The sequence below is a fragment of the Variovorax sp. Varisp46 genome (assembly GCF_059491885.1).
Window position 1 is genome coordinate 5017361 of sequence record NZ_CP168515.1, and the last position, 111695, is coordinate 5129055.

General features: G+C 67.5%; 105 protein-coding genes (2 of these 105 running past the window's edge). 45 read left to right on the plus strand and 60 right to left on the minus strand.

Going from position 1 to position 111695, the window contains the following annotated elements; translation table 11 throughout:
• A protein-coding gene (locus tag ACEN9N_RS23800; RefSeq protein WP_007828791.1) for a glutathione peroxidase crosses the window boundary here: on the plus strand, positions 1 to 204 show its 3' end. It extends 411 nt beyond the left edge of the window; only the last 204 of its 615 coding nucleotides appear in the window; the start codon falls outside the window, past its left edge; its stop codon occupies positions 202 to 204.
• A 271-nt stretch (positions 205 to 475) separates the two neighbouring features.
• Here the strand turns inward: ACEN9N_RS23800 and ACEN9N_RS23805 are convergent, their stop codons facing one another.
• Positions 476 to 1087 (minus strand): glutathione S-transferase N-terminal domain-containing protein, encoded by a 612-nt coding sequence (locus ACEN9N_RS23805; RefSeq protein ID WP_007828789.1) that lies wholly within the window; start codon positions 1085 to 1087, stop codon positions 476 to 478.
• Positions 1088 to 1215: 128 nt separating this feature from the next.
• Here ACEN9N_RS23805 and purB point away from each other — a divergent pair, with 128 nt between their 5' ends.
• The 4 genes from purB to ACEN9N_RS23825 all read left to right on the plus strand — a co-directional run bounded on the left by purB (position 1216) and on the right by ACEN9N_RS23825 (position 6699).
• Positions 1216 to 2595, plus strand: a complete 1380-nt coding sequence (purB, locus tag ACEN9N_RS23810) for an adenylosuccinate lyase (RefSeq protein WP_007828788.1) — start codon at positions 1216 to 1218, stop codon at positions 2593 to 2595.
• Positions 2596 to 2726: 131 nt separating this feature from the next.
• The gene (locus ACEN9N_RS23815; protein WP_495654664.1) at positions 2727 to 3860 is read left to right on the plus strand and encodes a PepSY-associated TM helix domain-containing protein; all 1134 of its coding nucleotides are present in this window, start codon (positions 2727 to 2729) and stop codon (positions 3858 to 3860) included.
• A gap of 95 nt (positions 3861 to 3955) precedes the next feature.
• Positions 3956 to 6091 (plus strand): TonB-dependent receptor family protein, encoded by a 2136-nt coding sequence (locus ACEN9N_RS23820; RefSeq protein ID WP_495656418.1) that lies wholly within the window; start codon positions 3956 to 3958, stop codon positions 6089 to 6091.
• Between the two features lie 47 nt (positions 6092 to 6138).
• Complete coding sequence (locus ACEN9N_RS23825) at positions 6139 to 6699, plus strand: YaeQ family protein (RefSeq protein ID WP_007828784.1); 561 nt, start codon at positions 6139 to 6141, stop codon at positions 6697 to 6699.
• A 10-nt stretch (positions 6700 to 6709) separates the two neighbouring features.
• Here ACEN9N_RS23825 and ACEN9N_RS23830 read toward each other — a convergent pair whose 3' ends face one another.
• On the minus strand, positions 6710 to 7015 hold the full coding sequence (locus ACEN9N_RS23830; protein WP_413314231.1) for a putative signal transducing protein: 306 nt from the start codon (positions 7013 to 7015) through the stop codon (positions 6710 to 6712).
• Positions 7016 to 7017: 2 nt separating this feature from the next.
• Positions 7018 to 7491 (minus strand): DUF3717 domain-containing protein, encoded by a 474-nt coding sequence (locus tag ACEN9N_RS23835; protein WP_007828781.1) that lies wholly within the window; start codon positions 7489 to 7491, stop codon positions 7018 to 7020.
• A gap of 496 nt (positions 7492 to 7987) precedes the next feature.
• Between ACEN9N_RS23835 and ACEN9N_RS23840 the strand changes: the two genes are divergently transcribed.
• From ACEN9N_RS23840 to ACEN9N_RS23850, 3 genes are all read left to right on the plus strand, one after another.
• Positions 7988 to 8737 carry a TerC family protein gene (locus ACEN9N_RS23840; RefSeq protein WP_042672689.1) on the plus strand — a complete coding sequence of 250 codons (750 nt, stop codon included), beginning with the start codon at positions 7988 to 7990 and terminating at the stop codon, positions 8735 to 8737.
• Between the two features lie 78 nt (positions 8738 to 8815).
• On the plus strand, positions 8816 to 9280 hold the full coding sequence (locus ACEN9N_RS23845; RefSeq protein ID WP_007828775.1) for a hypothetical protein: 465 nt from the start codon (positions 8816 to 8818) through the stop codon (positions 9278 to 9280).
• Positions 9281 to 9368: 88 nt separating this feature from the next.
• Positions 9369 to 9725 carry a phage holin family protein gene (locus tag ACEN9N_RS23850; RefSeq protein ID WP_007828766.1) on the plus strand — a complete coding sequence of 119 codons (357 nt, stop codon included), beginning with the start codon at positions 9369 to 9371 and terminating at the stop codon, positions 9723 to 9725.
• A gap of 9 nt (positions 9726 to 9734) precedes the next feature.
• On the opposite strand, the gene ACEN9N_RS23855 is transcribed toward ACEN9N_RS23850, so the two are convergent.
• The gene (locus ACEN9N_RS23855) at positions 9735 to 11297 is read right to left on the minus strand and encodes a M48 family metalloprotease (protein WP_413314229.1); all 1563 of its coding nucleotides are present in this window, start codon (positions 11295 to 11297) and stop codon (positions 9735 to 9737) included.
• 54 nt (positions 11298 to 11351) lie between these two features.
• On the opposite strand from ACEN9N_RS23855, the gene moaC reads away from it, so the two are divergent.
• Complete coding sequence (moaC, locus tag ACEN9N_RS23860) at positions 11352 to 11834, plus strand: cyclic pyranopterin monophosphate synthase MoaC (protein WP_007828763.1); 483 nt, start codon at positions 11352 to 11354, stop codon at positions 11832 to 11834.
• Between the two features lie 23 nt (positions 11835 to 11857).
• Here moaC and ACEN9N_RS23865 read toward each other — a convergent pair whose 3' ends face one another.
• Complete coding sequence (locus ACEN9N_RS23865) at positions 11858 to 13558, minus strand: PglL family O-oligosaccharyltransferase (protein WP_495654665.1); 1701 nt, start codon at positions 13556 to 13558, stop codon at positions 11858 to 11860.
• Between the two features lie 160 nt (positions 13559 to 13718).
• Between ACEN9N_RS23865 and ACEN9N_RS23870 the strand changes: the two genes are divergently transcribed.
• From ACEN9N_RS23870 to ACEN9N_RS23900, 7 genes are all read left to right on the plus strand, one after another.
• Entirely contained in the window at positions 13719 to 14183 is a 465-nt protein-coding gene (locus ACEN9N_RS23870; protein ID WP_007828760.1) for a type IV pilin protein, read from the plus strand.
• Entirely contained in the window at positions 14183 to 14782 is a 600-nt protein-coding gene (locus tag ACEN9N_RS23875) for a GspH/FimT family pseudopilin (RefSeq protein ID WP_413314225.1), read from the plus strand. The genes ACEN9N_RS23870 and ACEN9N_RS23875 overlap by 1 nt, the downstream gene beginning before the upstream one ends.
• On the plus strand, positions 14782 to 15213 hold the full coding sequence (pilV, locus tag ACEN9N_RS23880; RefSeq protein WP_413314224.1) for a type IV pilus modification protein PilV: 432 nt from the start codon (positions 14782 to 14784) through the stop codon (positions 15211 to 15213). The genes ACEN9N_RS23875 and pilV overlap by 1 nt, the downstream gene beginning before the upstream one ends.
• Complete coding sequence (locus ACEN9N_RS23885) at positions 15210 to 16442, plus strand: PilW family protein (RefSeq protein ID WP_413314223.1); 1233 nt, start codon at positions 15210 to 15212, stop codon at positions 16440 to 16442. Before pilV ends, ACEN9N_RS23885 begins: the two co-directional genes overlap by 4 nt.
• The gene (locus ACEN9N_RS23890; RefSeq protein ID WP_007828748.1) at positions 16439 to 17083 is read left to right on the plus strand and encodes a pilus assembly PilX family protein; all 645 of its coding nucleotides are present in this window, start codon (positions 16439 to 16441) and stop codon (positions 17081 to 17083) included. Before ACEN9N_RS23885 ends, ACEN9N_RS23890 begins: the two co-directional genes overlap by 4 nt.
• A gap of 14 nt (positions 17084 to 17097) precedes the next feature.
• Entirely contained in the window at positions 17098 to 21288 is a 4191-nt protein-coding gene (locus tag ACEN9N_RS23895; protein ID WP_495654666.1) for a PilC/PilY family type IV pilus protein, read from the plus strand.
• Between the two features lie 459 nt (positions 21289 to 21747).
• Positions 21748 to 22062, plus strand: coding sequence for a hypothetical protein (locus tag ACEN9N_RS23900; RefSeq protein WP_495654667.1), 315 nt, complete (start codon positions 21748 to 21750; stop codon positions 22060 to 22062).
• Between the two features lie 416 nt (positions 22063 to 22478).
• Here the strand turns inward: ACEN9N_RS23900 and ACEN9N_RS23905 are convergent, their stop codons facing one another.
• From ACEN9N_RS23905 to sucC, 8 genes are all read right to left on the minus strand, one after another.
• Entirely contained in the window at positions 22479 to 23021 is a 543-nt protein-coding gene (locus tag ACEN9N_RS23905) for a pilin (RefSeq protein WP_495654668.1), read from the minus strand.
• Between the two features lie 205 nt (positions 23022 to 23226).
• On the minus strand, positions 23227 to 24030 hold the full coding sequence (locus ACEN9N_RS23910; RefSeq protein WP_478178934.1) for a 3',5'-cyclic-nucleotide phosphodiesterase: 804 nt from the start codon (positions 24028 to 24030) through the stop codon (positions 23227 to 23229).
• Positions 24031 to 24059: 29 nt separating this feature from the next.
• On the minus strand, positions 24060 to 26312 hold the full coding sequence (locus ACEN9N_RS23915) for a CHASE2 domain-containing protein (protein WP_495654669.1): 2253 nt from the start codon (positions 26310 to 26312) through the stop codon (positions 24060 to 24062).
• A 51-nt stretch (positions 26313 to 26363) separates the two neighbouring features.
• Positions 26364 to 27017, minus strand: a complete 654-nt coding sequence (locus ACEN9N_RS23920) for an FHA domain-containing protein (RefSeq protein WP_495654670.1) — start codon at positions 27015 to 27017, stop codon at positions 26364 to 26366.
• Between the two features lie 87 nt (positions 27018 to 27104).
• Positions 27105 to 27893 carry a Stp1/IreP family PP2C-type Ser/Thr phosphatase gene (locus ACEN9N_RS23925; protein ID WP_495654671.1) on the minus strand — a complete coding sequence of 263 codons (789 nt, stop codon included), beginning with the start codon at positions 27891 to 27893 and terminating at the stop codon, positions 27105 to 27107.
• A 28-nt stretch (positions 27894 to 27921) separates the two neighbouring features.
• Entirely contained in the window at positions 27922 to 28605 is a 684-nt protein-coding gene (locus tag ACEN9N_RS23930; protein WP_495654672.1) for a TerC family protein, read from the minus strand.
• Between the two features lie 119 nt (positions 28606 to 28724).
• Complete coding sequence (gene sucD / locus ACEN9N_RS23935; protein WP_007828710.1) at positions 28725 to 29618, minus strand: succinate--CoA ligase subunit alpha; 894 nt, start codon at positions 29616 to 29618, stop codon at positions 28725 to 28727.
• A 10-nt stretch (positions 29619 to 29628) separates the two neighbouring features.
• Positions 29629 to 30795 carry an ADP-forming succinate--CoA ligase subunit beta gene (gene sucC, locus ACEN9N_RS23940; RefSeq protein WP_007828709.1) on the minus strand — a complete coding sequence of 389 codons (1167 nt, stop codon included), beginning with the start codon at positions 30793 to 30795 and terminating at the stop codon, positions 29629 to 29631.
• Positions 30796 to 31000: 205 nt separating this feature from the next.
• On the opposite strand from sucC, the gene argC reads away from it, so the two are divergent.
• Complete coding sequence (argC, locus tag ACEN9N_RS23945) at positions 31001 to 31924, plus strand: N-acetyl-gamma-glutamyl-phosphate reductase (RefSeq protein ID WP_413314212.1); 924 nt, start codon at positions 31001 to 31003, stop codon at positions 31922 to 31924.
• Between the two features lie 16 nt (positions 31925 to 31940).
• Here argC and ACEN9N_RS23950 read toward each other — a convergent pair whose 3' ends face one another.
• Positions 31941 to 32669 carry a hypothetical protein gene (locus ACEN9N_RS23950; protein WP_495654673.1) on the minus strand — a complete coding sequence of 243 codons (729 nt, stop codon included), beginning with the start codon at positions 32667 to 32669 and terminating at the stop codon, positions 31941 to 31943.
• Positions 32670 to 32798: 129 nt separating this feature from the next.
• On the opposite strand from ACEN9N_RS23950, the gene yiaA reads away from it, so the two are divergent.
• Positions 32799 to 33236 carry an inner membrane protein YiaA gene (gene yiaA, locus ACEN9N_RS23955; RefSeq protein ID WP_007828706.1) on the plus strand — a complete coding sequence of 146 codons (438 nt, stop codon included), beginning with the start codon at positions 32799 to 32801 and terminating at the stop codon, positions 33234 to 33236.
• Positions 33237 to 33266: 30 nt separating this feature from the next.
• On the opposite strand, the gene recX is transcribed toward yiaA, so the two are convergent.
• Positions 33267 to 33725 carry a recombination regulator RecX gene (gene recX, locus ACEN9N_RS23960; protein WP_007828704.1) on the minus strand — a complete coding sequence of 153 codons (459 nt, stop codon included), beginning with the start codon at positions 33723 to 33725 and terminating at the stop codon, positions 33267 to 33269.
• A 42-nt stretch (positions 33726 to 33767) separates the two neighbouring features.
• Complete coding sequence (gene recA / locus ACEN9N_RS23965) at positions 33768 to 34874, minus strand: recombinase RecA (protein ID WP_007828702.1); 1107 nt, start codon at positions 34872 to 34874, stop codon at positions 33768 to 33770.
• Between the two features lie 146 nt (positions 34875 to 35020).
• On the opposite strand from recA, the gene ACEN9N_RS23970 reads away from it, so the two are divergent.
• The 3 genes from ACEN9N_RS23970 to ACEN9N_RS23980 are packed head-to-tail and all read left to right on the plus strand — an operon-like array spanning position 35021 to position 37720.
• Positions 35021 to 35506 (plus strand): MarR family winged helix-turn-helix transcriptional regulator, encoded by a 486-nt coding sequence (locus tag ACEN9N_RS23970; protein WP_495654674.1) that lies wholly within the window; start codon positions 35021 to 35023, stop codon positions 35504 to 35506.
• Between the two features lie 59 nt (positions 35507 to 35565).
• Positions 35566 to 36240: a response regulator transcription factor gene (locus ACEN9N_RS23975; RefSeq protein ID WP_007828698.1), complete on the plus strand. Its 675-nt coding sequence runs from the start codon at positions 35566 to 35568 to the stop codon at positions 36238 to 36240.
• Between the two features lie 37 nt (positions 36241 to 36277).
• Positions 36278 to 37720 (plus strand): sensor histidine kinase, encoded by a 1443-nt coding sequence (locus ACEN9N_RS23980; RefSeq protein ID WP_413314206.1) that lies wholly within the window; start codon positions 36278 to 36280, stop codon positions 37718 to 37720.
• A 9-nt stretch (positions 37721 to 37729) separates the two neighbouring features.
• On the opposite strand, the gene ACEN9N_RS23985 is transcribed toward ACEN9N_RS23980, so the two are convergent.
• From ACEN9N_RS23985 to ACEN9N_RS23995, 3 genes are read right to left on the minus strand one after another with little or no spacing between them, the layout of a single operon-like run.
• Positions 37730 to 37927 (minus strand): sporulation protein, encoded by a 198-nt coding sequence (locus tag ACEN9N_RS23985; protein WP_413314204.1) that lies wholly within the window; start codon positions 37925 to 37927, stop codon positions 37730 to 37732.
• Positions 37928 to 37932: 5 nt separating this feature from the next.
• Positions 37933 to 38748 carry a biotin--[acetyl-CoA-carboxylase] ligase gene (locus ACEN9N_RS23990; protein WP_495654675.1) on the minus strand — a complete coding sequence of 272 codons (816 nt, stop codon included), beginning with the start codon at positions 38746 to 38748 and terminating at the stop codon, positions 37933 to 37935.
• 2 nt (positions 38749 to 38750) lie between these two features.
• On the minus strand, positions 38751 to 39371 hold the full coding sequence (locus tag ACEN9N_RS23995; protein ID WP_495654676.1) for an SET domain-containing protein: 621 nt from the start codon (positions 39369 to 39371) through the stop codon (positions 38751 to 38753).
• Positions 39372 to 39458: 87 nt separating this feature from the next.
• Between ACEN9N_RS23995 and ACEN9N_RS24000 the strand changes: the two genes are divergently transcribed.
• The 3 genes from ACEN9N_RS24000 (at position 39459) to ACEN9N_RS24010 (ending at position 43676) form a co-directional block, all read left to right on the plus strand.
• Complete coding sequence (locus tag ACEN9N_RS24000) at positions 39459 to 42425, plus strand: DNA topoisomerase III (RefSeq protein ID WP_495654677.1); 2967 nt, start codon at positions 39459 to 39461, stop codon at positions 42423 to 42425.
• A 3-nt stretch (positions 42426 to 42428) separates the two neighbouring features.
• Positions 42429 to 43409 carry a tripartite tricarboxylate transporter substrate binding protein gene (locus ACEN9N_RS24005; RefSeq protein WP_081502609.1) on the plus strand — a complete coding sequence of 327 codons (981 nt, stop codon included), beginning with the start codon at positions 42429 to 42431 and terminating at the stop codon, positions 43407 to 43409.
• A gap of 84 nt (positions 43410 to 43493) precedes the next feature.
• Positions 43494 to 43676, plus strand: a complete 183-nt coding sequence (locus ACEN9N_RS24010) for a hypothetical protein (RefSeq protein WP_007828680.1) — start codon at positions 43494 to 43496, stop codon at positions 43674 to 43676.
• A 30-nt stretch (positions 43677 to 43706) separates the two neighbouring features.
• Here ACEN9N_RS24010 and ACEN9N_RS24015 read toward each other — a convergent pair whose 3' ends face one another.
• Complete coding sequence (locus tag ACEN9N_RS24015) at positions 43707 to 44588, minus strand: gamma-glutamyl-gamma-aminobutyrate hydrolase family protein (RefSeq protein ID WP_042672665.1); 882 nt, start codon at positions 44586 to 44588, stop codon at positions 43707 to 43709.
• Between the two features lie 140 nt (positions 44589 to 44728).
• On the opposite strand from ACEN9N_RS24015, the gene ACEN9N_RS24020 reads away from it, so the two are divergent.
• A complete protein-coding gene (locus tag ACEN9N_RS24020; protein WP_495654678.1) occupies positions 44729 to 45784 on the plus strand; it encodes a sugar phosphate isomerase/epimerase family protein in 1056 nt (351 codons plus the stop codon).
• Between the two features lie 8 nt (positions 45785 to 45792).
• Here ACEN9N_RS24020 and pdxR read toward each other — a convergent pair whose 3' ends face one another.
• Positions 45793 to 47250, minus strand: a complete 1458-nt coding sequence (gene pdxR / locus ACEN9N_RS24025; protein ID WP_495654679.1) for a MocR-like pyridoxine biosynthesis transcription factor PdxR — start codon at positions 47248 to 47250, stop codon at positions 45793 to 45795.
• An 84-nt stretch (positions 47251 to 47334) separates the two neighbouring features.
• Between pdxR and ACEN9N_RS24030 the strand changes: the two genes are divergently transcribed.
• The 4 genes from ACEN9N_RS24030 to dbpA all read left to right on the plus strand — a co-directional run bounded on the left by ACEN9N_RS24030 (position 47335) and on the right by dbpA (position 51039).
• The gene (locus tag ACEN9N_RS24030) at positions 47335 to 48573 is read left to right on the plus strand and encodes an MFS transporter (RefSeq protein ID WP_495654680.1); all 1239 of its coding nucleotides are present in this window, start codon (positions 47335 to 47337) and stop codon (positions 48571 to 48573) included.
• A 354-nt stretch (positions 48574 to 48927) separates the two neighbouring features.
• The gene (locus ACEN9N_RS24035) at positions 48928 to 49197 is read left to right on the plus strand and encodes a hypothetical protein (RefSeq protein WP_413314241.1); all 270 of its coding nucleotides are present in this window, start codon (positions 48928 to 48930) and stop codon (positions 49195 to 49197) included.
• A 58-nt stretch (positions 49198 to 49255) separates the two neighbouring features.
• Entirely contained in the window at positions 49256 to 49525 is a 270-nt protein-coding gene (gene infA / locus ACEN9N_RS24040) for a translation initiation factor IF-1 (protein ID WP_007828652.1), read from the plus strand.
• Between the two features lie 83 nt (positions 49526 to 49608).
• Positions 49609 to 51039 (plus strand): ATP-dependent RNA helicase DbpA, encoded by a 1431-nt coding sequence (dbpA, locus tag ACEN9N_RS24045; RefSeq protein ID WP_056593233.1) that lies wholly within the window; start codon positions 49609 to 49611, stop codon positions 51037 to 51039.
• Here the strand turns inward: dbpA and ACEN9N_RS24050 are convergent.
• On the minus strand, positions 51014 to 52459 hold the full coding sequence (locus tag ACEN9N_RS24050) for an MATE family efflux transporter (RefSeq protein WP_495654681.1): 1446 nt from the start codon (positions 52457 to 52459) through the stop codon (positions 51014 to 51016). The two genes, dbpA and ACEN9N_RS24050, sit on opposite strands and share 26 nt — an antisense overlap.
• A 59-nt stretch (positions 52460 to 52518) precedes the next feature.
• Between ACEN9N_RS24050 and ACEN9N_RS24055 the strand changes: the two genes are divergently transcribed.
• From ACEN9N_RS24055 to ACEN9N_RS24070, 4 genes are all read left to right on the plus strand, one after another.
• Positions 52519 to 52689: a hypothetical protein gene (locus ACEN9N_RS24055; RefSeq protein WP_007828646.1), complete on the plus strand. Its 171-nt coding sequence runs from the start codon at positions 52519 to 52521 to the stop codon at positions 52687 to 52689.
• Positions 52690 to 52770: 81 nt separating this feature from the next.
• Complete coding sequence (locus tag ACEN9N_RS24060; RefSeq protein ID WP_495654682.1) at positions 52771 to 53091, plus strand: hypothetical protein; 321 nt, start codon at positions 52771 to 52773, stop codon at positions 53089 to 53091.
• A 22-nt stretch (positions 53092 to 53113) separates the two neighbouring features.
• Entirely contained in the window at positions 53114 to 54148 is a 1035-nt protein-coding gene (locus ACEN9N_RS24065; protein ID WP_495654683.1) for a MerR family transcriptional regulator, read from the plus strand.
• Positions 54149 to 54181: 33 nt separating this feature from the next.
• Positions 54182 to 55396 carry an acyltransferase family protein gene (locus ACEN9N_RS24070; protein ID WP_495654684.1) on the plus strand — a complete coding sequence of 405 codons (1215 nt, stop codon included), beginning with the start codon at positions 54182 to 54184 and terminating at the stop codon, positions 55394 to 55396.
• Here ACEN9N_RS24070 and ACEN9N_RS24075 read toward each other — a convergent pair.
• Complete coding sequence (locus ACEN9N_RS24075; protein WP_495654685.1) at positions 55333 to 56220, minus strand: LysR family transcriptional regulator; 888 nt, start codon at positions 56218 to 56220, stop codon at positions 55333 to 55335. The two genes, ACEN9N_RS24070 and ACEN9N_RS24075, sit on opposite strands and share 64 nt — an antisense overlap.
• An 81-nt stretch (positions 56221 to 56301) precedes the next feature.
• Here ACEN9N_RS24075 and ACEN9N_RS24080 point away from each other — a divergent pair, with 81 nt between their 5' ends.
• Positions 56302 to 57189, plus strand: a complete 888-nt coding sequence (locus ACEN9N_RS24080) for an EamA family transporter (protein ID WP_478178876.1) — start codon at positions 56302 to 56304, stop codon at positions 57187 to 57189.
• Here the strand turns inward: ACEN9N_RS24080 and ACEN9N_RS24085 are convergent.
• The 26 genes from ACEN9N_RS24085 to ACEN9N_RS24210 form a co-directional block, all read right to left on the minus strand.
• Positions 57177 to 58115 carry a fatty acid desaturase family protein gene (locus tag ACEN9N_RS24085; protein ID WP_495654686.1) on the minus strand — a complete coding sequence of 313 codons (939 nt, stop codon included), beginning with the start codon at positions 58113 to 58115 and terminating at the stop codon, positions 57177 to 57179. The two genes, ACEN9N_RS24080 and ACEN9N_RS24085, sit on opposite strands and share 13 nt — an antisense overlap.
• A gap of 84 nt (positions 58116 to 58199) precedes the next feature.
• Positions 58200 to 58868: a GntR family transcriptional regulator gene (locus ACEN9N_RS24090; protein WP_157632108.1), complete on the minus strand. Its 669-nt coding sequence runs from the start codon at positions 58866 to 58868 to the stop codon at positions 58200 to 58202.
• A gap of 26 nt (positions 58869 to 58894) precedes the next feature.
• Positions 58895 to 60172, minus strand: coding sequence for an FAD-dependent oxidoreductase (locus tag ACEN9N_RS24095; RefSeq protein ID WP_495654687.1), 1278 nt, complete (start codon positions 60170 to 60172; stop codon positions 58895 to 58897).
• Positions 60169 to 60417, minus strand: a complete 249-nt coding sequence (locus ACEN9N_RS24100; RefSeq protein WP_413332580.1) for a (2Fe-2S)-binding protein — start codon at positions 60415 to 60417, stop codon at positions 60169 to 60171. The genes ACEN9N_RS24095 and ACEN9N_RS24100 overlap by 4 nt, the downstream gene beginning before the upstream one ends.
• Entirely contained in the window at positions 60414 to 61517 is a 1104-nt protein-coding gene (locus ACEN9N_RS24105; RefSeq protein WP_007828632.1) for an NAD(P)/FAD-dependent oxidoreductase, read from the minus strand. Before ACEN9N_RS24105 ends, ACEN9N_RS24100 begins: the two co-directional genes overlap by 4 nt.
• Before the next feature lie 11 nt (positions 61518 to 61528).
• The gene (locus ACEN9N_RS24110; RefSeq protein ID WP_007828631.1) at positions 61529 to 62464 is read right to left on the minus strand and encodes a 4-hydroxyproline epimerase; all 936 of its coding nucleotides are present in this window, start codon (positions 62462 to 62464) and stop codon (positions 61529 to 61531) included.
• Positions 62465 to 62478: 14 nt separating this feature from the next.
• Entirely contained in the window at positions 62479 to 63612 is a 1134-nt protein-coding gene (locus ACEN9N_RS24115; RefSeq protein WP_495654688.1) for a branched-chain amino acid ABC transporter substrate-binding protein, read from the minus strand.
• Between the two features lie 38 nt (positions 63613 to 63650).
• A complete protein-coding gene (locus ACEN9N_RS24120) occupies positions 63651 to 64565 on the minus strand; it encodes a dihydrodipicolinate synthase family protein (protein ID WP_413314176.1) in 915 nt (304 codons plus the stop codon).
• A gap of 65 nt (positions 64566 to 64630) precedes the next feature.
• Entirely contained in the window at positions 64631 to 65947 is a 1317-nt protein-coding gene (locus ACEN9N_RS24125) for a type II toxin-antitoxin system HipA family toxin (RefSeq protein ID WP_413314175.1), read from the minus strand.
• A complete protein-coding gene (locus ACEN9N_RS24130; protein WP_413314174.1) occupies positions 65947 to 66471 on the minus strand; it encodes a helix-turn-helix domain-containing protein in 525 nt (174 codons plus the stop codon). The genes ACEN9N_RS24125 and ACEN9N_RS24130 overlap by 1 nt, the downstream gene beginning before the upstream one ends.
• Positions 66472 to 66591: 120 nt before the next feature.
• Entirely contained in the window at positions 66592 to 67590 is a 999-nt protein-coding gene (locus ACEN9N_RS24135) for a tripartite tricarboxylate transporter substrate-binding protein (RefSeq protein ID WP_413314173.1), read from the minus strand.
• A gap of 22 nt (positions 67591 to 67612) precedes the next feature.
• The gene (locus tag ACEN9N_RS24140) at positions 67613 to 68818 is read right to left on the minus strand and encodes a M20 aminoacylase family protein (protein WP_495654689.1); all 1206 of its coding nucleotides are present in this window, start codon (positions 68816 to 68818) and stop codon (positions 67613 to 67615) included.
• 71 nt (positions 68819 to 68889) lie between these two features.
• Positions 68890 to 70161, minus strand: a complete 1272-nt coding sequence (locus ACEN9N_RS24145) for an aspartate aminotransferase family protein (RefSeq protein ID WP_495654690.1) — start codon at positions 70159 to 70161, stop codon at positions 68890 to 68892.
• Positions 70154 to 71233, minus strand: coding sequence for a phosphotransferase (locus ACEN9N_RS24150; RefSeq protein ID WP_495654691.1), 1080 nt, complete (start codon positions 71231 to 71233; stop codon positions 70154 to 70156). Before ACEN9N_RS24150 ends, ACEN9N_RS24145 begins: the two co-directional genes overlap by 8 nt.
• On the minus strand, positions 71230 to 72258 hold the full coding sequence (locus ACEN9N_RS24155; RefSeq protein ID WP_495654692.1) for a histone deacetylase family protein: 1029 nt from the start codon (positions 72256 to 72258) through the stop codon (positions 71230 to 71232). The genes ACEN9N_RS24150 and ACEN9N_RS24155 overlap by 4 nt, the downstream gene beginning before the upstream one ends.
• Positions 72255 to 72989, minus strand: coding sequence for a GntR family transcriptional regulator (locus tag ACEN9N_RS24160; RefSeq protein ID WP_413314164.1), 735 nt, complete (start codon positions 72987 to 72989; stop codon positions 72255 to 72257). Before ACEN9N_RS24160 ends, ACEN9N_RS24155 begins: the two co-directional genes overlap by 4 nt.
• A 13-nt stretch (positions 72990 to 73002) precedes the next feature.
• Positions 73003 to 73920, minus strand: a complete 918-nt coding sequence (locus ACEN9N_RS24165; protein ID WP_413314163.1) for a DMT family transporter — start codon at positions 73918 to 73920, stop codon at positions 73003 to 73005.
• Entirely contained in the window at positions 73917 to 75311 is a 1395-nt protein-coding gene (locus ACEN9N_RS24170; protein ID WP_495654693.1) for an aspartate aminotransferase family protein, read from the minus strand. Before ACEN9N_RS24170 ends, ACEN9N_RS24165 begins: the two co-directional genes overlap by 4 nt.
• A 36-nt stretch (positions 75312 to 75347) precedes the next feature.
• Complete coding sequence (locus tag ACEN9N_RS24175) at positions 75348 to 76286, minus strand: 2-hydroxyacid dehydrogenase (protein WP_495654694.1); 939 nt, start codon at positions 76284 to 76286, stop codon at positions 75348 to 75350.
• Complete coding sequence (locus ACEN9N_RS24180) at positions 76286 to 77938, minus strand: ABC transporter ATP-binding protein (RefSeq protein ID WP_495654695.1); 1653 nt, start codon at positions 77936 to 77938, stop codon at positions 76286 to 76288. Before ACEN9N_RS24180 ends, ACEN9N_RS24175 begins: the two co-directional genes overlap by 1 nt.
• Positions 77939 to 77941: 3 nt before the next feature.
• Entirely contained in the window at positions 77942 to 78793 is an 852-nt protein-coding gene (locus tag ACEN9N_RS24185; protein WP_495654696.1) for an ABC transporter permease, read from the minus strand.
• The gene (locus ACEN9N_RS24190) at positions 78790 to 79764 is read right to left on the minus strand and encodes an ABC transporter permease (RefSeq protein WP_495654697.1); all 975 of its coding nucleotides are present in this window, start codon (positions 79762 to 79764) and stop codon (positions 78790 to 78792) included. The genes ACEN9N_RS24185 and ACEN9N_RS24190 overlap by 4 nt, the downstream gene beginning before the upstream one ends.
• A gap of 20 nt (positions 79765 to 79784) precedes the next feature.
• Entirely contained in the window at positions 79785 to 81353 is a 1569-nt protein-coding gene (locus tag ACEN9N_RS24195) for an ABC transporter substrate-binding protein (RefSeq protein WP_495654698.1), read from the minus strand.
• 70 nt (positions 81354 to 81423) lie between these two features.
• Positions 81424 to 82215 carry a class II aldolase/adducin family protein gene (locus ACEN9N_RS24200; protein WP_413314153.1) on the minus strand — a complete coding sequence of 264 codons (792 nt, stop codon included), beginning with the start codon at positions 82213 to 82215 and terminating at the stop codon, positions 81424 to 81426.
• A 275-nt stretch (positions 82216 to 82490) separates the two neighbouring features.
• The gene (locus ACEN9N_RS24205) at positions 82491 to 83345 is read right to left on the minus strand and encodes a pirin family protein (RefSeq protein WP_495654699.1); all 855 of its coding nucleotides are present in this window, start codon (positions 83343 to 83345) and stop codon (positions 82491 to 82493) included.
• A 53-nt stretch (positions 83346 to 83398) separates the two neighbouring features.
• Positions 83399 to 83797 (minus strand): DoxX family protein, encoded by a 399-nt coding sequence (locus tag ACEN9N_RS24210; protein ID WP_495654700.1) that lies wholly within the window; start codon positions 83795 to 83797, stop codon positions 83399 to 83401.
• Between the two features lie 87 nt (positions 83798 to 83884).
• On the opposite strand from ACEN9N_RS24210, the gene ACEN9N_RS24215 reads away from it, so the two are divergent.
• Positions 83885 to 84811, plus strand: a complete 927-nt coding sequence (locus ACEN9N_RS24215) for a LysR family transcriptional regulator (RefSeq protein WP_495654701.1) — start codon at positions 83885 to 83887, stop codon at positions 84809 to 84811.
• Between the two features lie 40 nt (positions 84812 to 84851).
• The gene (locus ACEN9N_RS24220; RefSeq protein WP_007828578.1) at positions 84852 to 85328 is read left to right on the plus strand and encodes an FKBP-type peptidyl-prolyl cis-trans isomerase; all 477 of its coding nucleotides are present in this window, start codon (positions 84852 to 84854) and stop codon (positions 85326 to 85328) included.
• A 21-nt stretch (positions 85329 to 85349) separates the two neighbouring features.
• Here ACEN9N_RS24220 and ACEN9N_RS24225 read toward each other — a convergent pair whose 3' ends face one another.
• Positions 85350 to 86894, minus strand: coding sequence for a CYTH and CHAD domain-containing protein (locus ACEN9N_RS24225; RefSeq protein ID WP_495654702.1), 1545 nt, complete (start codon positions 86892 to 86894; stop codon positions 85350 to 85352).
• A gap of 175 nt (positions 86895 to 87069) precedes the next feature.
• Here ACEN9N_RS24225 and ACEN9N_RS24230 point away from each other — a divergent pair, with 175 nt between their 5' ends.
• On the plus strand, positions 87070 to 87492 hold the full coding sequence (locus ACEN9N_RS24230) for a VOC family protein (RefSeq protein WP_007828571.1): 423 nt from the start codon (positions 87070 to 87072) through the stop codon (positions 87490 to 87492).
• Between the two features lie 128 nt (positions 87493 to 87620).
• Positions 87621 to 88691, plus strand: a complete 1071-nt coding sequence (locus tag ACEN9N_RS24235) for a pirin family protein (RefSeq protein WP_495654703.1) — start codon at positions 87621 to 87623, stop codon at positions 88689 to 88691.
• A gap of 14 nt (positions 88692 to 88705) precedes the next feature.
• Here the strand turns inward: ACEN9N_RS24235 and ACEN9N_RS24240 are convergent, their stop codons facing one another.
• The 3 genes from ACEN9N_RS24240 to ACEN9N_RS24250 all read right to left on the minus strand — a co-directional run bounded on the left by ACEN9N_RS24240 (position 88706) and on the right by ACEN9N_RS24250 (position 91283).
• Positions 88706 to 88996, minus strand: coding sequence for a YciI family protein (locus ACEN9N_RS24240; protein ID WP_413313681.1), 291 nt, complete (start codon positions 88994 to 88996; stop codon positions 88706 to 88708).
• Between the two features lie 119 nt (positions 88997 to 89115).
• Positions 89116 to 90123, minus strand: coding sequence for a Bug family tripartite tricarboxylate transporter substrate binding protein (locus tag ACEN9N_RS24245; protein WP_495654704.1), 1008 nt, complete (start codon positions 90121 to 90123; stop codon positions 89116 to 89118).
• A gap of 68 nt (positions 90124 to 90191) precedes the next feature.
• On the minus strand, positions 90192 to 91283 hold the full coding sequence (locus ACEN9N_RS24250) for a tartrate dehydrogenase (RefSeq protein WP_007828563.1): 1092 nt from the start codon (positions 91281 to 91283) through the stop codon (positions 90192 to 90194).
• A 260-nt stretch (positions 91284 to 91543) separates the two neighbouring features.
• On the opposite strand from ACEN9N_RS24250, the gene ACEN9N_RS24255 reads away from it, so the two are divergent.
• From ACEN9N_RS24255 to ACEN9N_RS24265, 3 genes are all read left to right on the plus strand, one after another.
• A complete protein-coding gene (locus ACEN9N_RS24255) occupies positions 91544 to 91852 on the plus strand; it encodes a putative quinol monooxygenase (protein ID WP_413313679.1) in 309 nt (102 codons plus the stop codon).
• A gap of 103 nt (positions 91853 to 91955) precedes the next feature.
• Positions 91956 to 92549, plus strand: coding sequence for a hypothetical protein (locus ACEN9N_RS24260; RefSeq protein WP_495654705.1), 594 nt, complete (start codon positions 91956 to 91958; stop codon positions 92547 to 92549).
• 57 nt (positions 92550 to 92606) lie between these two features.
• The gene (locus ACEN9N_RS24265) at positions 92607 to 93191 is read left to right on the plus strand and encodes a hypothetical protein (protein WP_495654706.1); all 585 of its coding nucleotides are present in this window, start codon (positions 92607 to 92609) and stop codon (positions 93189 to 93191) included.
• A gap of 55 nt (positions 93192 to 93246) precedes the next feature.
• Here the strand turns inward: ACEN9N_RS24265 and gap are convergent, their stop codons facing one another.
• A complete protein-coding gene (gene gap / locus ACEN9N_RS24270) occupies positions 93247 to 94248 on the minus strand; it encodes a type I glyceraldehyde-3-phosphate dehydrogenase (RefSeq protein ID WP_495654707.1) in 1002 nt (333 codons plus the stop codon).
• A gap of 59 nt (positions 94249 to 94307) precedes the next feature.
• Complete coding sequence (locus tag ACEN9N_RS24275) at positions 94308 to 96413, minus strand: transketolase family protein (RefSeq protein WP_495654708.1); 2106 nt, start codon at positions 96411 to 96413, stop codon at positions 94308 to 94310.
• Between the two features lie 146 nt (positions 96414 to 96559).
• On the opposite strand from ACEN9N_RS24275, the gene speD reads away from it, so the two are divergent.
• From speD to ACEN9N_RS24290, 3 genes are all read left to right on the plus strand, one after another.
• Positions 96560 to 96934, plus strand: coding sequence for an adenosylmethionine decarboxylase (gene speD / locus ACEN9N_RS24280; protein WP_007828556.1), 375 nt, complete (start codon positions 96560 to 96562; stop codon positions 96932 to 96934).
• A 145-nt stretch (positions 96935 to 97079) separates the two neighbouring features.
• Positions 97080 to 97793 carry a nucleotidyltransferase family protein gene (locus tag ACEN9N_RS24285; RefSeq protein WP_495656419.1) on the plus strand — a complete coding sequence of 238 codons (714 nt, stop codon included), beginning with the start codon at positions 97080 to 97082 and terminating at the stop codon, positions 97791 to 97793.
• The gene (locus ACEN9N_RS24290) at positions 97790 to 99187 is read left to right on the plus strand and encodes an aminopeptidase P N-terminal domain-containing protein (RefSeq protein ID WP_495654709.1); all 1398 of its coding nucleotides are present in this window, start codon (positions 97790 to 97792) and stop codon (positions 99185 to 99187) included. Before ACEN9N_RS24285 ends, ACEN9N_RS24290 begins: the two co-directional genes overlap by 4 nt.
• Here the strand turns inward: ACEN9N_RS24290 and ACEN9N_RS24295 are convergent.
• Positions 99129 to 100094 (minus strand): LysR substrate-binding domain-containing protein, encoded by a 966-nt coding sequence (locus tag ACEN9N_RS24295; RefSeq protein ID WP_413313673.1) that lies wholly within the window; start codon positions 100092 to 100094, stop codon positions 99129 to 99131. The genes ACEN9N_RS24290 and ACEN9N_RS24295 overlap by 59 nt on opposite strands.
• Positions 100095 to 100228: 134 nt before the next feature.
• Between ACEN9N_RS24295 and ACEN9N_RS24300 the strand changes: the two genes are divergently transcribed.
• A complete protein-coding gene (locus ACEN9N_RS24300) occupies positions 100229 to 100636 on the plus strand; it encodes a tautomerase family protein (RefSeq protein WP_007828549.1) in 408 nt (135 codons plus the stop codon).
• Positions 100637 to 100676: 40 nt separating this feature from the next.
• Here the strand turns inward: ACEN9N_RS24300 and ACEN9N_RS24305 are convergent, their stop codons facing one another.
• The 4 genes from ACEN9N_RS24305 to ACEN9N_RS24320 form a co-directional block, all read right to left on the minus strand.
• On the minus strand, positions 100677 to 102029 hold the full coding sequence (locus ACEN9N_RS24305) for an esterase-like activity of phytase family protein (RefSeq protein WP_495654710.1): 1353 nt from the start codon (positions 102027 to 102029) through the stop codon (positions 100677 to 100679).
• A gap of 70 nt (positions 102030 to 102099) precedes the next feature.
• Entirely contained in the window at positions 102100 to 104433 is a 2334-nt protein-coding gene (pbpC, locus tag ACEN9N_RS24310) for a penicillin-binding protein 1C (RefSeq protein ID WP_495654711.1), read from the minus strand.
• 99 nt (positions 104434 to 104532) lie between these two features.
• Positions 104533 to 110532: an alpha-2-macroglobulin family protein gene (locus ACEN9N_RS24315; protein WP_495654712.1), complete on the minus strand. Its 6000-nt coding sequence runs from the start codon at positions 110530 to 110532 to the stop codon at positions 104533 to 104535.
• Positions 110533 to 110802: 270 nt separating this feature from the next.
• Positions 110803 to 111695, minus strand: partial view of an FAD-dependent oxidoreductase gene (locus ACEN9N_RS24320; RefSeq protein WP_495654713.1) — the 3' portion only. The gene runs 742 nt beyond the window's last position; the window shows 893 of its 1635 coding nt (coding positions 743–1635); its start codon lies off the right edge, out of view; its stop codon occupies positions 110803 to 110805.

Consider the following 111695-nt stretch of genomic DNA (forward strand, 5'->3'; position numbering starts at 1 on the left):
TTCGCCAAGTCGTCGGTGCGCGGCACCGACGCCAATCCGCTGTTCAAGCAGCTCGCGCAGGCCTCGGGCACCACGCCGAAGTGGAATTTCTACAAATACCTGATCGGGCGCGACGGCAAGGTCGTACAGGCGTGGTCGAGCATGACGGCGCCCGATGAGAACGGCTTCGTGAACGTCATCGAGAAGCAGCTCGGACCCAATTGACACCGACACGTCCGGTCGTGGTGAATTTGGCGACACAAACGTTTACCAAACGAGCGGGAACCGTGCAGCGGATGCCGCGCTCCTAAATCGCGTGGGCAGCGATTGCCCACCCGTTTTCATGTTGCGAGGTCTTCCGGGTGCTTGTCGTCCGGTCGAAATCCCGAGGCGATTCTTCTCCTCCTCCCTCCCTCCCTCCTTCGCGTCGGGGCGCCTCGCAGCATTTTTGTCTTCCAGCCGCAGACGTTGAAAAGGCGCCTCGCGGCGCCTTTTTTCAGGGTTTGGTGTCGATGAAGCTGGGCCGCAGCATCAGCTTGTCGTACAGCTTGGCCAGGTTGCCGTGCTCCCCCCGCCAGTCGATATCGGGAAAGCGCAGGTCCAGCCAGCCCAGCGTGCAGCCCACCGCGATGTCCGACAGGCTCAGATGGATGCCGCTGCAGAAAGGCTTGTCGCCCAGGCCCTTGGCCATCGCGGCAATGCCGCCCTCAACCTTGTTGCGCTGGCGCTCGATCCAGGCTGCGCTGCGCTCGCCGTCGCTGCGCCCGGCCCAGGTGGCTTCCAGGCGCCAGAGCACGCCGGCGTCCATGACGCCATCGGCCAGCGCCTCCCAGGTCTTGACCTCGGCGCGCTCCCGGCCTTGCTGGGGAATCAGCTTGCCGACCGGCGAGAGGGTGTCCAGGTATTCGACGATCACGCGGGAGTCGAACATCGCCTCGCCGCCTTCCATGATCAGGCAGGGAACCTTGCCGAGCGGGTTGGAATGGGAGATCGTGGTGTCGGAGGCCCAAACGTCCTCGAGCACGAACTGGTAATCGAGCCGCTTCTCCGCCAGCACCACGCGCACCTTGCGCACATAAGGGCTGGCGGCGGATCCGATCAGTTTCATGAAGACTCTCTCCCTGCTTAAATGACGTTTGTTGAGAGTCATTTTAGGTGAACGAGGAAACCGGAGCCCGAATCGGCCCCAATCTGTCGGGACCACCCCACGGACCGGCGGCCGCCTAAAATTCGGGCATGAGCTTTTCCACCGTCTCCGCCCTCTCCCCCCTAGACGGCCGCTATGCGGCCAAACTCGCGGCACTGCGCCCGCTGATGAGCGAACAGGGCTATATGCACCGCCGCGTGCAAGTCGAAGTGGCGTGGTTCATTGCGCTGTCCGACTGCGGCTTCGCCGAATTCAAGCCCCTCACGGGCGGCGCCCGCAAGTACCTGCTGGGCCTCGTGTCCCATTTTTCCGAGGCCGACGCACTGGCCATCAAGGAAATCGAGAAAACCACCAACCACGACGTGAAGGCGGTCGAATACTGGATCAAGTCCAAGTTCGAAGCCCGGCCCGAGCTGCTCGCAGCCGCCGAGTTCGTGCACTTCGCCTGCACCAGCGAGGACATCAACAACACCAGCCACGCCCTGCAGATCCAGGCCGCGCGCGACAAGGTGGTGCTGCCGGCCATCGACGGCCTGATCACCAAGCTGCGCGAAATGGCGCACCAGTTCGCCGGCGTGTCGATGCTCTCGCGCACGCACGGCCAGACCGCCAGCCCGACCACGGTCGGCAAGGAAATCGCCAACGTGACGGTGCGCCTGTCGAAGGCCCGCGCGCAGATCGCCGCGGTGCAGCTGCTGGGCAAGATGAACGGCGCGGTCGGCAACTACAACGCCCACCTGGCCGCCTGGCCTGACTTCGACTGGGAAGCCTTCAGCCGCAAGGTGATCGAAACGCCCGCGCCGCTGGGCCTGGGCCTGAACTTCCAGCCGTACAGCATCCAGATCGAGCCGCACGACTACATGGCCGAGCTGTTCGACGCCGTCGCGCGCATCAACACGATCCTGATCGACTTCTCGCGCGACATCTGGGGCTACGTGAGCCTGGGCTATTTCAAGCAGCGGCTCAAGAAGGGCGAGATCGGCTCCTCGACGATGCCGCACAAGGTCAACCCGATCGACTTCGAGAACGCCGAAGGCAACCTGGGCCTGGCCAACGCGGTGCTGCGCCACCTGAGCGAGAAGCTGCCGATCAGCCGCTGGCAGCGCGACCTGACCGACAGCACGGTGCTGCGCAACATCGGCGTGGCCTTCGGCTACGCCACGCTGGCCTACGCGAGCCTGGCCACTGGCCTGGGCAAGCTCGAACTGAACGAGGAAGCGCTGGCCGAAGACCTCGACGCCTCGTGGGAAGTGCTGGCCGAGCCGATCCAGACGGTGATGCGCCGCTTCGGCGTGCAGGGCGCCTACGAGCAGCTCAAGGAAGTGACGCGCGGCAAGACCGTGACGGCCGAGGCGCTGCACGGACTGATCCGCTCGCTCGCCATTCCGGAGGAGGAAAAGGCCCGCCTGCTGGCTATGACCCCCGCCAGCTACGTGGGCAAGGCGGCGGAACTCGCCAGTAGAATTTAGGCTTCCTGTATCGATGCACCAGCCGCCTGAAGGCGGCTGTTTTGCGTCGGTGGTTATCTTTTCCAGCCAACGCCCCCGCGGGGCGCCAGCCAACAACATTCTCCGAGGGGCCCGCCGCTCCTCTGTTGGTCATGCGCACCCCTCTGAGACGCCTCTGGCTCAAGGTTCATCGCTGGATCGGCCTCACGCTCGGTCCGATCCTCGCACTCACCGCCCTGCTCGGCGCCGTGCTGGTGATGGCGCTGCCGCTCGACCGCCAGGCGCATCCCGACTTCTTCATCGCCCGCTCGGCCGGTGATGCCACCACGGCCGCGCTGCCGCTGGAGCCCCTGCGCCAGCACCTCGCGGCCGAGTTCGGCCCCGACGCCAACTTCACGCTGCGCCCACCGCGCAAGCCCACCGACACGCTGTGGGTGTTGGTGCGCGGCAAGTGGGAAGGCACGCTCTACCTCGACCCCGCCACCGGCGCCGAACAGGGGCGGCGCGGCACGCACGAGGGCGCCTACAACATCCTGTTCGAGCTGCACAGCAGCCTGCTGCTGGACGACACCGGCAAGGGCGTGCTCGCCTTCGCCGCGCTGGCCTACCTGTTCCTGCTGGTCACGGGCATCGTGCTGTGGTGGCCGGTGCGCTGGCCGCCCTCGCTGCGCATCGTGCTGAACCGCGGGCTGCTGCGCGGCTTGTTCGACCTGCACCGCACCGGCGGCGCGGTGCTCGGGCTGCTGATCGCGGTGTCGGTGGCCACGGGCGCGTACATGGCGTGGCGGCCGCTGGGCGATGCCATCTCCCGCGCGATGGGGCAGCAGCCGCTGAAGCCGCCGGTGATCGCCAAGGGTGCGGCGGCCGGCCCGCGCCTGCCGCTGGACGAGCTCGTGGCCCGCGCCCGGCAGGTGTACCCGGGCCAGCCCATCGGCTTCATCCAGGTGCCCGCCAAGACCAGCCGGCCGATGCGGGTGCGCTTCCGCCTCTCGGACGACCCGCATCCGAACGGCATCGGCTCGGTGTGGCTGAACCCTGTGACGGGCGAGGTGCTGGCCGCGCGCAAGTGGCAGGACCTCGACGCGGGCAACGGCGCGGTGGCGGTGATCTACCCACTGCACACCGGCGAGCTGGGCGGCCCGCTGCACGAGACGCTCACGGCGCTGCTGGGCCTGGCGCTCGGCGGCCTGGGCCTGAGCGGCGTCTGGCTGTGGTGGCGCCGGCGCGCCGTGGCGAGCGCCGCCCGCGACAACGACACGCTTGCCCGAGGCAGGACGGCGCCCTGAACGGCTCCACGCCGCGCGCGACCCACTTCTTCACCATCAAAAAACCGCAGGAGGAATCTCCCTTGTTGTTCACACGCAAACGCACAGCCATCGCGATGGCGCTGCTTCCCCTGAGCCTGCAGGGCTTCGCCGCCGAGGCCGAGCCCGCTGCCGCCGACGCGGCCAAGTCGCTGGAAACCGTCACCGTCACCGGCGACTGGCTCGGCAGCCCCAGCGAAACCAAGGTGCTCGAGCATCCCGGTGCCCGAAGCATCATCGAGCGCAAGCAGATCCAGGAAAGCGGCTCGTCCAACGTGCGCGACGTGCTGCGCCAGATGCCCGGCGTGCAGGTTCAGGAGAGCAACGGCACCGGCGGCAGCGACATCTCGCTCAACGTGGGTGTGCGCGGCCTGACCTCGCGGCTGTCGCCGCGCTCCACCGTGTTGCTCGACGGTGTGCCGCTGGCCTACGCGCCCTACGGCCAGCCGCAGCTGTCGCTGGCACCGCTGTCGCTGGGCAACCTGGAAGCGGTCGACGTGGTGCGCGGCGCGGGCTCGGTGCGCTACGGCCCCCAGAACGTGGGCGGCATCATCAACTTCGTGTCGCGCGCGATCCCGAAGCAGTTCTCGGGCGAGGTGAGCGTGGGCGTGGAAAGCGCCGGGCACGGCGGCGGCACCAAGACCACGCCCAACCTCTTCATCGGCGGCACCAACGAGAACGGCCTGGGCCTGGCGGTGCTGTATTCGGGCACGCACGGCGACGGCTTCCGCCAGAGCAACGACCACACCAGCATCGACGACCTGATGCTCAAGGGCGCCTACCGCATCTCGAAGACCGACGACGTCGCCGTCACGCTGCACCACTTCGAAGGCAAGGGCCGCATGCCCGGCGGCCTGACGACGGCGCAGTTCGCGGCCAATCCGTTCCAGTCGGACCGCCCCTTCGACGAGTTCACCGGCCGCCGCACCGACGGCTCGGTGAAGTACACGCACAACGACGGCATCAACAAGTTCGAGATGCTGACCTACTACACGGACTCGTACCGCAGCAGCTTTCTCGAGCAGGAAGGCACCGGCGCAAGCAGCGGCCGGCGCCGCCTCACCTCGGCGCCGCGCAACTACAAGACCTTCGCGGTCGAACCCCGCTACTCGCGCCTGATCGATTCGGGCAGCGTGGTGCAGGAAGTCAGCGTCGGCTACCGCTACCTGAAGGAAGAGGCCTCCGAAGTCGCGACGCGCAGCGCCTACTACCAGCCGCGCCCGGGCTTCGACGCCTTCGGCCTGGCCAACCCGGCCTACCAGACCAGCAAGGGGGGCACGACCGCGCACGCGTTCTACATCGACGACCGCATCGACTTCGGCAACTGGACGATCACGCCCGGCGTGCGCCACGAATCGATCCGCTCGTTCAACGACGTCTACAGCCTCACCAACGGCCGCGTCACCAACGCGATCTACCCGAAGATCGACTCCGACGAATGGCTGCCCACGCTGTCGGTGCTCCATCGCATGAGCGATCGCTGGTCGGTGTTCGCGAACGCGGGTGTCTCGTTCGGGCCGCAGCAGTACGCGCAGCTCGCGCAGTCGACCACCGGGCTGCACCCCGAGAAGGCCAAGACGTACGAGATCGGCACGCACTACAAGGGCGAGGCCTGGAGCGGCGAGCTCACGCTGTTCAACATCAACTTCGACAAGGAGCTGCTGCTGGCGCGTTCCATCACCGGCGACGTCGGCCAGTGGACCGACCTGGGCGCGACGCGCCACCGCGGGCTGGAGTCGGCGCTGCGCTACGACCTCGGCACGCTGAGCGACTCGCTCAAGGGGCTGTCGGTGTCCGGCACCTACACGTACACGCAGGCCATCTCGAAGGCCGGCGCCTTCGCCGGGCGCGATCTGCCCTTCTATTCGCGCCAGGTGGCGACGCTGGGCGCGCGCTACGAGCGCGGGCCGTGGACCTTCAACGCCGACATCTACGCGCAGTCGAAGCAGCGCTCGCCGGGTTCGCCGGACGACGGCGCAAGGTACGTCACGCTGGAAGACGCGACCGGCCGGCTGGGTGACATCCCCGGCTACGCCACGATGAACCTGCGCGCGGCCTACGACTTCGGCCCATCGATGCGCAACCTGAAGCTCGCGGTGGGCGTGAAGAACCTGTTCGACCGCCGCTACTTCAACCGCTCGGTGGACAACAACGGCGGCAAGTACGTGGGACAGCCGCGCACGGTCTACCTGCAGGCTTCGGTGGCGTTCTGACGCACGCCGGGTGCGCGATCGGGCCCAACTAATACACTCGCGCACCCATGGCCCTCAAATCCACCATCTTCAAGGCCACCCTCGCGGTGGCCGACATCGACCACGGCTACTACGCCGACCATGCGCTGACCCTGGCGCGCCACCCCAGCGAGACCGACGAACGCATGATGATCCGGCTCGTCGCGCTCGCGCTCAACGCGCACCAGCTGCAGGACGTGTGCAACGGCGACGGCACGCTGGCCTTCGGCGCCGGTTTGTCGAACGTCGACGAGCCCGACGTCTGGCTGCGCGACTTCACGGGCGAAGTGAAGATCTGGATCGAGGTCGGCCAGCCGGAAGACAAGCCCATCATCAAGGCCTGCGGCAAGGCGGACGAGGTGATCGTCTACTGCTTCAACCACGCGGCCGAGATCTGGTGGCGCGGCATCGAGAACAAGCTCACGCGGCCGCAGAACCTGAAGGTCTATCGCGTGCCAACGAATGCCTCGCAGGCGCTGGCCGCGCTGGCGCAGCGCAGCATGCAGCTGCAGGCGACGATCCAGGAAAACACGCTGACGCTGGGCGACGGGGTGAACAGCATCGACGTCGAGTTGCTCAAGTGGAAGTAGGCCCGCGCGGCTAAGCCGCCGGCATCATCGCGCCGCACTGCCAGCACTGCTCGAAGCCGCCTTCGACCTGCTCGCCGCACACGCACCGCCAGCTGCGCTGCGGGCGGTGCTGCAGTTCATGCAGCAGGCGCCTGGCCAGGTCGAACTGGGTTTCGTCGTCGATCCAGATCTCGGGCAGGCACTGGTCGGGCGGCAGCTGGCCCATCACCGCCCCGAGGAATTCGCGCTGCACGGTGGCGGCCACGCCCTCTTCGCGCAAGGCGTGCACCCACACCGCCGCGATCGCGAGGTTGGGGGCTTGCGCGAGGCGGCGCATGCTCAGGGCGCCCAGTTCTTCTCGTCGTCGGGGTCGAATTCGGGCTCGGCCGCGGATGGCGGCGGGGGCTCGGCTTCGCGTGCGCGTTCGGCATAGCGGTTGAAGCGCCAGGCGGAATCTTCCATCGTGATGCGGCGCCACGTGGCGCGCTTCTCGACGGGCGTCATGGCGGGCCAGTGCTGCACCTCGTCGAAGCTGCGGCCGCAGCCCTTGCATTCGTCGTCGCCCTGGCTGGTCGAGCAGATCGCGATGCAGGGCGTGTCGGGCGTGCTCTCGTACCAGGCCATCCACGCGGCCCAGGCCTTGGGCGGGAAACCGAGCTCGTCGACCTCGTCCTCGTGATGGAAGACCATGAGCGCGTAGACCTCGGCCAGCGCGCGCAATTCAGGGCCGAGCGTGACGCCGTCGGGCGACGGCGTCTTCTCTCGCCAGTGGTTGATGGCGGCCTCGATGTCGGTGATGTGTATGGCGGCCATGGGGCATGAAAAAGCAGCGGACGGCGATCATAGTCCGGCAATGTCCCGAAGCGGCGAAGGGACAAGATTGCTACCAAAACAAGAGCGTCGCCACCAATGTTCATGCGCCTCTTGAAGCGGTTCTCTTTAAATCTCTGAAAACTTTCGATTGCGCCGCCGCGAACTTCGATGCTCTAATTCCCCCACGAAGGGGAGTAGCTCCCGACCGCTGTCCACCGCAGCGCGAATCGTCAGGTCGTCAATACGAAGCAAAACACTTCCGGCCTGTCGGACAACGTACGTGCACTCGCACGCAGCGCTGTCGAGCGAGACCTTCGATTTGAACCTGTGCAGGTTTGGTCGAAGCGTCGTCAGTCTCTGGAGCCCCCGGTGTCACCCGGCCTTCATTCCTCGCTTTCGACCTTCCCTGCATGGGATGAATCGAAACGCATCTGCATGCGCCTCCGTCGTCGCCTCTGAAGGGAGAGACAGGGGCGCGAAGACAAAAGAGGAATCTATGGAAATGTTCATGACCCCGGAGTTCTGGGTCGCGGTCGGTCAGATCATCATGATCGACATCCTGCTGGGCGGCGACAACGCGGTCGTCATCGCGCTGGCCTGCCGCAAGCTGCCGCCGGCCCAACGCACCAAGGGCATCCTGTGGGGTACCGCCGGCGCCATCGTGCTGCGCGTGGTCCTGATCTTCTTCGCGCTGACCCTGCTGGCCATTCCGTTCCTGAAGCTGGTGGGCGCGATCCTGCTGCTGTGGATCGGCGTGAAGCTGCTGGCCCCCGATCATGACGACGCACACGGCAACATCACCGGCAGCGACAAGCTCTGGGGCGCGGTCAAGACCGTGATCGTGGCCGACCTCGTGATGAGCGTGGACAACGTGATTGCCATTGCAGGTGCCGCCCAAGGTGCAGGCGACAGCCACCAGATGCCGCTCGTGATCTTCGGCCTGCTCGTGAGCATCCCGATCATCGTCTGGGGCAGCCAGCTGGTCATCAAGCTGATGGACCGCTTCCCGATGATCATCACGCTGGGCGGCATGCTGCTGGGCTGGATCGCCGGCACGATGGCCGTGTCCGACCCCGCGCTGGCGAACAGCGCCGCCTGGACCTGGGTGCCGAAGGTGCCGCAGACCGACGTGGTCAAGTACGCCGCCGGTGTGGCCGGTGCGCTGCTGGTGCTGGCGATCGGCAAGTGGGTGGCCGCGCGGCATGCCCGCAACAAGTCCGAAGAACAGGCGGTGACGGCCGGCTGAACGCCGGTGGTCGCTCCCCTGCCCCGAACTTCGTGTCCGAACCAGTCTCTGTCACTCTAACTACCTGAAGGAGCACCCATGGAAAAGGTCATTCTTTATGTCGACGACGTCACCTACGCCTGTGAGCAGTTCGCCGAACTTGCGCCGGACGCGAACAGCGTCGTGGCACGCCATTGGGTGCTGGTGGCCTGTGCGCCGCGCATGACGCATCGCATCAGCAAGTGGGTGAGCCACAGCGCGCGCGAGAACTGGCGCGCCAAGTGGTTCAGCAAGGTGCAGGCGCAGATGCTGCCGCTGCTGGAGCGCAATGGCGGCCAGGTGACGCCGGTGCTGGCCAAGGGCCCGCTGGCCGAACTGACGGCACAGCTCAAGCGCGAGCATTCGGCCGTCCACGTGGTCGATGCGCGCCGCCCGAAGATCGGCGTCGACCTGGAACCGGTGACGCCGGAGCAGACACCGGCCCACCAATCGGGTTGGGCCTTTCCCGGCGCCGTGATGGGCATGGGTGCGCTGCTGGTGCTGGCGAACGAGCTGGCCGAGTAAGGCAGGACGAGACTCCCTCGGCGAGCCCCGGTACGGCAACGCACCGGGGCTCGTTGTTTTGCAGGCCCTGGGGTATCCTGCCTGCCATATGCGCATCATCCTCAAATGGCTGCTCAGCGCCGTCGCGCTGCTGGCGGTGGCTTATCTCTACAGCGGCGTCCAGGTCGCCAGCTTCGGCTCCGCGCTGATCGCGGCCGCGGTGATCGGCCTGCTCAACATGGTCGTGCGGCCGGTGCTGGTGGTGCTGACGCTGCCAGTCACCGTCATCACGCTCGGGCTGTTCCTGTTCGTGATCAACGCGCTGCTTTTCTGGGCCGCGTCGGGGCTGCTCGGCGGCTTCCACGTCAACGGCTTCCTGGCCGCGCTGATCGGCTCGCTGCTGTATTCGCTGCTGGGGCTGCTGATCGAGGCCGCGCTGGGCGGGCTGGTACCCGGCAGGCGCTGAGCGGAGCCGCTACTTCAGCGGCGGCTCGGCCGCCTGCTCCTTCACCAGCACTTCCACGGCCCGTGCGCGGGTGTCGACGATCGACGCCTCGTAGTGATCGACCACCTTGGACTGGCGGATGATTTCCTGGGCCGCCTTGAAGCGGTCGCGCGCGGCCGGGTAGTCGAGGATCGCCACGTTCGCCTCGGCATCGGCGCGCACCGCGCGCAGCGTGTCGTTCTGCGCGCCGTAGAGGGTGGCGAGCGCATGCCACGCCCCCGCATCGCGCGGGTTCGCGGCGACCCAGTCGCGCAGCACGGGAACCATCGGTGCGGGCTGTCGCATTGCCGCCGCGGCTTCGGCCGCGAGCAGCATCTCGGGCCGCTCCTTCGACCTGGCATCGAGCAGCGCGGCCGCCTTCGGCGCTGCGCCCGCGGCCAGCTCGATCTCCGCACCGAGCCAGCGCGCCTGCTTCGCCGCGGCGGGATCGTCCGCCGTGCGCGCGGCCAAACGCTCGGCCATCGCGCGGGCCGTCTTGTAGTCGCGCATTTCCCTGGCCGACAACGCCGCCGCGTACAGCGTGCCGGCCTGCTGGGCCGGTGAACTCTTCGCGAACTCGCCGCTGGAGGCGGATTCGACCCAGAGCCGGAGCACGTCGACGCCCGGACGCGTCAGCACGCGGGCGCGCGAGGCGATCATGGCGTGGTCCATCGCCAGCGGCACCGGCGGCGCCGCGTCCATGCGGAACTGAAAGCGGCCCTGCATGTCGGAGATGCGCTCGGTGGTCAGCGGATGGCTGCGCAGGTAGGGGTACGAGCCGTTGTCATTGAGGCGCGAGGCGTACTGCAGCTTCTCGAACATCGCGGCCGCGCCCTGCGGCGCGAAGCCGGCCTGTGTCATCACGCCGAAGCCGATGCGGTCGGCCTCGCGCTCCATGTCGCGCGAGAAGCTCAGCTGGTTTTGCGCAAAGAGCGCCTGGCTGCCCATCATCACGGCCTGGCCGGCATCGCCGTTGCGGCTCTTGCCGGCCGCGATCATCCCGAGGATCAGGCCGGCGAGCATCAACGGCATCTGCTTGCCCTGCCGGGTCATGATGCGCGAGATATGGCGCTGCGTGACGTGCGAAAGCTCGTGCCCCAGCACCGTGGCCAGCTCGTCGCGGCTGCCGACCGCGGCGACGAGGCCGAGGTTGAGCCCCAGGTAGCCGCCGGGCAGCGCGAAGGCATTGATGTTGCGGTCGCGGCCCAGCAGGATCGTCCAGGCGAAGCGCTCGTCGAGCTCGGGCGTGAGCTCGCCGCGCGCGCGGGCCGCCGCCAGCAGGCGCTGCCAGATGTCCTGCACGTAGGCGGCGATCACCGGGTCGTCGATGTAGTCGGTGTCGCGGTACAGCTCGCGGGCGATCTGGTCGCCGAGGTGGCGTTCGGCGCTGGCCGTCATCTCGCCGCCGTCGCCGAGGCCGGGCAGCACCTGCATCTGCGCCAGGGCCGAAGTTGGCAACAGCACCTGTGAAGCTATCAGGAACGTAGCGCACAGCGACCGCAGGGCGGGCTTCAGCTGGCGTTTTCTGGGGTGTCGTGGAGTCAAGCGCGGCATTCCTCGTCTGTGGCTCGGGCTCGTATGATGCACCTCCAACCCGATCGTTCACACATGAGCTCTCTCACCCATTTTGACGCCCAGGGGCAGGCCCACATGGTCGACGTGGCCGCCAAGCCCGCCACCCACCGCGTGGCCGTGGCCACCGGCCGCATCGAGATGCAACCGGCGACGCTGGCGCTGATCGAGTCCGGAACGGCCAAGAAAGGCGACGTGCTCGGCATCGCACGCATCGCGGGCATCCAGGCGGCGAAGAAGACGAGCGACCTGATCCCGCTGTGCCATCCGCTGGCATTGACGCGCGTGGCGGTGGCGTTTGCGATCGCCGATGCGGGGGCGGCGCCTCAGGTGGCCTGCACGGCGACCGTCGAGACCGTCGGGCCGACGGGGGTGGAGATGGAAGCGCTGACGGCGGTGCAGGTGGCGCTATTGACGATCTACGACATGTGCAAGGCGGTGGACCGGGGGATGCGGATTACCGATGTGCATGTGCTGGAGAAGCATGGGGGGAAGTCGGGGAGCTGGGTGGCGGGGTAAGTCACCGGGCAAGTCCCCGATGTTCAAGGCGCCGGCGCATCGCCCGCAGGCTCCTCGAGCCAGCGATTGAACGCCGCGGGAAAGGCGATCCTGAAACGCTCGGCCTGGGCCCGCGCTTCGTCTTCGCGCCCAAGCAACTCGGCGCTTTCGATCAGCTTGGTGATGACGCGCGGCTCCGGTGAAAAGTGCAGCGTGCGTTCGGCGAGTGCGTGCATCCCTGCCGCGTTGGCAGGAGTCACCGTCGTGAGCGTCAGTTCGGCAAAACCCACCTGGCGCCCGAAGAGCCACGAACCTCGCAGCTTGGCGAGCGTGTCGTCTTCGTACGCCGGCAGGCGTTCGCTGCGCGGCATATAGATCTGGCTGATGCGGATGTAGTCCCAGCCTGCGTACACGACGATCGCCATGAGCGCTGCCGCAGCGAAGGCAGACACCCCCCGCACCTTCGGGAATCGGGCAGGCATCCGGCCCGGCCAGAGCATGCCGAGACACAGGCCGAACACCAACTGGAACGGCCCGTACCAGAGCGGGTACTCGAGCAGGCTGTGCAGCACGACCATGGCCAGCACGCCCCAGGCCATCAGGCGCGCCGGATCGCGCTCGCGCCAAGGCCTGGCGGCAAGCACCATCCAGACGAAGCCGCCGCAGATCAGCACGGCCGCGGGAATGCCGAGCTCGACGGCCAGGTGCAGGGGCAGGTTGTGGGCGTTGTCCAGGATTTCGGAGAATCGCGGGCCCGGGTACAGCGTGCTGTAGTGGGCAAAACTCAGTTCGCCCCAGCCCCAGCCCGTCCAGGGACGTTCGGCAATCAGCGCAAGCACGTTGTGCCAGAGGATCAGGCGGCTGTGGTCATCGGGCGCACCCTTCTCGAGGCGCTGCAGCATTCCTTCCACCCCGCCGCCAGCCACCAGGTGCGGCAGCACCCAGCAGATGGCGAAATAGAGCGGAATCGCGGCCAGCAGCGCGGCCGGTGGCGGCAAGCTGAAAACACGAGGGCCGGCCGATGCAGGAACACTCCGGCGCTCCCTCCAGGCGATAACACTCGCGACGCCGATGATCGACAGCAGTTGCAGCAAACCCGTCCGGGAGGTTGATGCCGCCTGGGCTGCCAGCAACAGCAAGGCAGCAATTACAAGCCCGCGCCGTTTGCGCGGCGAAGCCTGCACGGCGTAGAGCCACAGCGCCGCGACGAGCGCCATGCTGATCAGCGTGGCGAACTGGTTGCGCTGCCTCAGGTTGCCGTAGGCCTGGCCGAGCGGGGGTGAGGTGGTCCAGGGGCCCAAGGGCTCGGCGAGGCCGTAGTACTGGAGCAGGCCGAGGACGGCGCTGACCAGGCCGGCAACGAGCAAGCCCATTGCCAGCCCCCTCGAAGTGGCCGCCCCGCCGCGCGCCATCCCCGCCCCCGCGCAAGCTGCCGCCGCCATGGCGGCGAGCACCACCATGGCGGGCAGCCACGAAGCAGCTGTGGCGTATGGAGAGGAGAAAAGCACGACCACCGCCGTTGCGATGCCGAGCCAGGCCCAGATGCCGCGCGCCGGCACTGCGGGAGGAATGGCCAGAAGCATCGCCGCGAGGCAGACCCAGGTGGCAAGCAACTGCCAGGCCTGGACCGAAGGACCGGCCACGAGCGGGCAGAGAAATGGAAACGCGACCAGCCCGGCGCGTACGGCGCCGATGGGTTTCGAAGAGAGAGCGACGGCCTCGGCAGGCGCTGCGCAGGAAGTCATTCCGCCGATTGTGCCGACCGGGCGAGCCGACGAATGGCCGTGGACGGGAGACGAGCGGCTTTGCGAAAAAGAGCCGCGAGAGACATTCTCTAACAATTGTCTTTAATTGTTGCGCCTCATGCGCGCCCGGCCATTTTGGCCCCCCGGAAGGTGTCCCTTGATGAACAAAAAGCCCCCCTATCGAGTTGCCGCGCATCGCTTCCCTGCGAGCGGCTTCACGCTGATCGAAGTGATGATCACCGTGGCGATCATCGGGATCCTGGCTGCCATCGCGATCCCCAATTATCGGGACTACGTGCTTCGCGGGCAGCTCGTGGATGCCCAGAACGCCCTTTCGACGCTGCGCGCCAACATGGAACGGTTCTTCCAGGACAACCGGACCTACAGCTCCGTCGGCACCACCACGTTCATTTCGCCGTGCGCCGCGCCGCCCGCGGCAGGCAGTTTCACCATTTCCTGCCCGACGCTGACTGCCACGACGTTCACAGCGCAGGCCGTGGGCAGCGGCTCCACCAATGGTTTCACGTTCACCGTAGACCAGCAGAACACCCGCGCCACGACTGCTGCGGGCTCGGGCTGGACAGCCTGCACCACCGGCTGGACAACAAGGAAGTCGGGTTGCTGATGAAGACGCCCATCCATCCGCCGCACGGCGCGCGCGGCTTCACGCTGATCGAGATGATGGTGACGGTGGTGCTGCTGAGCATCCTGATGGCGCTGGCGTTCCCGGCAATGAATGAATGGATACGCAACAGCCGCATACGCACCGTCGCCGACGCGCTGCAGAACGGCCTTCGCCTTGCGCAGACCGAGGCCCTGCGGCGCAGCCGCCAGACCGTGTTCTCGCTGACGGCCGATACGAATCCCTCGGACGGTCTCACCGCCGTGGCCAACGGCGCCAATTGGTCGGTCAACTTCGTGCCGCTCCTCACGGGCGAGGAGAACGCCCCCACGTTCATCGAGGGCGGCGGCCTGACCGGCCTGGCTCCGAACGTGCGGATCACCGGCCCCGCGACGCTGTGCTTCAACTCCCTGGGACGCGTGGTCGACAACCCCACGCCCGGCACCGGCGTGGCATGCAGTGCCGCGGCTGCGGCCTACGACATCACGATTCCCAATGCCGATCGTCCGATGCGCGTGCTGGTCGCCCTTGGCGGGCAAGTGCGCCTGTGCGACCCGGCCAAGACACTTTCCAACACCCAGCCCGACGGATGTCCCGCGTGATGAAACACCAACACCCCACGCCCCCCTCCGCGCGCGCTTCGCAGTCCGGTGTCGCGCTGATCGAAGTCCTCATCTCGATCCTCCTGTTCTCGCTGGGCATCCTGGGCCTGATCGGCCTGCAGGCGCGCGCGATCAGCCTGTCGATCGATGCGGAAGACCGCAACCGCGCCGCCCTGATCGCCAACGATATCGCGACCACCATGTGGACCAAGCGCACAGTGTCGATCGACCCCACGGCCGGAAGCCCTTCGTGGAACGCCCGCGCCAGCAACCCGCAAGCCGGCGGCCTGCCCGGTGGCAGCGTCACGATCACCGCAGACACCACAACCAATACCGCCGACATCCTCATCACCTGGCGCCCCCCCCAGCGCACAAGCAGCGAACAGGACAGCCGCCTCACCACGCGCGTCGCGCTGCCGCTCACACCATGAACGCCAGTTCCAAGCCCTTTGCCCGCGCCGCGCAGCGCGGACTGACGCTGGTCGAACTGCTGGTGGCGCTGGTCATCGGCCTGGTCGTGGTGCTCGCCGTGACCAGCGTCGTCACGGTCGGCGAGACGCACAAGCGCAGCACCACCTCAACCAACGACATGAACCAGAGCGGCTCCTATGCCACCTACATGATCGACCGCGTACTGCGAAGCGCCGGCTCCGGCTTCGCGCAAACCGGAACGCGCGGGCTGTTCGGTTGCCGGCTGAGCGCAGCGCGCAGCATCGGCGGCACCGCCACCACCATCCTGCCGCGAACCGCGTCCGCGTTTCCCGCGCCGTTCGACACGCTGCTCGGCGGCTCAGGGGCCGCCGCGGCGGGCAATCTGCGGCTGGCGCCGTTCCTGATTTCCAAGGGCGCCAACGCCGGCGACTCGGACACCCTCGTGGTCATGGGCGGCAACGCAGCGGCGGGCGACGTGCCGCGCCGCATCCGCTCCGGTTTCCCGGGCAACAACAACCTGCGACTGGACAACACCATCGGCCTTGCCAACGGCGACATCGGACTGGTGAGCCTCGAAGGCACGACCGACTGCCTGATCGAGCAGGTGAACGTGACGGACGCGACGGCATTCGCCGCGGCGGGCAACGAAGTCCTGCCCATGGGCGGGCGCTACTTCACCTCGACCGGCGCCACCAAATCGCTTGCCACGCTCGCGGCGGACGGCACAGCGCTCTTCACGCCACTCGGCAATGTGGGCGCCAACAACCTGCAGTTCCAGCTGATCGGCGTGAACGCCAATCGCACGCTCGTCGCCTATGACCTGCTGCGAGCGGCCGGCACCGGCAGCGACGAGGGCACCGACGCCTCGGCCATGCAGGCGCTGGCCGACGGCGTCGTCGCCATGTACGCGGTGTACGGCGTCGACACCGACAGCAATGGCACCGTCGACACATGGATCGATCCTGCCACCGCGGGCTACACCATCGGCACCCTCATGCTCGCGCCCGACACCATGCGCCACATCGTGGCGGCGCGCGTTGCGCTGGTCATGCGAGGCAGCCTGTTCGAGAAGGAACCCGTCACCCCGGCCAGCCTGACCATCTTCGGCGATCTCGCCGCGGCGAGCCAGCGCACCCTGACCATCGCGACCTCCGACCGGAATTTCCGCTACCGCGTCATCGACACCACCATCCCGCTTCGCAACATGCTGTTGCTGCCCTTCCCATGAAAACACTTTCCAAGATGCACGGCCCGGCGCGCGAGCGCGGCGTGGTGCTGCTGTTCTGCCTGATCATCCTCGTGGTGCTGCTCGCCGGTGGCGTGGCCATCATGCGGTCGACGGGCAACTCGCTCTTTGGAGCCGGCAACCTCGCTTTCAAGCGCGATCTGGTCAACCAGGGCGAGCTCGCCATCGCGAAGGCGATGACGGAGTTCCAGACCGGCGGCGCGCTCGTCCAAACGACTGCGACCGCCGCCAATCTGCCGACGGCGAACTACAGCGCGGTCCAGCTGCAGGCCAATGAACACGGCATCCCGCAGGTTCTGCTGAAGAAGACCACGCTGACCGGGCCCGACGTGGCTGGCAACACCTTCACGCCGACCGGCAGCGCCATCACGGGCAGCGGCGGCGTCACCGTGCGCTACGTGATCGACCGCATGTGCAACACCACTGGCGCTTTCTCGACCATCGGCAAGAGCGGCTGCGTCTATACCCCGTCGAGCACCGAAACGCTGGGCGGCGACCAGAGCCAGCTGAGCACGCCCGGCCCGTCCATTCCCAGTCCGCCCATCTACCGGATCTCCGTTCGCGCCGACGGTCCGCGCGACACGCAGGTATTCCTGCAAGCCTCCTTCACCAAGCCCGAATAGGGCACAGGCGAATCATGAAAACAAGAATTCATTCGTCCGTTCGCGCATTGCGCCGCGCGGGCATCGCCACCGGCCTCGGGCTGGTGCTCTGCAGCACCTTGATCGCCTCGGCGGCCAACCTCGCCAATCAGCCGGTGTTCTCGACCTCGGAGGTTCCGGGCAACCTGGCGCTGGCGCTGTCGGTGGAGTGGCCCACAGCATCGCGCACGGCCCACGTCGGCGACTACTCCAGCGACACCAACTATCTGGGCTACTTCGATCCGGGCAAGTGCTACCTTTACCAGGTCGACACCACCGCCAACGGCGTCAGCACCACCGACAAGGGCGACTCCAGCTACTTCTACCCGGCCGGTGCCGCCACCAACCGCACCTGCACCGGCGCCAACGACGACAAGTGGAGCGGCAACTTCCTGAACTGGGCCTCCACCCCCACCATCGACCCCTTCCGCTGGGCCATGACGGGCGGGCGGCGCGTGGTCGACACGGCCACCACCACCATCCTCGAGAAAGCCTGGCACGGCAATCGCGGCCTGTTCCCCGATCGTACGGTTCCAGCCAGTGCCATTGCAGGCGCCACGCCGTTCAACAGCGCCACCGCGCTGACAACGAGCATCACCAACCGCGGCTTCAAGATGAACATGACCGCCACGGGCGGCAACCGCACGATGACGGCGCAGTATTTCAACAACGTCAACCTCAGCAACCCGGTGATTGCCACCGTCACCGCGGACACTGCCGACCACGACTGGGGCACCGGCGCTCCGGTGGCCGGCATCAATGCCGACAACTTCTCGGCGAGATTCACGGGCACGTATACGGCACCCGAGGCCGGAAACTACACGTTCCGCATCATCAGCGACGACGGCGTTCGGCTCTGGGTCAAGACCGGCAACGGCAACTTCGGCAACAACGACCTGCGCATCGACAACTGGACCGATCACGGACCGACCACCAACGATTCGGCGACCATCGCTCTCACCGCGGGCCAGCAGTTTCGCGTGCAGATCGAGTACTACGAAAAGACCGGCGGCGCAGTAATGCAGTTCCAGTGGCGCACCCCCTCGTCGAACAACACCTTCACGCGATTCACCCAGACCGGGCCAGCCGACGGCGATTTCACGATGCGCGTGAAAGTGTGCGACCCTTCGGCCGCAGCCGGTGGACTCGAAGCCAACTGCAAAGCCTACGGCACCAACTACAAACCCGAAGGCCTGATCCAGAAGTACGCCAACAAGATGCGCTTCAGCGCCTTCGGCTACCTGAACGACAGCAGTGACCAGCGAGACGGCGGCGTGCTGCGTGCCCAGCAGAAATTCGTCGGGCCGAATGCGCCGACACCTGGTCAGGCACCCGCGGCCAACGCGAGCAAGGAGTGGAGCGAGGTCGATGGCACCTTCATCCGCAACCCCGACGCCGCCGATGCGGCCGCGACCACGACGGCGACCGGCGTGGCCATCTCGGACAGCGGCGTGATGAACTACCTGAACAAGTTCGGCCAGATCCTTCCGGGCGACTACAAGAGCTACGATCCGGTCAGCGAGCTTTACTACGCGGTCATGCGGTATTACAGGAACCTCGGCAACGTCGCGGCCTGGAGCTCGATGGGGACTGCCGATGCCCCCACGAAGACCAGCTGGGTCGATGGCTTCCCCGTGATCACCAACTGGGCCGATCCGATCCAGTATTCGTGCCAGCGCAACTTCGTGCTGGGCATCGGCGACATCTACACCCACGTCGACAAGAACGTGGCCGGCAACACCACCTACCGCACCCGCGAGCCCGCCATGCCTGATGAGGTGGCGGCCGACAACACCGTCAACGCGGTCACGGCCACCAACCGCGTCGGCGCGCTGCAGGGCCTGGGCGACCTCGGCAACACCAACGACTACAGCGGCCGCAACAACTCCGCCTACATCGCGGGCCTGGCCTTCGACGCCAACACAAAGGACATCCGTCCCGACGTGGCGGGGCAGGCCAACACGATTGGCAAGCAGACCGTCAGCACCTACTGGGTGGACGTGCTGGAGCAGCCCTTCCAATACAACAACCAGTTCTACCTCGCTGCCAAGTTCGGCGGACTGGACCAGAAGAAGCTGCCGGCCAACTTCGATCCCTACACCTTCGCTGGCACCATTCCGCTGGACTGGTGGTCGACCAGCGGCGAGACGCTGACCGACGCGCGCGCCGCCAACCTGACGCAGCCGCGTCCGGACAACTACTTTGCCGCAGGCCGACCCGACACCATGGTGAGCGGCCTGACGCAAGCCTTCGAGCGCATCGTGAATGCCATCCAGGCGTACACCACTTCGTTCTCGCTCTCGGCCCTGCAGGTTGCGGCCACCGGCTCGGCTTCGTATGCCTCCCAATACGACGCCCAGGACTGGACCGGCGTCGTGAGCGCAAGCAGCATCAGCTTTGCCGCCGACGGCACGCCCTCGCTCACGGCGGCATGGAGCAGTACCGACAAGCTCGCGGCACAGTTCGCCGGCACGGGCTGGAACACCAACCGGCGCATCGCCACCTGGAACGGCACGGCCGGCGTGCCATTCCGCATCGGCAGCCTCACGACCGGCACGGGCAGCCAGGCGGCCGCGCTCGACACGCTCTACGTCAGCGGCGACGACAGCGCCAACTACCTGAACTACCTGCGCGGCGATCGCAGCCAGGAAAAGACGGCGTCCGACGGGACCAAGCCTTACCGGCTTCGAAGCAAGCTACTGGGCGACATCGTCAACTCGAAGGTGAAGCCCGTCGGCCCGCCCGCATCGAGCTACTCCGACGCGGTGAACCCCGGCTACGCAGCCTTCAAGACTGCCAGGGCCGCGCGCCCCACGATGGTCTACGCCGCCGCGAATGACGGCATGCTGCACGCATTCCGCGGCGAACTCACCGGCACCAACGCCGGCCTCGAACAGTTCGCCTATGTGCCGAGCGCCCTCTTCAACGGCCCCAGCTCCCCTGCCACGCCTGCCGCAGATGGCCTGGCCCAACTGGGCAACCCGAACTACCTGCACAAGTACTACGTCGATGCGACGCCCGAGGTGGTCGACGTCGACTTCGCCCGCGCCGGCGGCACCTTCGCGGCCACCGGGTCGAACTGGCATTCGCTGCTGGTGGGCGGCCTCGGAAAGGGCGGCAAGAGCTTCTACGCCATCGACGTGACCGATCCGGCCGCAATGACCGATGAAACCATCGTGGCGGGCAAGGTGCTGTGGGAGTTCACGGATGCGGACATGGGCTTCAGCTACGGCGCGCCCCTGGTCCTGAAGACCAAGCGCTACGGCTGGGTGGTGGTGCTGACCTCGGGCTACCACAACGACAACAGCAGCCACAACGGCTATCTCTACTTCGTGCATCCGCAAACCGGCGCGCTGCTGCAGAAGGTGAGCACCGGCGCGACAGCCAACGGCATGACCCACGCCACGGCCTTCATTTCAGACCTGACCGACGGCACGGCCGACGCAATCTACGTCGGCGACCTCAACGGCCAGCTCTGGCGCTTCGACGTGACCGCCCCCGCGGGCTCGACCGCGGCCTATCCGGCGCCGGCCAAGATCGCCCTCTTCACCGATGGCGCCACGACCCCGAACGCCCAGCCCATCACTTCGCGCCCCCTGGTGCAGATCCAGCCCTCGACCCGCAAGCGCTACGTGATGGTGGGCACCGGACAGCTGCTCGATTCGAGCGACATCAACTCCGCCGCGGCGCAGAGCTTCTATGCCGTCATCGACGGAACCGCCACCGCCTTCAAGCCGGCCGACAGCACGATGCCCGTGACGCGCAGTTCGCTCACCGCGGTCACCGATCTCGTGAGCGGCACCGTCGTACCCACCAGTTCGCCCGGGTGGTACCTCGACCTGGGCACGGAAGGCCGCATCGGCCTGCGCCTGGTGGCGAGCCCGACCTCTTTCAACGGCATCGTGGCGTTCTCTTCGCTGCTCACCAGCGGCGATGCGTGCAGCCCCTCGGGCCAGAGCCGGGTCTACGCCATCGACTTCAACACCGGCCGTACAGTGCTGGCGAGCGGCCTCGCGTACGCGCAGTACAGCACCGCGATCACCGATCTCAAGTTCGTGGGCGTCGACGGCAAGGTGCGCCTGATCTCCGGCGACGTGCGCGGCGACCTGCGCAACGTTGGCTTCACGCCGCCGGCCGGTACCACGCTGCGGCTGCTGAACTGGCGGGAAGTGCCGACGGCGGATTGAGCGCCGCAGCCGAATTGCTTCGGCTGTCGATAGGAGCATGCTCTGTGCCTTGCGCCCCCCGCAGGGGGGACGGCATCGGCAAGGACAAGGTCCACCGGCCTTTTCGAGTTCAGTGTGAGGGCAAGCGTGGCCCGTCATGTACAAGCATGCGCTCGTGAGGGCATACGGATGAGGATCGGCGGCCGACACCACACCTGCATGGCTATACCGCACCGGTCATGCCGAAAGACGGCGTGATCGGGATTGGTCTGCCGTGCAATCACCGCGATACAGGCCGCAGTTTCCCTCCAGGGTCTGCGGCTTTGTCGTTCGTGCTTCCAGATTTGGCGGCTCGGCGGGCGGGCGCGAGCCCGGCCGGTTTCACGCAAGTGGTTGCCAGGGAGATCAACCCGTCGAGCTGCCGCCCCGATTGGTCTCGGGACGGCAGTTTTTGAGAACTGCAATCACTTGAGGCCGTTTATGGCTACATCCGCACGCGCGTCTGCGCATGCTCCTTCATTCCCTGAAGCTTCTGAAACCGCCCGCGCCGAATCTCTCGCACTGCAGGCATGTGATGACATCGACAACCTCCACGCTGTGCGGCGCGCCTACGCGTGCCTGGAAAAACTCATCGCTCCGCAGCACGTCAACGACATGGAGGAGGTCTATCCAACGCGTATCGAATTCAGCGCCCTAGTGGGGTTGGTCAACGAGGAATTGCGGCGGTGCATCGAAGCAGCCGACATCACGATTCAATCGTTGCCTGTTGCGCTAAGCGAAGGCGCGGCGCAATGAACCGGCTCCGATCCGGCTCGTTTGAATTGGGAGGCTACGTTCCCAGAAGATGGCGGCCCACCGGCGGTCTGTCGCAAGCGAGGTGATCAGTGCGCGTACCAGCGAAGGTTAAACTGGAATTGACATTACCTTCCATTGGCAGATCACGAAGCCGCTGATTGAGGGCCAAGTCGCGCATTGACCTCGCCGCCCTGAAATACTGATCCCCGACTTATTTGAAATCGACCTTTAATTCACAAGAAATACGACCTTTACCCTTCTTTTTATTTCACTCTAATGCAAAATGCCTGCCAGACAACATCTGGCAGGCATTTGCGTAAAAATTCAAAGAGAATTATTTAATAAAATCTATTAAATATTCTTTTCGTTTTTCAATTTAGCAATTTAGCAATTTAGCAATTTAGCAATTTAGCAATTTAGCGGCATTCGGCAGGAGCGAATTTGGCGGACAAAGTTCCAGCGGTAATGCTCGTCAACCCACGGCTAGTTGCAGTTGCATTGGTCACCGTGGCGCAAGCCCAGTCAATGGCGCCAGACACGGTATCGACGGGCGCTGCCTTTTGAACATTCGGGGTAAACACGATGGTCTTCTTGTCTTCACCGGTCGGAATACCATTACCTGCAGTTGCGGCGACTGCCACGTGAATCGCCCAAGGCGTAGCTTCATCGACAGTAATATCATCAATGAACTTAGATTGCTTTTCCGCTTTTGCTTTGGTGTTATACGACTTTGCTGCGGCAATCAATCCAGCTGTATTGTCGGTTTGAAATGCTTCGCTGAGGAGAACCTTGACCGCAGAACCCGCGATAACAGCTTCGCTGATTTTCGCTCGGACCGTGTAGTCTTGATAAGCCGGCAGAGCCACAGCAGCCAAAATACCAATGATCGCCACAACGATCATCAATTCGATAAGGGTGAAACCCTTTTGCACGTTACGTGCGATGGAACGACGGTTCATTCACTAACTCCAGGTTGGTTGGTTGTTACGCCCGGGAACCTGCCCGGAGCGAGGTACCTTCCGCAGCATCCGTGCCACCCGTTCGCGGGGCCCTCAACTGACCGAACCCGTCACCTTCGATCACTTCAGCGTTACACCATGTGACACAACTTGCTTCGAGATGCTACCGGAGTGACAAATTTGTCATGCCCCGCACCCCTCGCGGTCAGAAAGTCAGCACCCCATCCGCCTTCAACCAGCGAATATCCCGCTGCGCCAACCCCGCCACCTGCTCGACCGCCAGCGCCTCGATCTGGCTCATGATCTCGTCCGTCTCCGCCGGCTTGGTGTGCGTGATGTAGATCGGGTATTGCTTCCCCGGCTCGATGTGCGTCAGCTCATCGGCCAGCACCGCAGGCGACAGATGCAGGCTGCGCTCGGCCAGCGCCTGTTCTCGGCTGCTGAAGGCCGTTTCAATCACCAGCATCGCCACGTCGATCGCATTCACGCGCTCCCAGAACGGCGCGTTGCGCTCTGTGTCGCCGCTGAAGACCCAGTGGGCGCCGCCTTCGGCCCGCCGCACGGCAAAGCCGCAGGCCGGCACCGTATGAACCGCCGGCAGCACCTCGACGAGCTTGGGCTCGCGGCTCCCCAGGTGCAGCATCTGCCCCACCGCGATGTCGTGAAAGCTCACGAAGGGCGCCTCGGCGCTGGGAATGCTCTCGAAATTCGGCCAGATGACGTTGTTGAACACGTGCGTGCGCAGCGCCTCGATGGTGGCGCGCAGCGCATGCACGCGCAGGGGCCGGATACGGCGGCTGCCGACGGCGTCGAGCATCAGCGGCAGGGCGGCGATGTGGTCGAGGTGGCTGTGCGTGAGCACGACATCGTCGATGCGGGCCATCTCTTCGAGCGTAAGGTCGCCGACACCGGTGCCCGCATCGACGAGCAGGTCCGTGTCGACCAGGAACGAGGTGGTGCGGCAGTCTTTGGCGATGGCGCCCGAGCAACCCAGCACACGAACCTGCATTGTGAGAGACCCCTCGTATGTGTCTGCCGTCATTTGGTTTCGAACCGGGTTGCACCGTCCCAATCAGGGTCCTGCGGGCGCAACGCCATTGAGGCTAAACGCTGGGCGTAGAGCTGGTAAAGGACTTTTTTTGCATCCGCGGCGAGCAGGGGAGCCAGCAAGTTTCGGCCCACCGCCCAGTCCTGCCGGCGGTAGGCCGCGAGCACTTCGCTCCAGCGGTCGAGCAACTGCTGCGTCTCTTTCGCCGCTTCGGGCGTGTGCGCGGCCAGGGGCGTAAAAACGGCAACGGCTTGTGCCTTGCCTTTGACGAGCACGCTGTCGAGCTCTTGCCAGATGTAGCCGGGCGCCAGCTCGCGGGTGGCGCCGCTGGCGACGATTTCCATTCCGTAGTGCCCACTCAGGCCCTCGAGGCGGGATGCGAGGTTGACCGCATCGCCGACCACGGTATAGCTGCGGCGCGCGGTGGAGCCCATGTCGCCCACGCTCATCACGCCGCTGTTGATGCCGATGCCCACGCTGATCTCGGGGCGGCCGCTGGCGCGGTGGATGCGGTTGATGTCGTGCACGGCATCGGCCATGTCGAGCGCGGCGCGCACGGCGAGGGTGGCGTGGTCGGGCGTGTCGATGGGCGCGCCCCAGAAGGCCATGACGCAGTCGCCCATGTACTTGTCGACGGTGCCGCGGTGGGCGCTGATGACGTTGGTGAGCCGGCTGAAGACGGTGTTGAGAAAGGCCTGCAGCTCGGCCGGCGCCATCTGCTCCGACAGGCGGGTGAAGTCGCGCATGTCGCAGAACATGACGGTCATGGGCTTGCTCTCGGCGCGCATGCTGTAGCGGTCGGGGTGCGCCATCATTTCGTTGACGAGCTGGGGCGGCACGTAGGTGCCGAAAAGCCGTACCAGGCCGCGCCGCGCGCGCGATTCGACGAGGTAGCCCCAGCTCATGTTGAGCGCGAAGGCAAGCGCCGTCATGGCCAGGGCCGACGCCAGCGGCAGCACGAGGCCGTGGCTCGCGTACAGCCAGGTGTTGAGGCCGATCAGCACGGCGATCGCCCCCGCGGCCAGCAACACGGCGCGCGGCGCCGGCAGCAGCGACAGCCCGAAGGCCAGCACGAGCCCCGTCACGGCGACCATCAGCGTCTCGTAGCCCGAGGCGTAGTCGGGCACGCTGAGCAGCCGATGGTCGAGCAGGCCGGAGACGATGTTGGCATGCACTTCCACGCCCGGAAATGCGGCCTCGACCGGCGTGGCGCGCAGGTCTTGCAGGCCTGGGGCGGTGGCGCCCACGAGCACGATCTTGCCCTTCAGTTCGCCCGGCCCGAGCCGGCCCTCGAGCACGTCGGCGGCGGACACATAGCGGAACGACCCGCCGTCGGCACCGCCGGGGCCGCGGAACGGCACCTGCATGCTGCCCGTTGCGTCGACCGGTATGCGCAGGGGGCCCACTCGCAGCGATTCGAGCTGCGGCTTGGCGCCGCCGGGCGCAAAGGCGGGCTGCACGGGCGGCAATCCGTTTGCGAGGCGGTAGACCGCGAGCGCGAGCGATTCGTAGTAGCCCGGCTGCGCCTTGTCGCCCTCGTAGCGGGCGATGAGCGGCACGCTGCGAATGACGCCGTCGCCGGTGGCGCCAACCAGCGTATTCAGGAATCCCGCAATGGGCGCGGCCTGCGCCAGCGCCGGCAGGCTGGCTCCGAAGCCATTCCAGTTGGTGGCGTAAATGCCGCGCGGGGGGAACGCCCCCTCCGGCAACGAGGGGGCAGGAGGCAGCTGTCCCTTGGCGCTCGGCATCTCGGTCCGCGTGAAGTAGTAGCCCAGCGCCACGCGCTGGCCTTCGAGCGCCGCGGCGAGCGTGGCATCGTGATCGAGCGAGGGTGCAAGCCGCTCGACCTCGGCGGCCAGGCCCGGCATGCCGCCCAGCGGCCCGCTGGCGATTTCCCGCAGCCTGTCGAGGCCGGAGCTGCGGTCCGGTTCGAGGAACATGACGTCGAAACCGAGCACGGCCGCCTGCTGGCGGGCCATCAGTTCCGTGGTGAGACGGGCGATCTTGTCGCGCGCCCAGGGCCACTGCCCCTGGCGTGCCAGGCTGGCGTCGTCGACGTCGACGATCACGACGCGCGCATCGAACGTGCCCGGCATGGTGGCACGCAGGCGGATGTCGTAGATCAGCCGATCAAGGCGTTCGAGTGCGCTCAGCTGCCACGCGCCGGTGGCATGCGCCAGCGCCAACAGCACCGGCAGCAACGTGATGGCGATGCGCGGCCAGTGCCGTCGAAGCCCTTTCACGGCGCTGCACTCGTATGGGCTTTGCCGCAACAGGCCGGAAGAAAAAGCGGCTCAGATGCGCACGAACTGCATGCGTGTGGCACCGCCGAGCTCGAGCACGTCGTGCTCCTGCAGCGCGACCGCCTCGGCCCCCAGTTGCTGGCCGTTGAGCATGACGCGTCCTTCGACACCCGCGGCCACGTAGCCCACGCGCCGGCGCGTGACCACCGCCACCGCGACACCGGGCTTGCCGATGGTGGTGACGACCTTCTGCAGCGCGACGTCCTGCCCCTCGTTGGCGCCGGAGAGCACGCGCAGCACCGGAACGCCGAGTTCGACCAGCGCGCCCGATTCCGTGGGTGCCGACGACAGGGGCATGTTCCCCGACAGGAACTCGGCCGATGCGGTGCGGACCGAGCTGGCGCTGACGGCCAGGTTGCTGCGCGCGCGGAAATGGATGCGGCAGCCGCCGACCTCGACGACATCGTTGTCCTTGAGCGTCTGCTTCTGGATGGCGAGCGCATTGACGTAGGTGCCGTTGGTGCTGTTGAGATCTTCAATTTCGACTTCGCCACCGCTCATGTGCAGCACGGCGTGTTCGCCGCTGACCGCCAGATTGTCGATCACGATGTCGTTGTAGGCACGGCGTCCCAGTGTCGTGCGCTCCTTGGCAAGCGCCACTTGCCCGATGACAACGCCATCGACCGAAATGATCATCCTCGGCATTGCCGACCCCCGGTATCCAAAGCTTGAAAGACGACAAGCGCATCGGCGTGATGCCGCCGGGGCCTGCTACCTGTCCGTGCGAGGCGCCTATGCAACGCTCGCGCCGGCCAGGACAACAGAGATGTTGTCCCGTCCGCCATTCTCGTTGGCAATTTCAACCAAAAGTGATGCTTTTTTCTGAAGCCCGACATCGTGTCCTAGAAGCGTGAAAAGCTGCTCGTCCGAAACCATCTCGCTGAGCCCGTCGGAGCAGAGCATATAGAGATCGCCCGGTCTTGCGCTGTGTTCGTGCATTTCCAGCAAGACCTGGGCCTCCACGCCCACGGCGCGGGTCACCAGGTTGCGCGTGGGCGAATTCAGGGCTTCCTCGGCGGTGATGGCGCCGGCGTCGAGCTGCTGCTGGCGCAGCGAGTGATCACGCGTGAGCAGTTCCAGCTTGTTGTTGCGCACGCGGTAGCACCGCGAGTCGCCGATGTGGCCGACCACCACGCGCTGCGGCCGGAATGCCGCCAGCACCAGGGTCGTTCCCATGCCCTGCAGTTCGGGGTTGGTCGTGCCGGCATGCAGGATCGAGCCGTTGGCCTCGTCCGTGGCTGCCTGCAGCGCCCGCCGGACCACGCGGGCAGGCGCCTGCATCCCGGCCTGGGTGAACCAGCGGCCGAAGCTGGCGTGCATCAGGGAGACGGCCATCGCGCTGGCCACTTCGCCGCCCTTGTAGCCGCCCATGCCATCGGCCAGCAAGGCCAGCCCGAGGGCGGGGTCCACGTGCACGGCGTCCTCGTTATGGGCGCGCGTTCGCCCGACGTCGGTCAGGGAGGCGAATTCCCAGGTCAGCGCGGGGCGAGTGGAGAACATGGAAACGCCGACACTCGCCATGGTTTGTCAGTACTGACTTCTTGAAAACTCAATGAGCAGTGGCACGTGCGCGCCGTTGCAGCAAGCGGCCGCCAGCCACGACGAACACCGCACCGGCAGCAGCCGCCGCGTAGTGCAACCAGGGATTGGCCGCCAACGTGTCGCGCAGAATCGCGTCCTGCACGATGGTTTCGCCGCCGACCCAGCCGATCAGCGCAGCACCCAGCATGACGATGATCGGGAAGCGTTCCATGAGCTTGATCATGAGCGTGCTGCCGAAAATCACCAAGGGAATGCTGATCGCCAGGCCGAGGACCAGCAGCACCATGCTGCCCTGCGCGGCGGCCGCGACGGCAATCACGTTGTCCAGGCTCATCACCAGGTCGGCCAGCAGGATGGTGCGCACCGCGGCCATCATGCTGCCGTATTCCTTGGACTCGCCCTCGCCCTCGTCTTCCTCGCTCAGCAGCTGCAGGCCGATCCACAACAGCAGCAGGCCGCCGATGATCTGCAGGTAAGGCAGGGCGAGCAGCTTGGCTGCCACCACCGTGAGCACGATACGCAGCACCACGGCCGCGCCCGAGCCGAAGAGCACGGCCTTTTTCTGCTGCGCCGGCGGCAACGACCGCGCCGCCATGGCGATCACCACCGCGTTGTCCCCCGACAGGATGATGTTGATCCAGACGATCTTGAGCAGACCCAGCCAGAAATCGGTGCTTTGAAGAATTTCCATGTCTCTGATCCCACTGTGTTTTATTGAAAAAAGCGCCCGCAATCGAGTGCGGGCGCTTTTCTGTTTCTGCGTGGTCCTCTCATGACCCGGCTCTGCGGCCGGTGTCGCGGGGCCGTCTCTTAGAGCTGCGCCTTGAGCAGCTTGGCCAGTTCCGAGAAGTTGCGCGTCACGGTGAAGCCGCATTCTTCCATGATGGCCAGCTTGGCATCGGCCGTGTCGGCACCGCCCGAGATCAGCGCGCCGGCGTGGCCCATGCGCTTGCCGGGAGGGGCGGTGACACCGGCGATGAAGCCGACGACCGGCTTCTTCATGTGCTCCTTGCACCAGCGGGCTGCGTCAGCTTCGTCGGGGCCGCCGATTTCGCCGATCATGATGACCGCGTCGGTGTCCGGATCGTCGTTGAAGGCCTTCATCACGTCGATGTGCTTCAGGCCGTTGATCGGGTCGCCGCCGATGCCGACTGCCGACGATTGGCCCAGGCCGATTTCGGTCAGTTGAGCCACGGCTTCGTACGTCAGCGTGCCCGAACGGGAGACCACGCCGATGCGGCCCTTGCGGTGGATGTGGCCGGGCATGATGCCGATCTTGATTTCGTCGGGCGTGATGAGGCCGGGGCAGTTCGGGCCCAGCAGCAACGTCTTCTTGCCGCCGGCCGCTTCCTTGGCCTTCATCTTGTTGCGCACTTCGAGCATGTCGCGAACGGGAATGCCCTCGGTGATGCAGATCGCCAGGTCCAGGTCGGCCTCGACGGCTTCCCAGATGGCGGCCGCGGCGCCTGCCGGCGGCACGTAGATCACCGACACGGTGGCGCCGGTCTGCGAAGCAGCTTCCTTCACCGAACCGAAGATCGGGATGTTGAAGATCGACTCGCCGGCCTTCTTCGGGTTCACGCCCGCCACGAAGGCGTTCTTGCCGTTCGCGTATTCCTGGCACTTTTCGGTGTGGAACTGGCCGGTCTTGCCGGTGATGCCTTGCGTGATGACTTTGGTGTCTTTGTTGATGTAGATCGACATGACTTGTTCCTTAGGCCTTCTTGACTGCTGCCACGACCTTCTGGGCCGCTTCCGCCATGGTGTCGGCGCTGATGATCGGCAGGCCCGAATCGGCCAGCAGCTTCTTGCCTTCGACTTCGTTGGTGCCCTTCATGCGAACGACCAGCGGCACTTGCAGGTTCACGGCCTTGCAGGCCGCGATCACGCCGGTGGCGATGGTGTCGCACTTCATGATGCCGCCGAAGATGTTCACGAGGATGGCTTCCACGTTCTTGTTCTTCAGCATGATCTTGAAGGCTTCGGTGACCTTCTCGGGGGTGGCGCCGCCGCCCACGTCCAGGAAGTTGGCCGGCTCGCCGCCGAACAGCTTGATGGTGTCCATGGTGGCCATGGCCAGGCCGGCACCGTTCACCAGGCAGCCGATGTTGCCGTCGAGGCTGATGTAGGCGAGGTCGAACTTCGAGGCTTCCACTTCGGCCGCGTCTTCTTCGTCGAGGTCGCGCAGGGCCACGATTTCGGGGTGGCGGAACAGCGCGTTGCTGTCGAAGTTGAACTTGGCGTCCAGCGCCATGACCTTGCCCTTGCTGTCACGGTTGAGCGGGTTGATCTCGACCAGCGAGGCGTCCGTCTCCATGTAGCAGGTGTAGAGCTTCTTGAGGATGTCGACCGTCTGGGCGGTCGAATCGGCGGGCATGCCGATGCCGTCGGCGATCTGCTTGGCCTGTTCGTCGGTCAGGCCCTTTTCGGGGTCTGCGAACACGGTGATGATCTTCTCGGGCGAGGAGTGGGCCACTTCCTCGATGTCCATGCCGCCTTCGCTCGAAGCGATGAAGGCCACCTTCTGGGTGGCGCGGTCGGTCACGGCCGAGACGTAGTATTCCTTGTTGATGTCGGCGCCGTCTTCGATGTAGAGGCGGCGGACCTTCTGGCCTTCGGGGCCGGTCTGGTGCGTCTTGAGCTGCATGCCGAGGATTTCGCCGGCGAGCTTCTTGACGTCTTCGATGGACTTGGCGACTTTGACGCCGCCGCCCTTGCCGCGGCCACCCGCGTGGATCTGGGCCTTGACGACCCAGACCGGGCCTCCAAGTTTCTGGGCGGCTTCGACAGCCTCCTGAACCGTATAGGCCGGGATGCCGCGCGGCACCGGCACGCCGAACTTGGCAAGGATTTCCTTGCCTTGGTACTCGTGAATCTTCATGAGGGATGTCTCTCGGAAGGAGGAGGTTGAGAACAGGAGATCTGGGGTCTGAGGCTTCGTTGGCTCTGTTGCTCGCGGGCGACGGCAGCCTGACGGCTGGGGGCGGCGAACAACCGCGGACTGTATCATGGTGCGCCGCACCAATACCGTACGCGGGTTTGCGGTCAATACGTACTTTCTTCTAGCCACCCGAGCACACTCCATCATGGCCAAGGTTTTCATCGACGGCGAAGCCGGTACCACCGGCCTGCAGATTCGCGAACGGCTCCAGGCGATGCCGCAGATCGAACTCGTGAGCATCGCGCCCGAGCTGCGAAAAGACGCCAATGCCAAGCGCGACCTGATGGCCGGCGTCGACCTGGTGGTGCTGTGCCTGCACGACGACGCGGCGCGCGAATCGGTCGCACTGATCGATCAGCTGCCCGGCAGGAAGCCCAAGATCATCGACGCCTCCACGGCGCACCGCATCGCCCCGGGTTGGGTGTTCGGCTTCCCCGAACTGGTGGAAGGCCACTGGCAGGCCGTGGCCAAGGCCGAGCGCGTCGGCAACCCGGGCTGCTACGCCACCGGCGCCATCGCCATGGTGCGTCCGCTGGTCGACGCGGGCCTGCTGCCCGCCGATTTCCCGATCTCGCTGCCATCGGTGAGCGGCTACTCGGGCGGCGGCCGGACCATGATCGAGGCCCATGAAAAGGGCGAAGCCCCGCTGTTCGAGACCTACGCGCTGGGCCTGAAGCACAAGCACATCCCCGAAATCATGACCTACACCGGCCTCACCCGCCGGCCGGTCTTCATCCCGTCGGTGGGCAACTTCAAGCAGGGCATGCTGGTGCAACTGCCGCTGCACCTCGACCTGCTCCCGGGCAAGCCGAAGGCCGGCGACCTGCAGGACGCGCTGGCCGCGCACTACGCGCGCAGCAACACGCCCGAAAAATTCGTGAAGGTGCTGCCGCCCACCGAGGACGGCAAGCTCGATGCGTTGGCGCTCAACGACACCAACGAGCTCGAGATCCGCGTGTTCCCGAACGAAGACCACCGCCATGCCGTGGTGATCGCCCGCCTCGACAACCTCGGCAAGGGCGCCAGCGGCGCCGCGGTGCAGAACCTGAAGCTGATGCTGGCGCTCTGAGCGCCGCGCTTCCTCGTCAGTTCACCAGCCAGAGTCCGACGCCCAGCAGCGCCGCGTGCGCGCCCAGCGCGATGTAGAGCGGCTTGCGCGAGGGTGTCGCCATGTCCTGCAGCGTCTCGCGGATGCGGCGCGTGAGCAAGGCACGCAGGGCCGGGTCCTGCGCAGCGCCCTCGCCCACCGGCGGCTCGCCATGCTCGGCGCGGCTTTGCTGCCACTCGGCGAGCATCTCGCTCAACGGCAGCCGCTCGAGCACGAAGCTCACCACCGAGCGCACCGCCCTGCCCTCGCCCAGCACCGGCGCGAGCTGCTTGCTCAAGGCATCGACCGACAGCCATTCGGCTGCGCGCTGCAGGGTGCCGTGGGCACGCGGCATCGCCTCGATGCGCCCGGCAATCGCGCCGCCGAGCCGCTGCGACACGGCCTCCCCGCGCGCCGCGACCAGGTGCTGCATTGCACGCGCGCGGCCCTGCTGCACGCCGAGCATCGCGTAGACGGCCACGAACAGCAGCAGCAAAACGGCCACCAGCAGCGGCGGCGAGGTGACGAGCGCAAGGATGGCGCCAGCCCCACCGGCACGCGCCGCCGTGTTGCCCGGCCCGTGCAGTTGGCCCAGATAGAAGAAGAAAACGCCGCCGCCCAGAATCAGGCCGAGGAGACTGCCCTTGATCACGGAGCCGGCGAAGGAAAGGCCGGCCTTGGCGCCGGTGCGAACGAGAGACGGCTGGCCGATGGGCTCAGGTGACACGGAAAAGCTCCTCCAAAAGTGACGGCCGGTCCTTCTTGTGGGCTGCAGTGCGAGCTGCCGGCGCGCGGTGGATCATGCCATTGGCGCTCCACACCATAATCGCGCACCCATCTACACGAGGAGGATTCCATGGCCATCAAATTCCAGAAGCCGACCGCGGCATTCGTCGCCGCTTCCTGGGCCGCGCTGCTCATCGGCGCCATCGTCTACCTGATCGGGCTGTGGAACGCCTCCATGCAGCTCAACGAGAAGGGCTACTACTTCACCATCCTGATGTACGGCCTGTTCTCCGCCGTGTCGCTGCAGAAGACCGTGCGCGACCGCCTCGAAGGCACGACAGTGACCGGCATCTACTACGGCCTGTGCTGGATCTCGCTGCTGCTGTCGGTCGCCCTGCTCGCCGTCGGCCTGTTCAATGCCACGCTGGCTGCCAGCGAGAAGGGCTTCTATGCCATGGCATTCCTGCTGAGCCTGTTCGGTGCGGTCGCGGTGCAGAAGAATGTGCGCGACATCGCCGCGCACAAGAGCGAGACGCCCTCGCTCGACGAAGTGCCCGAAGCGAACTGATCCAGCCTGCCTCGGGACGATCGCGCAGCGTCATTCGCCGGCCTCATCGAAATCGCTCCTGAGCACCTTCGACACGACGGCACCTGAAAAGCCCCGCGCCATCAGGAACCGCATCTGCTTCGCCCGCTCCTTCGCATCGGCGGGCGGGGCGTCGAAGCGGCGCCGCCACAGGGCGGTGGCGCGCTCGACTTCGGTGTCTTGCAACCCGGCCACCGCCTCGGCAATGGCCTCGGGCGCGATGCCCTTGGCCTGCAGTTCCTGCTTGACGCGCAGCGCACCCGAGCGGGCGGCGCGCTGGTTGAGCACCGAGGCCACCACGCGCGGCTCGCTGATGAAGTCCTTTGCGGCCAGTTCGTCGAGCGCCTTCGCCAGCGTGCCGGGCTCTTCTTCATGCCTGGCCAGCTTGCGCTCCAGTTCCGCGCGCGAATGTTCGCGCTGGCTCAGCAGGCGCAGTGCGCGGCCTTTGAGGGACGGGGCGTTGAATGCCATGCGGGGGTCGCTCGCGCGGCCCCCGGGGAGCCGCGCCTGTACTTACTCGCCCTTGTCGGCCTTGTCCGCCTTCGCAGCCTTCTGCGGCTTCTCGGGCGTGGCGCCGGCATCGGCGGCCAGCAGCGGGATGCCCAGCGATTCGCGCACCTTGTTCTCGATCTCGCGCGACAGCTCGGGGTTCTCGCGCAGGAACTCGCGGGCGTTGTCTCGGCCCTGGCCGATCTTCTCGCCGTTGTAGGCGTACCAGGCGCCCGACTTGTCGACGATCTTGGCCGTGACGCCCATGTCGATGATCTCGCCCTCGCGGCTGATGCCCTCGCCGAACAGGATGTCGAACTCGGCAGTCTTGAACGGCGGCGACACCTTGTTCTTCACCACCTTCACCTTGGTTTCGTTGCCGATGGCCTCGTCGCCCTTCTTGATGGTGCCGATGCGGCGGATGTCCAGGCGCACCGAGGCGTAGAACTTCAGCGCATTGCCGCCGGTGGTGGTTTCGGGCGAACCGAACATCACGCCGATCTTCATGCGGATCTGGTTGATGAAGATGACCATGCAGTTGGTCTTCTTGATGGTGGCGGTGAGCTTGCGCAGCGCCTGGCTCATCAGGCGGGCCTGCAGGCCGGGCAGCGAGTCGCCCATCTCGCCTTCGATTTCGGCCTTGGGCGTGAGCGCGGCGACGGAGTCGACCACGATCAGGTCAACAGCGCCCGAGCGCACCAGGGAGTCGACGATTTCGAGCGCCTGCTCGCCGGTGTCGGGCTGGCTGATGAGCAGGTCGGACAGGTTCACGCCGAGCTTCTGGGCGTATTGCACGTCGAGCGCGTGCTCGGCATCGACGAAGGCGCAGGTGCCGGCCTGCTTCTGCATGGCGGCGATGACCTGCAGCGTGAGCGTGGTCTTGCCCGAGGATTCAGGGCCGTAGATCTCGATGACGCGGCCGCGCGGCAGGCCGCCGACGCCCAGCGCGATGTCCAGGCCCAGCGAACCGGTGGAGACCACCTGGATGTCTTCGAGCGCCTCGCCTTCGCCGAGCCGCATGATCGTGCCCTTGCCGAACTGCTTTTCGATCTGGGCCAGTGCGGCCTGGAGGGCCTTGGCCTTTTCACTGTTGGCGACCGAGATGCTTGCGCCCTTGACGACTGCGTCCATGTGGAAACTCCTTGAATATCAACGGTTTGTGTTGGGTTTCAATCCATCTGCTTTTAATTACAGGCTGGATGCTTGAACAGTAGTGTAGAGGTTCATTGACTCGAGTAAACCCATTTTTTGGTCAGTTTGCTTTACCATTTGGCGCCATGTCCGAAGCCGCGTTCCCGACCGATCCCGACGCCTGGCGCCAGACCCACCTGGGCCGCCTGCTGGGCCACGCGATGCGCCGCTTCGACGAGCGCGTGCTGGAGCTGATGGCACATGACGTCGGCGTGCCGCTGGCACTGTCGAACCTCGCGGCGCGCGCGCAGGTGAGTGCGGCGCACATCCACATCACGCGCCATCTGGCACGCGAAGGCTCGCGCCTGACCGAACTGGCAGAGCGCGCCGGCATCACCAAGCAGGCCATGGGCGCGCTGGTCGACCAGTGCGAAGCCTGGGGGCTGGTGACGCGCGGGCCCGACCCGCTGGACGCGCGGGCGCGGCGCGTGCTGTTCACGGCCGACGGCCTGGCCTGGCTCGACGCCTTCCGCAGTGCGGTGACGCAGGCCGAAGGCGAGTTCCGCGCCAGCGTGGGAAACGACATTGCCACCGTGGTAACCATCGGACTCGAAGCCTATACGGCGGGCTAGACTCCCAGGCGGAGACCAACGCGCGCCAACGGGCGCCGACACAGCCGGAGGTGGCGCATATGCGGATTCTGATTGCCGAAGACGACCAGGTGCTGGCCGATGCCCTGCTGCGCAGCCTGCGCACCTCGGGCGCGGCGGTCGACCACGTGGCGAACGGCTCGCAGGCCGACACCGCCCTCATGACGCACGACGAATTCGACCTGCTGATCCTCGATCTCGGGCTGCCCAACCTGCACGGCATCGAGATCCTCAAGCGCCTGCGCGCGCGCGGTTCGCAGCTGCCGGTGCTGGTGCTCACGGCGGCCGACAGCGTGGAGGAACGCGTCAAGGGCCTGGACCACGGCGCCGACGACTACATGGCCAAGCCCTTCAGCCTGCAGGAGCTCGAGGCGCGCGTACGCGCCCTCACCCGGCGCGGCATGGGCACCACCAGCAACACGATCCGCCACGGCCCGCTGGTCTACGACCAGGCCGGCCGCGTGGCGACCATCGACGGCAAGATGATCGAGCTGTCGGCACGCGAACTCGGCCTGCTCGAAGTGCTGCTGCAGCGCGCCGGCCGGCTGGTGAGCAAGGACCAGCTGGTCGACCGCCTGTGCGAATGGGGCGAGGAGGTGAGCCTCAACGCCATCGAGGTCTACATCCACCGCCTGCGCAAGAAGATCGAGAAGGGTCCCGTGCGCATCGCGACGGTGCGCGGGCTGGGCTACTGCCTCGAGAAGATCCAGCCCTGATGCTCCTTGCCAAGCGCGAAGCCTTGGGGCAAGCCCAGTGAAGCTTTTCCAGCGCGCGCAGCGCTCCCTGTTCGGCGAGATCCTCGACTGGATGCTCACGCCGCTTCTGCTGCTGGTGCCCGTGAGCATCGGCGTCACGTGGCTGGTGGCGCAGGGCATTGCCAACGCGCCCTTCGACCGCGCGCTCGAACACAACGTGAAGGCCCTGGCCGAGCTGGTGACGGTGAAGGACGGGCACACGCAGTTCGTGCTGTCGCAGTCGGCGCGCGAGATCCTGCGGGCCGACGACACCGGCCACGTGTACTACCAGCTGTTCGACGGGCACGACACGCTGCTGAGCGGCGAGCGCGACATTCCGCTGCCCGGGCTCGACGAGCCGCTGCCGCCCGGCCAGGTGTTCCTGCACAACAGCGACGTGCACGGCAAGCCGGTGCGCGTGGCCTCCCTGTGGATCGCCAGCGGCGCCGAGGACGTGCCGCCCTCGCTGCTGCAGCTGGCCGAGACGCGCGAGAAGCAGTCGGTGCTCGCGGCCGAGATCATCAAGGGCGTGCTGCTGCCGCAGTTCGCGATCCTGCCGCTGGCGGTGTTGCTGATCTGGCTGGCGCTGGTGCGCGGCATCAAGCCGCTGTCGGTGGTGGAGGCGCGCATCCGCGAGCGGCGCCCGGGCGACCTGAGCCCGCTCGACGAATCGTCGGTGCCGCAGGAAGTGGTGCCGCTGGTGTCCTCGGTCAACGAGCTGCTGGACAAGCTCAACGATTCGATCGGCACGCAGAAGCGATTCCTGGCCGACGCGGCGCATCAGTTGAAAACGCCGCTGGCAGGCCTGCGCATGCAGGCCGACCTGGCGCAGCGCGAAGGCGCCAATGCCGACGAACTGAAGCAGTCGCTCAAGCAGATCGGCCGTGCGAGCAAGCGCGCCACGCACACCGTGAACCAGCTGCTGTCGCTGGCTCGCGCCGAGGGCAACAGCGCCAACGCGCACCACCAGCCCTGCGACCTGGCGCGGCTCACCATCGAGGTGGTGCGCGAGGCCGTGCCGCGCGCGATCGAGAAGCGCATCGACCTGGGCTACGACGGCGCCGAGGCCGGGGCGCCGGGCGTGGTGTTCGACGGCAACGCGACGCTGCTGAAGGAGCTGGTGCGCAACCTCGTCGACAACGCGATCAACTACACGCCCTCGACGCCGCAGCGCCCGGGACTGATCACCGTGCGCGTGCTGGCCGACCCCTTCGGCCACGTGCTGCTGCTGCAGGTGGAAGACAACGGCCCCGGCATCGCCGAGAGCGACCGCGAGCTGGTGTTCGAGCCCTTCTACCGCGTGCTCGGCAACGAGGCCGACGGCTCGGGGCTGGGGCTGCCGATCGTGCTGGAGATCGCGAACCAGCACCGCGCGCAGGTGAAGCTGGAGGATGCGCATCCCGGCAAGCAGCCGCCGGGCGCGCTGTTCACGGTGCGCTTCGAGAGCGAGACGCCCTCCTGACCCGCTGGATCAGGGCGTCGGCGCGCCGGTTCTAGCTTCCTTGCGGATCTGCAGCCATTCAGGATGGATCTGCCGCGCCACGCGCTGCGGCTCGCGTTCGCCGAGCGCGGCGGGCGCCAGGCCGAAGCCGGCGAGCTCGCCGCGCGCCCACAGGAAATAGCCGGCGTTGGCAATCAGCAGAACGACGAGCAACAGGCGCAGCTTCATGCGGATCAGAACCCCATGCCGCGAGGGCGCACGCTGACTTCGTCGCTGGAGACCAGTTGCAGGCCGGCGTCGGTGCGCACCTGCAGCTCGCCGCCCCAGGCCACGCCTTCGCACAGCCCGGCGGTGCCGTCGCTGAGCGCCACTTCGCGGCCGCGCAGCACGTCGCGTGCGGCAAAGCGCTCGGCGAACGGCGCGAAGCCCCTGGCCTCGAAGTCGAGCACGCTGCGCACCAGCGGCTCGGCCAGTTCGTGCAGCACCTCGGGCGCGGTGGCCTCGGGACGCCACTGGCGCAGCCAGGCCGGCGGCGTGCGCATGCCATCGGCTTCGCGCGCGCCGATGTTGATGCCGATGCCGATCACGAGGTAGCGCGACGCATCCGGCCGGCCGGTGGACGGCAGCGCGGTCTCGATGAGGATGCCGGCCAGCTTGCAGTCGCCGACCCACACGTCGTTGGGCCACTTGAGGCCGGTCTTGTGAACGCCCGAGGGGTCGAGGCTTTCGGCCACGGCAACGCCGACGGCCAGCGACAGGCCCGACCAGTCGGTCGGCGCGAGCGGCAGGCCGAGAGAGAAGGTCAGCGACGCGGGCTCTTCGTTCTGCTGCGCGCTCTGCCAGGGCCGCCCAAGGCGGCCGCGCCCCGCAGTCTGGCGCTCGGCCACGAGCAGCACGGGCTCGACACGGCCGGCGCGCGCGCGGCGCATCAGCTCGGTGTTGGTGGAATCGATTTCGGCCACGGCCTCGACGGCGAAGCCGGGCAGCAGCGGCGCAACCGCCGCGGCGATCCGGTCTTCGAACCAGTCGGCCGTTGTGCTGCTGCTCATGGTCAGTCCTTGTCGGACTTGTCTTTCTTCGCGGACTTCTTTTCCGATTTTTTGTCGGCTTTTTTCTCGGCCTTCTTTTCAGCCTTCTTCGCTTCTTTTTTCTCGGCCTTTTTCTTTTCGGCCTTCCTGGCTTTCTTCTTCTTTTTCTTCTCGTCGTCCTTGGGCGTCAGCAGCGTGCCGCGGCACTGCTCCGAGCCGCACCAGCAGGGAAACTCGGACAGGAGTTTCGGCGTGTACGGCTCGTCGATGATCAGGCCGTAGTCGTAATTGAGTTCTTCGCCCGCAGAGATGTTTCGCAGCGCCTTGATATAAACGCGCCCATCGACTTCGTCTGCTTCGCAATTCGGTTCGCACGAGTGATTGATCCAGCGCGCATCGTTGCCCTTGACGTTGCCGTCGATCACACGCCCGTCGTCGATGTGGAAGTAGAAGGTGTGGTTCGGCTGGGCCGGGTCGTGCGGATGGCGGCGCAGCGCCTCTTTCCAGCTGATGACCTCGCCCTTGTATTCGATCAGCGTCTCGCCTTCGGCCAGGTCCTGCACGGCGAAGACACCGTTGCCGTGGACATCCGAGCGCCGCATCTGGATGCGGCGGCCGGCGGAAAGTGGGGATTTGGAAGGCATCGCCGAAGTCTGTTAGTTTGAATATGCACACATGCGCGTGTGCGCGTGTGCACACGCGGGAAGCCGCAGAGTATAGAGAGCCCTTAGATGACAAAGACTTTGGTAATCGCAGAAAAACCGTCGGTGGCACAGGACATCGTCCGCGCCCTCACGCCGGTGGCAGGGAAATTCGACAAGCACGACGAGCATTTCGAGAACGAAAGCTACGTCGTGACCAGCGCCGTGGGCCACCTGGTCGAGATCCAGGCGCCCGAAGAGTTCGACGTCAAGCGGGGCAAGTGGAGCTTTGCCAATCTCCCCGTGATCCCCCCGCACTTCGACCTGAAGCCGGTCGACAAGACCAAGACGCGCCTGAACGCCGTGGTCAAGCAGGCCAAGCGCAAGGACGTGACGCAGCTCATCAACGCCTGCGACGCGGGCCGCGAGGGCGAGCTGATCTTCCGCCTGATCGAGCAGTACGCCGGCGGCAAGTCGGGCCTGCACAAGCCGGTGAAACGGCTGTGGCTGCAGTCGATGACGCCGCAGGCGATCCGCGACGGCTTCGACGCGCTGCGCACCGAGAAGCAGATGCAGGGCCTGGCCGACGCCGCGCGTTCGCGTTCCGAGGCCGACTGGCTCGTGGGCATCAACGGCACGCGCGCCATGACGGCGTTCAATTCGCGCGACGGCGGCTTCTTCCTCACGACCGTGGGCCGCGTGCAGACGCCGACGCTTTCCGTCGTGGTGGAGCGCGAGGAGCAGATCCGCAAGTTCGTCTCGCGCGAGTACTGGGAAATCCACGGCAGCTTCGCGGCCGAGGCCGGCGAGTACCCGGGCAAGTGGTTCAACCCCGACTGGAAGAAGGCCAACGCGCCGCTGCTGGCCAACGGCGAACCCGATCCCGAGCAGCGCGCCGACCGCGTGTGGAACGAGCAGGACGCCCGCGCCATCGCCGACGCCTCGCGCGGCAAGCCCGCCACGGTGACGGAAGAGAGCAAGCCCACCACGCAAGCCTCGCCGATGCTGTTCGACCTGACCTCGCTGCAGCGCGAGGCCAACGGCCGCTTCGGCTTCTCGGCCAAAACCACGCTGGCGCTGGCGCAGAGCCTGTACGAGCGCCACAAGGCGCTGACCTATCCGCGTACCGATTCGCGCGCGCTGCCGGAAGACTATCTGCCCGTCGTCAAGCAGACCATGGGCATGCTCGCCAACAGCGGCATGAAGCACCTGGCGCCGTTCGCCCAGCAGGCGGTCGACGGCAACTACGTGAAGCCCAACAAGCGCATCTTCGACAACGCCAAGGTGTCGGATCACTTTGCGATCATCCCGACGCTGCAAGCGCCCAGCGGCCTGAGCGATGCCGAGCAGAAGCTCTACGACTTCGTGGTGCGCCGCTTCATGTCGGTGTTCTTCCCGAGCGCCGAGTACCAGGTGACCACGCGCATCAGCACGGTGGAGCAGGGCGGCAGGAAGTACCCCTTCCGCACCGACGGCAAGGTGCTGGTGAAGCCGGGCTGGCTGGCCATCTACGGCAAGGAAGCCCAGGACGACGAGAAGGAAGACGACAAGGACGGCAAGCGCCTCGTGCCGGTGAAGCCGGGCGAGATCGTGAAGGCCGAGTCGGTCGACACCAAGGGCCTGAAGACGCGCCCGCCGGCGCGCTACTCCGAAGCCACGCTGCTCGGCGCGATGGAAGGCGCGGGCAAGACCATCGACGACGACGAACTGCGCGAGGCCATGCAGGAGAAGGGCCTGGGCACGCCAGCCACGCGCGCGGCCACCATCGAAGGCCTGATCACCGAGAAGTACATGCTGCGCGAAGGCCGCGAGCTGATCCCCACGGCCAAGGCCTTCCAGCTCATGACGCTGCTGCGCGGCCTGGGTGTGGAAGAACTCTCCAAGGCCGAGCTGACCGGCGAGTGGGAGTACAAGCTCGCGCAGATGGAAAAGGGCGCGCTGAGCCGCGATGCCTTCATGCGCGAGATCGCCGAGATGACGGAGCACATCGTCAAGAAGGCGAAAGAGTACGACCGCGACACCGTGCCGGGCGACTATGCGACCCTGCAGACGCCGTGCCCCAACTGCGGCGGCGTGGTGAAGGAAAACTACCGCCGCTACGGCTGCGTCGGCAAGAGCGGCACGGGCGAGGATGCCTGCGGCTTCTCCTTCGGCAAGTCGCCGGCCGGGCGCACCTTCGAGGTGGCCGAGGCCGAGGCGCTGCTGCACGACAAGCACATCGGCCCGCTGGAAGGCTTCCGCTCCAAGGCCGGCTGGCCCTTCACCTCCGAGATCATTCTCAAGTTCGACGAGGAGGCGAAGAACTGGAAGCTGGAGTTCGACTTCGGCGACGACAAGAACGGCGACACCGGCGAGATCGTCGACTTCAGCGAGCAGGACACCGTGGGCCCGTGCCCGGTGTGCGGCGCGCCGGTGTTCGAGCACGGCAGCAACTACGTCTGCGAGAAGTCGGTGCCGACGAACGCGCAGCCGACGCCCAGCTGCACCTTCAAGACCGGCAAGATCATCCTGCAACAGCCGGTGGAGCGCGCGCAGATGGAAAAGCTGCTCGCCACCGGCAAGACCGACCTGCTCGACAAGTTCGTGAGCATGCGCACGCGCCGCGCCTTCAAGGCCTTCCTGACCTGGAACGCCGAAGAGGGCAAGGTGACCTTCGAGTTCGCGCCGCGCGAGGGCGGCAGCAAGTTCCCGCCGCGCAAGACCTTCGGCAAGGCCGCGCCCGCGGCCAAGAAGGCGGCGGCGAAGAAGACGCCCGCCGCGAAGAAGGCCCCGGCAGCGAAGAAGGCCCCGGCAGCGAAGAAGGCAGCCGCGCCGCGCAAGCCCGGCGCGGGCTTGAAGCCCAGCGACTCGCTGGCCGCGGTGATCGGCGCCGAACCGGTGGCGCGCACCGAGGTCATCAAGAAGCTGTGGGACTACATCAAGGCAAACGGCCTGCAGGATGCGGCCAACAAGCGCGCGATCAACGCCGACGCCAAGCTCAAGCCGGTGTTCGGCAAGGACCAGGTGACGATGTTCGAGCTCGCGGGCATCGTCGGCAAGCATCTTTCGGCGCCCTGAGCCATGCGGCGCCGACATCTCGCCGCCGGCCTGGCTGCAGCGATGCTGCTGGGCACAGCCTGCCTCGCACAAGCCGCGGCCTGGCCTGACAAGCCCGTCAGGCTGATCGTGCCCTTCCCGCCGGGACAGGCCACCGATATCTTCGCCCGCGCGCTCGCCGAACAGCTCGGCAAACGGCTGGGCCAGCCGGTGATCGTCGACAACAAGGCCGGTGCCGGCAGCAACATCGGCACCGAGTTCGTGGTGCGCTCACAGCCCGACGGCTACACGCTGGTGGTGGCCGGCAGCGCGATGGCGGTGAACCAGACGCTCTATGCCAAGCCGGGCTTCGACCCGCGCAAGGACCTGGTCGGCATCTCGCTGATCGCCAAGGTGCCGCTGGTGTTCCTCGCCACGCCCGAGAGCGGCATCCGCACGCTGGCCGACCTCACGACGCGCGCCAAGGCCGAGCCCGGCCGGCTGAGCTACGCGAGCGCCGGCATCGGCGGCACGCAGCATCTTTCGGGCGAGATGTACAAGTCGGCGGCGCACGTGTTCATCACGCACATTCCGTACCGCGGCAGCGGACCCGCGCAGTCGGACTTCCTGGGCAACCAGATTCCGCTGATGGTCGACTCGGTGACGGCCGCGCTGCCGCACATCAAGTCGGGCAGGGCGGTGGCGCTGGCCGTGACCTCGGCCACACGCTCCTCGCAATTGCCCGACGTGCCCACCGTGCGCGAAAGCGGCGTGGCGGGCACGAAGAACTTCGAGGCCGTGGGCTGGCTCGGCCTGATGGCGCCGCGCGGCACGCCACCCGACATCGTCGAGCGGCTCAACCGCGAAGTCACGGACATCCTGAAGAGCGAGCAGATGGCGCGTTTCATCCGCGAGCGCGGTTCCGAGCCCGCGCCCACGACGCCGGCCGAGTTCGACCGCTTCGTGGCGAGCGAGATCGGCGTCTGGGGCGCGGCGGTGAAGGCCTCTGGCGCGAAGCCGGAGTAGCAACCAAGGGCCGGGGCTGTTACAAGGCCAGCCGGGGCTGCGGCCTATAGTGGTCTGCAGTTCCACCCTCTCCTGGAGTTTTCCGTGAAGTCATTCATTGCAGCTGTGTTCGCCCTTGCGATGGGGGCCGTCCTGGCGGGCTGCGCCGGAACGGGCTCGGCCGGATCGTCGGGCTCCGCCGGTGCGTCGCCGGGCAGTGGTGTCACGGTGTTCGGCACCATCGATGCCGGCGTCAGCGGCAGCACGAACCGCTCCGACCGGCGCTAGGCCCGGCCGGCGGCCATCCTCCCGATCGCGTCAGCGCCGCAGCAGCGCCTGTCGCAACACTCGCGCCGCGCGGTCGCGGATCTTGGCGGGGCCGGACCCCGGCGACGTCTTGGGCGCGACCCTGGCAGTCGCGCAGGCCCACAAGAAGTCATGCAGGATCGGCGTGTCGTCGACCGTCTCGGTGCTGCCGTACTTGTGGAACTCGGGATGCCACTGGGTCGCGGCGATGTAGCTGCGGCCCTTGTCGGACCGGCGGCGGATGGCCTCGGGCACGCGGTCGGGCAGGCTCCAGGCCTCGATCTCGAAGCCCGGTGCGAGCCCCTTGATGCCCTGGTGGTGGATGCTGTTGACGCGCGCCTTCTGCACCTGCGGAAAGAGCTTGGAAAGCCGCGTGCCCTGCACCAGCTCGATCTCGTGGAAGTTCTGGTCGTAGGTGACCGGGTCGCGGTGGCGCAGGCCGCCAGCGTGCTGGGCCTCGATGTCCTGGTAGAGCGTGCCGCCGAAGGCCACGTTGATGAGCTGCAGCCCGCGGCACACGCCGAAGATCGGCTTGCCGGCCTGCTCGAAGGCCTCGACCAGCGCGAGGTCGTAGAGGTCGCGGATCTGGTCGCCGATCCACGCATCCTTGAGCGGCACTTCGCCGTAGCTGCCGGGCCAGACGTCGGCGCCGCCGTGCATCACGACACCGTCGAGCCACTCTGCGTAGTGTGAAAGCTTGGTGTCGCCGCGCGCGGTTTCGCCGGTGGGGCAGGGCACCATCACCACCATCGCGCCGGCGGACATGAGCCAATGCGCGATCGATTGCTCGACGTACTGCAGCGTCTTGTTGGTGAAGAGCGAGCGGGCCGGGTCGGCATGCGAGAAGCAGGCGGACAGGCCGATCTTGAGTCGGGCGGAAACAGGTTGTGTCATCGCGGGACTGTCGTCAGTGGGAACCGGACGATGGATGCGAAAAGGAAAGTCCATTTTGGCTCGTTGGCCTCTCGCACGGGGTCGGACGACACGCCAAGTATGCTTTCAACGCCGCCCCAACGAAGAAGGAAGACAAGCCGATGAAAACCATCAAGGGCCCCGCCATTTTTCTGGCCCAGTTCGCGGGGGACACCGCCCCGTTCGATACGCTCGACGGCATCGCCGGCTGGGCCGCCGGGCTGGGCTACAGGGGCGTGCAGATCCCGAGCTGGGACGCGCGCCTGTTCGACCTCCGGCGCGCCGCCGAGAGCAAGACCTACTGCGACGAGGTGAAGGGTACGCTGGCGAAGCATGGCCTGGAGATCACCGAACTCTCGACGCACCTCCAGGGCCAGCTGGTGGCGGTGCATCCGGCCTACGACGCGGGCTTCGACGGCTTCGCGGCGCCCGAGGTGCGCGGCGACCCGGTGCGGCGGCAGCAATGGGCGGTCGAGCAGCTGCACTTCGCGGCCAGGGCCTCGGCCAACCTGGGCCTCACGGCGCACGCGACCTTCTCGGGCGCGCTGGCCTGGCCGTACCTGTATTCGTGGCCGCCACGCCCGCCGGGCCTCGTCGAGCAAGCCTTCGACGAGCTCGCGCGCCGCTGGCGGCCGATCCTCGACGCCTTCGACGCCGTGGGCGTGGACGTGGGCTACGAGATCCACCCCGGCGAAGACCTGCACGACGGCGTGAGCTACGAGATGTTTTTGGAGCGCGTGAACAACCACCCGCGCGCCTGCCTGCTGTACGACCCGAGCCACTTCATGCTGCAGCAGCTCGATTACCTGGCCTACATCGACCACTACCACGAGCGCATCAAGATCTTCCACGTGAAGGACGCCGAGTTCAACCCGACCGGCAAGCAGGGCGTGTACGGCGGCTTCCAGAGCTGGATCAACCGGGCCGGGCGCTTCCGCTCGCTGGGTGATGGGCAGGTGAACTTCAAGGCCATCTTCTCGAAGCTGGCGCAGTACGACTTTCCGGGCTGGGCGGTGCTGGAGTGGGAGTGCTGCATCAAGCACCCGGAAGACGGCGCGCGCGAGGGCGCAACGTTCATCGCCGACCACATCATCCAGGTGGCGGACCGGGCCTTCGACGACTTCGCGGCGGGCGGGGTGGACGTGGCGGCCAACAGGCGGACGCTCGGAATCGGCTGACCTGACCGTCAGAGCAACGCGACCAGCCGACGGATCGCGCCATCGATCTGCTGCTCGGCGATCAGCCCGTAGCCGAATGCGAGGCCGTTGGACACGCCGGGCGCGTGCGGATCGAGCGCGAAACGCGAGAGCGGCGGCAGCGTGATGCCGGCCGCGGCGGCGCGCTCCACCACCGCATCGGCGCGCGTACCGCCGTGCAGCCGGGCCGACAGGTGCAGGCCGGCGTCCGAAGGAATCACTTCGAGCCGGCCCGCACCGTGGCGTGCCAGGGCCTCGAGCAATGCGGTGCGCCGCGCGCCGTAGAGCCTGCGCATCTTGCGGATGTGGCGCGCCAGGTGCCCTTCGGCGATGAAGGCGGCCAGCGCCTCCTGGCCCAGCACCGGGCCGTGCCAGTCGGCCAGTTCGCGCGCGCGCACCAGCGCCGCGCGGGCCCAGGGCGGCGCCACCACGAAGCCCAGCCGCAGCGCGGGGAACAGGCTCTTGGAAAAGGTGCCGATGTAGAAGACCGACTCGGCGCGGTCGAGCGTCTGCAGCGCATCGAGCGGGCGGCCGGCGAAGCGGAATTCGCCGTCGTAGTCGTCCTCGATGACGACCGCGTTGCGCGCCCGCGCGAAGGCAAGCAGGGCGGCACGGCGCGGCGGCGACATCGCCACGCCGGTGGGGAATTGGTGCGAGGGGGTCACGCAGACCACGCGGGCCCCGGGCGGAATGCGGTCCACGCACATGCCTTCGTCATCGGTCGGCACGGTCACCACTTTCGCGCCAGCGGCCAGCATGGCTTCGCGCAGCGAGGGGTAGAACAGCTGCTCGACCGCGACCACCGTGCGCCCCGGCACGACGAGGATGCGCGCGAGCAGCCTGAAGGCCTGCTGCGCGCCGGCCGTGACCACGATGTCACCGGCGGTGCAGCCGACGGCGCGGGTGAACGACACGTGCTTCGCGATGGCCTCGCGCAGCGCGCCCTGGCCCTGCGGGTCGGCGTAGTCGGCGGTCTGGCGTGCGACGCGGCGCAGCGCGCGGTCGCTCACGCGGCGCCAGATGTCGAAGGGAAAGACGCTCACGTCGGGCAGGCCGACGCGGAAGTCGTCGCGCGCTGGCGATGGCTGCAGCGTGGGGACGAGGTCGGCGCCCGGAACAGCGAGGGGCACCAGACGGGGGTCGCGCCGGGCTGGCGAGGCTTTGGTGGCGCGGCCACGCCGGGAGGCCGGCAACGTGTCGGCCACGTAGGTGCCGGCGCCGGGGCGCGCCAGCAGGTAGCCCTCGCTCAGCAGCAGGTCGTAGGCCGCGAGCATGGTGTTGCGCGACACGCCCAGGCGCTGCGCCAGCGCGCGCGTGGCGGGCAGGCGCGCGCCGGGCTGCAGCCGGCCGTCGAGGATGGCGCCGCGCAGCTGGCGGTGCACCTCGCGCAGCAGTTCGCGCGAGCCGGCGCCTGGCAGGTGGATGGCGAGTTCGAAAAGTGGCTCCATAGACTTCGTTAATTGTGGTTCTTTTGAAGGGCCAATTGCAAACGTACTCTGGAGGCCTCGAACACAGCTTCAACGGAGTCCCTCATGAACGGCACCGATCTCCCGACCTCGCGACCGCCTGAACGCCTGCCCCTGAGCCTGGGTTGGCTCGCACTGGGGGCCTTTGCCATCGGCACCGAAAGCTTCATGGTCGCGGGGCTGCTGCCGGTGCTGGCGGCCGACCTGCAGGTCAGTGCCGCACGGGCCGGGCAGTTGGTGCTGCTGTTCGCGCTGAGCTATGCGATCGGCTCGCCGGTGATGGCGGCGCTGCTGGGGCGCTTCGGTCGCCGGCCGCTGCTGATTGCCAGCCTCGCGGCTTTCTCGGCGCTGACGCTGGCGGCATCGATGGCGCACGGCTTTGCGCAGCTGGCATTCGCGAGGGTCGCGCTGGGGCTGGTGGCCGGCGTGTTCCTGCCAACCGCGAGCGCGGTGGCGGCCGCCATGGTGTCGCCCGCGCTGCGCGGCCGGGCGCTGGCCATCGTGACCGGCGGCGGCACAGTGGCAGTGGCGCTGGGCGTGCCGCTGGGTGCGTGGATCTCCGGCTGGGGCGGCTGGCGCACGGCCTACCTGCTGATCGCGGCTGCGGCGGCGCTTGCCACCTTGGGCCTCGCCCTCGGGCTGCCGCGCACGCTGGCGCAGGCCCCGGCGGCTGCAAAGCGCGCGCCGGCCTTTGCCGTGGCCCGCGAGCCGGGCGTGCTGCCGGCCTTGCTGATCAGCATGCTGTGGGCCACGGGCGGCTTCAGCTTCTACACCTACATTGCACTGTTCCTCTCGGAGACGCTGGGCTTCGGCGCCGAAGGCGCGAGCGCGGTGTTCTTCGCCATCGGCGTGGCGGCAGCCATCGGCACCGCGGCCGGCGGCTGGGCCACCGACCGCTTCGGCGCCGATCGCATGGCGCAGGGCTTCGCGCTGATGCTGGTGCTGATCCTTGGTGGGCTCTCGTTCTCGGCGCAGATGCTGCCGCGCGGTTTGGCACTGCCGCTGATCGTGGGGCTGTCGGCGCTGTGGGGCTTCGCGGGCTGGGGGTTCGGCCCGGCACAGGCGGTGCGGCTGATCCGGCTGGCGCCGGAGCGCGCGCCGATGACGCTGTCGCTCAACGCATCGGCGATCTACCTCGGCATTGCGGCCGGTTCGGCACTGGGCGGCATGGCGATCGAACTGGCCGGCGTCGGCGCGGTGGGCTGGGTGGGGGCGGCCTGTCAGTTCACAGGACTGATGCTGCTGTTGCGCGCGCCGCGCGCGGCCCGCAGCGCCTCGTCAAACTATGTTTTTGATAGCAAATAGTGCTTGAACAACGGCCCTTCGGGGCCTTTTTCATGAGATCGTTGTTTTAAAGACAAGCAACTGTCATGCCCTGCAAGCTATAATGTCGGGTTCGTTTCGATACCACGACGAAGAATTTCGTCAATACCGCCGGCTGACCTGCACTGTCCCTTGGATTCTTCAGGCCTCTCACTCCCAAGCCGGCTTTTACAGTGTGTTGGAGCGCCAGACCGGGCGCCCATGATTGCCACCACTGCCTTCGTTCCTGTTGAAGCGAATAGCGCGTCCGCCGCGCCATTCCGGCCGGCCCACGCCCGTTTTCAATTATTTTTCAGGCATTTCGCGCTTTGCATCTGCGCGCTGTGCCAAGGCTTCATGGACATCATTCAACACAGTATCGCGGTGGGCAAGTACCTTGTTTCCCCGCTCATCCGACATCAGGACGACGGCAAGTACGCCGCTTCGGTCTCGATCCGCTCCGGCCGCGGCAGCGGCATGCACGACCGCGTGATGCGCTTCACGCCGCGCTTTGCCAGCCACGCCGCCGCCGTCGGCTACGCCATCGACCAGGGCCTCGGCTGGGTGCGCGAACGCGCCCCCCAGGTTTCGAAGACGACCCCTCTCGCGCTTCCGTGCGCGGGCTGAAACAATTACGCCCAATTCCATCTCCAACAAACATCGAACGAGTCAGAGGTAACCACATATGCCCAAGGAAGAACTGATCGAAATGAACGGCGCAGTGACCGAAGTCCTGCCCGACTCGCGCTACCGCGTCACGCTGGACAACGGCCATCAGCTGATCGCCTACAGCGGCGGCAAGATGCGCAAGCACCACATCCGCATCCTGGCGGGTGACAAGGTGTCGCTCGAACTCTCGCCCTACGACCTGACCAAGGGCCGTATCACCTTCCGTCACCTGGAACGCCGCGGCCCGCCGCCGACCACCGGCGGCAACAACTCCCCCCGCCGCTGATCCGCAACTGACGAAAGGCCTTGCGGTGCCCGCGAAGGGCGCCGGCAAGGCTTTTGTTTTTTGCACTTCCCGGCTGCTGAACGATGACCACACCCAACCCCACAGCCGGCGGCACCCCAGCCGACAACGGCTTTGCCTCACTGGCGCTCTCGCCCCAGATGCTGGCCAACCTCACCCAGCTCGGTTACACGCAGATGACGGCCATCCAGGCCGCCGCGCTGCCGCCGGCGCTGCTCGGCAAGGACCTGATCGCGCAGGCCAAGACCGGCAGCGGCAAGACCGCCGCCTTTGCGCTGGCGCTGCTTTCCAACCTGAACCCGCGCCGCTTCGCCATCCAGGCGATGGTGCTGTGCCCGACGCGCGAGCTGGCCGACCAGGTCACGACCGAAATCCGTCGCCTGGCGCGTGCCGAAGAAAACATCAAGGTCGTCACGCTCTGCGGCGGCGTTGCGCTGCGTGGGCAGATCGCCAGCCTGGAGCACGGCGCGCACATCGTCGTCGGCACGCCCGGCCGCATCATGGACCACCTCGAGCGCGAGAACCTCAACCTCGAGGCGCTCAACACGCTGGTGCTCGACGAGGCCGACCGCATGCTGGACATGGGCTTCTTCGACGACATCGTGACGGTGGCGCGCCAGTGCCCTTCGGCCCGCCAGACGCTGCTGTTCTCGGCCACGTACCCCGAAGGCATCGCCAAGCTCGCGCAGCAGTTCATGAAGAGCCCCGAACAAATCACGGTGCAGGCGCAGCATGAAGGCAGCAAGATCCGCCAGCGCTGGTACCAGGTGAAGGACAGCGAGCGGCTGCACACCGTGAGCCTGCTGCTCGACCATTTCCGCCCCGTCAGCACGCTGGCCTTCTGCAACACCAAGCAGCAGTGCCGCGACCTCGTCGAGGTGCTGCAGGCCCAGGGCTTCAGCGCGTTGGCGCTGTTCGGCGAGCTGGAGCAGCGCGAGCGCGACCAGGTGCTGGTGCAGTTCGCCAACCGCAGCTGCTCGGTGCTGGTTGCCACCGACGTGGCGGCGCGCGGACTCGACATCTCGCACCTCGAAGCCGTGATCAACGTCGACGTGACGCCCGATTCCGAAATCCACATTCACCGCGTCGGCCGCACCGGCCGCGTGGGCCAGCAGGGCGGCTCGGAAGGCCTGGCGCTGAACCTGGCCAGCATGAACGAGATGGGCTTCGTCGGAAAGATCGAGCAGCTGCAGGGCCGCGAATCCGAATGGCACGAACTGGCCGAGCTCACGCCGGGCAAGGGCGAGCCACTGAAGCCGCCGATGGCCACGCTGCAGATCGTGGGCGGGCGCAAGGAAAAGATCCGCGCCGGCGACGTCCTGGGCGCGCTGACCGGCGACTGCGGCTATGCCAAGGACCAGGTCGGCAAGATCAACGTCAACGAGTTCTCGACCTATGTGGCGGTCGACCGCGCCATCGCCGAAGAAGCCGCGCGCAAGCTGTCGGCCGGCCGCGTGAAGGGCAAGTCGGTCAAGGTACGGCTGCTGGAGCAGTAGCCGCCGCACCGGCCTGCGGCGAGGTCGGTGCCAGCGGCGCATCGAGCGCCGGGGCCGCGCCTGCAGGCGCCTCCTGCCGCGCCAGCTTCGCGGCCAGCCGGAACGCCACGATCACCGCCAGCAGGCCGAAGATCGACGAGCCCACGGCCTGCCCGATCAGCACGCCTGCCGCACCGTAGCGCGAGCCCCACCACGCGAACGGAATCGTGCCCAGCGTGGCGCGCCCCCAGTTGAATGCGGTCGACAGCAGCGGATGCCCGAGGTTGTTGAAGGAGGCGTTCGCCACGAACAGCCCGCCCGCGAAGAAGAAGCTCGCGGCCGTCCAGCTGCAGAAGAGCGAGATCAGCTCGGCCGCCTGCCCGTCGGCCGAGAACGCGCGGATCAGCACGCCCTGCCCAAGCGCCAGCACCAGCCACGCCACGGCCACCGACGCCATCATGAACAACAGGCTGTCGCGCAGCCCTTCCTGCACGCGGCGGAACTGCCCCGCGCCCAGGTTCTGCGCGAGGATCGGCCCGACCGCGCCGCTGAGCGCATAGACCAATCCGAAGGCCACCGGCGTCAGCCGGTCGATGGTGGCCGCGCCCGCCACCGCCGAGGGCCCGAACTGCGCGACCGAATGCGTGACGAAGGCCGCGCCCACCGGCGTGGCGAGGTTGGTCAGCACCGCCGGCGCGGCCACCTTGCCGAGCGCGCGCGCATCGCCGCCCAGTCGCGACGGCTCGAAGCGCCCGAGCATGCGGTGCCTCACCGTCACGCCGTGCAGCCCGATGGCCGCGAGCACGATGCGCGAGACTACCGCGCTGATGGCGGCGCCGTCGAGTTCCAGGCCGAAGCCGAAGATCAGGATCGGGTCGAGCACCGCCGTCACGAAGGCGCCGCCGAGCGTCACCGTCATCGAGCGGCGCGCATCGCCGATGGAACGCAGCAGCGCCGAAGTCGCCATGCCGATGCCCAGCAGCGGCAGCGTGTGCACCGTCACCGAGAGGTAGCGATGCGCGAGCCGCGCCGTCTCGCCCTGGGCGCCCAGGGCCTGCAGCGCGGGATGCAGGAAGAACGCCGTGCCGGTGCCCGCTACCACCGACACCGCCGTCATCAGCACCAGGCTCGATGTGGCGATGCGGCGCGCGTCCTCGCCACGGCCGGCCCCCACGGTGCGCGACACCACTGCCGCGATGCCGATGGTCAGCCCGATGCACAGCGACGCATGGAAGAAGCCCATCACGCCCGCGAAACCGACCGCCGCGGCAATCTCCTTCTCCCCAAGCAGCGAGATATAGAACAGGTTGATGAGGTCGACCGCGAACACCGCGATCAGCCCGATGGCCCCCGTGCCCGCCATCACGCAGACATGGCGCATCAACGACCCCGAAACGAAGCGCGCGCGCTCGACACCACCCGCCGTTGCGGTTATTGGCATATGAAATTCCCGATGTGGCCTAATTGCAGGTTCGAACATCACTTTTACCCGAGCTTTTCATGCCCAAGACATTCCGTACCGAAGCCGAACGCGTTGCCACCCCCAAGCCGACGCCGATGCCCGGCTACACCGTGCCTCGCTCCGGTGGCGGCCAGAAGGTCAGCCTCGAACGCGGCACCGCAACGCGCAGCAAGAAGAACCCTGGCAAGCGCGCCAAGAAGGGCGGCTGATCCGGCCCCCGCTGGCTCCCCGGAGCCACGACGAACGCGCCCACGGGCGCGTTTTGTCGTTGGGGCAGCTATAAGGCAGCGATGTCCGACGACAACCAGATCCTCATCCCGCCCTCGTTCTTCGCGGTCTACACCGACGCGCGCCAGCGCCTGAGCGAACCGATCGGCCTGGTGCGCGAGCGCTACGAGATGTGCGAAGACCTCGCCAGCCACCTTGTGGGCCACGCGCAGATCCAGCACCACACCGAGGTGCCGGTCGAAAGCGAGATCCTGCGGCGCATCCACGCCGGGCTCGCCGCGCCCGAATCGGGCGTGTCGGCGGCCGAGGCCACGTGGATCGTGCAGCGGCTGGCCGAGCTGCTGGGCTGGGAAGGTCCCGAACCGGCGCCCGAAGCCGACTGAGCCCCGGCAGGAGCGACAACCCGTGCTGCTCAAGGTCGGAGAACTCGCCAGGCACACCGGGCTCACGGTGCGCACGCTGCATCACTACGACGCCATCGGGCTGCTGGCGCCGTCGGCACGCTCCGAGGCCGGTTACCGGCTCTACAACGCGGCCGACATCGCCCGCCTGCATGCCATCCAGGCGCTGCGGCAGCTGGACCTCCCGCTGGCCGAGATCGGCGGGCTGCTGAGCGGGGAGAACGGCGCACTGCCCGCCATCCTCCAGCGCCAGATGGCCTCGCTCGACCAGCAGATCGCACAGGCCACCGTACTGCGCGAACGCCTCGGCCTGCTCGAACAGCGCCTGGCCGAAGGCGCCCAACCCGACCTGAACGACTGGCTCGCCACGCTGGAGCAGATGACCGCCTACGGCCGCTACTTCAGCCCCGCCGAGATCAGATCGCTCATGGCCAACTGGAAAACCGTGGCCGACCGTTGGCCGCCGCTGGTGGCCGAGGTGGCCACGCTGATGGCCCGCAAGGTGCCGGCCGACGCGCCCGAGGTGCAGCCGCTGGCCGCACGCTGGATAGCGCTGTTGGGGCAGTGGATGGACGGCAACTACGACCTCGTCACGCGTTGGGGCGAGATGTACCGCCGCGAACCCGTGGCGCGCCGCGACGACGGGCCGACGACCGAGTTGATCGAATACATCGGCACGGCCATTGACATTCGCATGGCTGCGCTACTGCGCCACCTGAGCACCGACGACTTTGCGCGGCTGGGCCCGCCGCCCGAGGACGAATGGCGGCAACTGGCGGCCGAGTTGGCCGCCTTGCAGGTCCGCGGCATTCCGCCCGAAGACGACGCCGTGCAAACCATCGCGCGCGAATGGGCGCGCCTCTTAGACGCCTTCACCGACCACGACCCCGGCATCGCCGCACGGCTGATGCAGGCGATGACCACGGAGCCGGTGCTGCAAGCCGCCGCCGTGGCGACGCCCGCGGTGCGCGACTACCTGCAGCGCGCCATGGCCGCGCTGCGTCAGAAAAATCTTCCGCCAACCGCCGGCAGCGCTTGACCCTGACGTTGCGTGAGGCCCAACAGTGGCCGCATGAACAACGCACCCACCCCTCACAGGTTCCACGCGCTCGACAACCTCCGCGCCCTCATGATGTGGCTCGGCATCGTGCTGCACGTGGCGATCAATCACCTCACCGTCGACTCGCCGCTGCCGTGGCGCGACCCGAAGACCTCGCCGGTCGCCAACCTGCTGCTGCTCTTCATCCACAGCTTTCGAATGCCGGTGTTCTTCGTGCTGGCCGGTTTCTTCGTCGCGCTGCTGGTCGCGCGGCGCGGCGCCGACGGCATGCTGAAGAACCGCGGCCTGCGGCTCGCGCTGCCTTTCGCGATCTTCTGGCCGCTGCTGTTCGCGGCGACGACGGTGCTGGCGATGGTCTACATCCACCTCACGGTGCGCGGCGTGCCGAGCATCGACTCCACGCTGACGCCCGCGCGGCAGCCCGGCGGCTCGCCCTTCAACACCATGCACCTGTGGTTCCTCTACCAGCTGTTCTGGTTCAGCGTGCTGGCGTGGGCCAGCGTGCGGCTGCAGCGTTTCGTGCCGGCGCGGTTGCGCGATGCGCTGGCCTGTGGCTTCACGACGCTGGCCGGACGGCGCTGGGGCTTCGTGGTGCTTGCACTGCCGCTGGCCTTCGCCGGTGCGTTCTATCCATCCGGCATGGTCACGGCGAGCGGCTCGTTCCTGCCGCCATTCGCCGAGTGGGTGCAGAGCGGCCTGTTCTTCGTGGTCGGCTGGTACGTGTACGGCGAGCAGAATCGGCTGCTGGCGCTCTTCGCGGGGCGCTGCAAGGGGTACGCGGCGGCCGGGCTGGTTTTCTTCATCGCAACCGTGCTGCTGCTGGGCGCATCGCGTGCCAGTGGCTCGCCTCACCTGCCGCACCCCGAGTTCTGCATTGCCTTCGCCTACAACGCGACCGCATGGCTCTGGAGCATGGCGCTGATCGGCGGCTTCGTGCGCTACCTGCCGCGTCAGAACGGCGTACTGGCCTACCTGTCTCAAAGTTCGTACTGGGTGTACCTGGTGCACATGCTCGGCACCATCGGCTTCGGCATCCTGCTGTTCAACGCGCCCTTCGGCGCGGTCGCGAAGATGAGCCTGAACATCGCGGCCACCTCGCTGGTGGCGCTCGCGAGCTACCAGCTGCTGGTGCGCCACACGCCTATCGGCAGGCTGCTGAACGGTCAGCGCCCCGAGAAGCGTTCGACCAGGAAGTCGACAAAAGCGCGCGTCTTGGCCGCCAAGTGACGCGACGGATACACCGCATAGACCGGCGTCCTGTCCGCCTCCCAGTCTTCGAGCACGGCCTGCAGGCGGCCGCAGGCCAGCTCGGCCTCGACGTAGATGCGCGGGATCAGGCTCAGGCCGAAGCCCGCGAGCAGCGCGTCACGCACGGCGATGCTGGAGCTGACCTTGTAGCGCCCGTCGATGGCCACGGCCACGCTGCGGCCGGCGCGGTTGAAGGTCCACTTGTTCGCGTGGCCCGAGAGCGTGAACTGCACGCACTCGTGGGCCTTCAGGTCTTCGGGCTGTGCGGGGCGGCCGAAGGCGGCGAAGTAGCCGGGCGCGCCGCACAGCACATGGTCCATGGTCATGAGCCGGCGCGCGACGAGGCTCGAATCCTCCAGCCGGTCGCTGCCGCGGATGGCCAGGTCGTAGCCCTCGCCGATGATGTCCGAGCGGCTGTCCTGCAGGTTCAGCTCGAGCCGCAGGTTCGGGTAGCGCTTCATGAATTCGGGAATGGCCGGCGACAGCGAGGTGAGCGCAAAAGTCAGCGGCGCGCTCACGCGCAGCACACCGCCGGGGCTGCTGCCCATGGGCGCAAGGGCGGCATCGGCCTCGGTGAGTTCGTCGAGGATGCGTGATAAGCGCTCGAAGTACGCAGCGCCCGCTTCTGTCAGGCTCATCTGCCGCGTGGTGCGGTTGATGAGCCGCACCTTCAAATGCGCCTCCAGCTCCGCGATGTTCTTGCTGACGGCCGCCGCCGACAGCCCCATTTGCCGCGCGGCACCGGCGAAGCTGCCCGTGGCGGCGGTGGTGCGAAAGACCTTGAGGGCCGTGAGATGGTCCACGCTGAATTGACGACTGATGGTAAAGAATCAATTCATTATTCGGGCATTCACAACCCATGGTCAATTCACTAGATTCGACCCATGACAAGCCGCACCACCGACCTCCTGCTCACCGCGACCGCGCCCGCGATCTGGGGCAGCACCTATGTCGTCACGACCGAGCTGCTGCCGCCGAACTACCCGCTGACGGTCGCCCTGCTGCGCGCGCTGCCCGCCGGCCTGCTGTTGCTGCTGATCGTGCGCAAGCTGCCCGAGCGCGCGTGGTGGGGGCGCATCTTCATCCTCGGCGCACTGAATTTCTCGATCCTCTGGGCGATGCTGTTCCTGGCGGCATACCGGCTGCCGGGCGGCGTCGCGGCCACCATCACTTCGGTGCAGCCGCTGCTCGTGGTGTTCCTGGCCAGCGTCTTCCTGGGCTCACCGATGCGCGCGCTGTCGGTCGCGGCGGCGGTGGTCGGCATCGGTGGGGTCGCACTGCTGGTGCTCACGCCGAATGCGGCGCTCGATGCCATCGGCATTGCCGCGGCCGTTGCCGCCGCGGTGTCGATGGCCTTCGGCACGGTGCTGAGCCGGCGCTGGCAGCCACCGGTGTCGGCACTCACCTTCACCGCGTGGCAGCTCACCGCGGGCGGCCTGCTGCTGTTGCCGGTGGCGCTGCTGCTGGAGCCGCCTCTGCCCGCGCTGACGGCGCAGAACTGGATCGGCTTCGGCTGGCTCGGCCTCGTGGGCGCCGCGCTGACCTACATCGTGTGGTTCCGCGGCGTGGCGCGGCTGGAGCCCTCGGCGATCGCGCCGCTGGCTTTCCTGAGCCCCGTGACGGCGGTGATCCTGGGCTGGGCGCTGCTGGAGCAGGCGTTGTCGGCGTGGCAGGTGACGGGGATCGGCATCGTCATTGCGAGCATCTGGCTCAGCCAGCGCGGGGCGCAGCCTGTGGTGCGGGCCGTGCCGGCCGCGCGTCAGGCCGGCTGAGCCGAGGGCGAAGTCGCGCGCTTCAGCAGGCTCAGGTAGCCGGGCTGCACCTCCATGCGCGCGATGGCGCCCTGCCGCTGCAGCAGGCGATGCGCCTTCGGCAAGGCCCAGCAAGGCAGGTTGGTGAACATGTGGTGCTCGCAGTGGTAGTTGACCCAGTAGGGCGCCACCAGGATGCGTTCGAGCCAGCCGGCGTGCGTGGTGCGGGCCTGACGCAGCGGATCGGCCTCGTTCTGCGCGACCAGCGCATGCTCGGCGATGTTGCGCACGCGGCTCACGAGCGGCAGCCACGTCGCCATGGGCAGCAGCCACATCAGCAGCCATGCCCACCAGCAGCCGGCGAGCGCGAAGGCCAGAAATCCGAGGCTGTTGGCAATGAGAAAGCGCCTGTCTTTCGCAAGCTCCCGGCCAAGCACCTCGAGCACTGACTCGCCCGGCCCGCGCTTGCGGATGCCTTCGGCAACATGCCCGAAGCGCTGCTTGTAGAAAGTCTGCCCGCTCAGGTCGCGCACCACCTTGCGCCACATCGACGCGCGCGTGATCGGGAAGGGCGCCGACAGCACGAGGTCCGGATCTTCGGTCTGCTGCACGAAGCGGTGGTGCTGCAGGTGATACGGACGGTAGTCGCGCAGCGTCGACGAGCACAGCCAATGGCCCACCCAGTCGTTGACCTTGCGATTGCGGTGCAGCCCCGCGTGCGCCGCGTCATGCATGAGGATGAACAGCCCCAGCTGCCGCGCGCCCACTACCGGCACCACGAGCGGAAGGGTCCATGGCCACACGATGCCCACGAGCATGGCTGTGCCGATCACGGCCCAGCAATGCAGCACCAGCCACAGGCCCTTCCACGACGAACGCGCAGTGAGCGACTGCCATTCTTCGGCGGTGAAGAACTCTTCGGGTTGGGCGCGGGGGGCGGCGGCCATGCGGGCCAGTATGCGCCGCCGGCCCGGGCAAGGCACGCGGAATTCCCCGCAGCGCGGCGGCGAGTGGAGGCGAGGCCCTTCGGCCTACTTGTCGATGATCTTGCGCGCGAAGACTTCGAGGTAGTCCATCAGCCGCTCGGCGCCCGCGATGGCGGCAGCTTCGTCGCCGGTCGCGATGCCCTGCGCCAGCTCGAGGTGCGCGTTGGCGCCCTCGACGATCTCCCCTTCGTGCTGGTAGGCATACCAGAAGCGCCGGCACTGGACGATCGGCGGGATCACCGCCCTCACTGCCGAGTCGTTGTGGCTCGCCTGGTGATTGACGAGGTCGAGTGCATGGTCGGCGCGCATGTAGCCGGTGAGGTCGCCGCGTGCCGCGGCCTCGACCATGGTCCGGGCGCAGCGGACGATGTCGGTGCGCTGCTGCGCGGTGGCCCGGCGCGCCGAGCAGGCGGCGATCAGCCGTTCGAGCACGCGCCGGGTCTGGATCACGTCGAGGTGGTCGGCCAGGTCGATGGCCGACACGAGCAGCCCGCGGCGCGGTTGCTGCACGATGAGTCCGATGGACACCATGCGCATCAGCGCCTCGCGCACCGGCGTACGGCCGAGCCCCGTGCGCTCGGCGAGTTCGGCCTCGACGACCTGGCTGCCGGGCTGCAGCTGCATGGTCGACAGCAGCGTCTCGATGGCGTCGTAGGCCAGGTCGGCGGCGCGGCGCTTGGGCGGTGGGCGGGAGGCGGTCTTCGAGGCGGGCATGGTCTTGTTCTGCGGATGCGGCGGCGTCATTGTCGGGGGTCGCCGTCGTTCGCCAAGCCTGCGAGTGTCGAGATGCGGGCCGGCGACAGCGGCGGGCGCGGCACGGGCGGCGTCCATCCGAAGAGGAAATGCGCCGCGTCGCCGCAGACGCGGCCCTGGCAGGCACCCATGCCGCAGCGGCGATGCAGCTTGGCGTCGGTCCAGCCGGTGCAACCTGCCAGCGCGGAGAAGGGAACGTCTTCGCAGCGGCACACGAGCGTGTCGGGCTGCGGCATCGTCTTGATATCCGGCGCCAGCGCGAAGCTGCGGTGCAGCTGCGCAGCGAAGGCGTTCCAGCGGGCGCGTTCGCCTTCGTGCGCCTTGGCTGCGTGTTCGTTGCCGACGGCCGCATGGCCTGCGATCGTGCCCTGCGCCAGTGCACGTTCGCTGCCGCCGAAGCCGGTGCACTCGCCGGCTGCATGGATGCCGGGGACGCTGGTGGCTTGCAGGGCATCGACCCACAGGGCCTGTGCCTTCAGCGCGCAGCCGAGCAGCTGCCCGAGCTGCGTGTTGGGTGTGAGGCCGAAACCGCAGGCGATGCGGTCGCAGGCAATCTCGATTTCGCTGCTGCCTTGGCGAAGTCGCGCTGATTCGACCTGCGTCGCGCCGTGCGCCGAGACGATGCGCGACGAAGTGCGGTACTGCGGATCGGCCAACGTCACCGCCTGCGCGGCCTTGCCGGGCCAGCGAGCGAGGCTGGCGCCGAAGCGTGCGACCGAGGCGAACGACGCCTGCTCCGCGATGCGCAGCACCTTCGCTCCGGCTGCGCGCGCAGTGGCTGCGGCGGCAAGCAGCAGCGGCCCGCTGCCCGCGATGACGATGCGTTCGCCCTCGACCGGCATGCCCGCCTTGACGAGCGCCTGCAGCCCGCCCGCGCCGGTCACGCCGGGCAGCGTCCACCCGGGGAAGGGCAGCAGAAGTTCGCGTGCACCGGTGCAGAGAATGAGCTTCTTCCACCGCATGCGCGTGGCGCCTTCGGCGTCTTCGAGCAGCAGTTCATGCGGCGAGGGCACGGCGACGACGCGCGTGCCGCTGCGCACGCGGATGTTGGCATGGCGCTCGAGCGCATCGCGCCATTTGCGCGCCGCAGGCGGCAACGCCGCGCCGGGGCCGTCGCGCCAGATCTGTCCGCCGGGCACGGGGTTGTCGTCGATCACGACGATCGATGCGCCGCTGGGCGCAGCTGCCGCAGCGGCGGCCATGCCGGCCGGCCCTGCACCGACGACGAGCACCTCGCATTCTTCCTGTGCCATGCCGGTCGTCATTCCGTCGTCTCCACGCGCATGCCTTCGATGCAGACCGTCTGGCAGGCGAGCCTGCGCCGGCCATCGACCAGCACACGGCATTCCTGGCACACGCCCATGCCGCAGAACGGCGCGCGCGGCTGGCCCGTGACCGAAATGCGCGCCACGCCCATGCCGCTGGCCACGCGCAGCGCGGCGGCGACCGAGCTGCCCGCCTTCACGCGCACCAGACGGCCGTCGATGTTCAACAGGGTGTGGCTGCTCATGCGAACTCCCGGAGGCTGCGCGGCGCATAGGGCGCCGCATCGAAGTCGGGGGTCGCGCCGGTCATCAAGGCAGCAAGCAGATGCGCGCTGCCCGGCGCGGTGGTCACACCGAGCCCTTCATGTCCGACAGCGAGCCAGAGCTTCTCGCGCCACGGGTGCTTGCCCAGCAGCGGAAGCCCGTCGGGCGAGGCCGCGCGCATGCCGGTCCACGAGCGCACCGCGTTGAGGTTCGCAAGCCCCGGCAGGTAGTCCAGCGTGCGCTGGAGCATGCGCGCGAGCATCGGCGCCTCGACCGCCGGGTCCGTCGTGTCGAACTGGCGCGACGAGCCGACCAGCAGCTGCCCCGTGGGCCGTGGCTGCACGTTGAAGGCGACCGAGTCGCCCTCGCTGTGGTGCGCGCTGGTCACGTAGCCGAGCTCGACCAGTTGGTGATGCACCGTGCCCGGATAGCGGTCAGTGACCAGCAGATGGCCCTTCTTCGGGCGGATCGGCAGTTCGGGGCACAGCGTCGTCGCCTGGATGCCGTTGGCCAGCACGACCTGCGGCGCTGTGCGGCGGCTGCCGTCGGCGAGGCGCAACGTGCCGTCGTCTTCGATGGCCTCGACCTTCGCATGCTCGACGCGGATCGATTCCGTGTTCTGGGTGAGCAGCCAGCGTGCGGCGTTCGGCGCATAGAGGATGCCGTCGCCCGGCACTTCGAGAGCGCCCGACAGGCCCTTGCGCAGCGCGGGCTCCGCGCTTGCCAGTTCGCGCGCATCGAGCAGCCGGCTGCCGATGCCATGCGCGCGCAGCCGCTGCTGTTTGCGCTCGGCCTCCGCCATCTCTTCGTCGTTCGCGGCGATCCAGAGCGTGCCGCAGGCGCTGTACGCGCAGTCGTCGCTCATGCGCGGCGCCAGCTCGCGCCACTGCGCGACCGAATGGCGGCTCAGTTCGAGCTCGGCCGCGTTGTCGTCCATCACCACGAGATGGCCCATGCCCGCGCCGGTGGCACCGCCGATGGCCGCATCGAGCACCAGCACCCTTCGCCCCGCCTGTGCGAGCGCCTGTGCGCACGCCGCGCCGACGATGCCGGCGCCGATGACGATGACATCCGCGTCCATGCCGACCGATGTCAGAGCCGGATGCCCCAGCCGAAGGGATCGTCTTCTTCGATCAGCAGCGTGGCTTCCGCGCTGATGTGCGCGCGGCCTCGCAGCGTGGGAATGACCTTGCCATCCGCCATCTCGTAGCTGGCCTCGAAGCGGCTGCCGATCACGCTGGCCTGCGTCCACACTTCGCCCGGCGCGAGCTTGCCGTCCGCCGCGAGGCAGGCGATCTTGGCGCTGGTGCCGGTGCCGCAAGGCGAGCGGTCGTAGGCGTTGCCCGGGCACAGCACGAAGTTGCGGCTGTCCGCGCCTTCATCGTCGTTGGCAAAGAGTTCGATGTGATCGATCTCCGCGCCGTCCGCGCCCGTGATCCCCTGCGCCGCCAGTGCGCGGCGCAAGACAGAAGTGTAGGAGGTCAGCGCCGCGAGGTTGTCGCTCGCCACGCGCTGGCCGTGCTCGCTCACCAGGAAGAACCAGTTGCCGCCCCAGGCCACGTCGCCGCGCACGGTGCCGTGGCCCGGCAGCTCGACCGCCACCTGGTGCAGATGCCGGTAGGCCGGCACGTTGCGCACGCTCACCGAGCCGTCTTCGTGCAGCGTGGTCGTGACCGTACCTACAGGCGTCTCGATGCGGTGCTCGCCCACGCCGATGCGTCCCATGTGCGCAAGGCTCGCGACCAGCCCGATGGTGCCGTGGCCGCACATGCCGATGTAGCCGGCGTTGTTGAAGAAGACCACGCCGGCAGCCGCATCCGGCGACACCGGCTCGCACAGCAGCGCCCCCACCACCACGTCGCTGCCGCGCGGCTCCAGCACGGCCGCCGCGCGCCACTTGTCGTGCCGCTCGGCCAGCAGCGCACGACGCTCGGCCATGCTGCCGCCGCCCAGATCGGGAAACCCGCCAATCACAAGGCGTGTGGGCTCGCCGCCCGTGTGCGAATCGATGACCTGGATGCGTTGCATGTGGCTGGGTCCGATCAATAGCTGGCGAGGGGAACGGGCGCTGCGTTCTTGAAAGTGAAGACGGTGATGGGCGCCTGCTTCATATTGCCCTTGTCGTCGTATGAATAGGTTGCGGCCACGCCCTTGTAGGTGGTCTTGTAAAGCTCGGCGCCCACCTTGTCGGGGTCGATGGAATTGGCCTTCTTCATCGACTCGCCGATGAACAGCACCTGGTCGTAGTACGAAGCTGCGTACGCGTCAGGATCGACGTTGAAGCGCTTCTTGAACTTCTCCTTGAAGGCCGGGCCGCTCTGCGCCTTCTCGAGGATGGAGCCGCCCTGCGCGCAGAACACGAGGTCGTTGACTGCGTCGCCGCCGAGCTTGCCGGTGGCGGGGCTGCACACGGTGTCGCCGCCCAGCAGCTTGCCGGGTACGGCGAGCTGCTTCATCTGGCGCGCCATGGGCGCGGCCTGCGGTGCATAGCCGCCAAAGAAGATAGCCTCGGGCGCCTTGGCCTTCATGTTGGTCAGGATGGCAGTGAAGTCCACGGCCTTGTCGGTAGTGAACTCCTGGCCGACCACGGTCAGGCCCTGCTTCTTCGCTTCCTTGGTGAACTCCTCGGCGAGGCCCTGGCCGAAGGCGGTGCGGTCGTCGATCACGCCGACCTTCGTCACCTTCAGCACCTTGGCCGCATACACGGCCATGCTGGAGCCGATCTGGTTGTCGCTCGCGATGATGCGGTAGAGGTTCTTGTAACCGCCCTGCGTCACCTTCGGGTTGGTGCCCACCGTGGAGACCATGGTGCCGCCTTCGCTGTAGATGCGCGACGCCGGAATGGCCACGCCCGAGCAGTACGGGCCCATGACGAACTTGACGCCGTCGTCCACGAACTTCTGCGCGACGCTCACACCGGTCTTGGCGTCGCACTGGTCGTCTTCCGACACCATCTCGAACTTCAGCGTCTTGCCGCCCACGCTGAGTTTTTTCGCGTTGAGTTCCTCGACGGCGAGGCGCACGCCGTTTTCATTGTCCTTGCCCGCGAAGGCATTGGGGCCCGAGAGCGGACCGCTGTGGCCGATCTTGACCACCTGCTCCTGTGCTTGTGCCTGACCTGCGATGGCGATGGCCACGAGGCCGAGAAACGAAACCATGTTTGCTTTTGACTTCATGCTTCTTCCTAGGTTGGGACAATGAAAAGAGGGGCGTATTACATAACCGATTGGTACTGCGCAGGCCGCGTGGCGAGCGCCTTCTTCACGATGGCTTCGATGAAGGCGCGCTCCTCGCCGATGAGCGGCAGGCGCGGGCGGCGCATGTGCTCGCTGCCCACGCCGACCAGCACGTCGATGAGCTTGAGGTTCTGCACGAGCTTGGTCGACACGTCGAGGTGCAGCATCGGCGTCATCCACTGGTAGAGCTTGAGCGCCTCGGCGAACTTGCCGGCCTTCATCAGGTCGTACAGCGCGACGGTCTCGCGCGGGAACGCGCAACCCACGCCGGCCAGCAGGCCGTCGCAGCCCAGGGCCAGGCCTTCGTAGGCCAGGTCGTCCACGCCCAGGAACAGCTGATAGCGCTCGCCCACCGTGTTGCGCAGGTCGGTGATGCGGCGGATGTCGTCGGTGCTCTCCTTGATGGCGGCGATCCACTCGCAGTCGGCCAGCTCGACCATGTGCTCGGGCTTGAGGTCGACGCGGTAGGCCACCGGGTTGTTGTAGACCATGATGGGTTTCTGCGCGGCGTTGGCGATGGTGCGCACATTGAGCATCGCCTCGCGCGCGTCGGCCACGTAGATCACCGAGGGCATCACCATGAAGCCGGCCACCCCGAGCTTGTTGGCGCCGTCCACGTAGCGCAGCGCTTCGCGCGTGCTGGTTTCCGACACATTGGCCAGCACCGGGATGCGGCCGTCGGCGGCGTCCAGCGCGATCTTCGCGACCTGCAGCTTTTCTTCCAGCGTCAGCGTGCTGGCTTCGCCGAGCGAGCCGCAGGTGACGAGGCCGTGGATGCCGTTGCGGATCTGGAAGTCGATGTGCCGGGCCGTGCCCTCGGCATCGATGCTCTCGTCGGCGTGGAACTTGGTGGTGATGGCGGGGAAGATGCCTTGCCAGCGGGGATTGGTCACGGATGGTGCTCCTGATGGTGTGCGGTGGAAATCAGGCGCACTTTAAATATATTAAGGATATATCGTCAAGATTTTTCTATCCCCCCGAGGAAGCGCCCGGCTTCGCTTCGCATGCCCTGCGAAATGGCTTCCCAGGTCCGCGCGGGAAAGTCGCCGGGCAACAGGGCTTCGACTTCGCCCAATGCCTGGTCGAGCGACGCCACCATCTCCAGCATGGCGTTCCACACGTCGATGCCACCGTTCTTCATTGCCAGCTGGTGCCAATGGCGCGCCTGGATGGTGTGAAAAACGTAGTGCTTGCTCTTGGAGCGAACCGCCATGGCCAGGCCCGCCTGCCGCGGCTGGAAATGGTTGGGCCCGTTGCCGAAATAGGGCCACATCGAAATGATGTCGTAGAGCGGCGTCATGTCGTAGACGTCGCCCTGATACAGGCGGACTGAAAAGTTCTTGGCGTGGCCGTCCGTCCCGGCGAGAAGAAAGAAGGCCAGTTGGGTCAGCAGGAACCGGGTGCCGTCGTCAGCGCTGCGGCTTCCCTGCAGGAGCTGCAGGCACCTGGGCATGCCGGGGCCTCCATGCTGCTCGTACTTTTCGTTCGACGGCAGTCCCATGGCCTGGCAAAAATCTTCTTGCGGCAGGCGCGCGATCCATGTGCCGCCGTCCATCCACTCGCGATCGAAGCGCTCCACCATCAGGACCGTCTGGCCGCCGAAGCTCGCCATGGATGTGGGCGCCACAAGCAAGCCGAGCGCCTCGACGATCTGCGCGCAAACCCATTCGTTCTGCACCGAGTTGGACGCATCCACGCGCCTGGAGCCGCCGATGAGCCCGAGCGGCAGCTTGATGATGTGCGTGGTGGGCGTGGCGCCGTGCGGGCGGCACCACGCGCCGTTCCAGCGGGTCAGGGCGGTCTTCTCCTGGGCACCGGCAAGGGAGATGCGGAACAGGTCTTCGTCGCGCATGCTTTCGGGGGTGGCGTCGGACGGAACGGCCCGCAGCAACTCGGCGATTTCCTCTTCGTCGAGAGGCTCGCAGTTCATGGTCTTCCAGCCTTCGGGCGCGGCGCCTTCAGGCAGTAACTGCACGGCGCCGACACAGTCGCGCCCGATGGCTTCGAGCAGGTCGAAGGTGCTGATGTCCTTGAGCTTGAAACGATGGCCCAGGCGCGCGCGGATCCCGATGTTGTCGGGCAGCAGGTTGTCGAAGTAGTTCCTGACCACCTCGCCCTGAACTTCGAGCGTGCTGTTGATCGGAATCGACAGCGACAGCGACCGCTGTCGCGGCGATTCCAGCCACCCGGGGTGATACCTGAAGGTGTGGGAGTCGCGATCGACAGACCAGGTGCCGACCAGTTCCCCGTTCATCCACGCATTCAGCGCCTGCATCACCAGGAACCTGTCTTTGGCCGGATGACGAAGCTGCGGCGCGATGTCGGCTTGACGTCCATGCCCGGGTTCAGCGCTTGAAGCAGCCGGAGCAATGCACCCGGCGCGGTCGATGGAACCTGAGCCGCCGCGTCCTCGAACGATGGCGGCGCCGGAGTGCCCGACTCCCCGGGGGCCAGCGTCACCAGCACGGAGCCGCCACTCATCTTCCGGGTTTCCCACCCTGGCGGGACTTTCACGGCCGTGTCCTGTGGAGGCTCGTACTTCACGCGCTCCTCCATCGCGTACAGGGGGCCGCCGCTTGAAGGTGTTTCTTCCCGCAGGTAGAAGGACGCCCCCAGCACCGACAGCAGCTTCGTCAACTGCTCGAAACCGACGGCACCGGGATTCGCCTCGATCTCTGCGATCCGGGCCTGGCTGACGCCGACGAGGGCACCCGCTTGCGCCTGCGTCAGGCCGCGTTTTTTCCGCAGCGCCTTCAGGTGTGGCCGTAGCTGGTCGACGAAGCGAAGGGGGAAGTCCATCTTGCAAGCAAGATATCGTCCCTAGCTTGTTTTGTCAACATATAAGCTTTAGCGTATTTTTACAGCTTACAAGCTTGGGCTTTTAATAACCCAAAACAAGGCTCAGCTTGTAATTCACGCCTAATCGATCTTCGCCCCCGAAGCCTTCACCACCGCCCCCATCGCATCCCAGTCCGAGCGCAGCAGCTTCTGGAACTCCTCCGCGCTCTGACTGCGCGGCTCCACGCCCAGGCGCTTGAAGCGTTCCTGGATCGCCGGGTCGGCCAGCACCTTGTTGGCCGCGACGTTGATGCGCTCGACTTCCGCCTTGGGCGTGCCGGCCGGCGCGAGCAAGCCGATCCACGAATCGAAGGCGTAGCCCGGCAGGCCGCTCTCGGCCACCGTCGGCAGCTTCGGCAGGAAGGGGCTGCGCGACTGGCCGGTGGACGCGAGCAGCTTGATGCGCGCATCGTCCTGGAAGCCGATCACGCCGATGCTCGACGAGATCACCGCCTGCACGCGGCCCGCGAGCACCTCGTTGACGGCCTCGCCGGTCGACTTGGTCGGGATGTGCGTCATCTGCAGCCCGGCCTTCGCAAGGAACGACGCCATCGCAAGGTGCGTCGCGCTGCCGTTGCCGGCCGAGGCGTAGTTGTACTTGCCGGGGTTGGCCTTGACCTCCTTGATGAAGTCGGCCGTGGTCGACACGTTCATGCCGCTCGCCACCGCCAGCACATAGCCCGCGTTGCCGACGTTGGCCACGCCGACGAAATCCTTCAGCGGGTCGTAGCTCAGCTTGTTGTAGAGAAAACCCGCGATGTTGTGGCTCGCCGCCGCGAGGACCAGCGTGCTGCCGTCGGCCGGCGCGCGCGCCACCAGGGCCGCGCCCACGGTGCCGCCCGCGCCCGCGCGGTTCTCGACGATGGCGCTGGTGCCAAGCGCCACACCCAGTTCGTTGTTGAAGGCGCGCGCCACTGTGTCCTGCACCGCGCCGGTGGCGAAGGGCACGACGATGTGGATCACGCGCTGCTGTGCATGGGCCGGTGCGATGGCACCAAGCACCGCCGCAGCAGCAAGCGCGGTCAACGAACGTCGGGTGAGCGGGGTGGAGGTCATCTGTGTTGCCACTTTCTTGATCATCGTCAACAGGAAGGGAACAACTTCAACCGCCCGGCGACAGCCAGCGCTGCACCAGCTTCACGAAGTAGCTGGCACCGATCGGGATGATCTCGTCGTTGAAGTCGAACGAGGTGTTGTGAATGATGCAGGGGCCGGGCCCGTGGCCGTCGAGCCGGTGATCGCCGTCGCCGTTGCCCAGGAAGGCGTAGCAGCCGGGCCGCGCGAGCAGCATGTGGGCGAAGTCCTCGGCGCCCATCACGGCGGGGAAGTTGTCGGTGACCATGTCGTCGCCAACCACCTCGCGCATCACGCCGGCGGCAAAGCGCGCCTCGGCCGGATGGTTCACGGTCGGCGGCGAGGAGCGGTTGAAGTACACCTCGGCCGTGCAGCCATGCGCCGCCGCCACGCCGGCCGCCACTTCGCGCAGCCGCGCCTCGAGCTTGTCGATGGCTTCGATGGAAAAGGTGCGGATCGTGCCGCCCGCCGTCGCCACATCGGGAATCACGTTCGGCGCATCCGAGCCCTGCAGCTGCGTGACTGCAAGCAGTGCGCGCTCGGTGCTGGGAATGGTGCGCGCCACGATGGTCTGCAGTTGCTGCGCCAGCGTGACCACCGCGGCCACCGGGTCGATGCCGGTGTGCGGCATCGAGGCATGCGTGCCGCGTCCACGCAGCGTGATCTTGTACGTGTTGCTCGACGCCATCAGCGCGCCTTCGTTGAGCGCAAAGCGGCCCACGTCGCCGACGGGGAAGTTGTGCAGCCCGAAGACCGCGTCGCACGGAAAGCGCTCGAACAGGCCTTCGTCGATCATCTTCTTCGCGCCGGCCTTGCCCATCTCCTCGGCGGGCTGGAAGATGAAATGCACCGTGCCGTCGAAGTCGTCGGGCCCTTGCTGCGACAGGTGCCACGCGGCGGCCAGCAGCATGGTGGTGTGGCCGTCGTGGCCGCAGGCGTGCATGCGGCCGGGGTTGGTCGACTTGTGGGCGAACTCGTTGGCCTCGTGCAGCGGCAGTGCGTCCATGTCGGCGCGCAGGCCGATGGTGCGCGAGCCCGTGCCCTTGCGCAGCACGCCGACGAGTCCCGTGCCGGCGATGCCTCGGTGCACCTCGATGCCCCATCCGGTCAGCAGGTTCGCGACCTTCTCGGAAGTGCGATGCTCTTCGAAACCGAGTTCGGGGTGGGCGTGGATGTCGCGTCGGATCTCGACGAACCGGGCGGCGTTGGCAAGGAAGGAATCGGCGATGTTCATGGCGGCGAGGGCACTGTCGTGGGAGGCGGACGATTCTGGCGCAAGGCGGCGTTTGCCGCCATGACAGCGGGTCAAAGCCCGGCCAGCACTTCGTCCAGCGTGCCGATCAGCAGATCGGCATTGGCTTCGGAGAACACCAGCGGCGGACGGATCTTCAGCGTGTTGGCGTGTTCGCCGGTGGCGCTCAGCAGCACCTGCCGCTCGCGCAGGCCGTTGACGACGCGCACGGTCTCGGCCGTGGCAGGCGTGCGCGCGCGACGGTCTGTCACGAGCTCCAGGCCCACGAACAGGCCCGCGCCGCGCACGTCGCCGATCAACTCGTGGCGCTCGGCAAGCTTCGAGAGTCCGGCGCGCAGATGGCGGCCCACGCGCTGCGCATTGGCCATCAATCCTTCGCGCTCGATCACGTCGAGCACCGCCATGCCGGCCGCCATCGACACCGGGTTGCCGCCGAAGGTGTTGAAGTAGCGGCACTCGCGGCCGAACGCGGCCAGCACCTCCGGCTGCACCGCCAGCCCAGCCAATGGATGGCCGTTGCCCAGCGGCTTGCCCATGGTCACGATGTCGGGCACCAGACTCTCGTGGCGCATGAAGCCCCAGAAGGCATCGCCGGTGCGGCCCAGGCCGGGCTGTACTTCGTCGGCGATGAAGATCCCGCCGGCCTCGCGGATCGCGGCGACCGCTTCGTTCAGGAAGCCCGCCGGGTCGGTGAAGATGCCGTCGCTCGAGAACACGGTGTCGACCATCAGCGCGGCCGGCCGCATGCCATGCGCCTGCAGGTCGGCGATGGCGGCGCGCACGCCGGCGGCGAAAGCCCTTCCCTGGTCTTCGGGCGGCACGCGGTAGCTGTCGGGCGGCGGCACGGTGCGCACCGTCTTGCCGAGCTGCACGAAGCGCCCGAGCGAAGGCGAGGCCTGCGCGATCGACTCCGTCACGCCGTGGTACGCGAAGCGCGTGACGATCAGCCCTTCGGCCTTCGTATGGGCCTTGGCGATGCGCATCGCAAGGTCGTTGGCCTCGCTGCCGGTGCAGGTGAACATCGCATGGCCGAGCGCGGGCGGCATGGTGGCCAGCAGGCGCTCGGCGTAGTCGAGCACGCCTTCGTGCAGGTAGCGCGTGTGGGTGTTGAGCACGCTGGCCTGCCGTGCAATCGCCTCCACCACGTGCGGATGACAATGGCCCACCGACGCAACGTTGTTGTACGCATCGAGATGGCGCCGGCCATCGGCATCGGCGAGCCACACGCCCTCGCCGCGCACCGGGTGCAGCGGTGCTTCGTAGAACAGGCGGTAGGCCGGGCCGAGCAGCCGCGCGCGGCGTTCCAGGAGCGATTCTTCAGGCATGTTCGTGACCCTCGTTCATGCCGCAAGCGCGCCGGAACGCGGCACCGGCGACGTCGTTGCCGATGCGGTCGCAGGCCTGCAGGCGGGCCCACGACAGCGGGTTGTTGCGCAGCAGGTAGGCCGCGTTGTCGGGGTGGCGCGCGGCGCGCCAGCCGCTGATGGCCACCACCATCACGAGCCGCGCGGTGATCAACGTGAACAGCACGTCGACCTCCTCGCGCGTCAGCGGCAGCACGGCGTGGTACGCGGCAATGAAGGGCACGATGCCGGCCAGCGCATCGCCCGCCGGATCGAGCTGGTAGGCCGCGGCCACTGCGAGGTCGTCGATTAGCGGCGCGCGCACCATGTCGCCGAAATCGAGGATGCCGGCAATGCGGTCGGTGTCGGCGGGGTCGACCAGCACGTTGTAGATGTTGAAGTCGTTGTGGATGGGCTGTGTGCGCAGGCCCGCCAGCACCGGCTTTGCATCGCGCTCGAAGCGGTCGAGCGAGCGTTCGGCCAGCGCGCGCCGCGCCGGGTCGGCGATGTGCGCGAGCAGGCCACGCACGCTGTCGGCGCGCTGGATGTCCCAGGGCAGGGCAAGCGCGCCGGCCGGATGGTCGAAGCCGTGCAGCGCGAGGTCGAGCCGGGCCAGCGCGCGCGCGAGGTTCAGTTGCTGCGCGGAAGTACGCGGCGCTTCGGGCAGGGGCAAGCCCGGCAGGTAGCTGAAGAGCCGTGCCACGCGCGGCAGGCCGTCGCCCGGATCGCAGAGCAACGAAGGCTGGCCGTCGCATGTGGGCACGATGCGCTGCACGGGCAGCCCCGGATCGGCTCTTGCAATGTGCAGCAGCGCCTGCGTCTGAAAGTCCGCCACCAGCGGCGTTTCAGACGGGTGCGAGATCTTGAGCATGAAGCGCTCGCCGCTCCGCGCGGACTCAAGGCGGTAATTGCGGTCGCGCTCGCCGGTCAGCGGCCGCATCTCGCCTTCGATGCCGTAGTGGCGCAGCGCGAACGCGCGCACCCAGTCGGGGTCGAGCTCGGGCGAGCCTTCGCTCAGGACTTCCGCGTCGTCGAACCCGGCCGTTGCCGTCATGCGGCGCTCGCGAAGCCGCGCAATGCGCTGGCGAGATTCGGGCCCAGGTCGTCCGACAGGTAGCCGCCTTCCTGCACCAGCACCGTGGGCAGGCCCAGGCGCGCGATCTCGGCCAGCAGTTGCGCGAAGCCGGGCGTCGTGATCTTCATGCCCCTGTAGGGATCGTGCTCATGCGTGTCGAGGCCCAGCGCCACCACCAGCGCGCCGGGCGCGAAGGCGCGGATGCTCTCGCAGGCATCGCGCAGCGCGGGCAGGTAGCCGTCGATGTCGGTGCCCAGCGCGAGCGGCTTGTTGATGTTGTAGCCCAGGCCCGCGCCCTCGCCGCGCTCGTGCGCATAGCCGGTGAAGAAGGGCGTGAAGTTGCGCGGATCGCCGTGCAGCGAGATCGTCAGCACGTCGGCGCGGCGGTAGAAGATGCCCTGCGTGCCGTTGCCGTGGTGCACGTCGATGTCGAGGATCGCCACGCGGTCGTGCGCCGCGCGCAAGTGCTGCGCCGCGATGGCCGTGTTGTTCAGGTAGCAGAAGCCGTTGGCCCGGTCGGCATAGGCGTGGTGGCCCGGCGGACGGCACAGCGCATAGGCCGCGCGCTCGCCCTGCAGCACGAGCTGCGCCGCGTGGGTGGCCACGTGGGCCGAGCCCACGGCCGCAGCCCAGGTGTGCGGGCCGATGGAGCACGCGTTGTCGCCCATGTGGAAGCCCGCCTGTCCGACCACACTCTCCGGATACGTGCAGGGCTCGCCCGGAAAGGGATGGATGTTGGGCATGACCTCGTCGGACGGGTCGTCCAGCAGCCGCCAGCGCGCGTAGGCCGTCTCCAGGAAGCGCAGGTACTCCGGCGTGTGGATCGCGGCGCGCGGGCCGGCGCCGAAGTCTTCGCCCGCGACAACCTCGTGGCCATCGTGCTCGACCGCCGACAGCAGGCGGAAGGCCCGCTCGGGCTGCTCGTTGCTGCGCTTCAGGCGGCCGCGCACCATGAAGAGCTGCGGGTCGTGGTCCTTGTGGGCGTCGCTGTAGACGATCTTCATCTCGCGGGTCCTTGCGTGGAAGTGGTGAGGGCGACGTCGCCGTGCTGCTTCACGAACAGTGCGCGCACCTGCTGCCAGGCGTCGTCGAGATGTTCGCGCATGGCCAGGCGTGACGCCTCGACGTCGCGGCTCATCAGCGCATCGACGATGGGGTAGTGCGTGTTGGCCATGGTCTCGGGGTCGTGGTAGACCGCGTCGATCAGCGCGATGATCATCTGCATCTCGGTCTGGGTGTTCGAGAAGATGCGGTGCAGGTGCGCGTTGCCCGAGAGCTCGCTGATCAGCGTGTGGAAGGCCAGGTCGGTCGCGATGCGCACGTGCTGCGGCTGCGTGGGCGCCTCGCGCACCATGTCGTCCACCAGCGTGCGCAGGCGCTGCAGCCCTGCGTCGTCGGCCTTGCGGCAGGCCAGCTCGACCGAGGTCATCTCCAGGCTCAGGCGCACTTCGAACAGGTCGTCGATTTCCTGGACGCTGATGGTGCGCACCGCGAAGCCGTGGCGCGGGCGCGCCACCAGCACGCCCTGGCGCTCGAGCCGGCGCGCGGCCTCGCGCACGGGGGCGCGGCTCACGCCCATGCGGCGCGCGATCTCGGCCTCGACGATACGGCTGCCGGGCGCGAGGCGCCCTTCGACGATGGCGCGCGTCAGCTGCGCTTCGACCAGCCCGACCAGGTCGGGCGCCTCGACGGACTCGAAGCCGGTGCTGTCGGCGGTGGAAGAAGAAAAAACCATGGTGTTTGTCTCGTCATGTGAGGGGTAGCGGGGCCTTATTCTTGATTGGCCGCCGTGCCAGGTAGACCCCCGCGGCCATGATCAGCGCAATGCCCGCCATCGCCAGCCCATCGGGCGGCCTGTGGAACCAGAAAGTGCTGAAGACCACCGCGAGCAGCAGCTGGAAGTAGTTGAGCGGTGCCAGCGTCGCGGCCTCGACGCGCTCGAAGGCGGCCAGCAGCAGCCACTGCGCCAGCCCGCTGCAGGCACCGCCCGCGAGCAGCAACAACACCGCACCGGCAGCGGGCCGCTCGGCCGGCAGAAAGAAGGGCGCGGGCAGGGCGGTGACGACCAGGCACACCAGCGCCGTGTACGCATACTGCACCGGGCTCGCGACCCACCCCGCAAGGCGGCGCGTGAGCAGCTGGAAGATCGCATAGCAGACGGCCGACACCGCCATCAGCATCGTGCCCACCCATGGCAGGTTGCCGCCGGGCCGCACGATCAGCAGCATGCCCGCGAAGCCCACGCTCACCGCCACCCAGCGGCTGCGCTGCACCGCCTCGCCCACCAGCCAGGGCGACAGCGCCACCATGAGCAGCGGTGCGGTGAAGTAGATGGCGGTGGCTTCGGCCAGCGGCATCCAGATCAGCGCCGTCATGAAGCAGGTAGCCACGGTCGCGAGCATCACGCCGCGCAACAGCAGCAGCCTCTTCTGCGGCGCGCGCCAGATGCGCAAGTCGCCGTGGCGCAGCAGCATCGCGAAGGCAATGCAGATCACCGACAGGTAGCGCATCAGGTTGACGAAAGGCGCGGGGTAGAACTGCAGCATGTGCTTGCAGAAGGCGTCGTAGCTCGCGAAGGCCACCAGCGCGCAGAAGAACAGCGCAACGCCGGTGCTCCTGGAGCCCGGCGGGCGCAGCAGCACTGCGGCGCTCGCGGTGGTGTTCACGCCAGCGAAGCCTCGAAGCGCACCATCGCGCGATCGAAGCGTTCGAACATCTCGTCGATCTGCGCGGGCGTGATGATGAGCGGCGGACAGAAGGCCACGGCATCGCCCATGGCGCGCACGATCAGGCCCTCCTGCAGCGCGAGTTCGGCCAGCCGTGCGCCGGCCTTCATCGCCGCATCGAAGGGCATGCGCTTCGCCGGATCGGCCGCAAGTTCGAGCGCGCCGATCAACCCCACGCCGCGCACCTCGCCCACATGCGGATGGCCGGCGTAGCGGCGCAGGCCGGCCTGGAACTGCGGCGCCACCGCCTGCACATGCGCGAGCACCTGCTCGTCCTCGTAGATGCGCAGCGTTTCGAGCGCGACCGCGGCAGTCACCGGATGGCCCGAGTAGGTGAAGCCGTGGCCGAAGGTGCCGATCTTTCCGCTGTTGGCGGCCACGGCCGCATGCACCTGCTCGGACACCATGACGGCCGAAATCGGCACATAGCCCGACGACAGGGCCTTGGCCGCGGTAAGGATGTCGGGCTGCAGGCCGAAGGTGGTGGAGCCGAACATCTCGCCGGTACGGCAGAAGCCGCAGATCACCTCGTCGGCGATCAACAGCACCTCGTACTTGCGCAGCACCGCCTGCACCTTTTCGAAATAGGTGGCCGGTGGCACCAGCACGCCGCCCGCGCCCATCACCGGTTCCGCGATGAAGGCACCCACCGTGTCGGGCCCTTCGGCAAGGATGCGCTGCTCGAGCGCATCGGCCAGCCGCGTGGCGAAGGCCTCTTCGGTTTCGCCGGGCTCGGCGTAGCGGTAGTGATGCGGGCAATCGACGTGCAGCACGCGGTCGATCGGCAGGTCGAAATCGCGGTGGTTGGGCACCAGCCCGCTCAAGCTGGCCGCCGCCACGGTGACGCCGTGGTACGCGTTGCGGCGCGCGATGATCTTCTTCTTGCCGGGCTTTCCGATGGCGTTGTGGTAATACCAGACCAGCTTGACGGCGGTGTCGTTGGCCTCCGAACCCGAGTTGGCGAAGAACACCTTGGACATCGGCACCGGCGCCATCGACAACAGCTTCTCGGCCAGCGCAATGGCCGCCGCATTCGAGCGGTGGTTGAAGGTGTGATAGCAGGGCAGCGTGTGCAGCGCGTCGCTGCCGGCCTTGGCAAGGCGCGCATTGCTGAAGCCCAGCGAAACACACCACAGACCCGACATGGCCTCCAGATAGCGCCGGCCCTGGTCGTCCTCCACGTAGATGCCGTCGCCGCGCTCCATCACGAGCGGGTCGACTTGCGGATGCGCCGCGAGGTCGGTGAAGGGGTGCAGGTGGGCCGCGATGTCGTTTGCGGCGCGCTCTGCATGTGCTGCTTGCAACGCGGCGGTAGGGATGGATGCGTTCATGTGGCCTGCTCCGTTGTCTTGAAATGCGAGGGCGGCTCAGTAGCCCCGGTCGAGGTCGACAGCCGTTCCCGGCCGCTCGCCGCGCCGTATGAGCGCGAGGTTGTGCAGTGTCTGCTGCGCAATCACCGACGTGTCGGTCCGGGTGGCGATGTGCGGCGTGACCAGGATGCGCGGGTCGCCCCAGAAAGGGTGGTCGGCCGGCAGCGGCTCCTGCGTGAAGGCATCGAGCGTGGCGGCGGACAACTGGCCGTTGTCGAGCGCGCGCAGCAGGTCGGCCTCGACAAGGTGTGCACCGCGTCCGACATTGACCAGGTGCGCGCCGCGCGGCAGCCGCGCGAACAGGTCTGCGCTCAGAAAGCCCTGCGTCTGCGGCGTGAGCGGCAGCAGGCACACCAGCGTGTCGCAGCCCGCGAGGAATTCATCGAGCTGCGCATCGCCATGGAAGCCCGCGACACCGGCCGGCAGGCCGGCCTTCGCACTGCGGCTCCAGCCGCGCACCGCATAGCCGATTGCGGCCAATGCCTCGGCACAGGCCAGCCCCAGGGTGCCGAGCCCCGCGATGCCAACGCGGTGGCGCCCCGGCGGGCTCATCGGCTGCTCCTGCCATGCCCCCATGGCCGCGCTCGCAAGGTACGCAGGCATCTGCCGCTGATGCTGGATCACGGCCCAGCACACGTAGGCCTTCATGCCCGTGGCCATCTCCGGATCGACGATGCGGCAAAGCGGCAGCGCGCGCGGCAGTTGCCGGTCGGCCGTGATGTGGTCGACGCCCGCGGCCAGCGACTGCACCAGCTGCAGCCGCGGCAAGCTCGCCAGCAGGCCGTGCGGCGGATACCAGCAGACGGCCGCATCGATCTGTTCGAGCGGGCCGAGGTCGGCGCCCAGCCGCAGGTCGATACCGGGGCAGTGCTGGCGAAAGGCGGGCGCAAGGTAGTGCATGTCGAGCACATCGCTCAAGAGCGCAACGCAAGGCATCAGGCCACCTTCGCAGACACATCGGCCTGCCCTGCGAGGCGTGGCACCGCGTCGATCAGCTTGCGCGTGTAGGCGTGCTGCGGATCGTTGAGCACCTTGTGCGTCTCGCCGTATTCCACCAACTCGCCGCGCTGCATCACCGCGATGCGGTCGCACATCTGGCCGGCCACGCGCAGGTCGTGCGTGATGAAGACCATCGCGAGATGGAACTGCGCACGCACCTGCGCGAAGAGCTCCAGCACCTGTGCTTGCACCGACACGTCGAGCGCCGACACCGGCTCGTCGGCCACCAGCAGCTCGGGCTGCATCGCGAGTGCGCGGGCGATGCCGATGCGCTGGCGCTGCCCGCCCGAGAACTCGTGCGGATAGCGCTGCGCCGCATCGGCGCCCAGGCCCACGAGCAGCAGCAGTTCCATGGCACGCGCCATCGCCTCGGCCTTGCCCACGCCTTGTGCGATCGGCCCGCCCGCGATGGCCGCGCCGACGCGGTGGCGCGGGTTGAGCGAGGCATACGGGTCCTGGAACACCATCTGGATCTTGCCGGCCGCCGCGCTGCGGAAGTTGCGGCCCTGCGCGAGATTACGGCCCTTGAAGATGATGCGGCCGCTGTCGAAAGGCGCGAGCCCCACCAGGCAGCGCCCGACGCTCGACTTGCCCGAGCCCGATTCGCCCACGAGACCCAGCGTTTCGCCGCGGTGCAGCTCGAAGCTGATGTCCTTGGCCGCCTGCACCGCGCGGCCGCGCTTGAACAGGCCGCCGCTCGAACGGTAGGTCTTGCACAAGTCCTGCACCTGCAGCACGCGCGTGAGGTCGTCGTGCGGCACGGTCTGCGCCTGGCCGTCGGGAATGGCGGCGATGAGCTTGCGCGTGTAGGGATGCTGCGGCGCGCCGAGCACCTGCGCGGCCGGGCCGCTTTCGACCACGTGGCCGGTCTGCATGACCACCACGTGGTCGGCGATTTCGCTGACCACGCCGAAGTCGTGCGTGATGAAGAGCACCGCCGTGCCGCGGCGCTGCTGCAGCTCGCGCACCAGCGCGAGGATCTGCGCCTGGGTGGTGACGTCGAGCGCGGTGGTCGGCTCGTCGGCGATCAGCAGCACGGGCTCCAGCACCAGGGCGCAGGCGATCATCACGCGCTGGCGCTGGCCGCCCGAGAGGCGGAAGGGGTAGGCGTCGATCAGCAGCTCGGGGTCGGGCAGGCCCACGTCGGCCAGCGCCGCGAGGATGCGGCGTCTCTTCTCGGCCGCGGGCACGCTGCCGTGCGCGTCGAACACCTCGCCGATCTGCTCGCCGATGCGCATCACAGGGTTCAGCGCGGTCATCGGCTCCTGGAACACCATGCCGATGCGCCGGCCGCGCAGCTCGCGCATCTGCGGCTCGGTGAGCTGCAGCAGGTCGTGGCCCTCGAACATGATGCGGCCCGCCACCGGCGCCACGTGCGGGCGCGGCAGAAGGCCCATGACGGCGTTGGCGATCATCGACTTGCCCGAGCCCGACTCGCCGACCACGCACAGCGTCTGGCCCGGCATTACCGAGAGCGTGGCGCCTTCGACGGCCAGCGCGCGGTCGGCGCCCGGGGGCAGCGAGATGCTCAGGTCGACGATGTCGAGCACGGGGTGCAGGGGTTTCATGGGCGTCACGGTGGCGTTCATTTCTTACTTGCCCCTTCCGTGCAGCCGCGTGTTGAGCCCGTCGCTCAGGCCCTCGCCCACGAGGTTGAGCGCAAGCACGGTCAGTACGATGGCCAGCCCCGGGAACAGCGCCATCCACCAGGCCTGGCGCAGCACGGTGCGCGCGGCGCCGACCATGTAGCCCCAGCTCATCTGGTTCGGATCGCCCAGGCCCAGAAAGCTGAGGCTGCTTTCGAGCAGGATGGCGGTGGCCACCATCAGCGAGGCCATCACGATGATGGGCGACATGGCGTTGGGCAATATCTGCGTGAGGATGATGCGCGGCGTCGACTGCCCCGCGAGCAGCGCGGCCTGCACGAAGTCGCGCTGGCGCAGCGTGAGGAACTCGCTGCGCACGAGGCGCGCCACCGGCGGCCACGAGACGATGGCAATGGCCACGACGATGGACTTGATCGAAGGCTCGAAGATCGCCACCAGCACGATGGCCAGTGCGAAGCTCGGCACGGCCTGGAACAGCTCGGTGAAGCGCATCAGCGCCGCATCGATCCAGCCGCCGAAGTAGCCGGCCACCGCGCCGAAGCCGACGCCGATCAGCAGCGCCACGATGGTGGACACCACGCCGATCAAGAGCGAAATGCGCGCGCCGTAGACCAGGCCTGCGAGGATGTCGCGCCCCAGCGTGTCGGTGCCCAGCAGGAAGCCGGGCTCGGTCCAGGGGCGCACGAAGGGCTGCTCGACCATGGCCCACGGGTCGTTGGTGGCGAGCCAGGGTCCGAGCAGTGCAACGGCTGCCACGATCAGCAGCACCACCATGCCGGCCACGGCGCCCTTGTTGCGGCGAAAGCGCCGCCAGAAATCGCTTTGCATCGTCGTCATGTCAGCTCGATCCGCGGATCGACCAGGGTGTAGACCAGGTCGGTGATGAGGTTGAAGAGCACGGCCATCGCGGCCGTCACCAGGAAGGCGCCGAGCAGCAGGCTGTAGTCGCGCTGCAGCAGCGCGTCGAACATCAGGCGGCCGATGCCGGGCCAGGCGAACACGGTCTCGGTGAGCACGGCGCCGCCGATCATTCCGCCGGCCTGGATGCCCGCCAGCGTGACCACCGGCAGCAGCGCATTGCGCAGCACGTGCGCGCGCAGGATGCGGCCGGGCCGCACGCCCTTGGCGCGCGCGGTCTTCACGAAGTCCATCTGTGCCACCTCGAGCATCGCGGCGCGCGTCATGCGTGCGTAGACGGCCATGTAGAACAGCGCGAGCGTGAGCGCCGGCAGCACCAGGTGCTTCGCGACGTCGAGCGCCAGCGCGAAGCCGGTGGCACCCGAGCCCACGGTCAGGAGCCCGAAGCCCGGCAGCCATTCGAGCTGCACCGTGAACACCAGCACCGCCATCAGCGCGAGCCAGTACAGCGGCGTGGCATAGAACAGCAGCGCCACCACGGTGATGGCGCTGTCGACCCAAGTGCCCGCACGCCGCGCCGACAGCGCACCGAGCGTGATGCCGAACAGCAGCGAGAGCGCGAAGGCACTGCCGGTGAGCAGCAGCGTGGCGGGCAGCCGGTCCATGATGAGCTTGAGCACCGGCTGCTGCTGGCGGTACGAGTAGCCGAGGTCGAGCCGCACCACCTTGCCGACGTAGGTGGCGAGCTGCGTCGAGAGCGGCTGGTCGAGCCCGAACTGCGCGCGCAGCTGCGCGACGAACTGCGGGTCGGACGCGCCGGCCTCGCCGGCCAGCACCGACACCGGATCGCCCGGCGCGGCGCGCACCAGCATGAAATTGACCGTCGCGATCAGCAGGATCGCCACCAGGCCCTGCAGCACGCGGGTCAACATGAATTGCGTGCGTTTCATTCGGTCGTCACTCCACGCACTCAGCCGACGCTTGCGTTGCCGAGGCTGTCGTTCAGGCCGATGCCCGAGCTAACGATGTTGCTGAGCTTGGTGCGATAGAGCGTCGGGAAGTTGAGCTCCAGCATCCAGGCCACGGGCACCTCGTCGAGCAGGATCTTCTGCGCCTGCAGGTAGATGGCCTTGCGCTTCTCGGGGTCGGTCTCGCGCGCGCCCGAATCGAACAGCTCGTCGATCTTGGGATTGGAGTAGCCCTCGACGTTGTTGAAAGGCGAGCCCTTGGCGATGTTGGCGGTGGTGTAGTTGCGCGCCACGCCCAGGGCCGGGTCGCCGTACTGGTAGACGTAGGTGAAGGCGAGGTCGTAGTCCCAGTCGTTCAGGCGCTGGTTCCAGCCGGCCACGTCCGTGGCGGTCATCTCGACCTTGATGCCGGCCTGGGCCAGGTTCTGCTTCAGGATCTCGGCCTGCCGCGACCAGGTCTCGCCGTAGGGCAGCGGCAGCAGCCGCAGCGTCTCGCCCTTGTAGCCCGATTCGGCCAGCAGCTTTTTGGCCGTCTCAACGTTGCGCGGGTACTTGGCGACGTCGGTGCTGTGGAATTTGATGTTGCTGTTGAACGGCCCCGTCGCCGGCTTGGCAAAGCCCTGCCACGCGATCTTGGCCATGGCCTCGCGGTCGATGGCGAACATCACGGCCTGGCGGAACTTGACGTTGTCCATCGGCGCCTTGCGGTTGTTCAGCCACAGCCACGAATGCGGCGCGAAGAACTCCCAGCCCTTGGTGGTGACGGCAACGCCCGGCAGCTTGGACAGCCGCTGCACGTCGAAGTACTCGACCGCGCCGCCGGGCACCAGGTCGACCTTGCCCGATTCGAAGGCCGCGGCGCGCGAGGCCGCGTCGGGAATGACGTGGAAGTAGACGCTGTCGACCAGCGGCACGTCTTTCACGTGGTACTTGTCGTTGGCCACGAGCTGGATGTACGAGCCCTTGACCCACTCCTTGAACTTGAACGGCCCGGTGCCGATGGGCGTGGCGTTGGCGGGGTTGGTCGCGAAGTCGGTGCCTTCGTAGATGTGCTTCGGGATCATCGGCATGCTGCCGACCTCGAAGATGCCGATGAAGGGCCCGAAGGGGTACTTGAGCTTGAATTCGACCGTGAGCGGATCGACCGCGCGGATGCTTTCCACCGCAGCCAGGTTGGCCCGCAGGCGTGCGTGCGTCTTGCGCAGGAACACGTCGGCGGAGAACACCACGTCGGCCGAGGTGAAGGGCTTGCCGTCGTGCCAGGTGACGCCGGGCTTGAGCTTGAAGGTGTAGAGCGTGCCTTCCTTGTTGACGGTCCACGCGGTGGCCAGCGAAGGCAGCGGCGTGATCTTCTCGTCGTAGCGCAGCAGGCCTTCGTAGATGTTGCCGGAGATCATCTGCGTCGGGCCGTTCTGCGTGATCCCCAGCATCAGCCCCGGCGGTTCGGGCTGGACGACGGCGTTGATCGTGCCGCCCTTCCTGCCCGCGGCCAGAAGGTGCAGGGGAACGCCGGCCAGCGTCAGGCCGGCGGTGGCGGCGGCACCCATCTGGATGAGGTTGCGACGTTTCATGGGGCGAACTCCTTCTGGCTCTTTCGAGGTGGTGGACAGGGTCAGGGAACGGGAGGGGAAAGCGGGGCGATCAGTCGCGGAACGAGGTGGCCGGCGCGGGCTCGATGCGCTGCAGCAGCGCGCGCCATTCGCGCGCGTTCGGGTCGGCCTGGCCGGGCAGGTGGCTGCCGCCGCCAGCTTCGTATTGCTGCGCGGTCTTCTCGCAGACCTCGGCCGGCACCGGGTAGACCGGCTGGCCGCTCGACTCGATGGCCACCTGCACGCGGCAGGCGCGCTCCAGGTTCAGCATCAGGATGAAGGCCTCCGACACCGTGCGGCCCAACGTCACCAGGCCGTGGTTGCGCAGGATGAGCGCGCGCGCCGTCGGGCCGAGGTCGGCCACGAGGCGCTCGCGCTCCTCGGGGTCGAGCGCGATGCCCTCGAAGTCGTGATAGACCACGCGCTGGTAGAACTGCAGCGCCCACTGGTTGCAGGGCTGCAGCCCGCCGGCCAGCGACGACACCGCCACGCCGGCCACCGTGTGCGTGTGCAGCACGCAGGCCGCGTCGTGGCGCGCCCCGTGCACCGCGCTGTGGATGGTGAAGCCGGCCGGGTTCACGTCGTAGGGCGAGTCGTCGAGGATGCGGCCCGCAAGGTCGATCTTGACCAGCGACGAGGCCGTGATGTCGCGAAACAGCATCCCGAAGGGGTTGATCAGGAACTGGTCTTCGGTGCCCGGCACACGCGCGGAGATGTGCGTGTAGATGCTGTCGTCCATGCCGTAGTGCGCCACCAGCCGGTAGGCCGCGGCCAGGTCCTGTCGAACCTGGCGCTCGGCGTCGGAGACCGGCGGGGCCTTGCGGTCCACTGCGTGCAGTTGCATATCGCGTTCCTTTTCACCGGCCTGGCTGGCAGGCCAAGCCCTTGTTTGGGGTTCATCGGGTTGACTGCAAACTGTCGACAGTCAACCGACGACAGTCTTAAGCAATATGCGGGCCCGAGTTATGGGGTAAGCCCTCGGTCGTCGTCCTTGGAGGCGGGAAAAGCGGCGCCACGAGGGAAGCGGAGCGCCAAAACGCCGGCCGCGCGCACCCGAAGATGCGCGCGGCCGGCGTGGCTGGATATGTCAGTGGTGCGCCCAGGCGCACCGATGAAGTGCTAGGGCAGGCGGCCTTCTGCGCGCAGCCGCGCGCCGATGCGCCGGATCTCGGCCTCGCCCTGGTCGAGCGCCGCCTTGCTGGTGTGCACCGAGTAGTGGCCCATCACCAGTTCGTGCGGATGCTTCACGGCCGAGCCCAACACGAAGGCCGTATCGCCACGGGCCACGAAGTCGATGGCCTCGGCGGACTCTTCGAAGACCGCGAGTTCGCCGGCGACGATCGGACCGCCCGTGCCGTCGTCCGCTTCGAGCCCGCCGACGTTGACCGCGACCCAGCCCACCGTGTGGCCCGCGGGCGGCGTGTAGCGCCAACGCTCGCCGTCCTTCAGCTCCACGGCCAGGTAGTTCATCGACGCCGGCGCGGCAATCGCGCTCTGCGCCGCGCCGTAGCGCCCGAGCAGCACGCGCGCCGGGCCTTCCTTCGGCACCTGCGAGGGCGCGAGGTACATGCTCTGCGCCGGTGCGTTCTCTTCCGAGGCCGGCAGCGCCACCCAAAGCTGGAAACCGCGCACGCGCTCCACGCCCGGCGCGGGTGCGCCCGTGTGCCATACGCCGTTGCCGGCGCGCATCCACTCGACGCCGCCGCCGAGCAGCGTGCCTTGCTCGCCGGTCGTGTCTTCATACAGCGTGTCGCCCTCCATCAGCCAGGTCAGCGTGGCGATGCCCGAGTGCGGGTGCAGGCCGAAGCCCTTGTGGCCGTCCGTGACGTCGAAGCCGAAGAGATCGAGAAACACGAAGGGCTTGAGGAATTCGCCCAGGTCGCCGGGGCTCATCAGCCGCGTGATGCCGCCATGGCGCGAGCCGCGCGTGCGGTAGACGATGGCGCGGGCCCGGGTGTCGATGGTGGTGCTCATTGGAAATGCCTCTGTGTGCATGGGGTGCTCCAAAACCATATGGAAGAAAGGGGTCAGGCGACCGCGGCAGCCGGCCGGGACGCGGGCCACGTGCGCCAGGCGACGAAGCCCGACAGCAGCCCCAACACCACCGCCGGCGCGGGGTTGCCGCCGATCAGCCCCAGGTGCGTGGCCACGGCGCAGACCATGGTCGCGGCCAACAGCAGGCCGCCGAGAAAGCCGGTCGCGGGTACGAGCAGCAGCAATGCCCCGCCGACCTCGACCAGTCCGGTCAGGTAGCGGAACCACTGGCCGAAGCCGATCGCGTCGAACACCTGGACCATCTGCTGCGCACCGGCCAGCTTGGCGGCGCCCGCGGCGCCGAAAGCCAGCGCCAGAAAGATGCGGACGCCCCAGACGATGCGGCGCTGCACCGGGGTGGAGGAGGGAGAAGGAAGTGATGTGGAAGTCATGGGCACAAGGTTAGGTACGCCCCCATTGATCGACTAGACGCTACAGTCGGATTGCACTCGTCCACAGATCGAAGGAATCAGTCCATCATGCTCGACCTCAACGACATCGCCTTGTTCGTGCAGGTGGTGCGCCACGGCAGCTTCGCCGAAGCGGCCCGGCGGCAGGGCCTGCCGCCGAACACCGTGAGCCGGCGCATCCAGCAGCTCGAATCGCAGCTCGGCACGCGGCTGATGCAGCGCTCGACCCGCAAGCTGACGCTGACCAGCGCCGGGCGGGAGTTTCATGACCAGTGCGCGGGGTCGATCGACGGGCTGGTGGCGGCCGGGCAGGCGCTGGTCGCCGGAGGGCAGGAGCCCAGCGGCCTCGTGCGCGTGGCCGCGCCGGCGGATTTCTTCGATTTCTTCCCGATGGAATGGGTCTCGGACTTTCTGGCGGCGCATCCGCTGGTCAAGCTCGACTTCGTGCTCAGCGATGCGAGCGCAGACCTCATCGCGGAGCGGATCGACGTGGCCTTCCGGGGCGGCGTGCTGCGCGATTCGGGCTACATCGGCCGGCGGCTGGCAACGCGCAGCGGCGGCCTGCTGGCAAGTCCCGACTACATCGCGCGGCGCGGCGAGCCCCGGAACCTGCAGGACCTCGCGAACCACGACTGCGTGACACCGCCGCACGCTGCCGGCACCACCACCTGGCGCCTTGCGGGACCCGATGGGGTCGAGGAAGAAGTGCAGGTCACCGGGCGATTCACCGGCAATACGGCGCAGGCGCTGCGCAAGGCGGCGCTGGCCGGGCTGGGCATCGCGCAGCTGCCGCCGGCGATGGCGACGCGCGACGAACAGGAGGGACGGCTGGTGCGCGTGCTGCCGCAGTACCGGTACACCGGGCGAGGGCTCAGTGTGGTGTATCCGAGCCGCAAGCACCTGCCGCTGGCGGTGTCGGCGTTCATCGACCTGGTGATCGGCAAGCTCGACCAGATCGACGTGCTGCAGGAGCCACCGCCTCCACGGAAGGCCTGAGCGCTGGCGCCTTTTTCGTTTCCACTGAAAATGCCACCCCATGAAAATCGAAAAAGACACCGTCGTCACCATCAAGTACAAGGTCTCCGACGCCCAGGGCAAGCTCATCGAAGCCAGCCCCGAGCCCATGGCCTACCTGCATGGCGGGTACGAGAACACGCTGCCGAAGATCGAGGAAGCGCTCGATGGCAAGGAAAAGGGTTACCAGACCGTGCTGAACCTCGCGCCCGAAGACGCCTTCGGCCAGCGCGACGAAACGCTGGTGCGCAGCATTCCCAAGACCGACTTTCCGCCGGGCGTGAAGGTGGGCGGGCAGCTGCAGGGCCGGCTCGACGATGGGCGCGAGCATGTCTTCACGGTCACCAAGATCAAGGGCCCGGTCGTGCTGCTCGACGGCAACCATCCGTGGGCCGGCAAGGCGCTGAAGTTCAGCCTGCAGGTGACGGACGTGCGCACGGCGCTGCCGGTGGAAATCGAGCACCGGCATGTGCATGGGGCGCACGGGCACCATCACTGAACCCGAGAGGCGCCCGGCCGTTCAGCTCTTCTTCCAGAACCGCGGCGCATCCCCGATCTTCTCCAGCGCCTTGCGGCAAGCGCTCGCGCCGGCCGCGCGCCTTGAACTGAACCAGCCCACCGCAAACCACGCACGCGCATCGCGCGCGGCGGCTTCGCGGTACAGCGCGAGCGCCACGACCTCGTCGTTGAACTCGCCCAGCGCGTCCTGCGCGGGGCGCAGTGCTTTCAGGTAGCGCCCGGCGGCGCTGCCGTCTCCCTTCTCGAACAGCGGCGCCGCGAACTCGGCGAGGTAGCGCAGGCGCTTGAGCCGCTTGCGCACGCGGTGCTGGCTTTCGGCGTCGAGCGACTCGAAGCGCTTGCCGTCGCGCCGCACCTGTTTGTGCAGATGCTGCAGGTGTTCACGCAGCAGGCGGTGGGCTGCATCGGCGTCGATCGGCACGGGTTCCGATGAGGCTTCCGCGGGCTTCGCGGCAGTAAAGCCGATCAGCGAAACGAGCACGTTCTGGAATGCCGGGGCGCGCACGACGTCGCCGGGCGAGGGGGTGTGGGCTGCCGTGTCGTCGCCGGCCAGCGGGTCGAAATCCGGCGCGCCCGCCTCGCTCAACTTGGGCTGCGCGAGCTTCACGACCTGCTCGCGGTCGCGCAATGCTCCGAGCGCGCGGAAGGCGTCGACCAGCGGCGGCTCCCAATGGGCCGCGTCGAACAGGTCCGAAGCCGTGTCGAGCTCCGCCAGTTCGCGCAGCGCCGTGCGCAGCCGGCGGATGCCGATGCGCAACTGGTGGATCTGCTCTTCGTCCGTGCTGCCCGCCGCGATCTCGCTGGCATTGGGCAGCATCTGCGCCAGGCACGACGCCACCACGGCCTGCTGAACGCTCCGCCCGTCGGGGTGCTGCGCGCCGAAGCGCGGCGCTTCGGCCTTCACCGCCTCCACGGTCTCCTGCGCCGCCAGCAAGCGCCCCCCGCGCTCCGCCTTGGACACGGTGCTGAACCACAGCCCATGCTGCTGCGACCAACGCCGTGCGAGCGACACGAGGCCCTGCACGTCGCCGCGCTTCAGCTCGAGTTCCAATTCGCACACCGGCGATTCGCGTTGCCCGGCCGTGCCCGCGTGCGCGGCGACCTTGCCGACGTCGAGTGCCATTTCCACCACCGCGCCATCGGGCCCCGCAACGCGCACGTCGCGCGTGAGCCGCACGATGTCGGTCGATTGCCGTTCGACCAGCGGCGCGCCGCCGCCGTCGGCCAGCAGCTTCGCGAGCCGGTCGCCCACGGGCGTGCCCTGGTGGCGCTGCGGATCGATCTGCGGCGCCGCGCCCGCCGTGCCCAGGTCGACGTTGTGCTCCAGGCGGTGCAGGGCGTTGTCGCCGGTGGCCTTCACCGTCTGCACCCAGCGCGGTCCCTCCTTGCGCAGCCGCAGCACCATGCCATGGGCGGCCAGCCGCTGGTCGGCGGTGTCGAAATAGCGGGCCTGCAGGCGGGTGCGCACGACGGCGCCGCGCTTCAGGGCGGCTTCGACGGCTTTCAGGCGGCCGGCGGGAATGCAGAACTTGAACTCGATTTCCATGCGGCCATGATGCTCCGTCTTTTTCGCTCCCCGCAATGGCTCCGTTGTGCGCCCGATCCGCTCGATCGAAAGAAGATGTGGACGCCGTCCATTTTCTTTGATATCTTTTGTGGACGGCGTACACAAACATGCCGGCAAGCAGCCGATCCACCCCTTCATAGACACAGGAAACACCATGGCCAACAAGCAGATCTTCGTGAACCTCCCCGTCAAGAACCTGGAGAAGTCCAAGGCTTTCTTCGCTGCGCTGGGCTACACCTTCAACGAACAGTTCACCGATGCGAATGCGGCGTGCATGGTGATCCAGAAAGACAGCATCCACGCCATGCTGCTGGTCGAGGACTTCTTCAAGACCTTCACGACCAAGAGCCTCACCGACACCAGCAAGAGCACCGAAGTGCTGCTGTGCCTGTCGTGCGAGAGCCGCGCCGAAGTCGATGCCATGGTCGCCAAGGCGGTGGCCGCCGGCGGCACGGTGCCGCGCGAGCCGCAGGACTATGGCTTCATGTACGGCCACGGCTTCCAGGACATCGACGGCCACCTCTGGGAGTTGATGTACATGGATCCCAACGCCGCGGTGACGCATCAGAACCCCTGATGCCGATCGTTCCATACGCGCTCTTCACTGTTGCAGGGAAGGCGTCTACCGGAAGGCGGCGGCGGCCCGATATTCCAGGCACCGGCAAGGCATCATCGGCCGAGCCTCACCTGGAAAGGAACAACCGCATGTCCGACAACAACAACAGCGAGCGCAACAGCCCCATCGTGAAGATCGCACCCCTCGGTTTCCCGTGGCAGACGATCGACCCGTTCCTGTTCTGCGTGTACCACGACGACGCCTACCCGAAGGCCAACGGCCGCATGGGCCCCGAGGCGTCGCTGGCCGGCCGCCAGATCGGCCAGGACTTCAGCCGCAAGGACGGCTGGAGCATGTACCACGGCGATACGGTGCCGGGCTTTCCCTCGCATCCGCACCGCGGCTTCGAGACCGTGACCATCGTGCGCAAGGGGCTGGTCGACCATTCCGATTCGCTGGGCGCCACCGCGCGCTTCGGCGGCGGCGACGTGCAATGGCTCACGGCCGGCAAGGGCATCGTGCATTCGGAGATGTTCCCGCTGCTCGACAACGGCGCGGCCAATCCGCTCGAGCTGTTCCAGATCTGGCTCAACCTGCCCGCGAAGAACAAGATGGCCGAGCCGCACTTCACGATGTTCTGGTCGGAGGCCATTCCGCGCTTCGCATCCGATGACGCGAAGGGCGGGCGCACCGAGGTCGCGGTGATCGCCGGCCGCCTCGGCGATGCAGCGGACGGCCAGGAGCCGATCCACCCGCTCTCGCCGCCACCCGATTCATGGGCCGCGCAGGCCGGTGCCGACGTGGCGATCTGGACGCTGAAGATGACGCCCGGCGCGCAATGGACGCTGCCGGCCGCCACGGGCGAGGGCACGCGACGGATGCTCTATTTCTTCAAGGGCGCGATGGCGTACCTCGCCGGCCAGCGCATCGAAGGCCCGGTCGCCGTCGAACTGCGCGCGGATGCCGCGGTCGAGCTGGTCAACGGCGACGACGAAGCCAGCGAATTCCTCGTGCTGCAGGGCCGCCCGATCGCCGAGCCGGTGGCGCAGTACGGCCCCTTCGTGATGAACACGCAGGCCGAGATCAGCCAGACCATGGCCGACTACCGCCGCACGCAGTTCGGCGGCTGGCCGTGGAACGACCCGGCGCCGGTGCACGGCCGCGAGGCTGCGCGCTTCGCGCTCCATCCGGACGGCCGCAAGGAAACCCCCGCAGGCTGACCGGAGGCGGGCAATCAGAATTTTTTCAGGGCTTCCATGCCGGGAGCGGTCATGCTCGGCACGAACTCGGTCACGTCCACCCGCGCGACACCACCCTGCACGAACGGGTCGCGCGCCAGCACCGATTCGAGCCCCTCACGGTCGCCCGAGCGCGCGAGGATCACTCCGCCCGTGCGCGGCACCTGCCGCCCCGACGCCACGAACAACCCGCTTTCGTAGTGCTTCTTGAGCCAGGTCATGTGCGCGTCCATCAGCGCATCGACCTCTTCGAGGGGGCGGGTGTAGGTGAGGGTGGCGATGAACATGGGCAGGACGGCAGCGATGAATTCGAAGGCCCCGATCCTATGGCCTCCGCACGGTGCCGGCGCCCCCGAGGTGTGTCTTCCGCGTAACGAACTGCTCCGTACGGCGCCGGCCCATCGGCCTACTCGATCGCCACGCCGCCTTCCTTCACGAGCTTCCCGAATTTGGCGGTTTCTTCGCGGATCTGCCGCGCCATCTCTTCCTGCGTGCCGCCCAGCGGCTCGGCGCCGATGGCCTGCATGCGCTGCGCGAAGTCGGGCGATCTGATGATCTTCACCATCTCGGTGTTGAGCCGCGCAACGATCTCCTTCGGCGTGGCCGCCGGCGCGAGCACGCCGAACCAGGTGCCGATGTCGAAGCCCTTGAGACCCGCCTCTTCCAGCGTCGGCACGTCGGGCAGCACCGACGAGCGGCGCACGGTAGTCACGGCCAGCGCGCGCAGCTTGCCGCCCTTGATGTGCTGCAGCACCGGCGTGATGGTGTCGAAGGACATGGCCACCTGCCCGCCGAGCAGGTCGGTGGTAAGCGGGCCGCTGCCCTTGTACGGCACGTGCAGCAGCGTGGTGCCGGTGCTGGCCTGGAACTGCGTGCCGATCAGGTGCTGCGCCGTGCCGTTGCCGTTGGAGCCATAGGCCAGCTTGCCGGGTGCGGCCTTGGCGAGCGCAACCAGCTCGGCCACGTTCTTCGCGGGCGTGCTGGCCGCGTTGATGACCAGCACGTTGGGCACCATGGCCACGACGGTGATCGGCGCCAAGTCTTTCTGGAAATCGTAGGGCAGTTTCTTGTAGACGCTGGTGGCGATGGTGTGGTGCACCGCGCCCATCAGCAGCGTGTAGCCATCGGGCTTGGCCTTGGCGACGTAATCGGCGCCGAGCGTGGCGCCCGCGCCGGGCCTGCTCTCGACAACGACAGGCTGGCCGAGGGACTGCGACAGCTTTTCGGCCAGCGCACGGGCCAACACGTCGGTGGTGCCGCCGGCCGGGAAGGGCACGACGAGGCTGAGGGGCCGCGTGGCCCAGGCGGCCGGCTGCGCGAAGGCCAGTGCGGCAGTGCCCAGGCCCAGCGCCAGGGCGCCGGCCCGCAGCACGGTGCGCCTGCCCTGGATGAAAGGGAAAGAAGAAGCGGTCATGGTCTTGTCTCTGGCTCGTTGTTGTCGTGCCCGGCTGCATCGAGGCGCGCCGCGGCGGGGGCCTGGGTTCAGGCCGGGAGGCCTTGCCGCGCACTGGCGATGTGCTCGCACACGGCACGCGTCACCTGCGCAGTGGTGGCGTTGCCGCCGAGGTCGCGCGTGTGCAGCGACCGGTTCGCGGTGACGTGCTCCACGGCCTCCATCACGCGGCGCGCGGCCTGGACTTCGCCCAGGTGCTCGAGCAGCATCACGACCGACCAGAAGGTGCCGACCGGATTGGCCAGCCCCTTGCCCATGATGTCGAAGGCCGAGCCGTGGATCGGCTCGAACATCGAGGGATAGCGCCGCTCGGGATCAATGTTGCCGGTGGGCGCAATGCCCAGGCTGCCCGCCAGTGCGGCAGCGAGGTCGCTGAGGATGTCGGCATGCAGGTTGGTCGCGACGATGGTGTCCAGCGATGCCGGCCGGTTGATCATGCGCGCGGTGGAGGCGTCGACCAGCTCCTTGTCCCAGGTGACGTCCGGAAACTCCCTGGAGATCTGCAGCGCGATCTCGTCCCACATCACCATCGCGTGGCGCTGGGCGTTGCTCTTGGTGATGACGGTCAGCAGCTTGCGGGGGCGTGACTGGGCCAGCTTGAAGGCGAAGCGCATGATCCGCTCGACGCCGGCGCGGGTCATCATGCTCACGTCGGTGGCGGCTTCGATCGGGTGGCCCTGGTGCACGCGGCCGCCGACGCCGGCGTACTCGCCTTCGGAGTTCTCGCGCACGATGACCCAGTTCAGGTCGTCCGGGCCGCAGCGCTTGAGCGGGCCGTCGATGCCCGGCAGGATGCGCGTCGGGCGCACGTTGGCGTACTGGTCGAAGCCCTGGCAGATCTTCAGGCGCAGGCCCCAGAGGGTGATGTGGTCGGGAATGTGCGGGTCGCCGGCGGAGCCGAAGAGGATGGCGTCCTTCTTGCGCAGCGCGTCGAGGCCATCGGCCGGCATCATCACGCCGTGCTCGCGGAAGTAATCGCCGCCCCAGCCGAAATCCTCGAAGGTGAAGTTCAGCGCGCCGTTGGAGGCTGCGGCCAGCGCCTCCATCACTTCGCGTCCGGCCGGGATCACTTCCTTGCCGATGCCGTCGCCGGGAATGGTGGCAATGCTGTAGCTGCTCATCGATGTCCTTCATGGAATGCTGCTGGGGAGCTGCCACTTTAGGAGCGGGTGCACCCAACGATTCGCGCTCGAAGTCAATCCATCGTTAACCTGCATTCAACAATCGGACAGACACATGGCGAGACCGCGCGGCCAGCGGGAAGAACATGCAGGCGATGCCAGGAACGAGGCCGTGGTGTTGTCGCGGACCGGACCTGCACGGCGGCACCGTTTCTCTTAGATTCGACCGTCGCATCTTTTACCCACTGGAGACTCTTTCAATGATTCACGTCGTCGCCGTCATCACCGCCAAGCCCGGCCAGCGCGCCAGACTGCTCGAAGCCTTCGCCGGGAACCGCGCGGCCGTGCTGGCCGAAGCGGGCTGCATCGAATACGCCGCCACGGTCGATGCGCAAGGCATTCCGACGTCCAAGGCCAGCTTCGGCCCCGACACCTTTGTCGTCGTCGAGAAGTGGGAAACGCTGGCGCACCTGCAGGCCCATGCCGTGGCCCCGCACATGAAAGCCCACGGCGAGAAGACCAAGGAATTCGTCGACAGCAAGCTGATCCACGTGCTCGAACCTGCCTGAGGCCGCAGGCGCAAGCCCGGCTTCGCGCGCGCCGCGATGCGTGCTACCGTCGCGGCGGGAGAGCAGGCATCACCGATGCCCCACGGAGAGAGGGACCGAAGACATGGCGATCTTTCGTTCGCATGGTTTCCGCTTGCGCGCCGCCATCGCAACCGGTGGGTTGCTGGCAGCCGTTCTTCTGACGACCGGCTGCGCGCCGCTTCTCGCGCCGCCCTATGCGGCCGACTACGAGACGCTCGACCGGCTCGAGGCCACGCGCCCCGGCATGGTGGCCGTCGCGAAGGCGCAGCCCGTCGATACGGAAGACAAGGTCAACACGGTGCGCCTGCGCGGCGCGAAGCTGGTGTCGCCCAGCGGCAGCTTCGCGCAGTACCTGCAGGACGCGCTGATGCGCGACCTCGCCGAAATCTCGGCCTACGACCCGAAGGCGCCGACGCGCATCGCGGCGCGCATCCTGGCCAACGAGATCGACCTGGGCATCATCAACGGCACGGGCCGCATGGACGTGGAGGTGACCGTCATGCGCGACGCCACGCCGCGCCTGCGCAAGACCTACCGTGCGGAGACCGCCTTCGATTCGAGCTACGCGAACATCGTCGCCGTGCCGGCGGGGCAGGCCGCGTATCCGCGCCTCGTGCGCGCCCTGCTGCGGGAGGTGTATGCCGATCCGCAGTTCGTGGCCGCCATCGGCCGTTGACGGCAGACATCCCCAAGGTCCGGAGGCGCTTCGATGATGCCGTTCTTCTTTCTTCCAATGACCGCGATTCGACATGCCGCGACCGCGACGTTCGCGGCCCTGCTGCTCGCGGGATGCGTGCACCCGATCACCATGATCACCGAGACCGCGCCGCCGCGCTCGCAGGCGCACCTGGTCCCGAAGAAGGTCGCCTATGTGATGACCGACGCCGACCGCGACATGGAAGTGATCACGCCCGGTGGCAGCGGCGACCGCGTGAGCTACTACCCGTACCGCGACCTCGAGAAGTCGATACGCGACGCATTGCGCGCGGTGTACCGCGACGTGGTGGTTCTGCGCACCGCGGCCGACGCGAAGGCGAACGAGGCGACGGGCGTGTCGTTGGTGTTCGCACCGCGCATCACCACCGCCTCCAGTTCGTCGTCGTGGATCAGCTGGCCGCCGACGTCGTTCACCGCCGAGGTGGCATGCGTGGTGACCGATGCGGCAGGCGCCGAAGTCACGCGCGTGCGCGCGGCGGGCAACGGCACGGCGGAGTTCGGCGAATTCAAGGGCGACTTCGGGCTGGCGGCGCGAAGGGCTGCGACGCGGCTGACGTCGCAATTGAGCAGCGAGGTTCGCAGGAACGAGAAACTGCGTTGAACGCACCATGAAAAAACGCGCCCGCAGGCGCGTTCTTCATTGAAGCCTCGAAGCCTTACTTCGAAACGACCTTCACCATCTCCAGGCACTTGTTCGAGTAGCCCCACTCGTTGTCGTACCAGCTCACGAGCTTCACGAAGGTGCCGTCCAGCGCAATGCCGGCTTCGGCGTCGAAGATCGAGGTGCGCGGGTCGCCGCGGAAGTCGGTGGCCACCACCTTGTCCTCGGTGTAGCCCAGCACGCCCTTGAGCGCGCCTTCGCTCTGCGACTTCATCTCGGCGCAGATTTCCTTGTAGGTGGCTTCCTTCTCGAGCTCCACCGTGAGGTCGACCACCGACACGTCGGAGGTCGGCACGCGGAAGCTCATGCCGGTGAGCTTCTTGTTGAGCTCGGGGATCACCACGCCCACGGCCTTGGCGGCGCCGGTGCTCGAGGGAATGATGTTTTCCAGGATGCCGCGGCCGCCGCGCCAGTCCTTGTTGCTCGGGCCGTCGACGGTCTTCTGCGTGGCGGTGGCGGCGTGCACGGTGGTCATCAGCCCGCGCTTGATGCCCCACTTGTCGTTCAGCACCTTGGCCAGCGGTGCCAGGCAGTTGGTGGTACAGCTGGCGTTGCTGACGATGGCTTCGCCGGCGTACTTCTTGTCGTTCACGCCGTAGACGAACATCGGGGTGTCGTCCTTCGAGGGGGCCGACATGATCACCTTCTTCGCGCCCGCGTCGAGGTGCTTCTGGCAGGTTTCCTTGGTGAGGAAGAGGCCGGTCGACTCGAGCACGATGTCGGCGCCGACTTCGTTCCACTTCAGCTGCGCCGGATCGCGCTCCTGCGTGAGGCGGATCTTCTTGCCGTTGACGATCAGCGTGTTGCCTTCGACCGTGACTTCGCCCTTGAAGCGGCCATGCACCGAGTCGTACTGGAGCATGTAGGCGAGGTAGTCCGGCTCGAGCAGGTCGTTGATGGCAACGATCTCGATGTCGTTCTTGAAGTTCTGCACCGCTGCGCGCAGCACGTTGCGACCGATGCGGCCGAAGCCGTTGATACCGAGTTTGATAGCCATCTGACTTGCTCCTAAAGGTTGAAAAATCGTGATCGGACGGGAAAGCGGGCTGTGCGACGTCAGTCGCGCAGCGCCGCTTCCACGGTGGCGGCAACGTTCTCCGCCGTGAAACCGAAGTGCTTGAACAGCGCGGGCGCCGGTGCCGACTCGCCGTACGTGTCGATGCCGACGACGGCCGCGCAGCCGTACTTCCACCAGCCGCCGGTGCAGCCCATCTCGACGGCGATGCGCGGAATCTTCTTCGGCAGCACGCTCTTCTTGTAGGCCACGTCCTGGCGGTCGAAGGTGGTGGTCGAGGGCATCGACACCACGCGCACGGCGATCTTCTTCTCGGCCAGCAGCTTCTGCGCTGCCAGTGCGAGCGGCACCTCGGAGCCGGTGGCGATGATGACGGCGGCCGTCTTCTTGCTCTTGAGGCCGACGACTTCGGGCTCGGACAGCACGTAGGCGCCGCGGCTGATGTCGCCGAGCTCGCTCTTCGGTGCGTAGGCGATGTTCTGGCGGCTCAGCAGCAGCGCGGTCGGGCGCGACTGGTTCTGCAGCGCCACGGCCCAGGCCACGGCCGTTTCGGCCGTGTCGCCCGGACGCCAGACGTCGAGGTTCGGAATCAGGCGCAGCGACGCGGCGTGCTCGATCGACTGGTGCGTCGGGCCGTCTTCGCCGAGGCCGATGGAGTCATGCGTGAACACGTGGATCACGCGGCGCTTCATCAGCGCGGCCATGCGGATGGCGTTGCGGCTGTAGTCGCTGAAGGTGAGGAAGGTACCGCCGTAGGGGATGTAGCCGCCGTGCAGCGCCACACCGTTCATGATGGCGGCCATGCCGAACTCGCGCACGCCGTAGTTGATGTGGCGGCCGATCTCGCCGTGCGGCGGCTCGACGGCAGCGCCTTGTGCGGCTTCGTCTTCGGCGCCCTGGAGCACCACCGGCGCGGGGGGCGCGTTCAGCACGACGGCGCCGGTCTTGGCGTCGAAGCGCAGCGCGGCGGTGCTCTTGGTGTTGGTGAGGTTCGAGCCGGTCAGGTCGGCACTGCCGCCGAGCATTTCGGGCAGCGCAGCGGTGAAGGCTTCCAGCGCGAGCTGGCTGGCCTTGCGGCTGGCGACGGTCTCGCCCCTGGTGTGGGCGGCGACCACGGTGTCGAACGCGACCTGGTGGAAGTCCTTGGGCAGCTCGCCCTTCATGCGGCGGGTGAACTCGGCGGCCAGCTCGGGATACGCGGCGGCATAGGCGGCGAACTTGTCGTTCCAGGCGGCTTCGGTCTTCGCGCCTTCGGCCTTGTGGTCCCAGTCGGCGTACACCTCGGCCGGGACTTCGAAGGGCGGGTAGTGCCAGTCGATCGCGTCGCGGGTGAGCTTGATTTCTTCGGCGCCCAGCGCCTCGCCGTGCGCCTTGGCGGTGCCGGCGCGGTTCGGGCTGCCCTTGCCGATGGTCGTCTTGCAGATGATCAGCGTGGGCTTCGATTCTTCCTTCTTGGCCTTGGCGATGGCCTTGGACACGTCCTTGGCGTCGTTGCCGTCGATCGGACCGATGACGTTCCAGCCGTAAGCCTTGAAGCGCTCTTCGGTGTTGTCGATGAACCAGGGCTTGACCTGGCCGTCGATGCTGATGCCGTTGTCGTCGTACAGCGCGATCAGCTTGTTCAGGTGCCAGGCGCCAGCGAGGGCGCAGGCTTCGTGGCTGATGCCTTCCATCATGCAACCGTCGCCCAGGAAGGCGTAGGTGTGGTGGTCGACGACGTGGTGGCTATTGCGGTTGAACTCGGCAGCGAGGAGCTTCTCGGCCAGCGCGAAGCCCACGGCATTGGTGATGCCCTGGCCCAACGGGCCGGTGGTGGTTTCGACGCCCGGCGTCACGTCGACTTCGGGGTGGCCGGCGGTCTTGCTGTGCAGCTGGCGGAAGTGCTTGATTTCCTCCATCGGCAGGTCGTAGCCCGTGAGGTGCAGCACCGAGTACAGCAGCATCGAGGCATGGCCATTCGACAGCACGAAGCGGTCGCGGTCGAACCAGTGCGGGTTGGCGGGGTTGTAGCGCAGGTGTTCGCCCCAGAGTGCGACGGCCATGTCGGCCATGCCCATCGGTGCGCCCGGATGTCCGGAATTTGCTTGTTGGACGGCATCCATGGCCAGAGCGCGGATTGCGTTGGCCATCAGGGCGTGGTTTGCCATTTGCGGTGGACTTTCGGGGGAAAAGGGTGGGAGGAGATAGGGGGAACCCGCGATTTTACCGGGCGAGCCCGGACACCCGCCGATACAGGGCAAACGCCCGCCCGATGCTCTCTTGTGCAGCGGCCGGACTGCTAGAGTTGCGCCCCATGCACGGGCTGCACCTCACCGCCGACCTTCACGACTGCCAATGCGGCCTTCAATGGCTGACCGACCAGGAGGCCCTGGGCGCCGTTTGCCTCAAGGCGGTGGACGCCGCCGGGCTGCAGGCGGTGGGCAGGCTGGTCCATGGTTTTCCGGCCACGCCGCAGGGCCCGGGCGGGGTCACGGCCACGGTGCTGCTGGCCGAATCGCATCTGTGCATCCACACCTGGCCCGAGCAGCGCGGCGTGACGCTCGACGTGTACGTCTGCAATTTCAGCGGCGACCACTCGGCCAAGGCGCATGCGCTGATGGAATGCCTGGTGGCGCTGTTCCAGCCCCTCCACAGCGAACGCAACGAGCTGCAGCGCGGGCGGAAATGACACTCGCCCCCAGGCTTCGCGCACTTCGTGTCGCTTCTCCCACCCCCTGCCGGGGGCAACACCAGAGGCCCGGCAAAGCCGGCTCCTCGGTGTTTCCCGAAAGAATCAGCCGATGACGAACGCAGCTTCGATTTCCGTGCGGGCCATGATCCTGGCCGCGGGGCGCGGCGAACGCATGCGGCCGCTGACCGACATCACTCCCAAGCCCCTGCTCGAAGTGCGCGGCAAGCCGCTGATGCAGTGGCCGATGGAAGCGCTGGCCGCGGGCGGGTTCACCGAGCTGGTGGTCAACACGGACTGGCTGGGCACGCAGATCTCCGAGCGGTTCGGCGCCAAGCCCTTGTTGCAGGGGCCAGCGGCACTGTCGATTTCATATTCCGACGAGGGCCGCGACTTCGGCGGCGCGCTGGAGACGGCCGGCGGCATCGTGCGTGCGCTGCCTTTGCTCGGCGAGGTGTTCTGGGTCGCGGCCGGCGACGTGTTCGCGCCGGACTTCGCCTTCACGCAAGACTCGGTCGACCGCTTCGTCGCCAGCGGCAAGCTCGCGCACCTGTGGCTGGTGCCGAACCCCGCGCACAACCTCAAGGGCGATTTCGGCTTGTCCGCCGGGGGCCTCGCGCTCAACACGGCCGACCGGAAGTTCACCTTCTCGACCATCGGCCTGTACCGCGCCGAGCTCTTCGCGCCACCGCACTGCGACATCCCGAGCGGCAACCCGGCCGGCCGCAAAGCCCCGCTGGCACCGATCCTGCGCGCCGCGATGGACAATGAACTCGTGAGCGCCGAGCTCTACACCGGCCCCTGGACCGATGTGGGCACCCCCGAACGACTCGCCCAACTGAACACGCCAAGCAGATGATTTCAGCAGCCACCACCACGATCTACGCCGAGCGCCGCGCGCGCCTCGCCTCGCAGCTGGGCAAGGACGGCATCGCGATCATCCCGACCGCGCCCGAACGCCCGCGCAACCGCGACACCGATTTCCTCTACCGCCACGACAGCTACTTCTATTACCTGACCGGCTTCACCGAGCCCAATGCCTGGCTGGTGCTGGCGGGCGATGGCCGCGCCACGCTGTTCTGCGCGCCGAAGGACCTGGAGCGCGAGATCTGGGACGGCTACCGCCTCGGCCCCGACGCGGCACCCGCAGCACTCGGTGTCGACGAAGCCTTCTCGGTCGCCGACCTCGATGCCAGGCTGCCGAAGCTGCTCGAGAACCGCTCGACCGTGTGGTTCCCGTTCGCCATCCACAAGGGCCTCGAGACCCGCATCGACGGCTGGCTGCAGTCGGTTCGCGCCCGCGTGCGCTACGGCGCGCTGTGCCCCGAGGAACAGCGCGACCTGTGTGGCCCGCTCGACGAGATGCGCCTGATCAAGGACGCGCACGAGCAGGACATCATGCGCCGCGCCGCGCAGATCAGCGCCCGCGGCCACGTGCGCGCGATGCAGCTCTCGGCCCGCATGCTGCGCGAGGGCAAGGACGCGCGCGAGTACCACCTCGACGCCGAGCTGCTGCACGAATTCCGCCTTGGCGGCTCGCAGTACCCGGCCTACTACTCCATCGTGGCGGCCGGCGCCAACGCTTGCGTGCTGCACTACCGCGCCGATGCGGCACCGCTGCGCAAGGGCGATCTGGTGCTGATCGACGCCGGCTGCGAACTCGACGGCTATGCGAGCGACATCACCCGCACCTTCCCGGCCGACGGCAAGTTCACCGGCCCGCAGCGCGCGCTGTACGACCTCGTGCTGGCCAGCCAGGACGCCGCGGCCGCCGTCACCAAGGCCGGCAACCGCTTCACCGATCCGCACGACGCCGCGGTGAAGGTGCTGGCGCAGGGCATGCTCGACTTCGGCCTGCTCGACGCCAACAAGGTGGGCGGCGTGGACGACGTGATCGACTCGCGCGCCTACTTCCAGTTCTACATGCACCGCACAGGCCACTGGCTCGGCATGGACGTGCACGATTGCGGCAGCTACGTCGAGCCCACGCAAATTGGCGAGGTGAGCGAGCGCAAGGATCCGCTGTCGAACGAGGTCATCAAGAACCGCCCGAGCCGCATCCTGCATCCGGGCATGGTGCTGACGCTGGAGCCCGGCATCTACGTGCGGCCCGCCGACGGCGTACCGGAGCAGTTCCACGGCATCGGCATCCGCATCGAGGACGACGCGATCGTCACGGCCACCGGCTGCGAGCTCATCTCGCGCGGCGTGCCCGTGAAGGCGGACGAGATCGAGGCGCTGATGCGGGCCTGACGGCCCGCGGGCCGAGCGGCCCGGGCTGTGGCATCGCCATGGCCTGGGCCTGAAGCCAGTCGCAAAACAGTCGCGCCGCCTCGTCCCGGGTGCCGTTGCGCCTGGCGACATAGCGGTAGCCGCTGGCATGAAAGCCCAAGGGCGCGGTCAATCGTCCCGCCCGCACGTCGTCCATCACGAGATGCCAGGGCGCGATGCAGATGCCCAGGCCGCCGATCGCAGCCTCCAGCGTGAAGTAGTAGTGCTCGAACTCCGTGCCGGGCAAAACTCGCACCGCGCTGCCGACCGATGCGCTCCACATCGACCAGGCATTGCGCCGCGTGCGCGTCTGCAGGATCTCCCGGTTCTCGAGATCGGCCGGCTCGCCGAGCCGCAACCGGTCGGCCAGGCCAGGAGCCAGCACGGGGCCGAGCAGTTCGTCGAACAGGAACACATCGGCAGGCGTCGCCTCCTCGTCTTCGTCCTGCGCCACCGAGATCGCGACGTCGCTGCGCGACACCGGCGTTGCCGCACTCTGGTCCGTGGTCTTGAGCCGCACGCCGATGTCCGGCTGGCTCGCATGAAAATCGTAGAGCCGCGGAATGAGCCAGCGCATCGTGAAGGTGCTGAGGCAGGAGACGTCCAATGTCGTGTGCTGCCGCTCAAGCATGGCATCCACCGCCTGTTCGATCTGCATGAAGGCCGCCGACAGGGTCGGCTGCAAGTACTTGCCGGCAACGGTCAGCACGGGCCGGTTCTTCGGCCCTTCGAACAACACGACGCCGAGCGCATCCTCGAGTTGCCGCACCTGCCGGCTGATCGCACCAGGCGTGACATGCAACTCGTCGGCGGCCAGGGTCATGCGGCCCAGACGGCCGGCCGCTTCGAAGGCGCGCAGCGCGTTCATGTGGCGAAGATGCTGTTTCATGGTGAAGTGACTTTATTGCACATAGCACCGGCAAATTCATCGGTTCGTTTTTTGCTTTGCGGCGCCTACAAACGGCGCATGACCTGTCCGGAATCGTCCGGCGGCATGCATCGCTTTTGCTGGAGTCCGTCACCATGCCTTTCATTCGCACCGCCGTCCCTGAAGACACGCCTCCCGCTCAATGCCAGGCCATCGTACGAGGCATCCACGACGCACTGGTCGGCAGTATCGGGATGCCGGAGGACGAGCTGTTCAACCTGGTGAACCCGTACAGGGCCGACCATTTCTTTTTCGATCGCAGGTTCAATGGCGTGGCACGTTCCGATCGCGTGATCGTGGTCGAGATCACCATGCGCCGGGGGCGCAGCGATGCGATGAAACGGACACTTTATGGCCAGATCGCGCACAACCTGGAACACCAGGCTGGCATCGCACCAGCCGACGTTTTCATCTTCACTCACGAAAATGATTACTCGGACTGGTCGGTCGGCAACGGCCAGTTCGCGATGACCTTGGTGCAGCAGCGCGGCACGGACACCTGAAAGACAGCAAGGCGGTGCCGATGCCCTCGCGGCAGGCCGCTTACTTCGCCTGCAGCAACGCGCCCGCTTCCAGCAGCACCAGCTCGTTGTCGTCCGCCTTGTTCGGCTCGCGGCTGCTCGAGAACGGCAGGTTGTTGTCGTTGCCGACCACGATGTGCGTGGCGTCCACCACGTCGACGTTCTCGATGGTGAAGAAGGGAAACTTCAGCACGCCGTCGTTCAGCGGCTTGCGTGCGAGCTTGTCGGGGTCGGCGATGTTCAGCAGGTCGATGTAGCCGATCTTGCGCACCGGGCCGCCCGCGTTCGCGTCGTTCAGCTCGACCTTGTAGACGCGCTTGAACTTCGCGATGTCGTGGAAGCAGTCGGTACGCTTCTGGCCTTCGGGGCAAGCCTTGTCGCTCGTGCCTTCGCCGTTGTCTCGTTCGATGATCAAGCCGGTGGTTGCGTCGATCATGTTGAAGTCGCCGATGGCGTTGCCATTGGCTTCGAGCACGTATTTCCAGTGGCGGCCCGTCCACTTCTCGGTGGTCACATCGAACTCCAGCACGCGCAGCGCTTCCTTGCCGTCGACGCGTTCGTAGTCCTTGGCCTCGGCGTTCCACACCGGGCCTTCGAGCAGCGCGTAGAGCTTGCTTGCGTCCTTCGACGAGGCCATGCCCTCGAAGCCCTTGGAGCGCTTGATCTGGAAATCGACCGCGCCGCCGGGCATGCCTGGCGTGGTCACTGCGGGGTGATCGGGCGAGCGCACGGCCTTGCCGTCGACCAGCGTGTCGTGCACGGCGAGCACCTTGCCCTTGAGGTCGGCCTTGATCAGGAAGGGTCCGAACTCCTCGCCGATCCACAGCGCGCCGCCGGCGAACTGGAAGCTCTCGGGGTCGAAGTCGGCGCCCGTCAGGTAGCGCTGCTTGGTGCCTTCGTGGACGATGCGGAAGGGCACCTTCTTGTCCGGGTCATGCAGGAAGATGGTGTTCAGGCGGTTGAACTTGCCGCTCTTGAAGTCCACCTTGTAGTGGTTCAGGTAGAGCATGAAGTCGGGCGAGTTGGCCTTGGTACCGGCACCGTTGTCGGTGAGGATCCAGAAGCTGCCGTCGTCCATCTTCTTGATGCCCGAGTGGCCCTGCAGCGGCTGGCCCTTGAAGGGCAGCGACACGCCGGTGCCGCGGCCGGCCGACAGGCCTTCGACCGAGCCGATCGCCTCGACGCGCTTGCCGGTCGTGAACTTGCCGCTGGCCTGCAGGTCGGCCGGCGCGTCCTTGGGCGCAGCGACGAAGCTCTGCGCGGGCAGGACGGCGTGGCCGGCGAGCGTGGAGGGGAAGGCGGTCTGGGCCGTCGCGCCGCCGCACGCGAGTGCAGCGGCAAGAGCGATGAAAGACAGGGAGGCGATGCGCGTCATGGAAAGGAAGGCGTTCGAGTTCAAAACGCGTGACCATGCCGAGGCGGCATGACGCGGCCATGACATCCTTTCAAGGAGCGACGTCCACCGTCACTTCGCGCGACTCCGCGCGGCCCTGGTCGTCGACCGCGCGCAGCACATAGCGCCGGCCCGATACGGAGAGATCGGGCATCCAGGTGATGCCTTCGCCGGGCTCGGCGCGGCCGATGAGCGCATCGTCGGCAAACCAGTAGACGGCCTGCGTGCCCGCGGCAGCCTCGGCGCGCAGCACCAGCGGCTCGGGCTTCTTCACGCGCAGGGTGTGGCGCACGCCGCGCAAGGGCGACGTGATGAGTGGTGCGCTCTCCGGCGCATCGCCATCCTTCTCGCAGCCGTCGGCAGGCGCGCTCGCGCGCGGCAGGCCGGCCTGGCGGAACAGGCGGCGCATGTCGCTGCCCCATTGCTCCACCACCTGCTGGCGCGCATTGGGCTGCGGGCCGCAGACCACCTTGCCGGTCGTTTCGTCGACCCACACTGCGCGGTGCAGGTTGCTGACCTGGATCGGCGACTTGCCGGCGATGAACCATGTCATGGTGCGCACCGGGCACATCGCATCGGGCAGGCCGCCCGTCGCGGCGCAGACCTCGATCTGGCGCAGGTCCGCCGGCTGGCGCGATGCGATTTCGCCCGGGTCGAGCCGCTCGGCGCGCAGCGCATCGACCATGCGCAGGAACAGCGGCGCGGCGGCGTCGACGCCCACCAGCGCGGGATTGCTGGTGCCGTCGAAATTGCCGACCCACACCACCAGCACGTGACGGCCGAACACGCCGGCCGTCCACGCGTCGCGAAAGCCCCAGGACGTGCCCGTCTTCCACGCGATGGCCGGGCGTGCGGGCAGCGTGGTGTCGGGGCGCGGCGTGTGGCGCAGCATGTCGAGCGTGATGAACGACGCTTCCTCGCTCAGCAAGCGCAGCGGCTGCACGGGCCGCTCGCCGGGCGCGGGCTGCGTGTAGCGGATCGGCTGCGAGATGCCGCCGTTGGCCAGCGTCGCATACATGCCAGCCAGCTCCTCGGGCGTGACCTCGCCGCCGCCGAGCACCAGCGCGAGACCGTAGTGCGATTCGCCCTGCAGCTTCTGCACGCCGGCCAGGCGCATGAAGTCGTAGAGCCCCGGCTTCGAGAGCTTCGCTGCCACGGCCACCGCGGGCACGTTGCGGCTGCGGATCAGTGCCTCCTGCGCGGGCAGCGGCCCGGCGAAGCGGTGGTCGAAGTTCTCAGGCGTGTAAGGGCCGAAGGAGGTGGGCGCGTCCTTCAGCATGGTCTTCGGATGCAGCAGCCCCTGGTCGAGCGCCAGCGCGTAGATGAAGGGTTTGAGGGTGGAGCCCGGCGAGCGCTTGGCCAGAACGCCGTTGACTTGCCCCGAGATGGCGTCGTTGCGGAAGTCGGCCGAGCCGATCATCGCGCGCACCTGCATCGTCGACGCATCGAGCAACAGCGCGCTCGCGTTGCTCATGCCCACGTCGGCGTGCGCGCGCAGGTACTGGCCCATCACGCGTTCGAGCGTGGCCTGCATGCGCAGGTCGATGGTGGTGCGCACTTCCTGCACGCCACGCTCCTGCGCGAGCAGCATGTCGGTGGCGTGCGGTGCCAGAAAAGGCAGGCTGCCGCGCGACTGTGCCGAGAGCGCGAGCTGCGCGTCGGGCGCGTGCTGCTTCGCCGCCGGATCGCGCTCGGCCCACAGCGCCCACAGGCGTTCGCGCGCCGATTGCAGCTCGGCGTTGCGGCCGCGCTCGGCGATGCGCTTGACGGGGTTCTGCGGAATCACCGCGAGCGTCAGCGCCTCGGGCAGACTGAGCTTGGCGGCGTCCTTGCGGAAGTAGATGAGGCTCGCGGCCTGCACGCCTTCGATGTTGCCGCCATAGGGGGCGGTGTTGAGGTAGGCCTCGAGGATGTCGTGCTTGCCGAAGCGCGCCTCCAGCCACAGCGCGGCGAAGATCTGCGCGACCTTGCCGGTGGGCGTGCGGCTGTCGATACCGTACACGCGCCGCGCGAGCTGCATGGTGAGCGTGGAGCCGCCCTGGCGGCGCTCGCCGCTGGCGATGCGCCACGCGCTTCGCGCCAGCGCGGCAGGGTTGACGCCGGGGTGCGTGTAGAAGCGCCGGTCTTCGTACAGCAGCACCGCATCGACCAGCGTGGGCGAGATGCGCTCCAGCGGCACCCAGAGCCGGTACTGTTCGTCGGCCGCGAGCGTGAGCCGCATCAGCTCGCCGCCTTGCGCATAGACGGCGCGCGAGCTGCCGACGGTTTCGCTCAGCGGGGCGTGGGGCCACAGGCGAAGAAGGACAAGCAGCACGACGAAGACCGCAAGGGCGATGACGGCCTTCCTCCCTCTCCCGCTTGCGGGAGAGGGCTGGGGTGAGGGCATCGGCGATGGATCGAGCGCGGAGGTCATAGGAAGCGCCGCACCCTCACCCTAACCCTCTCCCGCACGCGGGAGAGGGGACAAGGCAAGAGCGCGTCATGATCAATTCGCCACCACCTGGAAGCGCGCGCCGGCCGAGCGCGAGAACACGCGCCGGTCGTACATCGCCTCGCCGTACGCGGCCGGCACCACGTAGTCGCCCACGTTGGTGGCGCGCGCCTTGTAGGTCACTTCGAGCAGGTCCTTGTTGACGCTGCCGTAGAACACGACGCGGTCTTCGCGGATGTCGGCGTACTGCACCTTCCACGAGCCGCCGCCACCGAGGCGCTTCTTCCAGATCGGCGCGTCGGCATTCGCATCGTCGTCGCCCACGGCCTGCAGCACCGGCTCCAGCCCGCCGGGCAGCACGTCGACCAGCGCCACGTCGTTGATGTTCGCCCGCTCCAGGCTGCGCACGCGCACGCGCACCGTGACCTCCTCGCCAAGCTTCGCCTTGGCGATCGGGTTGCCCTTGGCATCGAGCACTTCGTGGAAGATCTCGAGGCCCTTGTTCACCGCGGTGGCGGGCACGTTGCGCTCGAAGCCCTGTTCGGCCCAGCTGTAGTACAGGTTGAAGTCGCTGTCGTTCGACAGCTTCAGCTTGGCGGTGCCAGCCGGCACCGCGGCGCGCGTGATCGGGTTGACCGCGCCCAGCGCGAGCGCGGCGGCCTGGCCCTGTGCATTGACGGTGCTCGCCGTGAGCTTGCCTTCCACGTTCTGTCCCACGGCCTCGAAGTACGAGTCGACCGCGAGCAGCATCGAGGCCGACGACAGGCTGTTGTACCAGCCGTCGCGCACCATCGCGCCCATGCCTTCCCATACTGCGGGCTTCAGCGTCTTCAGGCGCGACGGGAAGTGGCGGCCCACGAGGTGCAGCGTCATGCTGTCGTGCACCAGCGGGTCGTAGTAGGTGCCCCAGACGTTGCGGCGCTGCTTCTTCTCGGTGCGCGCGAGCAGGTCGGCCCACACCGGGTTGAGCAGCTCGTTGGCCACCTGCTCCTGCTTCACGAGCTGGTAGCTCGCGGCAAGGTAGACGGCGCCGAGGTCGTCGCTCCAGCCCTGCGTCTGCTTGCTGCGCCATGCTTCGCGCAGGTTGGCCAGTGCGGCCGGCGCGATGATGCCCTGGCGCGTCAGCAGGTAGGCCGCCTGCGTGCGCTGGCGCCAGCCGTCGAGCGATGCGTCGCCGCTGCCGAGCCAGCCCTGCAAGTAGGCATTGGCCTTCTGCAGCAGGTCTTGCGGCACGGGCAGCTTGTGGTCCTTGGCCTCGACCAGCAGGTGCACGGCGTACAGCGTGGCGAAGGCGTCGGTGCCCGCACCGGGCCACAGCGAGAAGCCGCCGTCGGCCGTCTGCCGTGCGCGCAGCTGCACGAGGTAGCGCTCGAAGGTCTTGCGCGCCTCGGGCAGCGGACCCTGCTCGGCCGTGCGCCCGCGCGCCATTTCCTTCACCAGCTCGGGACGGCCCGAGAGCAGCACTGCCGGGAAGGTCTGGCTCGTGATCTGCTCGGTGCAGCCGTGCGGGTAGGCCTCCAGGTACTGCATGAGGCCGGTGGCAAAGGACCACGGCGCGGCCGACACGGCCACGGCGCTCTGGCGGAAGTTCGGGTACAGGTCGGCCTGGCTCGAGATTTCTCCCGCGCGCTGGAAGCTGCCGGCCTGCACCAGCGTGACGAAGGGCGATGCAGGCCGCACGCTCACTTCGGTCGACAGGCGCGCGTTGAAGTTCTTGTGCGTCGACGTGAACACCAGCGCCGAAGAACCCAGCACGGCCTGCTCGCCCGGCTTGGCGCGCACGCTGAACTTCGTGCTCGCCTCGCCGCGCTCGTTGACCTTGAGCGTCTGTGTGGCATCGCCCACCACTTCGAGCCCGCCGGAGGCGGTGAGCGTGAGCGCGATGGGCACTTCCTTGCCCGAGCCCACGATGTTGTTCGCGAGGCCCACGCCCACTTCGACCGTGTCACCGGGCGCCATGGCGAGCGGCGCGTTGGGCAGGATCACCATGTCGCCGCGCACCACGGTGCGGGTGCTCTTGGCGGCGGTGGTCTCGTCGTTCACCGCGACGGCCATCACGCGCAGGCTGCCATTGAAGCTCTCGGGCACGGTGTAGCTGAACTCGCGGCTGCCGTTCACATCCACCAGCCCCGACCAGAAGGCCACAGGCTTGTCGCGCTTGCGCTTGAACGGGTTCAGGTGCTTGCCGAGTTCGCCTTCGCCGTCACCGCCGGGTGCGGCGCCCTGCATGAGCTTCTTGAACTCCGGCAGGATCAGGTCGAGCGTCTGCAGCGTACCGACTTCGAGCGCGCGCTTCTGGAAGAAGTGCTTGAGCGGATCAGGCGTCTTGTAGCGCGCCACCTGCAGGATGCCCTCGTCCACCGCGAAGACCACGGCGCGCGTGGGCTTGTCGCTGGTGAGCTTCATCTTCACGGTCTGGCCCGGCTTCACCAGTTCGCTGCTGGTGAGCTGCAGGTTGGCGGTGCGCTTGGTCAGCGCGGTGGCGAAGGGCACGACGCCGTACGACAGCGGGCTCATGTAGACCTCGTCCGAGGCTGGGTCGCGCACGAAGTGCACGTTGATGTAGCCCGTGCCCTCGAAGTCCTTGGGCAGCACGATCTTCTGCACAGAGGCGGTCTTGTCGGTCTTGAACCATGCATGGGCGTAGACCTTGTCGCGCTCGATGGTGATGAGGCCGGCGCCCACGTAGGGCGCGCGGATGCTCACCGCGATCTCCTGCCCGGGCTCGTAGTCCTTGCGGTCGAGCGTGAGCTGCAGTTCGGCATTGCGGTCGAGCGAGCGCGAGACGTTGGCGTTGCCGGCCACGCTGTATTCCACGCGGTTGAGCTCCAGCCCGTCGGCGTTGCGCACCACGTAGGCGAAGTTGCCGGGGGCACCGGTGTCCAGCGCCACGGTGTTGCCGGCGGCAACGATGGCGAAGGGCTTCTCGTCGAGCACGATCTCCTTGCGGCGCGACTCGTAGCGGTACAGGCCGCTGTCCTGCTTGATAAGCACCGACAGCACCTTGCGTTCGACGCGTTCGATCTTCAGGCCGGGCACGGCTGTCTTCCTGGCCTGCGGGTCGATCGCGATCACGGTGGCACTGCGAGCGGCGCCCTTGCTCACGTAGCCGACGTCGCCGTCGACCTTCACGCCGACAAGGTAGGGCATGTCGCTCACCAGCGTCTGCGCCTCGGCCGACACGCTGCGCCCACCCTCGGGCTCGAAGGCCTTGGCCAGCACGTGCACCTGGTAGGTGGCGGCGTCGAAGCGCGACAGGCGCAGGTCGAACTCGGCCTTGCCGTCGGCGCTGGTCTGCACGCTGCCCAGATCGTCGGCCTGCCTGTCGGCAGCGCGCTGCGGATCGAAGAAGGCGTAGTCGGTGAACGCGCGGAACACCGGGAAGCCGGGGCTCAGCGTGAGCGTGCCTTCCACCTTGCGGTCGGGCGCGGGCGTGCCGAAGAGGTTCTGCACATCGATCAGCGCCTTCAGGTCCTTCGGCTTGACCCAGCCTTCGGCCACTTCGCTGCTGAGCTTGGCCGTGACCTTGGTGCGGTCGGGCAGGAACTCCTGCACCTTCACGGTGGTGCTGCCGATCAGCAGGCCTTCGACCTCGGGCGTGCCGGGCGACGATTCGCGCGGCAGGTAGAGGTTGACGGTGTAGTTGCCGGTCGGCGAGCTGTCCTGCGTGGTGTGGGCGATTTCCGCGGCGCCGCCGGGGCCGAGCTTGAGCTTCTCGCGGCGCACGCTGAGGCCGCGCGCGTCGATGATCTCGGCTTCGAGCGGCAGGTCGCGCAGCGAGGTGGCCCAGTTGCCGGCCTTCACCATCATCGCGATGTGCATCGTGTCGCCCGGGCGGTAGATGCCGCGGTCGCTGAAGACGTAGGCCGTCATCTGGTTCGGCACGCCGGCCGCGCGCAGGCCGCCGACGTCGAAGCGCGAGATGTCCAGCGTGCGGTCGCTGCGATTGAAAGGCAGGAAGCTCAGGTCGCCGTCCTTGCGCACGACCAGCACCACCGGCGCCTTCTCGCGCTGGTAGCCGGCGAGGTTGGGCAGCTTGGCCGCGCCCGTCGCGTCGGTGGCCTGCGACGCCACGATCATGCCGTTGCGGCCCCACACTTCGACCAGTGCACCAGCCACGGGCTGTCCGTTGGCAATGCTCTGCACGAACACGTCGCGCGTACCGTCGAGCGACTTCTTGGCGACGATGCCCAGGTCGGTGACGAGCACGAGGCGCTGGTCGAGCTGCTGCTCGGGGTTGCCGCCCTCGCCGTTGCCTTCTTCCTCGTCCGGGGACTGCTGCTGTTCGTCCTCGGGTTGGGCTTGCGCATCGCCTTCGGGCTTCTTCTTGGCCTTGGGGTCGTAGCCCTGCACCTTGAGCAGGAACACGCCGCGCCGGTCGGACGCGTCGCTGCGCAGGTACTCGGCGAAGTCGACGGTCTCGTAGTGCGCCTTGCCGGCGGGGATGCTGAGCGGGATCTCCTTCTGGAAGCGGTCGACGAGGTTGTCCGACTGCAGGCCGCCATAGAACTGCGGATGCGCGAAGTCGCCGTTGGTCTGCGTCACCAGGTGCTGCAGCTGCTGCGGCAGCAGGCGGCCGATTTCGAGGCGGATGCCGGGCAGGTCGCGCACCAGGATCGGCAGCTTGCGCTCGCCCGACAGCGCGAGCAGCGAGCCCTGGCTCATGATGGTGAGCTCGGGCGCGAAGGTCTTGAGCAGCAGAACGTCCTGGCGCGCCGCGCCGAGCTGGTAGCCGCCGGGCGTCTTCAGGCCCTTGGCCACGCGCACCAGCAGGTAGCGCCCGCCCTCGGCCTGCGGCATGCGGAAGCTGACCATCTCGGTCACTTCGCGCTCGCTGGCGATGGGCTGCAGGCTGATCTTCTTCGCGCGGCGCAGCACGGCGTCGGTGATCTTCGCGGGCTCGGCCGACCAGTCGAACTTGTCGTCGGGATCGCCCTTGGCTTCTTCCGTGGCCGGCAGCAGCCAGGCCTGCACCACGCGCGCCATTTCGCGTTCGTGCACCGGCATCGAGGCGGTGACGTGCATCACGTGCTCGGGTTCGCCGTTCTCGCCGGTGACGATGGTGGGCTCGATGCCGGCGATGGCCAGGCTGAAGAGGCCGGGGATGTCGACCGCGCGGGACTGGTCGTTGCGCAGCGCGGGACCGCCCTTCTGCGCGACCGTGCCAGCCGTGAGGCTGAGAATCGCTGGACGCGTCTTCTCGGGAATCGGCAGCGGGTCCGACTGCAGGGTGGCATTGAGGCGCAGCCTGTCGTAGCTGACCGTGAACTTCTCGCTCGCGCACTTGCCGACGCTGAAGATCGAGCTGCTGCAGGGCTGGTCGTAGGTCAGCACCAGGCGCTTTTCGAACTCGGCCGTGTTGACGGGGTGCGAGAAGCGCACCTGGAAAAGCGCGCGGCGTACGTTGGCCTGCACCGGGTCCTGGTAGAACTCGGCGCTGGCGATCTGGGCGGTGAATTCGGGCGAGGTGAACTCGTACTTGCGCTGCGCCATCTCGATGTGCGGCGCGAGCGCGTTGCCGGCGATCTGCACCTTGTAGGGCTGGCCGATGGGCCAGTCCTGCGCGGGCAGGAATTCGAGGCGGTTCTGTTTGGTCCAGGTCCAGCGGCCGGCAATGGCGGGCTCGATGATGACGCCGGTGGCCTCCTGGCCGATGCGCGCAATGGGCGCGACCGAGGCGGAGAAGTTCATGACGAAGGGGTTCGGCCCCTTGTCGAGCTCGATCTGTGTACGTTGCGGCGGCTCGGTCTTCGCGGTGGCGACGACGGGCTCGACGCGGTCGGGCGTGAGGCCGTGCCACCACTTCAGCACATGGGGGCTCGCCATCCAACCGGCCAGCACCAATAAGAGGAGCAGCACCAGCCACGCCAACCGCTGCTGCAGCCACTGCAATCCGAGCAGCACGAAGGCGCCGGCAATGCGCAGCCAGCCCGGCGGCCGCCAGGAACCGATGAGCCCGCGGGCCAGCGGACGCAGGAATCCGAGCACGCGGCCCAGCCCGGTGAAGAGCACGTCGCTGAGCGACGCGAGTTTTCTGTTGGCGACTTGAAGCATGGAAGCTCCCCCGATGTTTTTGTTGGCGTTCGCGAGTTTGCCGACCGTCTGTGAAGCAATGGCGCCGTGTGTGAAGTCCGCGTGAAAACTGCACGGGGCTGCGCCGGGGCCATTTCAAGGATTCATGGTGCGTTTGCTTTGCTGGGTGTTTTTTCAGGGCGAGTGCGAAGGACACCGGGTGCCCCCTCCGCGAATGTCCACCGGCCTGCGGCCTCCTCCTTTATTTCGCTGCGCAGAGCACCCCGTCGGCGTGACTGCACCTCGGACGCCTCATGCCGCCGCCACGCGCATTCCCGCGAGGTGCCCACGCGTGAACGCCTCCTCGAAGATCGAGTAGCCCGACCAGTCGGCATGCGCGAACGACAGGCGTCCCGCGACGACGCTGCCGCGGTGCGCCTCGTCCGATGTCGTGCGCTGCGAGCCGATCTGCGCCAGCAGCCCCGGTTTGGGGATGGACATGGCGTGCCCATAGCGCGTGACGTCGATGCGCGTGGCGAGCGAAGGCAGGTCGGGGTGCGGCACCGACAGCTCTGCGAGCAGGTCGTCGCGCCAGCCGCTCCACAGCCGATCGAGCAGCAGCTTGCGACCGTCCGCCGCGTCGTAGCCGCTCGGCCCCAGCGGGCGGTACCAGCTGAGGACGGTGCCGCGCGGCGTGGGGTCGAGCGACTGGTGCCGCGCGTCGACGTAGCCGAGGCCGCGCGTGCCGTGGATCACGTTGTCCCAGCTCGGCGCTGCGCCATGGCGGTCGGCCAGCGGGCCGCGCAGGTGGATGTTGGCCACGAGCCAGGGCGCGTAGCGCACGTGGGCCGCGGCGTTCTTCAGCACGGCCGGCGGGTTCTCGACCACGCGCGCGGCGATGAACACGGGCAGCGCGACGATGCAGCGCTCGGCCTGCCAGCGCACGAGCGATTTCGTGGCCGCATCCCACGCGTCGACCTCGACGCCGTCGCGCACCTCGGCGATGCGCGTGACGGCCTGGCCGGTACGCAGCCGGTCGCCGAGCGGCCTGGCCAGCTGCTTCGTGAGCCAGCCGTTGCCTTCGGGCCAGGTGAGGATGCCGTCGCGCTCGGGGCTCGAATCGTTGACGCTGCCGGTGGGATCGCCGGGCGCATGGAAGCCGTGGCGGCTCGCGAAGTAATGGATGCCGGCCCAGGCCGAGACGT

Excerpts from the sequence above, each read along its gene's own strand:
- ACEN9N_RS23805 (WP_007828789.1), bottom strand. The coding sequence starts at position 1,087 with ATGAAACTGATCGGATCCGCCGCCAGCCCTTATGTGCGCAAGGTGCGC.
- purB (WP_007828788.1), top strand. The coding sequence starts at position 1,216 with ATGAGCTTTTCCACCGTCTCCGCCCTCTCCCCCCTAGACGGCCGCTAT.
- ACEN9N_RS23815 (WP_495654664.1), top strand. The coding sequence starts at position 2,727 with ATGCGCACCCCTCTGAGACGCCTCTGGCTCAAGGTTCATCGCTGGATC.
- ACEN9N_RS23820 (WP_495656418.1), top strand. The coding sequence starts at position 3,956 with ATGGCGCTGCTTCCCCTGAGCCTGCAGGGCTTCGCCGCCGAGGCCGAG.
- ACEN9N_RS23825 (WP_007828784.1), top strand. The coding sequence starts at position 6,139 with ATGGCCCTCAAATCCACCATCTTCAAGGCCACCCTCGCGGTGGCCGAC.
- ACEN9N_RS23830 (WP_413314231.1), bottom strand. The coding sequence starts at position 7,015 with ATGCGCCGCCTCGCGCAAGCCCCCAACCTCGCGATCGCGGCGGTGTGG.
- ACEN9N_RS23835 (WP_007828781.1), bottom strand. The coding sequence starts at position 7,491 with ATGGCCGCCATACACATCACCGACATCGAGGCCGCCATCAACCACTGG.
- ACEN9N_RS23840 (WP_042672689.1), top strand. The coding sequence starts at position 7,988 with ATGGAAATGTTCATGACCCCGGAGTTCTGGGTCGCGGTCGGTCAGATC.
- ACEN9N_RS23845 (WP_007828775.1), top strand. The coding sequence starts at position 8,816 with ATGGAAAAGGTCATTCTTTATGTCGACGACGTCACCTACGCCTGTGAG.
- ACEN9N_RS23850 (WP_007828766.1), top strand. The coding sequence starts at position 9,369 with ATGCGCATCATCCTCAAATGGCTGCTCAGCGCCGTCGCGCTGCTGGCG.
- ACEN9N_RS23855 (WP_413314229.1), bottom strand. The coding sequence starts at position 11,297 with ATGCCGCGCTTGACTCCACGACACCCCAGAAAACGCCAGCTGAAGCCC.
- moaC (WP_007828763.1), top strand. The coding sequence starts at position 11,352 with ATGAGCTCTCTCACCCATTTTGACGCCCAGGGGCAGGCCCACATGGTC.
- ACEN9N_RS23865 (WP_495654665.1), bottom strand. The coding sequence starts at position 13,558 with ATGACTTCCTGCGCAGCGCCTGCCGAGGCCGTCGCTCTCTCTTCGAAA.
- ACEN9N_RS23870 (WP_007828760.1), top strand. The coding sequence starts at position 13,719 with ATGAACAAAAAGCCCCCCTATCGAGTTGCCGCGCATCGCTTCCCTGCG.
- ACEN9N_RS23875 (WP_413314225.1), top strand. The coding sequence starts at position 14,183 with ATGAAGACGCCCATCCATCCGCCGCACGGCGCGCGCGGCTTCACGCTG.
- pilV (WP_413314224.1), top strand. The coding sequence starts at position 14,782 with ATGAAACACCAACACCCCACGCCCCCCTCCGCGCGCGCTTCGCAGTCC.
- ACEN9N_RS23885 (WP_413314223.1), top strand. The coding sequence starts at position 15,210 with ATGAACGCCAGTTCCAAGCCCTTTGCCCGCGCCGCGCAGCGCGGACTG.
- ACEN9N_RS23890 (WP_007828748.1), top strand. The coding sequence starts at position 16,439 with ATGAAAACACTTTCCAAGATGCACGGCCCGGCGCGCGAGCGCGGCGTG.
- ACEN9N_RS23895 (WP_495654666.1), top strand. The coding sequence starts at position 17,098 with ATGAAAACAAGAATTCATTCGTCCGTTCGCGCATTGCGCCGCGCGGGC.
- ACEN9N_RS23900 (WP_495654667.1), top strand. The coding sequence starts at position 21,748 with ATGGCTACATCCGCACGCGCGTCTGCGCATGCTCCTTCATTCCCTGAA.
- ACEN9N_RS23905 (WP_495654668.1), bottom strand. The coding sequence starts at position 23,021 with ATGAACCGTCGTTCCATCGCACGTAACGTGCAAAAGGGTTTCACCCTT.
- ACEN9N_RS23910 (WP_478178934.1), bottom strand. The coding sequence starts at position 24,030 with ATGCAGGTTCGTGTGCTGGGTTGCTCGGGCGCCATCGCCAAAGACTGC.
- ACEN9N_RS23920 (WP_495654670.1), bottom strand. The coding sequence starts at position 27,017 with ATGCCGAGGATGATCATTTCGGTCGATGGCGTTGTCATCGGGCAAGTG.
- ACEN9N_RS23925 (WP_495654671.1), bottom strand. The coding sequence starts at position 27,893 with ATGGCGAGTGTCGGCGTTTCCATGTTCTCCACTCGCCCCGCGCTGACC.
- ACEN9N_RS23930 (WP_495654672.1), bottom strand. The coding sequence starts at position 28,605 with ATGGAAATTCTTCAAAGCACCGATTTCTGGCTGGGTCTGCTCAAGATC.
- sucD (WP_007828710.1), bottom strand. The coding sequence starts at position 29,618 with ATGTCGATCTACATCAACAAAGACACCAAAGTCATCACGCAAGGCATC.
- sucC (WP_007828709.1), bottom strand. The coding sequence starts at position 30,795 with ATGAAGATTCACGAGTACCAAGGCAAGGAAATCCTTGCCAAGTTCGGC.
- argC (WP_413314212.1), top strand. The coding sequence starts at position 31,001 with ATGGCCAAGGTTTTCATCGACGGCGAAGCCGGTACCACCGGCCTGCAG.
- yiaA (WP_007828706.1), top strand. The coding sequence starts at position 32,799 with ATGGCCATCAAATTCCAGAAGCCGACCGCGGCATTCGTCGCCGCTTCC.
- recX (WP_007828704.1), bottom strand. The coding sequence starts at position 33,725 with ATGGCATTCAACGCCCCGTCCCTCAAAGGCCGCGCACTGCGCCTGCTG.
- recA (WP_007828702.1), bottom strand. The coding sequence starts at position 34,874 with ATGGACGCAGTCGTCAAGGGCGCAAGCATCTCGGTCGCCAACAGTGAA.
- ACEN9N_RS23970 (WP_495654674.1), top strand. The coding sequence starts at position 35,021 with ATGTCCGAAGCCGCGTTCCCGACCGATCCCGACGCCTGGCGCCAGACC.
- ACEN9N_RS23975 (WP_007828698.1), top strand. The coding sequence starts at position 35,566 with ATGCGGATTCTGATTGCCGAAGACGACCAGGTGCTGGCCGATGCCCTG.
- ACEN9N_RS23985 (WP_413314204.1), bottom strand. The coding sequence starts at position 37,927 with ATGAAGCTGCGCCTGTTGCTCGTCGTTCTGCTGATTGCCAACGCCGGC.
- ACEN9N_RS23990 (WP_495654675.1), bottom strand. The coding sequence starts at position 38,748 with ATGAGCAGCAGCACAACGGCCGACTGGTTCGAAGACCGGATCGCCGCG.
- ACEN9N_RS23995 (WP_495654676.1), bottom strand. The coding sequence starts at position 39,371 with ATGCCTTCCAAATCCCCACTTTCCGCCGGCCGCCGCATCCAGATGCGG.
- ACEN9N_RS24000 (WP_495654677.1), top strand. The coding sequence starts at position 39,459 with ATGACAAAGACTTTGGTAATCGCAGAAAAACCGTCGGTGGCACAGGAC.
- ACEN9N_RS24005 (WP_081502609.1), top strand. The coding sequence starts at position 42,429 with ATGCGGCGCCGACATCTCGCCGCCGGCCTGGCTGCAGCGATGCTGCTG.
- ACEN9N_RS24015 (WP_042672665.1), bottom strand. The coding sequence starts at position 44,588 with ATGACACAACCTGTTTCCGCCCGACTCAAGATCGGCCTGTCCGCCTGC.
- ACEN9N_RS24020 (WP_495654678.1), top strand. The coding sequence starts at position 44,729 with ATGAAAACCATCAAGGGCCCCGCCATTTTTCTGGCCCAGTTCGCGGGG.
- pdxR (WP_495654679.1), bottom strand. The coding sequence starts at position 47,250 with ATGGAGCCACTTTTCGAACTCGCCATCCACCTGCCAGGCGCCGGCTCG.
- ACEN9N_RS24030 (WP_495654680.1), top strand. The coding sequence starts at position 47,335 with ATGAACGGCACCGATCTCCCGACCTCGCGACCGCCTGAACGCCTGCCC.
- ACEN9N_RS24035 (WP_413314241.1), top strand. The coding sequence starts at position 48,928 with ATGGACATCATTCAACACAGTATCGCGGTGGGCAAGTACCTTGTTTCC.
- infA (WP_007828652.1), top strand. The coding sequence starts at position 49,256 with ATGCCCAAGGAAGAACTGATCGAAATGAACGGCGCAGTGACCGAAGTC.
- dbpA (WP_056593233.1), top strand. The coding sequence starts at position 49,609 with ATGACCACACCCAACCCCACAGCCGGCGGCACCCCAGCCGACAACGGC.
- ACEN9N_RS24050 (WP_495654681.1), bottom strand. The coding sequence starts at position 52,459 with ATGCCAATAACCGCAACGGCGGGTGGTGTCGAGCGCGCGCGCTTCGTT.
- ACEN9N_RS24055 (WP_007828646.1), top strand. The coding sequence starts at position 52,519 with ATGCCCAAGACATTCCGTACCGAAGCCGAACGCGTTGCCACCCCCAAG.
- ACEN9N_RS24060 (WP_495654682.1), top strand. The coding sequence starts at position 52,771 with ATGTCCGACGACAACCAGATCCTCATCCCGCCCTCGTTCTTCGCGGTC.
- ACEN9N_RS24070 (WP_495654684.1), top strand. The coding sequence starts at position 54,182 with ATGAACAACGCACCCACCCCTCACAGGTTCCACGCGCTCGACAACCTC.
- ACEN9N_RS24080 (WP_478178876.1), top strand. The coding sequence starts at position 56,302 with ATGACAAGCCGCACCACCGACCTCCTGCTCACCGCGACCGCGCCCGCG.
- ACEN9N_RS24085 (WP_495654686.1), bottom strand. The coding sequence starts at position 58,115 with ATGGCCGCCGCCCCCCGCGCCCAACCCGAAGAGTTCTTCACCGCCGAA.
- ACEN9N_RS24090 (WP_157632108.1), bottom strand. The coding sequence starts at position 58,868 with ATGCCCGCCTCGAAGACCGCCTCCCGCCCACCGCCCAAGCGCCGCGCC.
- ACEN9N_RS24095 (WP_495654687.1), bottom strand. The coding sequence starts at position 60,172 with ATGACGACCGGCATGGCACAGGAAGAATGCGAGGTGCTCGTCGTCGGT.
- ACEN9N_RS24100 (WP_413332580.1), bottom strand. The coding sequence starts at position 60,417 with ATGAGCAGCCACACCCTGTTGAACATCGACGGCCGTCTGGTGCGCGTG.
- ACEN9N_RS24105 (WP_007828632.1), bottom strand. The coding sequence starts at position 61,517 with ATGGACGCGGATGTCATCGTCATCGGCGCCGGCATCGTCGGCGCGGCG.
- ACEN9N_RS24110 (WP_007828631.1), bottom strand. The coding sequence starts at position 62,464 with ATGCAACGCATCCAGGTCATCGATTCGCACACGGGCGGCGAGCCCACA.
- ACEN9N_RS24115 (WP_495654688.1), bottom strand. The coding sequence starts at position 63,612 with ATGAAGTCAAAAGCAAACATGGTTTCGTTTCTCGGCCTCGTGGCCATC.
- ACEN9N_RS24125 (WP_413314175.1), bottom strand. The coding sequence starts at position 65,947 with ATGCAGGCGCTGAATGCGTGGATGAACGGGGAACTGGTCGGCACCTGG.
- ACEN9N_RS24130 (WP_413314174.1), bottom strand. The coding sequence starts at position 66,471 with ATGGACTTCCCCCTTCGCTTCGTCGACCAGCTACGGCCACACCTGAAG.
- ACEN9N_RS24135 (WP_413314173.1), bottom strand. The coding sequence starts at position 67,590 with ATGATCAAGAAAGTGGCAACACAGATGACCTCCACCCCGCTCACCCGA.
- ACEN9N_RS24140 (WP_495654689.1), bottom strand. The coding sequence starts at position 68,818 with ATGAACATCGCCGATTCCTTCCTTGCCAACGCCGCCCGGTTCGTCGAG.
- ACEN9N_RS24145 (WP_495654690.1), bottom strand. The coding sequence starts at position 70,161 with ATGCCTGAAGAATCGCTCCTGGAACGCCGCGCGCGGCTGCTCGGCCCG.
- ACEN9N_RS24150 (WP_495654691.1), bottom strand. The coding sequence starts at position 71,233 with ATGACGGCAACGGCCGGGTTCGACGACGCGGAAGTCCTGAGCGAAGGC.
- ACEN9N_RS24155 (WP_495654692.1), bottom strand. The coding sequence starts at position 72,258 with ATGAAGATCGTCTACAGCGACGCCCACAAGGACCACGACCCGCAGCTC.
- ACEN9N_RS24160 (WP_413314164.1), bottom strand. The coding sequence starts at position 72,989 with ATGGTTTTTTCTTCTTCCACCGCCGACAGCACCGGCTTCGAGTCCGTC.
- ACEN9N_RS24170 (WP_495654693.1), bottom strand. The coding sequence starts at position 75,311 with ATGAACGCATCCATCCCTACCGCCGCGTTGCAAGCAGCACATGCAGAG.
- ACEN9N_RS24175 (WP_495654694.1), bottom strand. The coding sequence starts at position 76,286 with ATGCCTTGCGTTGCGCTCTTGAGCGATGTGCTCGACATGCACTACCTT.
- ACEN9N_RS24180 (WP_495654695.1), bottom strand. The coding sequence starts at position 77,938 with ATGAACGCCACCGTGACGCCCATGAAACCCCTGCACCCCGTGCTCGAC.
- ACEN9N_RS24185 (WP_495654696.1), bottom strand. The coding sequence starts at position 78,793 with ATGACGACGATGCAAAGCGATTTCTGGCGGCGCTTTCGCCGCAACAAG.
- ACEN9N_RS24190 (WP_495654697.1), bottom strand. The coding sequence starts at position 79,764 with ATGAAACGCACGCAATTCATGTTGACCCGCGTGCTGCAGGGCCTGGTG.
- ACEN9N_RS24195 (WP_495654698.1), bottom strand. The coding sequence starts at position 81,353 with ATGAAACGTCGCAACCTCATCCAGATGGGTGCCGCCGCCACCGCCGGC.
- ACEN9N_RS24200 (WP_413314153.1), bottom strand. The coding sequence starts at position 82,215 with ATGCAACTGCACGCAGTGGACCGCAAGGCCCCGCCGGTCTCCGACGCC.
- ACEN9N_RS24205 (WP_495654699.1), bottom strand. The coding sequence starts at position 83,345 with ATGAGCACCACCATCGACACCCGGGCCCGCGCCATCGTCTACCGCACG.
- ACEN9N_RS24210 (WP_495654700.1), bottom strand. The coding sequence starts at position 83,797 with ATGACTTCCACATCACTTCCTTCTCCCTCCTCCACCCCGGTGCAGCGC.
- ACEN9N_RS24215 (WP_495654701.1), top strand. The coding sequence starts at position 83,885 with ATGCTCGACCTCAACGACATCGCCTTGTTCGTGCAGGTGGTGCGCCAC.
- ACEN9N_RS24220 (WP_007828578.1), top strand. The coding sequence starts at position 84,852 with ATGAAAATCGAAAAAGACACCGTCGTCACCATCAAGTACAAGGTCTCC.
- ACEN9N_RS24225 (WP_495654702.1), bottom strand. The coding sequence starts at position 86,894 with ATGGAAATCGAGTTCAAGTTCTGCATTCCCGCCGGCCGCCTGAAAGCC.
- ACEN9N_RS24230 (WP_007828571.1), top strand. The coding sequence starts at position 87,070 with ATGGCCAACAAGCAGATCTTCGTGAACCTCCCCGTCAAGAACCTGGAG.
- ACEN9N_RS24235 (WP_495654703.1), top strand. The coding sequence starts at position 87,621 with ATGTCCGACAACAACAACAGCGAGCGCAACAGCCCCATCGTGAAGATC.
- ACEN9N_RS24240 (WP_413313681.1), bottom strand. The coding sequence starts at position 88,996 with ATGTTCATCGCCACCCTCACCTACACCCGCCCCCTCGAAGAGGTCGAT.
- ACEN9N_RS24245 (WP_495654704.1), bottom strand. The coding sequence starts at position 90,123 with ATGACCGCTTCTTCTTTCCCTTTCATCCAGGGCAGGCGCACCGTGCTG.
- ACEN9N_RS24250 (WP_007828563.1), bottom strand. The coding sequence starts at position 91,283 with ATGAGCAGCTACAGCATTGCCACCATTCCCGGCGACGGCATCGGCAAG.
- ACEN9N_RS24255 (WP_413313679.1), top strand. The coding sequence starts at position 91,544 with ATGATTCACGTCGTCGCCGTCATCACCGCCAAGCCCGGCCAGCGCGCC.
- ACEN9N_RS24260 (WP_495654705.1), top strand. The coding sequence starts at position 91,956 with ATGGCGATCTTTCGTTCGCATGGTTTCCGCTTGCGCGCCGCCATCGCA.
- ACEN9N_RS24265 (WP_495654706.1), top strand. The coding sequence starts at position 92,607 with ATGACCGCGATTCGACATGCCGCGACCGCGACGTTCGCGGCCCTGCTG.
- gap (WP_495654707.1), bottom strand. The coding sequence starts at position 94,248 with ATGGCTATCAAACTCGGTATCAACGGCTTCGGCCGCATCGGTCGCAAC.
- ACEN9N_RS24275 (WP_495654708.1), bottom strand. The coding sequence starts at position 96,413 with ATGGCAAACCACGCCCTGATGGCCAACGCAATCCGCGCTCTGGCCATG.
- speD (WP_007828556.1), top strand. The coding sequence starts at position 96,560 with ATGCACGGGCTGCACCTCACCGCCGACCTTCACGACTGCCAATGCGGC.
- ACEN9N_RS24285 (WP_495656419.1), top strand. The coding sequence starts at position 97,080 with ATGATCCTGGCCGCGGGGCGCGGCGAACGCATGCGGCCGCTGACCGAC.
- ACEN9N_RS24290 (WP_495654709.1), top strand. The coding sequence starts at position 97,790 with ATGATTTCAGCAGCCACCACCACGATCTACGCCGAGCGCCGCGCGCGC.
- ACEN9N_RS24295 (WP_413313673.1), bottom strand. The coding sequence starts at position 100,094 with ATGAAACAGCATCTTCGCCACATGAACGCGCTGCGCGCCTTCGAAGCG.
- ACEN9N_RS24300 (WP_007828549.1), top strand. The coding sequence starts at position 100,229 with ATGCCTTTCATTCGCACCGCCGTCCCTGAAGACACGCCTCCCGCTCAA.
- ACEN9N_RS24305 (WP_495654710.1), bottom strand. The coding sequence starts at position 102,029 with ATGACGCGCATCGCCTCCCTGTCTTTCATCGCTCTTGCCGCTGCACTC.
- pbpC (WP_495654711.1), bottom strand. The coding sequence starts at position 104,433 with ATGCCCTCACCCCAGCCCTCTCCCGCAAGCGGGAGAGGGAGGAAGGCC.
- ACEN9N_RS24315 (WP_495654712.1), bottom strand. The coding sequence starts at position 110,532 with ATGCTTCAAGTCGCCAACAGAAAACTCGCGTCGCTCAGCGACGTGCTC.